The organism is Halopiger djelfimassiliensis, from assembly GCF_000455365.1.
GTDB lineage: Archaea > Halobacteriota > Halobacteria > Halobacteriales > Natrialbaceae > Halopiger_B > Halopiger_B djelfimassiliensis.
The window spans coordinates 514350-628195 of the sequence record NZ_HG315684.1 but is presented as its reverse complement, the minus strand read 5'-3'; the positions used below and the strand labels follow the sequence as shown (position 1 = coordinate 628195).

Here is a 113846-nt window from a genome sequence, read left to right as displayed (position 1 = left end):
TTTTTCTTGATCACTCTCGATATCAGCACGCGGACCATCAGCCACAACGTAAAGTGTGTCAGGCTCTACATCTCGAATCATCTCAAAAACCTTCTTAGTCGTCTCAGGTCGGTTAAACACAAAGATAGCAACCGGACTGTTTAACGATGGCATATATTATTCGATAGTTGATAGCCATTCTGCATACCGCTCAACACCTTCATTAAAATCTACTTTAGGTTTCCAATTTAAATGTTCCTTTGCACGAGAAATATCTGAGACGTATACCTTCTGGTCTCCTTCCCGCCACTCATCATAAGTGACATCCGCTTCCCAACCGTGGTTTTCCCCTAGGATTTCCAATAGCTCAAGAAGACTTGTTGTGTTCTCTGGTCCACCTCCCATGTTGAATACGGCTGGTTTATTTGTTGGATCAGAGAGGAATGAATCGTAAGCATCAATCAGATCAGTCACATATAGTACATCTCGGACTTGTTTCCCATCTCCAAAAACCGTAATTGGTTCATCTCGTTTTGCACTAATTGCGAAATGAGCAACCCATCCTTGATCCTCATTCCCAAACTGACGGGGTCCGTATATACAACTCATTCTGAACGCAGCTGCATCAACCTCATTCCGCGCCGCATAGTCTTGTACGTAGAGATCACCGGCTAATTTCGATACGCCATAAGGAGTGTGTTCACAATCATCAATAGAGAGTGATTCAGGTATGCCGTCATTGTATTCTGGGCTATCGTACCAGTACCTACTGTTCACTTCTTTAACTGGGATTTCGTTAACATTGTCGCCATACACTTTATTAGTTGAGGCGAATACAACTGCTGGATCGCTTTCCGCCGCCGAAGCGGCATCTAAGATGTTAAACGTCCCCTCTGCATTAACCTGAAAATCATAATGTGGATCGTTCAAAGAGGCAGTTACAGCCACTTGTCCAGCGGTATGAACGATAGCATCGTGGCCTTCAACGACATCGAAAAGACGTTTACGGTTGCGTACATCACCATCGATGAATGATATCTCTGGATAGTTCTCTTCGAGGTAGTCTCGGTTAAAAGACGCAGTATTTCTCGTTTCATCGGCCGTCTCGAGGGACGAAACACGGCTCATATTGTCGTACACAGTTACTTTGGCTCCCCGCTCAGCGTAGAATTCCGCAGCGTGACTACCTACGAACCCCGCACCACCGGTGACCAAAATATGTGAAGGCCGACTCATATGAGAACGACCGGAACTAAGACAAATAAGCGTACTGCTTATCGATTTATCGAACGCGATTGTACATTTCAACATGGCGTTCTGCGACGTGCGGAATGTCGAAGTTGCGAATCCGTTCAGCGGCGTTTGAGAGCTTTGTCTCTCGGATTTCTTCGTCTGCGATCAACGTGCGAATGGCCTCGGCGACTTCTTTGGGATCGTTTTCATTGTCGACGATAATACCTGCATCATCAATGGCTTCCGGCGCCCCCCCGTGTTTCGATCCTATCACGGGAGTTTTGGCAGCTTGGGCTTCGATATATACAATTCCAAAACCTTCCACGTCGTACCCGTTTCGACGTGGAACCATCGCGAACACGTCGGATTTGGCAAGTAATTCACGTTTCTCTTTACCGTTAACCCAGCCAGGGAAATGGATATCGTCCGTATCGGAAGCGAGTCGCTCTAATTCGTTTCGGTTTTCTCCATCTCCTGCTACAACTAGTTCTCTCTTACCTCGAACATCGTCTTCAAGCTGTTTCCAAGCTCTAATTATCGTCTCGAGGTTCTTTCGATCAACAAACCGAGACATAGTTACCACATCACCTCGTTCGTTTCCGTTTATCCTCCGTACTGCACGATGGTATTCATCGATATCGATTGATGGAGGAATGATTTCCGTTTTGACGTGATCCGGTGCAACGTCATCTATCAACGATTCTGTGAACTCAGTGAGGGCATGCACGACATCTACATCTCGGATCGCTCGAGAGGCGAGAGGTCGATTTCCTAACTCCAGCGCATATGTTGAGAGTGCAGTCGGAATATCTCGTTCTTGAGCAGCGACAATCGCGGGCCAATCCTTCACGTGCATAGCGTGGACAACGTCTGGTTCGAATGTTCTAATGGCCTCAACGGTTTGGCGGTAGACGGCATTCATATAAACGTAATCTCGGGAAGTGAATCCCTCAACGGAGTAGTACCAGCGTGGTTTCGGGAGTAAGTCGCTAATCGACCAGTCGAAGTCGCTCCTGTCTATATGGAGAACTTCCACTTCGTGCCCGAGTTCTTTTAGCCCTCTTTCAAGATTTTTTACGATAGTTTGAATTCCACCCGGCGGTGGCGGATAGTTTAGTGTTACGAGAAGCACTCGAAGAGATCCTGCCATATATGTAGGTGAATTCTGGAATGGCAAAAAGAATTGTCTTTGGCTTTTCGAACGGGATAAGTACCAGGACTGAGTTAATCGTGGTATGAAATCTCAGTCTGCCCTTGTAGCCGGTGGCAGCGGCTTTGTTGGGAGCCATCTATGCGAGTCACTTCTAAACGATGGTTACGATGTATTTTGTATAGATAATTTTGGGAGTGGTAGTAGGGAAAATATATCCCACCTAACCTCGAGCGGCAATTTTGAAGTTATCGAAGCAGATATACGTGAACCACTCGATCTACCACCAGTCGACGAAATCTATCATCTTGCTTCCCGGGCTTCACCGAAGGATTTCCAGAAATACCCTGTCCGAATTGCATTAGCAAATACTAAGGGGACAAGAAACCTTCTCGACTATGCAGTCGAACACGACGCGAAGATGCTCTTTGCCTCTACCAGTGAAGTATACGGCGATCCGGAGGTCCATCCACAAAATGAATCATATAACGGTAACGTAAATATTCGAGGGCCAAGGGGTTGCTATGATGAATCTAAGCGGTTCGGTGAAACCCTGACAGTAGCGTATAATAACAAACACGATCTTGATGTTCGGACTGTCCGTATTTTCAATACATATGGACCGAGAATGCACATGGACGATGGCCGTGTTGTTCCGAATTTCATCACACAAGCGCTCAAAGGCGAAGATTTGACTGTCTATGGTGATGGATCACAGACACGCTCATTCTGCTATGTTTCCGATCTCATTCGAGGAATCGAGAAAACGATGCAAGCAGATGGATTGGCTGGTGAGGTCATTAATCTAGGCAACGAAGATGAGAGGACAATTCATGAGCTAGCAGAAACTATCATCGACATTTCCGGGACGGAAAGTGGCATTACGCACGAACCTTTACCCGAAGACGATCCTAGTCGTCGACGTCCTGATCTATCCAAGGCTCGTCAAATCCTCGATTATGAAACCGAAGTCGAGTTGCGTGAGGGACTCCGGAAGACTCTTGAGTACTTCGAGGACCAAATTTAATCATGGCTAGGCGTATTACCTCCTGTTTGGGAACTAAAATGAGAGATCATGAATGAAATTCGGTGCTGATCTCACCCTCCGTTCGATTGCAGAGCGATATGCTCCAGAGCAATCGAAAAATATTGCACGACGGATCTGTCAAAACCTGTTCGCTGATCGTGTAGTCTCGTACCGGGACTTAGTTGATCAGGGTCGAGCGAGATACTGGCGATTCGGAGACCGTCGTTCGTTCACGTTTGAGGAACCTACGTTCTACAACGAACTACCGCCCGAAATAGAGGCTCTTATCGGGTCTCACGAACGCCATCCACCATTCGTAATTGAAGTCTTGGACGTTGAGCTAGTGGGCTACCCGGGTATCAAGCTTACATCGTCCAACGAGTTCGCCGTGTATAACTACTGGCAGTCAGCTAATGAACGCTCGTCTCAGGAACTCTCTTATGATATCGTCGAAGCTTTGAGCTATGGCACGTGGAAATTTTCTCGATCTAATACTCACGATGTCAGTTATGATTTGGCTGTTCCGTTACTGAAGAGGTGGGGAACGAATTATAGCCATTGGACTGAGGAATGTTTGACACAGCTGGAAGGTATTGAGCACTATATTCGAGAAACTGGAGAAGAACCAGTGTTGATCATCCCACCAAATCCACCATCTTTCGTAACTGATTCGCTCGATTTATTGGGATATGAGGGTCAATACGTCGAGTGGGGGGAAAACTATCGAGGACATGTAGATCGATTAGTTCTCCCATCTGTTCGACGGTGCTTGAGCGATACTTCGGATGACTATCTTCGGGAACCCTTTGCTCTAGAGTGGTTGCGCGATCAAGTATGGTCGAAGACCGACTGTAAGCAGACCGATTCAACTTCGAAGATACTTGTTTCTCGAGAAAAAGATGCGGATACCCGTCGGATAGTGAACTGGGAAGAAGTAGAGTCAGCACTTCACGAACGCGGATTCTGCACGGTCTCGTTTAGCAATTTAACATTCCGAGAACAGAAATGCCTGGTCAAAGACGCAGATCTGATAGTTGCTACTCACGGTGCAGGGCTAACGGAACTTATGTATATGGAAGATGCCGCTATAATCGAACTGTTTGCATCACATTTCGTTCCCGTCTACTACGAAATGTCGGAAGGGTTCGGTCATGACTATGCTTGCGTTGAGTGTGAGGCAGTAGACGAACACCTGCATGTTAACGTGGACGAACTTCTGACCGCCATCGATGCGGTTCAGGGAGAGTAAGAGTTATTCCATATAACCTAACTCTCGAAGGTTATCCATGACGGATTCGTCGAGGTCATCACCATATCCTTCAGCCGTGGTGAATTCGTCGCCTAACGTTGAGATAAGACGATCGTATAGTTCAGAGGTTCTGCTATCGTCCATATCCGTTACTTTCTGTTCGTTTGGTCGATCATAGAGCGAGACTTCGCCTTCTGAATCCAATACTAACAGAGCATTCTCGGATCGGATCGATTTCCGTCCCCGTTCGAAGTTCTTAATCTGACTGCTACTCATATGATCTGCATAGAAGTCGGGAACATCACGTATTCCGTTTTCAGCAAAGACAGCAGTTCGTTGATCGTCACTGAAAACCGACCGGCCGGACGTCTCGTTGGGTGCCGCAATGCCAGCAGCATCGCAAATCGTATCGAAGATGTCGACTAGGGAGACAAACTGTGATCGACGTTCGTTCTTTGGGACACCTGGCCCGGCGATGAGCAGTGGAACATGAAGCGCCTCTTCGAAATGAAAGTACATGTGCTTTAAAAGTCCATGTTCACCGAAGTACTCTCCGTGGTCAGCGAGTACAACAAATATGGTGTCCTCAATATGCCCTGTATCCTCGAACCATTTCCATAGCCGCTGTATATGCGTATCAAGATATTTTACAGAGGCACAGTACCACGACCACAGTATGTCAAGTTCCGCCTCCGACAGCCAGTCGTTGTTAGCAAAAAACTGCGGATCTCCCCGTCCGGTCTGGGCTTCGTAGACACGATCTTCTCGTACTCCCTCGATATCAAGAGTTTCCTCCATCCATGGAAGAAAGTCGGTTAACCCGAAGGATCCTCTACTGAGCCCAGGCGTTGCCTCCTCTTTAAAGGGCCGAGGCGGATCGTAAGGAGCATGGACAAACGGGAAATTAGCAAATCCAAAGAAAGGTTCGTCGAAGTCATCCTGTAGTTTGCGCATAAATACGTCGAATAGATATCCTGTATGTTTATCATCTCCCTGTTTGGCCATTCGTAGAAAGTGTCGCGGCATTGGTTTGACAAGAGTGGGGTCTTCAATAGCTTTTCGTAAATCTGTCAGCGTTGGAGAAGAAGGAATATCATGCCATTTTTCGAGGTACTGTTCGAATCCCCGGTCGTATCCCCAGTCAGAACCGATACGGGCAGGGCCGGGAATTCCGAATGTGTTATATCCTCGACTTTGGAGGTGTTCCGCTATTAGCGGGACATCGTGAGGAACTTCAGTTTGTCCAACGATTCCCGATTCTGAAGGATACTGACCGGTAAAGAGTGCTCCATGAGAGATCGAAGAACCGGGACCTGCCGCATATGCACGTTCGAAAAGTGTTCCGTTTTTAGCTATTTTATCGAAACCTGGTGTTTCGACTGGACCACCATAACAGGAAAGAACGTCGGGACGGAGAGTATCACATACAACGAGAACGACGTTTTTCCGGGTTTTCTCTTTCATCTTGTCTCTATAGATGGTAGGAGTAATTATTTTCTCTGGTATTCATGCATAGCCGAGATCGCGGAGTCGATCTTTGACGATATCTGCATCAACGGTTTTGGATTTCGTGGGTGCAGCCCGTTTTATTGTTCGACGCCCCCCATTGGTATACTCGTGCCACGGAACCTCAACCAACTCCTGTGTATATAGACCTGCTGGATGTCCATAAATCGGCCATGGAATAGGTTTCATCCAGTCGTTCAGCATCTCCCCGTGGTCAGCAGTGACGACCGTCTTTCCTTGGATCGATCTAAGGAGCTCTTCGACATGCGGGAGCGTTACCTCGAGGTTTTCTCGATATGCTTCCCGAACGACCGATTCGGATACATCGTTGATACGAGTCCCAACGGTATCCCAGAATTTTTCATCGATTTCGTCTGATTCGATCGGGTCATCCAGGCCGACATAATTGAAGTGCTTTCGACCCGTTTCACCGATGAAGGGGTAGTGTGGCTGTAAAAAGTGAATAAGTAATCGTTTATTTGGATACTGTTTGCTTGCCTCTTTTGCCGCTTCCGCTACAACCTCCGGATGAACTGTCCGTAAGTCGTCGTCCCAGTTTTTCTTCCACAAATCAATTATATCGTGGAACTTTGGATCGACTCCGTCAGTTACATGGACGCTCGGCGAAGCCGTGATATAAACAGTATCTGTGAGATCTTTCGTCCCGACATTTGCCTGCATGAATTCGTCGGTCGTTGAGGCACGAGATTCTCGTTTTTCGAGGTCTCCAGGGAGATCAGACAGATTCTCAAAGACATCATAGCGACACGCGTCTAGTATGAGCAAATTGTCCCAATCTTCTGAGAAGACATCGACACCACGGGTGTTAAATAAACGCTGTCCAAATCTACTGAAATATGCCTGGTTTGCCCGTAACGGAAAATTCGAGATCCATAGTTTCAGTCGCTTTGAGAATGGTAGGTCGGACATCGCTGTAGGTCATGCATTACCGACCATAGTATATAAGAATGCTGTCCGAAGAAAGTAGTGAATTCAAATATTAATAGAGATATTCTGTGTGACGGTCGTACGGAATTGTGCTGATAATACAAACAATGTAACAAAATAGGTGGTGGCTCCGAAACCAACCAGCCCTAAAACAGCTACGGCATCGGGTTGAATGTTAAGATAGGTGTTCTCGACCTGGTTGCCGACGAGTATGAATCCACCCATAACTGCTGCAGCAAGCCACTGAATAGATATTTTTTTCACTGGGATTCTTAAATCCATTAATGTTGACAAATAGTAATGGGCCATACAGAGACTAACTGCAACGGAACCAGCGGTTGCGACGGCAGCGCCGATCCAGCCGTACAGGTATATTAAAATCACATTTAGAAAGACATTCGTGACGATGAAGATGGCGTTCACCCGGAACGCGAGTTCAGGGTGATCAGTAGCGTTGAGCGTGTTCGTGAATTGATTTTGGTATGCTTGTATGAGAGCTGCGAGGATGAGTATCGATAGGACGATTCGAGCTTGTGCAAAATCGTTCCCGTAAATACGCAAAATACGTCCCCCGAGTATTGTCCCCCCGACCAGACCAGGAATCAGAAACAATCCTGCATAAGTGAGTGCCGTAGTGAAAAGATCAGATACAGACTCGAGATCCTGCTGTGCGGAGATTTTGCTCATTTCGGGGAAAAGGGTCTGACTCAACGATGTCCCAAAGAGGATGAGAAACATGGCGATATTCCACGCTGCCGTGTAGAAACCGATCAACGAACTGTTGACGAAAAATCGAAGAACAACTATATCCACCCAGTTGAACGCTCGAGACTGAAGCCCCCCGAGCCACGAGAATTTGCCATACGAGAGAATCCGTCGAAAATGGTACTTCTTCGGTATCGTGAATCGTTCGAAGTTCCGAACGATGATTACGGAACCGAGTACGATAACGAGCAGGTAACCGGCGATATAGCCGCTGAACAATCCGACGAGTTCGAGACTCAAAAACAATGCCCCGATCTGTAATCCGGCTCGGGTCCCGGTTTTAATCGGTGCAAACAATCCAGAGATATGTACCAGATGCTGCCCGTTTAGAATTGCCGTGATCAGATTGAACCCTAATGAAACCGCTAACATGACGACGATGAATCCGGCCGCTGGAAAGCCGACGTAACTATTCACGTAGTCTCTGAGCAAAAGCACACCGGTGGCAAGGATGGCAAACAGGCTTGCCATGATCAGTACACCGGCGAGCGCGTATGCCGACGGCTCTTCTAGTTCGCTCACTCGTTTCTTCACTGCTGCCGTAATCCCCATACTACCGACGACACCTAACCAGGATACGACTGCAAGCGCTACCGAATAAATGCCGAGGGCTTCAGCACCAAGCAATCGAGCAATATACACAGTGGCGATAAATCCGAGAGCGGACGCTAGAATCTTGGAGAGAAAGTGAATGATGGATTTTTGACCGAGTTTCATGAGTAGCGATCCTTATGTCATAATTTCGCAGTTTCCAGATAAACTTGGCTCTCTATATCGGGAAACGTATTTCGACTGCGTCGTGGGAGTAGTCGGGCGTTCAACCGAGTGGATCCAATGGAACAGTCAGTTACCGTTCGTGCAGTAGCGTCTCGAGGTTCTCGCGTACGTAGTCTTTGTCGCGGTGGTCGGTGTACCAGTCGATGGTTTCGGCGAGTCCCTTCTCGAGCGTGTACTCGGGTTCCCAACCCAGAAGTTCTTTCGCGCGGGTGGTATCAGCGGCGCGGTGTCGAACGCCGACCGGCTTGTCGGTCATGTGGTTGATTGAGTCCGGTTCCCAGCCGAGTTCGGCGAAGATCGCATCCGCGACATCGTTGATGGAGATATATTCGGAGATACCTGCGTTGACTGGAGTGGCGTCGGTAATGGTTTCGTTGGCCAGCCGAAGTGCCTTCGTGATGTCTTTTACGTAGGTGAAGTTCCGTGTCTGTTCGCCGTCACCCCAGATCTGATAGGGGTCTTGTTCTGCGTACGCTTTCGCGATAAGCGCGACGATAGCGTGGGTTTCGTTCTCTCGGGGCCCGTATGCAGTGAAGATCCGGACGGCGCTTGCGTCGACGCCATACTGGTCGTGGAAGGCTTGAAGTGACCGTTCACCCATGAGTTTCGCCCATCCGTATGTCTCGTCGGCGTATGCACCGCCGCGCTCGTCGAAACTGACCATATCCTCCTGGAGACGTTGCCGTTCCTGTTGGATGTCGGTCGGATACGTACAGGCACTCGAGGCGAACGTGATCTTCTCGACGCCGTTTTGGACGGCGGATTCGAAGACGATATTATCGAGGGCCATGTTCGTCGCACAGTTCGCCGGATAGTTCGAAATGTAGCCGCGGCCGCCGTGATCGGCAGCGAGATGAAAGAGCCGATCGATGTCGTCCGTCGCTCGGTCGGCAAACGAACGATCTTTGAGGTTTCCGTTGAGAAACTCGATTTCGTCACGGACGGCCGAGAGATTGTCGGTTTCACCGCTCGAGAGATCGTCTGCAACGCGAACGTCAGCATCCGCTGCAACGAGTTCTTCGACGAGGTGGCTTCCGATAAACGATGCGCCGCCCGTAACCAGAACGGTATCGTTTTGGAAGCTCATTCGGAGGTCACCTCAGCGAACGCTTGATCTTTCGCGTCGAGTTCTTCTGCTGCCCATTCATAGACATCGCTGAGTCCGGACTCGAGCGTCGTAGTCGGCGACCAGTCGAGGGCCTGTTCCATTTTCGCTGTGTCAGCCGCGTATTTGTCGGTTCCGGTCGGCATAGAGAGATCGTGTTCGATACTGATGTCCTTGCCACTGATTTCGATTATCGTCTCTGCAAGCTCGTTGATCGTAACGACTTCTTGGCCGTTCCCGAGGTTAATCGGATCGCCGTCCGCTTTCGATTCGATTGTCCGGATCATGCCGTTGACGAGATCCGTCACGTAAATAAAGCCACGTTCCTGGGTGCCGTCACCGAACAGCTCTATCGACCCGCCGTCGGGTTCCTCGATAACCTTCCGGCAGAGGGAAGGAATAACGTGACTACTATCCGGATCGAGGCTTTCGCGGGGTCCGTAGCAGTTGAAGATCCGAACCATTGCGGTATCGATGTCGCAATCGTCGTGATACGCCTGACACGCGACCTCGCCGAGGACCTTCGCCCAGCCGTACGTGCTGTGTGGATCGGCTGGAATCGCTTGCTCCTCGGAGAACCGATTCAGCTCGTCGTGCTCCTGTCGATAAATGCACGCACTCGAGGCAAACAGGAACGTCTCGACGTCATTGATTCGTGCAGCCTCGAGCAGTTGCTGGTTCATCAGCACGCTCGGTGTGAGCCCACCGACGTTCTCCCGCTGGATGTAGTGAATACCGCCGACGCTCGCTGCCAGATGGAAAACGTGATCGACGCCCTCGGTCGCCCGGAGCGCGCCGGTTTGGGTAGTGAGATCAACCGGTCGGAGATCGATATCGTCGACGACGTGGTCTATGTTTTCGAGACTGCCCCGAGAAAGATCGTCTGCGACGACGACATCTGCGTCACGGCGAAGTAGTTCATCGACCAGGTGGCTACCGATAAATCCCGCGCCACCGGTCACGAGAACTGTGGAGTTAGCCCAGTCCATACCAGCAGTGCGCATGACGATCCCTTATACTCACCGGAACGGTATGCCCGGCGATTACGAATTCGAACGGAGGGACAGCTCCGCGACGAGGATTCTTCCGATTTCTTCTTGGGAGAACGCTGACTCGAAGACCTCGTACGATTCTTCCTCGAGCCTTTCAATAAGGGCAGGGTTTTCCTTGCAGTCGAGGATGGCCTCCGCAAGCGCGTCGCCGTCGTCTGGCGGAACGAGATAGATGTTTTCCTCGTGTTCGAACCATTCTTCGATAGCCGGCGATCGTTCGGTGATAACTGCCTTTGCCATCGCAACGCCCTCACTGACCTTGTTGGTGATACTCGCCATCGCTCGCTTGTCCGACGAGAAAACACCTAAACAAACGTGAGAGGTGGCGATCCAGTTCTGGAGAACGTCCATCTCGACGAATCCTTCGAACTGGACGTTGTCCAAGCCGCGTTTTTCGACTGCCGCTTCAGCCCACTCTTTTCGAGGACCGGTGCCAACGAAAACGATAGAGACGTCGTCAACATCGCGGCGTTGTAATATCTCGGCAGCGTCAATAATCGTCTCAACACCATGATGGGGGAGGAAGTTGCCCCAGTAAAGTGCAGTAAACTCTTCCCGGTTCGATTTCTCTAGCGGATAGTACCACTCTTCGTCAGCACCCGGAGGCAGACGAATGAACCGGTGTTTCGGAAGCGAGTACATCGAAGAATAAAGCTCGATAAATTGGTTCGTCCCGACTGTATGATAATCTGGGAGTCTGAGCGAACCGTACTCGAGCAGGTATACTAGTTTGACGAGTAGGGGATGAACATCCCGCATTTCTGCAGTTCTATGGAGTGAAACGAACAGGTCGTAGACGAGCGGACAGCCGATTTTCCGGGCATACACCCATGCGAGTGGAAGTACGAGCGGGTTGAATTTCGTCACGAAAATCGCGTCCGGGTCGTGGTCACGACGGATCGTCCGCATTCGTCTTACGATACGAACAAAAAACAGCGGCATCAAAAGCGCCTTTAGCGGACCGATAAACCGCTGCTTTTCGGAAAATTGGCAATCGACGACCTCGACATCGTGATGGTTCAATCCTTCTCGAATGTTCGTTTCACGAGGGTAATCATAGTCATAGTCGCCTAATAACACTATTTCTGAACGGTCTGTTGCCATAATAGGGGTTGCTTGTTGGTTCTCTCCGCGACCGATACAAAAAGATAGCGGGACGAGTGGTCTCGAACCGATCGAGGCCAAGCTAATAGTATCGTTCCGTAGCGGGCGGCTGGGATACCTGTGGTCGGAGGTCCTCGAGTAGTTTGACAGACTAGTCGTACTGGCTACACACACGGCGGATTCCTTCTTCAAACGATATTTTAGGTTCCCATCCCGTTGCTGTATGTAACTTCGAGAAATCAGCGCACGTATCGTGGACGTACACGTCATCGGGAATGGGATTCTCGACGTACTCCGGTTCCACGCTCTGACCCAACTCCTCGTTGAGCAACTCCACGACCGTATTGAACGAGTACCGTTCACCGGTTCCGACATTGTACGTTCCGTCGAGTCGGTTCTCAGCAGCTGCCGTCAGGGCACGAACGACATCGGAGACGTGAGTGAAATCCCGAGTCTGTGAACCGTCCCCATAGAGTTTTGGAGAGCGACCGTTTGCGATGTCGTCGGCGAACTGTGCGATAACGTTTGCGAACTCTCCTTTGTGTTCTTCGGCACCATCGTACCCCTGATAGACCGAAAAGAATCGCATTCCACACATTGTCATCTCATAATGGTTTGAGAAGTATTCTCCGTACCGCTCACGGGCCATTTTCGATGCTTCGTAGCCGGTATTTACCGCTACATCCATATCTTCTGGCGACGGCTCAGTCCGCGTTCCATAGATTGAAGAGGTCGAGGCGTAGACGACGGTATCACAGCCAGATTTGCGTGCCTGTTCGACGACGTTCACGAACCCTTCGACGTTCACGCGGGCTCCAAGAGTGGGATTGTCCTCATGCATCGCGTAGGAAGACAGCGCTGCGAGATGAAACACCACATCAACATCGGTCGGCAGCTCAGTATCAACCACGCTCGCTTCGACAAACTCGACTTCCTCCGAGAGGTGGTTGGGCGTGCCGAGATAACAGTCATCGAGTGCGATCACATCGTTTTCTTTCGCTAATTCGTTAGCGAGGTTCGAGCCAATAAAACCCGCTCCACCCGTTACAAGAATACGTTGATTACGCATATCTGCGTTTTTCCGTCCCCATGTAAAAACGGTTCGGGCTAGTGGATTAACAACGGATGGCAAACGACCACGGACGCTTCGCACCGGTATAATAGTGCATTACCAGTATCTGTCCACGAATCGCTGTCCCCGAAAGTATATATTGTGCGAATAAAATGCACACCAGTATGCAAGCAGTCGTGTTGGCCGCAGGCAAAGGGACGCGCCTTCGGCCGCTCACCGAGGACAAACCCAAGGTCCTCGTTGAAGTCGACGGCAAACCCCTCATCGAGGACGTCTTCGATAATCTCCTCGAGATCGGTGTAACCGAGTTCATCGTCGTCGTCGGCTATCAGAAAGAACAGATTATCGAACGATACGGCGACGAGTACGAGGGGGTGCCGATAACCTACGCCCACCAGCGCGAACAGTTGGGGCTGGCACACGCCATCCTACAGGCGGAACCACACGTCGACGACGATTTCGTCCTCATGCTCGGGGACAACGTCTTCCGGGCCAACCTCGGGGACGTTATCAACCGACAGCGCGAAGACCGGGCCGATGCGGCGTTTCTCGTCGAGGAAGTTCCCTACGAGGAGGCGTCCAGGTACGGCGTTCTCGACACCAACGAGTACGGTGAGATCGTCGAGGTCATGGAGAAACCGGACGAGCCGCCGTCTAACCTGGTTATGACCGGCTTCTATACGTTTACGCCTGCGATCTTTCATGCGTGTCACCTCGTGCAGCCGTCCGCTCGCGGGGAGTACGAACTCCCCGACGCGATCGATCTGCTCATTCAGTCCGGGCGAACAATCGACGCGATCCGGATGGACGGGTGGCGGATCGACGTCGGCTATCCCGAGGACCGAGACGAAGCGGAAACACGGATCGAGGACGGCGAAGTAGCGACGCCGGCCGAGTAGGCTTCCGTCGACGTATTGGGCTGGTTCTGTGTTTCGAACTGTTACTGTCCGGGTTCGGTAGCGTACTGGTGGGTTCCTCTCCCTCCCACACCGGATTTCAGATGATTTCGGCCTATCGAACAGGGGAGGGAGAGAACGGAGAGGGGAAAGCAAGAACGGATATCCGGCTCGAGAAAGCTATTGCAGGCTGATTCGGGATGGTTCCATCCGGTGTGACCGACGACCCCGTTTGTTTTATATTATAACTATTACTGTATAGGTAATATATGTGGAAGAGTCCGATGATCAGAATGCGATTTCGGCACTGAAATGGCCGAATACGAAGATCGGTAGGATATCCGAACCCTATTTAAGTTTACCCGGTGACGTTCGCTGTCGTGTCTCCGGACGCTCGTTCGGTCGGTCGGTGGAAGCGAGGTGTGTTCGACACCGGATTTCAGATGATTTCGGCGACCGACCGCTTCCGATCGGCAACTCGTCCGTTCTCGAGTACTTGAACGGTGTCTTCTCGCTTCATGGGCCTCCCGAACTGTCACTTCGGTTCCGACCGATTTCATTTGAAATACGGTGTGGGCGTGACCGCACCGGTCCCACGAGGCCGTTCGTTGGCGAAATCATCTGAAATCCGGTGTGGGACCGATGACCGTCCCGCCTTCGGTCGTGCGATCTTTCATCCGAAATCCGGTGTCGGATTCAAACGCCGGTCGAGTAGTGGGATTCGAACGGCGGGTGTGGGTGGAAGGAAAGGACTAAGACGATTTCATTTGAAACGCGGTGTATGTCTTTACGAACGGAGGGACTGCGATCGCTCGGCGAGTACGCCGCCGAGCATGGGGCCGTTGCCCATTCTCGCTCCGAATCCCGCGACGATCCGCTGTCGGTTCTCGACGAGAAAGACCGGATTTTCGCCAACGAGGATTTACTTCGTATCGATCACGTTCCGGATCAGAACAAGATCGTCGGTCGAAACAATCAGATCGAAACCGTTGCCCGTCGTCTCAAGCCGACCATCTCCGGCGGGACGGGAAAGGGAACCCTCCTGCTCGGGAAATCCGGATCGGGAAAGACCCTCGTTACGCGGTACGTCAGCCGCGAAGTCGTCGAGCGCGGCGAGGAAAACGGGGTCCGAATCGGACGAGCGGTCATCGACTGCGCCCAACGCCGCTCGGAGGTCCAGACCGTAATCCACCTCGCAAAGAGCCTCAACGATCCCGACGAAACCGGGATCACGATCCCACACTCGGGTATCTCGACCGGAGCGTACTACGATCGACTCTGGGCGGTCATCGACGACCTGTACGACGCGATCATCGTCGTCCTCGACGAGATCGATCGGCTCGCACCGCCCGATGACGTCCAGAACGTTCCCCCCGAGGAAGCCGACGACAGCAAACTCCTCATGCAGCTCTCGCGAGCCGGGGAGGAAAACGACGTCGAGGCGAGCATCACGGTCGTCGGCATCAGCAACGACCTCAAGTACGGCGACCGACTCGATACTCGCGTCGAGAGTTCGTTCTCCCCCGACGAGATCGTCTTCCCGGCGTACGACGCGAACCAACTCGGAGACATCTTGAATCGTCGGCGCGACGCATACCGCGACGACGTCCTCACGGATGACGTCGTTCCGCTCTGTTCTGCGTTCTCCGCACAGGAACACGGCGACGCACGGCGCGCGATCGATCTCTTTCGGCTCGCCGGCGAGGTCGCTCGAGAGAACGACGCCGAGCGCGTTCGGGAAGAACACGTCCGCGTAGCAAACGACGACGCGGAGGTCACCCGGATTCAGGACCTGATTCGGGGCTGTCCGACGCAGGCGAAGATCGCGATCGCCGCCCTCGCGACGATGGACGAGTTTACCGACCGGTCGGCGTTCAAGGCGACCGAGATGTATCGGGTCTATCGGGCGTTCGCCGAGGCGATCGACGCGAACGTCCTCGGGAAAAAACGAATCACCGATCAACTCCGCGAGTACGAGACGTTGAAAATAATCGATATGACCCGGACGAGCGACGGCTACCGGGAAGGAACGTATCTGCAACTTTCCTTGCTCGACGACTCGAGTCTTCTCTTGCAGACGATCGGCCTCGACGATCGCTGTGCGAACATTCCGATCGGTTCGCGGATGCGACAGCACATCGCGACCATTCTCGACGGCTAACGATGTGTACGCCGATCGCGTAACACCGAGGTCTCGAGGACGAATCACGAACGGTCCGATCCCGGTCCGGACGGAACCAAAAACGACTAAGCCTCTTGCGCTGTCTGTTGGGCCGAACGCTATGGACGTTTCTATCGTCGGCAGCGGCTATGTCGGAACCACCGTCGCCGCGTGCCTCGCTGATCTCGGGCATCACGTCGTCAACGTCGAAATCGACGAGGAGGTCGTCGCCACGATCAACGCCGGCGACGCGCCGATCCACGAGTCGGGTCTCGAGGAACGGATCGAGAGCCACGCGGGTACGACCCTCCGTGCGACTACCGACTATAGCGAAGTTCGCGGGACTGACGTGACGTTTCTCTGTCTACCCACGCCCCAGACCGCGGACGGCAGTCTCGATCTGGCACCGATGCAGGTCGGCGCGGAATCGCTCGGTCGGGCACTCGCGGACAAACGCGACGAGCATCTCGTCGTCGTCAAGAGTACGGTTTTGCCGGGCACGACCGAGGACGTCGTCGGGCCGATCCTCGAGACCGAGTCCGGGACAGCGGTCGGTGACGGTATCGAACTGGCAATGAACCCGGAGTTCCTGCGGATGGGGACGGCGGTCGAGGACTTCCTCGAACCGGACAAGGTCGTCATCGGCGCGACGACCGACGACGCCGCGGCCACACTCCGTAGCCTCTATGCCCCGCTTCTCGAGCGCGAGGAGACCGCTCTCGTCGAGACCGGCGTTCGAGAGGCCGAACTCATCAAGTACGCGAACAACGCCTTCCTCGCGTCGAAAGTCTCGTTGGTCAACGAACTCGGCAACATCGCCAAAGCGTACGGCGCTGACGCCTACGACGTGCTCGAGGCCGTGGGACTCGACGACCGGATCTCCGACCGGTTCATGCGGTCGGGACTGGGCTGGGGCGGATCGTGTTTTCCGAAGGACGTCAACGCACTCAGAGCGGGTGCCCGCGAGCAGGGATACGATCCCGACTTGCTCGATGCGGTCGTCGCGGTCAACGACGGACAACCTCGACGACTCGTCGACTTGTTGGCGACCCACGTCGCACTCGAGAGGAGCCGTATCGCCGTCCTCGGGCTGGCGTTCAAGCCGGGAACCGACGACATCCGGAAATCGCGTGCGCTGGACGTGATCCGGGATCTCCGCGAGCGCGGTGCCGAGGTCGTGGCGTACGATCCGGTCGCGATGGTGAACGTTCGCGAACGGTATCCCGACCTCGACATCGAGTACGCCGAGTCGGCCGACGACGCACTCGAGGGGGCCGACGGCGCGGTCGTCGCGACCGGCTGGCCGGAGTTCGACGACCTCGCGTTCGAAGGGATGGCCCGTCGTATCGTCGCCGACGGTCGTCGAATCGCCGTCGACGAGGACGAACTCGAGGTGTACGAGGGTCTGACCTGGTGATCCCGTGCTTTCGTTACACTCGAAACGGGTGAGTTGCTTCCACCGACGACACACCGGGCAGTTCCGCGCTCGAACGGCACCGCCTATCAGTACGCTTTTGCGGGATGACCGATGAGTGGCTGGCGATGGAGAACGATGGGACTCGCGCGGAAACGACCACTCACAGCGGAGAGGTCGTCGCCATGACCGCGAGCGAGCGGACGCGCGAGATCTCTGCCGACGAGGTCTGTATCCTCATTCCGACGCTGAACGAGGCAGCGACGATCGGCGACGTTATCGACGGCTTTCACGAGCACGGCTACACGAACGTCGTCGTCATCGACGGCGGTTCGGACGACGAGACGCGCGAGATCGCAAGCGAACACGGGGCGCAGGTCCTGACCCAGTCCGGCGACGGGAAAGGTCAAGCCGTTCGAGAGGCGGTCGAGTACATCACCGTCCCGTACGTCCTGATGCTCGACGGCGACGGCACCTACGATCCGGCCGACGCGGATCGGATGCTCGAGCCCCTCTCGCGGGGCTACGACCACGTCATCGGGAACCGGTTTGCGGACATGGACGACGACGCGATGCGTGCGCTCAACGGCTTTGGCAACCGGATGATCAATCGGGCGTTCCGTGTCATTCACGGGGCCGACTACGAGGACATTCTGTCCGGCTACCGAGCGTTTACCGTCGACTCCTTCGAGCGCCTGTCGCTCGATTCGGACGGCTTCACGATCGAGACCGAACTCGCCGTCGAGTGCGTAAAACACGGCGTCGAGACGACGGTCGTCCCGATCAGTTACAGCGCCCGGCCCGACGAATCGGAGACGAACCTTCACCCGCTCAAGGACGGCGGGACGATCGTTCTGGCACTGTACTCGCTGGCAAAGACCAACAACCCGCTGTTTTACTTTGGAAGCCTCGGCGTGACCGGTATTCTCGCGGGCGGCTTCGTTGCGACGTACGTTCTCTGGGAATGGATCCAGTACCAGCAGGGCCACGAAATCCTCGCGGTCGTCTCGGCCGCTGCGGTGTTGCTCGGCGTCCAGTTGTTGATGTTCGGCGTGCTCTCGGACCTGCTCGTGACCTTACACCGGGAACAACGACGCCGACTCGAACGGATCACACGCGAGACGGGAGAGCGAGACCGAAACGACGACACCTAGAAGGGAAGCATCGACCGAACCTGTTGGAACACGCCACCCGAGTGGTGCCGTCGGTACTCCTCGAAGGGTTCGTGGAGTTCGTTCAGTAGCTCCTGTCGGGACTGAAACTCCTCGGCGTCGACCGCCTCGAGAACCTCGCCGAGGGCGACATCGTTTCCGTGCACGTCGTAAGGGATGTGTTCGTGGCCGAGTGCTGCCGCGACGTCGTCTTTCGTCGCCGGAAAGGAAAGGTCAGCGTCCTTGAGGCGGGCGTCGACGGCGGCGATACCGAATTCGATACTCTCGGGTTCGTCGTCGTCTCCGCTCGATGGTGGCCGGACTCCCATACGCAGTTATTCGCAGGCGAATATAAAAAACCGCTACGAAGACGGCGGAGTCGTCGTCCCTGTCGACACGCATTTGGGTCCTGCGACGGAGTATTCAGTATGACCGAATACACCACGGTTTCGATCCCGAAGGATCTCGCCGATCGCGTCGAGGAGACGATCGAAGGCACCAGTTTCCAGAGTACGAGCGATCTCGTTCGGTTCCTGCTTCGAAGTATCGTCATCCAACACCAGAAGGAAGGCCACCTCACCGAAGCGGAGTTCGAAGAGATCACCGAACAGCTTCGCGGACTCGGCTACCTCGAGTGAGCGGTTCGGCCGTCCGAAACCGGCCGCCCGAACCGTGAGTGGCGGTCGGCGGCCGGCGAGTCGTCGCCCGGGTTATTTTCCGTCTCGACGCATCTAGCTAGGCCCGGGGGCGAGATATGCCACACATTCCGGACTTCCCATCGCCTGACCGAGACGGCGAGGACGACGATCGGAATCGAAACCGCGGGAGCATCATCGACCGCATTATCGACGACGGAAACTGGCCATCGCCGACCGGGTAGCTATCTCGACACCGTTTTTCGAGGCGGCCGTCACCGCGAGAGCGACTGCGTCGTCGGTTCGGCGTCGACGATCTCGAGTGGCTGTCGGTTACCGGCCCGATCGAACGCGGCAAACGACTCCGGGCGATCCTGCCACGGCGGCACGGCGACGAAGACGACCTGTGCGAGATCGTCCCGTTTCGTCACCTCGAGTTTCCGGATGGGATGGGAGACGAACCGCCCCTGTGCCTCCCGTGCGGGCGTCGAGAGGTCGACGCCGAAGACGGCGTTGACCGAATTGCCGGGATCGGGGAGAAGGAAGTCGGTAAAGACCGGCGCGTCGGGGGGTAACGCCTCGGCTCCCTCGAGATCCCTCGCAGGGGTAACCGAGACGCCGGTCGCCACGCGGTCCGGGTCGGCCTCGCGGGCCAGATCGAGCAAGACGTCGACGAGGGCGCGCGTGATATAGACCACGGTGTGGGCTACGGGTAGCTCGTAGTTAGGTGTATGCCCCGTGAGTTTCATGCCGTGGCCGGTGTCCGGGCTCGAACGCGAGTCGAGTCCGTCACCGGGCGCTAGATCGGCAGGGCCTGTCGGACGAGCCCCGCATACAGGCGGGGCGACCGTCGACGCGCGTTCGAGAGCGCGCTCTCGAGCGCGGCGGGCGCGCGGTCGGTGATACCCGGGCCGTGACCGACGAGCACGCGATCGGGCGCGAACCGCTCGAGTACTCCGCGTGGTGGCACGGGTCGGCACATCGGGTGGACGCCGAGCCGTTCGTCGCCGGCGCGGAAATATTCGGCCGTTCCGACCGATTCGGGGACCAGCAGCGTTCCGCCTTCGGGGTCGTAGATGGCCGTTTCCTGCCAGAAGCGGTTGTCGATCACCGTGTGTGCTTCGAGACCGGTATCGGAGAGTTCGTCGGAAAACCGGGCGACCGGGGAGTCGATCCCCCCGGTCACGCCCTCGAAGAAGTCGGGGAGGTAGACGGGGACGTTGTGACGACTCGCGATCTCGTCGGCGTCGCGGACGTGGCGATCGAGAAGCACCGCGACGCCGGCGACCGTCCCGAACTCCGCGAGCAACTCGTCAAGTCCCTCGACGTCGATGGGATCGAAGAGCCAGACGTCGCCGTCGCCGGCCGTTTTGTCGCCGTCGACGACGAGCGCGTGGCTCGCTCGTTGCATCCGTTCGTCGGGATGGGCGATCCAGCCGACGCCGCCGTCGAAGCGATCGATCTCGGCGAACTCGGTCGATGACTCGTCGATCCGAAAGCTCATACGCCTCGTTGGCTCGCTCGGAGTATAAACGTGTCAGTAGAGGCGTGCATCGCCGCCGATCGGCAACTGGGTGTTCTCGTCACCGTGACCGCCGACGCTTATGCCCTTGCCCCGAGTAGGGTGAGGTATGCTCACCGGGCTGTCCTGGCTCGCACTCGAGGTCAAGTATCTCGAGTCGGCGCGGGCGTTCTACGGCGAGACGCTGGGGCTCGATCTCCGGACGCAGGGCGAGACGGAACTCGTTTTTGCGGCGGGCGAAACGGACCTCGTCTGCCGGCGGCCGGACGGGGTTCCCCGCGGCGGGTTGCACACCCACTACGCGTTCTCGATTCCGGCCGCGGAGTACGACGAGTGGTGGGACCGCCTCGAGGACGAGTACGACCTCGAGCAAGCCCAGTTCGGTCCGGCGAAGTCGCTGTACCTGTACGATCCCGACCGCAACTGCGTCGAACTCGGACAGCAGGACGTCGCCGGCCCGGGGATCGACGGGATCTTCGAGGTGGTCCTCGAGGTCGAGGAGATAGAGCGTGCGGCGTCGTTTTATACCGAGCTGGGGTTCGAGACGGTCGACGCCGGCGACGACCGGAACCGCGTCCGGATGGCTGGACCGATGGCACTCGAGTTGTGGGAGCCCCAGTTGGGGATCGCGGACGCCCGTGGCGGGGTCCACGTCGATCTGGGGTTCGAAACCAGCGAGCCGACCGGGGCGCTCGAGGCGGTTTCGGATCGCGTCGCCCGCGTCGACCGCGTCGACGACGAACGGGTCGTCGTTCGCGATCCCGACGGACACGTCCTTACGTTTACGACGTAGGTCTCGTTCCCGACGACGGCGGCAGGGCGAGCGGGACCGCCGGGAAAACGCGATCGATCCCGACGGCCCCTCGAAGATCGGCACAAACCCGAAAACAAACCGGTGAGCTCAGAGTCGATCCGTGTTCACGTCCACGCCCGGCGGCGTCACGAGCAGAAAGCCACGGAAGTGGACGAGGTTGCCGCCAGCTTCCCTGACGTCGCGGGCGAAGCCGGCGGCCAGTTCGTTGACGTCACCGTCGACACAGAGCACGAGCACGTTCCCCTTCGAGATCGCCTCGAGCCAGTCGTCGGCCGGGGTCGTCCCATCGAGGACGCCCAGGACGATACTCCCCTCGATATCGAGTTCTTCGTCGATGTGTTCCTCGACCGTTCGGAGATCGAGGTCGAAGTCGCTCATGTGCCCTTCCTCGAAGTGTGACGAGAAAAACGTTCGCCTCGAGCCTCGACCTGTCTCTCAGAGACGAGGTGTGTTCGGGTCGAGAGCCGGCCCGCCAGCCGGGCGGTGGTCTCGTCGGTCGCCATCGCGTGGTGACCGCGACCGGAGGACCGTTCTGCCACCCCGGCGCGTGTCGGCGGGATACACTCTTTGTCGCGCCGTTCCAACCGCCGGGCATGCGAGAACTCGACGACACCGATCTCGAGATCCTCGAGTTACTGACCGCCGATGCCCGGCGGCCGTACAAGGAAATCGCGGACCACGTCGGGCTGACCCCGCCGGCCGTCTCCGATCGGATTTCGCGGCTCGAGGAGCAAGGGATCATTCAGGGGTTTACGATCGACGTCGATCGGGAGAAACTGCGCGGGGATACGCCGGTGCTGGTCGAACTCGAGCCGAAACCGGATGCTGTCGACGACGTCTACGCGGCCGCAGCGGACCTCGACGGCGTCGAGGAACTCTTCGAGGGGATGGACGGCCGGGTGATCGTCCACGCGACCGTCCCCGACGCCAGCGTCCGCTCGTGGCTCGAGTCCCGACTCGATCTGGCGGACCTGACGGGGTACGACGGGACGTTGCTCGCCCGTTCGGATCGGATCGTCGGCCTCTCGGCCGACGGGTTCTCGCTCGAATGTATCGTCTGTGGGAAGACGATCACCGACGACGGCGTGACGGCGACCGTCGACGGCGAGATCAAGGCGTTCTGTTGTCCGTCCTGTGAGAAGCGGTATCTGAGCCGGTACGAGTCACATCGGGACGCACTCGAGTAACGGGTTTCGACTCGCTCGTCTCGACGAGCTACCGGGACACATTGTGTCACGATCGACGCTCTTGTTCGAGGATGTATTCTCGAAGGGGAGGTAATCGAACGTATGTTAACGTCAGTCCGTCTAACATCTCCTCGAGTGGTCGACCGTCCACTGCAAGGTGCGCGCCAGCGATTCGCCGATGGTTTCGGGGCGGGTCAGCCCGCTATCGCGTTCCACTGCCGGGTAGATTACGGCGCTCGTGCTCCGCAGGGTTGTATGATAATAGGGAATATATATGCATTCATGGCGTTGATGTCCTGCGGTTTTGATCCCGTCACTACCATCATCATCGTTCATGGTCTAATAGCGCAGTTCATTCACCACAAGAGTTATATATGGCATCCCGCCTGGAATTCGGATACAATGTCTTCACAAGACAGCCCATCCTCTGATACCAGTCAGGGGGGTCGAGTTCTTCCAGGGCACGTTAGATTCTACTGACGAAATCGAGTCAGCACGTGTCTTCGATACCACCCTCCGGGATGGTGAACAGTCGCCCGGAACTTCGTTCTCGTACGACGACAAACGGCAGATCGCCTCGATCCTAGACGAGATGGGGACCCACGTCATCGAGGCCGGGTTCCCCGTCAACTCCGACGCGGAGTTCGAGGCCGTTCGTGACATCGCGTCTTCGACGTCGACGACCACCTGCGGGTTAGCCCGCGTCGTCGACGCCGACATCGAAGCGGCGCTGGACTCCGGCGTCGAGATGGTGCATACGTTCGTATCCACCAGCGACGTCCAGATCGAGGATTCGATGCACGCCACGCGGGACGAGGTCGTACAGCGCGCAGTCGAGTCGGTCGAACGCATCACGGAGGCGGGAGCGACCTGTATGTTCTCGCCGATGGACGCGACCCGAACCGACGAGGCGTTCCTGCTCGAGGTGATCGAGGCGGTCACCGAGGCGGGAACCGACTGGATCAACGTTCCCGACACGTGTGGCGTCGCCACGCCGGGTCGGTTCCGGGAGATGATCGAGAAGATCTCGGCACACACCGACGCGCGGATCGACGTCCACACCCACGACGACTTCGGGCTGGCCACGGCCAATGCGCTGGCCGGTATCGAAGCGGGGGCCGACCAAGCGCAGGTGTCGGTCAACTCCATCGGCGAACGCGCGGGTAATGCCGCCTACGAGGAGTTCGTGATGGCCGTCGAATCGCTCTACCAGACCGAGACGGGGATCGATACGACGCGCATCACCGAACTCTCGAACGTCGTCGAGGAGAAAAGCGGGATGGCGACGCCGGGCAACAAGCCCGTCGTCGGCGACAACGCCTTCTCCCACGAGAGCGGCATCCACGCCGCCGGCGTCATCGAGAACTCCGACACCTTCGAACCCGGCGTCATGACCCCGGAGATGGTCGGTGCCAAGCGCCGACTCGTCATGGGGAAACACACCGGCACCCACTCGGTCCGGGAACGCCTCCATGAGTGTGGGTTCGACCCCACCGACGAGCAGGTCCGTGCGGTCACCCGTCGGGTAAAGGACTACGGAGCCCAGAAGCGCCGCGTTACGGTCAGCGACCTCGAGCGATTCGCCGAGGAGGCCGACGTCGAGCGCCAGCGGACCCGAGAGGACGAGGAGGTGCGCGTCTAGGCGATGACCTCCTCGAGCCCGTTTCCACCCGCTCGCGAGCGCCGGCTATCGCGCTCCCAGCCGCGCGGCAAGATTTGCCCGACCCATGGGACTCGGAAGCATTATATCCCTGGAACGGTGTATGGTATCAGTAATGACGGTTCGCGCTTCGTTGCCGACCTGCACGCCCGTCGTCGGCAGCAGCGCGTTCGCTTCGATCCGTATTGTAGGGGCGCTCTCGCCCCTCATCTAGTCCTACACCTCGAATCCGGATTCGTCGCACCGTTCTCACAGCGACCAGCAACCCAGCAGATGACACCACACTATACAGTCACGGATCGCCGCACTGCGGCGGGAGACTATCGATGAGCGAACGCGCAGCAAAGGTCACTCCAGCCGACACGGAGGAACAGGAACACGAGCAGTTTACCGACGAGACGGCCACGGAAACCGACGCCGAGGCGCGGTCGGAGACGACGCCGAAGCCGGTCACCAACGGTGCCGAGGCCGTCGTTCGCGCCCTCGAGAACGCGGGCGTCGAGTACGCCTTCGGCGTTCAGGGCGGAGCGATCATGCCCGTCTACGACGCTCTCTACGATTCCGACATCTACCACGTGACGATGGCCCACGAGCAGGGCGCGGCCCACGCGGCCGACGCCTACGGCATCGTCTCCGGCGAACCGGGGATCTGTCTGGCGACGTCCGGGCCGGGCGCGACGAACCTCGTGACGGGGATCGCCGACGCCGACATGGACTCGGACCCGATGCTCGCGCTGACGGGACAGGTTCCGACGGCGTTCGTCGGCAACGACGCCTTCCAGGAAACAGATACGACCGGCGTCACGACGCCGATCACGAAGGACAACACGTTCTCGGCCGAACCCGATCGGGTCGGAACCGACGTCAGCGAGGCGCTGGCGCTGGCCCGCGAGGGACGGCCCGGTCCGACGCTCGTCGACCTGCCCAAAGACGTCACCAACGCCGAGACGGACAGCGAGCCGGACGAGCCGAAAACGCCCGACACCTACGAGGTCCAGGAGCGGGCGAACCCGGAGATCGTCGCGGCGGCGGCCGAGCGCATCGAGAACGCGAACAAACCAGTCATGCTGCTGGGCGGCGGCGTCATCAAAGGCGAGGCCAGCGAGGCCTGCCGGGCGTTCGCCGTCGAACACGAGATCCCGGTCATCACCACGATGCCCGGCCTCGGCGCGTTCCCCGAGGACCACGAACTCTCGCTGGAGATGGCGGGGATGCACGGGACCGGCTACGCCAACATGGCGATCACCCACTGTGATACGCTGATCGGGATCGGCACCCGGTTCGACGACCGGTTGACCGGCGGCATCGAGACCTTCGCGCCCGACGCGGAGGTCATCCACGTCGACATCGATCCCGCCGAGATCTCGAAGAACATCCACGCGGACTACCCGCTGGTCGGGGACGCAGAAACCGTCGTTGAGCAACTGGCCGCGGCAGTCGAGGAGTCGCCACAGGCGACGAAGTGGCGTGCCCAGTGCCAGCAGTGGAAATCGGACTACTCGATGGCCTACGACGCGCCCGAGGACGAACCCGTGCAGCCGGAGTTCGTCGTCGAGGCCTTGGACGAGGCCACCGACGACGACACCATCGTGACCACCGGCGTCGGCCAACACCAGATGTGGGCCTGCCAGTACTGGACCTTCACCGAGCCGCGGACATGGGTCTCGAGTCACGGTCTCGGCACGATGGGGTACGGGCTGCCCGCCGCCATCGGCGCGCGGCTGGCGGCCGACGACGAGCAGGACGTCGTCTGTATCGACGGCGACGGCTCGTTCCTGATGACGATGCAGGGGCTGTCCGTGGCCGTCCGCGAGAACCTCGATATCACGGTCGCCGTGCTCAACAACGAGTACATCGGCATGGTCCGGCAGTGGCAGGACGCCTTCTTCGAGGGCCGCCACGCCGCCTCGGAGTACAACTGGATGCCCGAGTTCGACAAGCTCGCCGAGGCCTTCGGCGCACAGGGGTACCGGATCGACGACTACGACGAGGTCGCCGACACCATCGAGGCCGCACTCGAGTACGACGGCCCGTCGGTGATCGACGTCCACATCGATCCGCAGGCCAACGTCTACCCGATGGTGCCAAGCGGCGGCGACAACGGCCAGTTCGCACTGACGGAGGACCAGCTATGACGAGCGACGACCGCCAGCGCGGACTGGAAGGGCCGCCGCCGGAGGAACGACCGTCGCCGAGCGGACGGCGAAACCGGCAGGGGATCCGCATCGACCCCGAGGTCGAGGCGACCCACGAACCCCGTCGGACCGTCATCTCGGCGCTGGTCGAACACGAACCGGGCGTGCTCTCGGACGTTTCGGGGCTGTTCTCGCGGCGGCAGTTCAACATCGAGAGCCTGACCGTCGGCCCGACGACGGACGAAAACCGCGCGCGGATCACGCTGGTCGTCGAGGAGCCCGATCCCGGGATCGACCAGATCAAAAAGCAGCTGCGGAAACTGGTGCCGGTCATCGCCGTGCGCGAACTCGAGCCGGACGCCATGCGCCGGGAGCTGGCGCTCGTGAAAGTCGACGCCGAGGAGCCGGCCGCGGTCAACGCCGTCGCGGACATGTACGACGCGACGACCGTCGACTCGAGTCCCGAGACGGCGACGTTCGAGATCACCGGCGCGCGCCAGAAGATCGAAGCCGCGATCGCGACCTTCAGCCGGTTCGGCATCCGGGAGATCTCCCGGACCGGAACGACGGCGCTGGCCCGCGGCACCGACGAGACGGCCGCACCGAGCGCCGTGGAACAGTCCGCCGACGAGGCGAACCGAACCGCCGATCAACAGTATACAGCCACCGATGACTGACGAATTCACCACCGACATCTACTACGACGACGACGCGGACGTATCGACCATCGACGACGAGACGGTAGCCGTCCTCGGCTACGGAAGCCAGGGCCACGCCCACGCGCTGAACCTCCACGAGAGCGGCGTCGACGTGGTCGTCGGCCTGCGCGAGGACTCCGCCTCGAGAGACGCTGCCGAAGCCGACGGGCTCGAGGTCGCGACCCCCGACGAGGCGGCCGCGAAGGCGAGCTACGTCTCGGTGCTCGTTCCCGACACCGTCCAGCCGGCGGTCTACGAGAACGCCATCGAACCGAACCTCGAGTCGGGTGACACGCTGCAGTTCGCCCACGGACTGAACATCCACTACAACCAGATCAACCCGCCCGAGGGCGTCGACGTGACGATGGTCGCCCCGAAGAGTCCGGGGCATCTCGTCCGTCGCAACTACGAGAACGACGAAGGGACGCCCGGACTGTTGGCGGTCTATCAGGACGAGACCGGCGACGCACACGACCGCGCCCTCGCGTACGCGAAGGGAATCGGCTGTACCCGCGCCGGCGTCATCGAGACGACGTTCCGGGAGGAGGTCGAGTCGGACCTGTTCGGCGAGCAGGCGGTGCTCTGTGGCGGGGTCACCTCGCTGGTCAAGCACGGCTACGAGACGCTCGTCGACGCCGGCTATTCGCCCGAGATCGCCTACTTCGAGTGTCTGAACGAGCTCAAACTGATCGTCGATCTGATGTACGAAGGCGGGCTCGGCGAGATGTGGGATTCGGTTTCGGATACCGCCGAGTACGGCGGGCTGACCCGCGGCGACGAGATCGTCGACGAACACGTCCGCGAGAACATGGAGGAGACCCTCGAGGGGATTCAGAACGGCGAGTTCACGCGCGAGTGGATTCTCGAGAACCAGGCCGGCCGCCCGAGCTACACGCAGCTTCGACAGGCCGAGAAGGACCACGAGATCGAGGCCGTCGGCGAGCGACTGCGCGACCTGTTCGCCTGGGCCGAACAACAGGACGAAACCGAGTCCGCCGATGCCGGGGTGCCGGCGGACGACTGACGACCGAGAACCACGACTATACCGACACTACACGAGACCATGACCGACAACGATACCACCGATACGATGGCAGAGATCGACCACACGAACCCCTACACCGGCGAAACGGCCGGCCAGCTGTTCAGCCGCGGGCCGATCGTCGTCGCCGACGGCGGTGAACGGGCCGCGGCGGATTCGACGCCAGCCGATGACGACGACGGTGACCGAAAACAGACCATGAAAGACGTCCCGCACACGCCGCCACACGACGCCGACGACGCCAATCGCGTCTTCGAGCGCGGCCGAAACGCCGATTCCGACCCCGTAGAGGACGAGGAATGAGCGAGGGCACGCTGTACGACAAGGTCTGGGATCGCCACACGGTGACCACGCTGCCGACCGGACAGGACCAGCTGTTCGTCGGCCTCCACCTCATCCACGAGGTGACCAGCCCGCAGGCGTTCGGGATGCTCCGCGAACGCGACCTCGAGGTCGCCTACCCCGACCTGACCCACGCGACGGTCGATCACATCGTCCCGACGGCCGACCAGTCCCGACCCTACGAGGAGGACGCGGCCGAGGAAATGATGGCCGAACTCGAGCGCAACGTCCGCGAGGCGGGGATCGAGTTCTCGGACCCGACGACGGGCGATCAGGGGATCGTCCACGTCATCGGGCCGGAGCAGGGACTCACCCAGCCGGGCAAGACGATCGTCTGTGGCGACTCCCACACCTCGACCCACGGTGCCTTCGGCGCGCTCGCGTTCGGTATCGGAACCTCCCAGATCCGGGACGTCCTCGCGACGGGGACCGTCGCCATGGAGAAACAGCAGGTCCGCAAGATCCAAGTCGACGGCGAACTCGGCGACGGCGTCGAGGCCAAGGACGTCATCCTCGAGATCATCCGTCGTCTCGGTACGGAAGGCGGCGTCGGCTACGTCTACGAGTACGCCGGCTCCGCCATCGAGTCGCTGGGCATGGAGGGACGGATGTCGATCTGTAACATGTCCATCGAGGGCGGTGCCCGCGCGGGTTACGTCAACCCCGACGAGACCACCTACGAGTGGCTCGAGAAGACCGACTACTTCCAGGAGAACCCTGAGCAGTTCGAGGAACTCAAACCCTACTGGGAGTCGATCCGCTCGGACGCGGACGCCGAGTACGACGACGTCGTTCGGATCGACGCCGACGAACTCGAACCCGTCGTGACGTGGGGGACCACCCCCGGACAGGGCGTCGGCATCACCGAGCCGATCCCGGCACCGGAGGAGCTGCCCGAGGACAAGCAGGACACCGCCCGGCGCGCACAGGAGCACATGCGCGTCGAGCCCGGCGACACGATGGACGGCTACGGGATCGACGTGGCCTTCCTCGGCTCCTGTACGAACGCCCGCCTGCCGGACCTGCGCCGCGCGGCTCGAGTCGTTGCGGGACGAGAGGTCCACGACGACGTCCGCGCGATGGTCGTGCCCGGCAGCCAGCGCGTCCAGCGTGCCGCCGAGGAGGAAGGGCTGAAAGCCGTCTTCGAGGAGGCCGGCTTCGAGTGGCGAAACGCCGGCTGTTCGATGTGTCTGGGCATGAACGAGGACCAGCTCGAGGGTGACGAGGCCTGTGCCTCCTCCTCAAACCGGAACTTCGTCGGCCGGCAGGGCAGCAAGGACGGCCGGACGGTGTTGATGAACCCGCGGATGGTCGCCGCGGCGGCGATCACCGGGGAAGTGACCGACGTACGCGAACTGCCGGAAGCGGAGGTGACCGCCTAATGGCCGATGCTGATGCAGTCGAGATTCCCGAAGTCGACTCCGTCTCGGGATCGGGCATCCCGATCCGGGGCAACGACATCGACACCGATCAGATCATCCCCGCGCGGTTCATGAAGGTCGTCACCTTCGACGGGCTGGGCGAGTTCGCGTTCTTCGACGTCCGGTTCGACGACGACGACAACCCCAAGGACCACCCGATGAACGAGGATCGCTACCGAGATTCGTCGGTGATGGTCGTCAACAACAATTTCGGCTGCGGCTCCTCGCGCGAGCACGCCCCGCAGGCGCTGATGCGCTGGGGCATCGACGCCCTGATCGGCGAGAGCTTCGCCGAGATTTTCGCGGGCAACTGTCTGGCGCTGGGTATCCCGACCGTCACGGCGGACGCCGAGACGATCGAAGCCCTGCAGGACTGGGTCGACGAACACCCCAACGGCGACCTCGAGATCGACATCGAGGCCGAGGAAGTGACCTACGGGGACGAGACGATCGACGTCACCGTCGACGAGGCCCAGCGGAAGGCTCTGGTCGAGGGCGTCTGGGACACGACGGCGCTGATGAAGTCAAACGCCGGCGAAGTCCGGAAAAAAGCCGAGGAGTTGCCGTACGTCGAAGGGAGTCAGGTTCCCGACGCTGCGGACTGATCATCGGTACCGTTCTCCAAATCCGATTATACACACGCGTTTTCGCTCGAGACGACCCGCTGAAGAGCGGATCGGACCCGGTACTCGACCGCAGCCCTGACGCAACCAGCATCACCGGCCACGTATTCGACGGCGGTCAGCGGTACGTTTCGACCGCGACCTCTGAAATAGAACTGAAATGATCGTCAGCCTCGAGTTGATCGACCAGATCACATCGCCTGGCTTGTCGGCATCAGCCGCCGGCTGCTCGAGTTCTCGGAGTCGTCTATTCCCGGGCGGCTCGATCGGAGAGTCCAACGGAACGCCGTTGCGACGATATGAATACAACCGGAGAGTATCGTTCTATTTGGCTTTTTACTGCTTTTCGTCTATGACGATAGGTGCTCCCAGCCCTCCGGCGCTCAATTCATAGGCGACCGCCATGGAGGCGATCCAGAGCAATCCGATCGTGAGCGGTGAACTCTCGCCGGGGGGTACCTTGAAGCCGTCGGCTACGAGGACGTGTCCGGTGATGAACAGCACGAGGGTCAGCAGTCCAAAGCGCCTGACCACACTGGTGTCGAGTTCGGGGGATCGACGGAGAAGGATGCCTGCTGTCAGCAACGCGCCGACGGCTCCAACCAACAGCGGGACCTTCACTGCTCGCTCGAGGAGCGCTTGAGTGATCGCCATCAGGCCACTACCGATAGAGATGTGGAGATAGGACCACACCGAGACCAATCGGCGAAGGGAGACCATAGAGATATCTATTCAACAGATATATTAAACCGTATTGGTGTCAATCACAATATCTCTTCGGCTGTTTCAACTCAAAATATGCTGATCTCCGGATATTATTTCATCTGAGGGGGATTCCTCCACTCAGCGGCCGTGTGTACCGCGTGGGATGGTCGAACCCTCTCTCTGAAGCACATTCGACAAGACGAGTTATTGAGGGTCCCACCCATCATCCCAGTGCGGGCATCGCTCTACCGTTTCGAACCGGCCGGCCCATCGTTGCACTGGCGCAGCACGTTCCGGACACCGTGCAGTTACCCTGCCCCGCAGGAACATCGTGGCTTCTGTCCCGAGAAAAGTGCATCTTGATCCCGCCCTCGAAGCGATAACGCTGCCCAACTAGTTAGTATCCTAACGTTCTTTAGGGTTGCTTGCGTAACGCAGAAACGCGCACGAAAGCGCGCAAAGAGCCGGAGTCCAAGTGTCCAAGCTAGCACTCCGGCTCACACGCGGCCCCCGCGTAGCGGGAGCAATCCACCATTGACGCTGGCGAAATAAAGACCTGCCGACGTCCCGCCGAACCAGTCGTAGCTATCGCTGTGTCGCTCGCTGGAGTGTGTTCCGCTGCGTCGGGGCCTGTAACCCGATAATCATGACCTCGAGAATAACGATCCACTGCGATTGTGGCACCGATGTTGGTATCGCAACGCCAGACGAACCGGCAACGTGTTCGAACTGCGAGACGACGTACACACTGACGCTTACCGTCTCCCCCGACGATCACGATGCATTCAGCACTCGCCACGGCACTTACACGAATCGCGGCCGGTGAGGGCTGCGATCGGACGGCGTTGCCACCGCTGTACGAGGCCGTCGACCCCGAGGCGCTGGCCGCCGTGCTCGAGTCGAACGCCGACGTTACCGTTCGGTTCGAGTACGGCGGCTACCGCGTCGTGGTTGGCTCCGACCCCACGGTGGCTGTGATCGACGGGGATCGGTAACGGGTCGCCGATCTGTATCGCTCGACGACACCCGCTTTCCTCGAGCCGTTATCGCCTGATCCGTTGGAAGACCGGGCGAGCACGGCCGTTCTCGAGCGCGAACGGGTGCGTTGCGCTCTCGAGTGCCCCAGCGTCGAAATCGGCGTCGAACGCGGAGAGAGACTCGATCCCCGCTGCCCGCAGGTAGGGGACGGGACGGGCATCGACGAACGCGGAACGCTCGTGTCGCTGATCGGCCGTCCAAAGTACAGAATCACACCACCGGCGTTGGCTCTTCGTCACGGATGTGGGCTCGCTGTGCCTGCAGGAGTTCGATGACGGCGCTGCTCAGTTCACTCCGATGATGCTTCGTCATGAGGTGGAACCGTAGGTTTTCCTCCTTCGTGATTGACCGTTTGCAGCATGGGCAATGTATTTCTGATTTCATAGTCATTTGTCTATCAAAACACGGAGGATGCGGAAGTACCTTCGCTAGTGGAGTGACAGGAGACCTTTCGGAAGGGATAGAATATAATCTAATATAATGACTGAATATCCGTGATTGATTTGCTGAAATCCACTCGAATGCAAGCCGACATCGGCGCAGTCGGAACGCCAGTTCGGATCTCTCCTCCCGGTTAGTCCGTTTCCTCGTCGAGCCGGAACGTCGCACGGACCGGTTCCGGAAGGGGCGGACGTGGGGCCGTTTCGTGTCGCTCGATTTGCTCGGGCTTTCGCGTTTTCCGGTGGACGGCGCGTGCCATCGGGACGCCCTCGAGATAGTTGAAGTCCCCGAGGACGTCAGCGCCGTACTCGGTAAAGCCGTAGAATTTCCACGGCAAGCCGCGCTTTTCCTCGTTCGGGGGATACTCGTAGCATGCGAGGATGTCCGCGTCGACGAGTACGCCCAGTTGCTCCTCGACGGTCTTTTTCGATTTACTCGGGACGAAATGGTTGAGTTCGGCCGCCGACGCGAGGAGTTTCGGGTGCCCCAGAAGCGCCTGCACGATGCTGTGTCGCGTTTCCTGTGACAGCAGTTCCATCAGCTCCCGCTGGCGCTCTAAGGGGTTTTCCTCGCGGTCGGCGGGAGACGGTGCGGAGATGTCGGCCATCGTAACTGGCTGTACGCCGGCGGCTCACATAAGCACACGGGATTGACTTATCTACGTTAGACCAGTATGGTTATCTGGCTATATTTCCATACTGGTTAGTATGGCGAAGATACCGGAGAACACCGAGGAACTCACGGAGTTCATCCTCGAGGACGTTCTCTACGGCGTCGAACTCGATCCGGTCGATAGCGAACGGCTGCTCTCGTACATGCGAGAGCGACACGAACACCTCTTCGGGCCGCATTCGACGTATTTCGTGCTGGGAAGCTACGAACCGCCGTTCAAGTACCGCCTCGACGAGGCGCTCGACGTGTTGAACCACCGGCACGACGCCTATGCGTACCTGCTCGCCACCCAGCCCGACCTCGACGTGTCGGCTGACGTCCCCGATCTCAAAGTCAAGTTCTTTCTCCACGCCCTCTACGCGGACGCGATTCCGCTGATCCTCGAGCACGACACCGGCGGGGCGGTCGCCGAGTTCGGACGCGTCGAACGCCCGACGCTGCTCGAGCGCACGTATCTCTTCCCGCGGTCGCAGGCGGAACGCTACGATGACGAGTCCGTACTGACGACGCGAGACGCGATACTCGCCCGCGCCGTGGAGTTGGCGTATCATGCCGATGCTCTCGACGAGGAACTCGCTGCGCTCGCCGACCACGCCTGCGACCACGGACTGGACATCTCGACACGGGACCTCGAGTCCTATCTGGAGTCCGAACTCGGCGGTCGCACGCCGTCGTACAGCGGCGTGATAACCGATTCCCTTCTCCACCTCGAGTCGCTGGACCAGTGCTTTTCGTGGACGACGACGGACGAACTCGAAGCACAACTGTCGAACGTTCCGTAAGGAGTCTCGGGCCGGAGCGCCAACCGGTTAGTATCCTAACGTTCTTTAGGGTTGCTTGCGTAACGCAGAAACGCGCACGAAAGTGCGCAAGAGCCGGAGTGCCCAGCTCCAACCTAGCACTCCGGCTCGCTGATGCCCCCGCGTGGCGGGAGCAATCCATCATTGACGCTGGCGAAATAAAGACCTGCCGACGTCCCGCCGAACCAGTCGTAGCTGCCGCTGCGTCGCTTGCTGGATTGCGCTTCGCTGCGTTGGGGCCTGTAACCCAAAATCATGGCCTCGAGAATAACGATCCACTGCGATTGTGGCACCGATGTTCGTATCGCAACGCCAGACGAACCGGCAACGTGTTCGAACTGCGAGACGACGTACACACTGACGCTTACCGTCTCCCCCGACGATCACGATGCATTCAGCACTCGCCACAGTACTCACACGAATCGCGGCCCATGAAGACCGCGATCGGACGGCGTTACCACCGCTGTACGATGCCATCGATCCCGAGGCGCTGACCACGGTGCTCGAGTCGAACGCGGACGTTACCGTTCGCTTCGAGTACGAGGGCTACCGCGTCGTGATCGGCCCTCACCCCGACGAGGTGACGGTGATCGCCGAGGATCGGTGACCGGTCGGCGATTCGGATCGGTTGACGACTACCCCCCTTTTCTCGAGTCAGTTTAGGGCTCTGTTCCTGTCCATCCGGCTCGGGGACTGTTGGCTGCACGGAGCCTCCGACAGCATCACTGGCGTTGTCACCAGTTACCTTCGGGTTCGTCCGGCCCGGTTTCCTCGGAATACGCTCGACGGGGCTTGCGGACGGTATCGATACCCTCTTTTCAGCGCCGCGTCGATGGGTGGGTATGACACACGAGATCGCCGTCATCCCGGGCGACGGAATCGGTCAAGAAGTCACTCCCGCCGCGGTCGAGGTCCTCGAGGCCCTCGAGATCGACTTCGAGTTCGTCGAGGCCGAGGCCGGCGACGCGGTCGAGGAGGAAACGGGCGAGGCGCTCCCCCGGGAAACGTACGACCTCGCGGCATCGGCCGACGCGACGCTGTTCGGGGCGGCCGGCGACACCGCGGCCGATGTCATCCTGCCGCTCCGGGAGGCGGTCGACTCGTTCGTGAACATTCGGCCCGCGAAGTCCTACCCCGGAATCGACGCCGTCCGTCCCGAGACGGATCTCGTCTTCCTGCGTGAGAACACCGAGGGCGTCTACGCGGGCCACGAGGACCGACTGACCGAAGACGTCTCGACGCTGACCCGGGTCGTCACCGAGTCGGCCTCGGAACGGCTCGCCGAGTTCGCCTGCGACTACGTCTCCGGCGACGAACACGACGGGTTCACGATCGTCCACAAGGCAAACGTCATGCGCGAGACGGACGGCCGCTTTCGCGATACGGTCCGCGAGGTCGCCGAAAAGAACGGCGTCGAGACCGACCAAGTGTTGATGGACGCCTTCGCGACCCGGGTCTGTCTCGACCCCGAGCAGTTCGGCGTCGTCGTCTGTCCGAACCTCGCGGGCGACGTCCTTTCGGATCTGGCCGCTGGGCTCGTCGGCGGCCTCGGCCTGCTGCCGAGCGCCAACGTCGGCCCCGAACGCGCGCTGTTCGAACCCGTTCACGGCACCGCGCCCGACATCGCCGGCGAGGGCGTCGCGAACCCGGCCGCGACGATCATCTCCGCCGCCATGCTGCTCGAGTACCTCGGGTACGACGAGGCGGGCGACGCCGTCCGGACGGCGGTCGAGGCGACCCTCGAGCACGGCCCGCGGACGCCGGATCTGGGCGGCGACGCCACGACCGACGACGTGACGGACGCGATCATCGACCGGCTATAGATCGGTCCCGCGATCGGGCAGAGTGGCCGGTCCTGTTCGCGGCCGCAGAATTAACATCGATAACGTGGTAGCGCCGGCCATGGCTCGTACTCGAGACGACACCCTCGCCGGCGTCGATTCCCGGGTTCTCGACACCGATCGGCTCGAAACACACTTCCTCGAGTCCGGCGGCCGAAACGGGGCGATCGATGGGGGCGGCTCCGTCGTCTTTCTCCACGGAAACGTCTCTTCCTCCCGATTTTTCGAGGATATCGTCGCCGATCTGCCGGCTCGCTATCGCGCGATCGCTCCCGACATGCGGGGCTACGGCGACTCCGAGGCGAAACCCGTCGACGCGACGAACGGGCTCGGCGACTTCGCGGCGGATCTCCGGGCGTTGCTGACCGCACTCGATCTCGAAGAGCCGGTGACGCTCGTCGGGTGGTCGAACGGCGGCGGGGTCGCAATGCGGTATACGATCGACAACCCCGGTGCCGTCGACTCGCTCGTGCTCGTCAATCCGGTGTCGCCGTACGGGTTCGGCGGGACGAAGGATACGGACGGTACGCCCTGTTTCGACGATTACGCCGGCTCCGGCGGCGGGATCGGCAACGACGCGTTCGTCACGGCCCTCGCGGAGCGCGATCGCAGCGAGGACGGCGAAGCCTCCCCGCGGAAGATCCTGCGGACGTACTACGTCGACCCGACCCACGAGTTCGATTCGGAACGCGAAGAGTCGTATCTGACGGGGATGCTCGACACCGCTACCGGCGACGATCACTATCCCGGCGACGCGACCCCCAGCGAGAACTGGCCCGGCATCGCACCGGGCGAGACCGGCGTGAACAACGCAGTTTCGCCGAAGTACTGCTCGCTCGCCGAGATCACCGACGTCGACCCCGCCGACAAACCACCCGTGACGTGGATCCGCGGCGACTCGGATCAGATCGTCTCCAACGAGTCGCTGTTCGACGTCGGGACGCTCGGCCGCATGGGCGAGATTCCCGACTGGCCCGGCGAGGACGTCTTCCCGCCACAGCCGATGGTCGACCAGACCCGAGCAGTCTTGACGGAGTATGCTGATGCCGGCGGCGAGTTCGAGGAAGTCGTCTTCGGAAACACCGGCCACACGCCCCACCTCGAGGTCCCCGGGGATTTTCGGGACCGACTCGAGTCGGTCCTGAACGGCTGACGACCGTTCCGCGGGCTACTCCTCGTTTTCGCCCTCGTCGGTCCCGCTTTGCATCGTCAGGAGCGTCGACAGCCCCCGCTTTCGAGTGACGCCTTTCGAGATTCTGACCCCGTCGAACGTTCCGTCCCAGCGCTCGTCGTTCGCGCCGAGGTGATCCATGTGGTAGGCGAACCTCGCGAGCCACAACAGGACGGCCGTAAGCGAGAGAAAGACGAGTCCCGACACGACCGACCCCGGATCGAGCGCGCCGACGGCGATCCCGGCGACGACGTAGACGAACGCGGCGATCACCATGAGCACGGTGATCGTCGCGAACATGTCATTGACCGCCGTCACCCGCGCGTTGTACTCGATCCACCGGCCGTAGCTTCTGAGCAGTCGTACCTCGAACCGATCCGGGTCGGGTTCGCCGTCGGCTCGAGCCGTCGACCCCGTTGCGAGCGCGACTTCGACCGCGTCGGCGTCGATACCGCCCCGGAGGTTCGAGGCCGTGTACGTGACCCCGGCTAGCCCCGTCGAGACCAGCAACAGGAGTCCGGCGGCGGCCGTGAAGGGATTGACGAAGGGTGCGACGTCGAGATCGGTCTGGACGACGATCGAGCCGCCGGTGACGACGAGTCCGATCAACAGGAGGTTCGCCTTCAGGATCTCGATCGCCTTGGCGTCGATCTCCCGGATGCGCTCGACCTGATAGTCGAACGTCGTGCGGAGTTCCTCGCGGGCCAGTTCGAACGTCTCCCGATCGAGTTCGCCCGCAACGTCAGCCGTCTCCGATCCGTCGGCAGCCGCCGACCCGTCCGTGACCTCCCGACTACTCATGTGCCAGCGTGTCGCCCCCGGACCGTAAATACGTCGGCGGTTCGGTTCGCAGTCGGGACTCGGTACCGACCCGACGGCTCGCGTTAGCTGATCTCGAGCGTCTCCCGGTCGGCACCGGCGAGTTCGACCAGTGCATCGGCCTCGAGCAGGTGACACTCGCCGGGAATCACGAGCAAGTGAAGCGGCTCGCCGAACTCCCGATCCGCGAGTTCGGTCAGCGTCGCGGCCTCGACGAGCGGGTCCGGGCTGCCCGCGCGGGCGACGACGACGCCGACGAGGTCGGGGTACTCTTCGGCGAGCAGTTCGGCACCGACGTCGGCGGTCATGTACTCCTCGCGTTCGGCCTTGATATCGAGGTAGACGATCGTGTGGAGACCGTCCGCGCGGTTGTCGTCGATCGTCTCGGTGACGCTTGCGGGAAGCCCGTCAGCCCCGTGGGCGTACGGAAACGGAAGCGTCGTCGCCTTGCCAAAGCGGTAGTTCTGAAGACCGGTCAGCGCGCTGGTCGCCGTCCGCGCGGTGACCCCGTGGATCACGCGCGTCTCGATGCCCCGCTCGTGGGCTCGCAGCCGAAGGTCGACGTGGGTCGTCGAGATCATCGTATCCCCGGCCGTCAGGAAGGCCACGTCCTCGTCTGCGGCGGCTTCGAGGATGTCCCCGGGGTCTCGTTCGACGCCCGCTCGATCCCTGACCTCGATCTCGACGCCGTGGTACTCCTCTAGCTCCGTGACGGACGTCCCGATCAGCTCGCTCGTGTAAAACTCCGCGTAAGCCCGGTCGGCGTTTCGCAGCGCCTCCTGGCCCGCGACGGTAATCGAGCGCTCGTCGTAGAGGCCCAGCCCGATGAACGTGAGCATGGCGTGTCGTAGTCCGAGCCGCCGTTATAAGGTTTCGAGTCGCTCCCTCGAGCGACCCGGAGAAGCCGGCCGGATGGCGGCGAGCGTCTTCGGTTTCGCTCCGATCGGCAGTGACGATGCGATACCCAAGTGCGCGAAGACCGCCAGCGGGACGCCGACGGCGTACAGCACCGCACCCCCGACGAGCCACACGACGATCGGGCTGACCAGGGCGATCCAGAGGGAGTCGCGCATCGTCTCCTGAACTAACTCGCGTCCCGCTCGATCGTTTCGGGTTCGTCGCAGTTCTCGGCGAACGCGGAGTCCGAACCGGCTGCGTGCGTGTCACAGACGAACTCGGGCGGTCGATCAGGGTTCTCCATCGTGACCGTCGCGTCGATCGCCCCGGCGAGCATCGACCCGACGAGCAGGAACGCGGCGACGAGGCCGATCGCCACCCAGTCGTCCCCGTCGAACACGGCCGCGTTCGAACGGCGTCCTCGAGCGCCCCCGAAACGTCAGCGTTACGGCGGCCCGAGGGCGACTATGGGGTATGGAAGTGCCGTGCGTCCGCGTGTCGCGCGAGGACGGCGAAGCCACGCGCCGCCGACTGGCCGACGCGGACCTGATCGACGACGACTACGAGATCGCCGTCGAAGACGGTGACCTCTACATCCCGGTTACCGATCCCGACGCCGTGGCGGCCGATCTCGAGGTCGTCTCACACGTCGTCGCCGAACGCGAGACCCAGACGACGCCCGCCGACCTGCTGGGATTCGATCCCTCTTACGAGCGCCTCGGCCGGGCGGCGCTGCTCGACGAGGACGACGACGAACGTGCGAGGGAGATCGCCGACGCCATCGTCGAGTCGGATCTCCCCCTCGAGACGGTCCTGAACAAGGCCTCGAAGGTGAAAGGCGAGACCCGAGTTCGCGACTGGGAGCTGTTGGCGGGCGAGGACACTGAAGTCGTCCACCGCGAGTACGGCTGCGAGTTCGCGCTCGACCTCGCGGAGGTCTACTTCTCGCCGCGGCTCGCGACCGAGCGCAACCGCGTCGTCGAACAGGTAGCCGACGGCGAACGCGCGTTCGACATGTTCGCCGGCGTCGGCCCGTTCGTCGTTCCTTTCGCCAAACGCGGTGCGGAGGCGGTCGGAACGGACGTCAACCCGTCCGCGATCGAGTATTTGCGCGAGAACGCGCGCCGGAACGACGTCACAGACCGCGTGACGGCGATTTGCGGCGACGTACGCGAGATCGCCCCCGAGTACGAGGACTGGGCCGACCGGCTCGTCATGAACCTCCCCCACAGCGCCGACGAGTTCCTCGAGTCGGCCGTGGCGATCGCCGGCGACGACTGCCTGCTCCACTACTACGACATCCAGCACGAGGACGATCCGTTCGGTCCGGGCGAACGGGCGATCCGTGCGGCGGCCGAACCCGCATACGATGTCAGCGTCGAAACCCGGCGGACGGTCCGGTCTTACGCCCCACACGAACTGAACATCTGTCTGGACGTGCGACTCGAGCGGTAACGCGGCTCCGTGTCCGGGCCACGCAATGCCGTCACACGACGGCGACGATTCGCAATCCTTATGCCCGGTATCGCCCCTACGAATGAATGCACGCGCCGGTGTAGCTCAGACTGGCAGAGCGAATCCTTCGTAAGGATTAGGTCGAGGGTTCAAATCCCTCCACCGGCTTCCTTCCTCAAGTTCAAAGCCACTCACGAAAACGAGTAGGGTGGTCGCTGTGACGGCAGCGGAGTGTTTCCGCTGCGGAGCCGAAGCGACGGAACTGTTCGGCAACAGCTACATCTGCGACGACTCGAGAGCGGGACCAATGGAGTCCACAGGGGCAACAGCCGTACGCACCGTGGATGGACTCCGATGCACCAGCCTTATGTTCGAAAGAGAAGTGTGCCGATCACTGTCAGTATCGTCCCCTCTGTTATCGTATCATATCGTATAGCTACCAGTAAGATATAAGTAGAAAAATATCGAATGGTAATATGCAATGGTGGAAAAAGATCCGCAGTTCCGGAGGTCGTTTCTCAAACGGAGCGCCGTTGCTGGAAGTATCGGAGGGACGCTGCTCGCCAGTTCCCAGCCAGTTGGTGCGTCTAACGATGGGGAGCTTACGCTCAGGGGGACCGGCGAATACTTAGCCATCGTTACTGATGGAGATGCAACCTCTGACGACGCCGATTCTGTTGATAACAAAGAATATCGGGATGAAACGTGGGTCGAAAGTACAATCAACGGTGGAAAACATAAGGTATATTATGATGGATACGTCTCAACTCTGAGACTAACTGGAGACCTGTCAGGATGGACGTACGATAATGAGCACGTCTATGGAGACATTACTGTCGAAGGATCAAAGACGGATTACTCGGTTGGTGCCACGAACTATCTCTGGAAAGATGGAAAAAAGGTAGACAATCCCTATACTGGAACGCTCGAATACAATGATACCCATACGTTCAGTACAGACGGTCCAATGAACGAGTTCGAAACTCATGGTGATAGCGGAAACAGTAGTATTACCTATAGATTCGAAGAATAGACAATATTCATATGGCATAACTGAAGGCTATGACAACCTCCGCGCCCTGAAGGACATGGAATCTGACCAGCGAATTTCCGCCGGCTGTAGCGTTCAAGATTCCAACTCGCACTCACAGGAAACCGGCAGTATACCGGTGGAACTCTCGTTTCCTCCCTTTATAGGGCTGTAGCCGGTCAATGAGGCCCCATCGAATACCATGTCATCGCCGTGTGACGAACAGACTGCGGTCGTCACTGTCCCTTGTCTGTTCGGGACCGGCTTCTCACGGTATTCGTAGCAACCCATGTTACGACGGGCTACATCAAAATGATAACAGTAGAAATCTAGTCCGGCCGCCGGCTGTGATTGTCCAGCCGGGCCTATCGCTCGACCCGCGCCTGAAGACACGGGTATGGCGCTGTTCAGATAAGGTCTGAAAAGCGAGGCGGTCAGAATTCTAGGTATCCATGCCAGAATCCAGCCGCCTCACCGGCTCTAGTACCGGGATTCAATTAGATTTTGTGGAGCGTGAGGCGACACCGCGCGAGCTAATGCGACTGAGTATCCAGCTCCATCTGTCTGGATTATCACTTTCGGATACTGTTTCTGTCTTAGAGAGATTCGGTGTCGAACGAGCACGATCGACGATCCATAAGTGGGTGCAGAAAGCCGATCTACAGCCGACAGCTGATAAACAGCCGGATCACGTTGCGCTCGACGAAACCGTGGTCCAACTCGATGCTCAGCGCTACTGGCTGTACGCGGCTATCGATCCCGAAACGAACGAATTCCTCCACGTCAAGCTCTATTCAACGCGTACAACCGCACTTACTGAGATGTTTCTCCGCGAACTGAGAGAGAAACACGACGTCGAAGATGCCGTGTTTCTCGTCGATTCAGCACCATGGCTCAAAGCGGCACTCCACAATCTCAGCCTCCGATTTCGCTACGAAAAACACGGAAATCGGAACGCTGTCGAACGTCTCTTTCAAGATATAAAACGACGTACCTCTCAGTTTGGAAACTGCTTCAGAAACGCCGATCCGGCAACTGCAGAAACATGGTTGCAGAGCTACGCATACTGCTGGAATCAGCTAATCTGAACAATGCCTCCAAGCGGTGGAAAGTCACAACAGGGGACAGCACGAAGCCCACTACTGCAATCGGATTCCATTCACAGGAGCGAGATACACCGACATCGAAGTATCGGACGTGTTAGAACGGGTATGGGCTATCAGTGAGGAGCAGTCACAGTAGCGCCTGCGAACCGCTATCTCTTGAGGGACGGCCGTTCGAAACGGACCGCGTTCCTAGCGCCTCGTCGTGGGCCGAGATGCTGTAGTTACCCTACAAAATTCCGTCAACGGGCTGTTTCGGATTCAACGCGGTGTGTCGGGTTGTGCTGCCGTACCGATGCGGCGAGAGCGGTATCGATCGCTGAGCCGCCAATCGAAGGTATCCAAAAAAGAACGATCGTACGGCCGGCGTGAGCCGGTAGTTAGCGGGTGGTGCTGTTAGTGCTGGCGACGGCTCGCGAGCATCGCGGCACCGAGGAGCGCAACGAGCGCGACTGCGACGCCGAAGCCGGGCATGCCGTCGTCGCCCTCGTCTTCGCCGCCGTTTTCGTCGCCGTTCTCGTCACCGTTCTCGACGCCGTTCTCGTCACCGTTTTCGTCGCCGTTCTCGTCACCGTTCTCGACGCCGTTCTCGTCACCGTTTTCGTCGCCGTTCTCGTCACCGTTCTCGACGCCGTTCTCCGGTTCTTCGTCGCCCGGAAGCTCTTCGGCGAAGACGAGATCGTTGGTGTCGATGCTGCTACCGTAGGCGCGGAAGGTAGCCTCACCGGTGTCGCCTTCGGACTGGTCGCCGTAGTCGGCGGTCAGCGTAAACTCACCGTCGTCCTCAATCTCGAGGTCGTGGGTGTTGTGGAACGCTGGCTCGACGCCTTCGTCGGCAGCCAGTCGGAGGCTGGCCTCCGCACCGGGCGCGACGTTCGTCGTCCCGGAGATTTCGGCATCCTCGGAGATCGGGACGACGACTTCGTCGTCCTCGTTGAGGTGGTCGAACGTGACCGCGGGCTCGACGATCGAGAAGTCCTTGGTCACGGACTCGGTCGACTCAGCCGCGAAGTACGGGTAGGCTGCGTCGCCGCCAGTGTCCTCGGCACCACGGTCGTCGAAGTGGTAGCGTTCCTCGTCGTGAGTCTCGTACTCGAGTTCGGCGGTGAACTCGTGGTCGGGCTCGAGGCTGCCGTCCCAGGCACGGCTCGTGCTGGTGTCGACGACCACGTAGAGGGCGCCCTCGTCGTTGTCAGCGAGGACGTAAACGTCCTTGTCGTTCGCGTCCTCGAGAGCGAGACTGGTCGGGTCCTGGTTGCCGACGGAGTCGTCGGCGGTGACCTCGAAGTTGATACCTTCACCTTCCCAGGAGAGGCCGTGTTCACCTTCGGCTTTCTTGTCGGTAAGTGCGTAGAGACCGTCGGCGCTGGTGCCGTCGGTAACGACGTCGACGCCGTCACCGGAGGCGGCTGCCAGTGCACCGATGAAGCCGCTCGCTTCGGCTTCGATGACCAGACGGTCCTCCTCGGCGATCTCGGTCTTTTCGGTCAGCGTGACCTCGTCACCGAGAAGCTCTTCGAGGTCGTTGTCGTCGGCGGATTCAGCCGGCGTGGCGTGGGTCTTGATCGATTCGACGCTTGGCGGCTCCAGATTGACCATCGACTGGTCGATCTCGTTGTCGATCTCGGCTTCACCGTCGTCGTTGACGATGAAGTCACCGTTGGAAGAAGCCGTTAGCTCGTACTCGGTCGGCTGCAGCGGTCGGGAGAGCTGGTACTCGTCACCGTCCTCCCAGTCCTCTGCACTGTTGACCAGATCGAGCTCTTCGAGGTACTCGCCGAAGCCGTCGAGTTCGTTTCCGTTGTCGACTTCTTCGTCCCAGAAGTTGACCTCGAAGTCGTCACCGTGGACGAGACTTTCGATCTCGTCGTCCTCGGAGTAGTACACGTCGTCGGTACTGTCCGTGAACTTGTCGTCACCGAGCGTACGGGTGTTGATCCAGAAGCTCACTTCGTCGTTTTCGTCGTCATCGTCGAGGTGGAGGATGTCGACGAATTGGGACTCTGCGTTACCGAACTGGATGTACGTGTCGTCGGTGTCTTCGAGCTCGAGGGAGACCTGGACGTAGTCACCGGCGGTCTGGGTGTAAACACCCTCGGAGAAGCCACCGTCGACGTCGAGTTCCGTGACCTCGATCTCGGCGGACGCTTCAGCGTTCGTGTTCGGAGCTTCGAACTCGAGGTTGTACACGTCTTCGTCGATGTCCGTGAAGTTGAGCGCCTTTTCGCGGTCGCTGAGACCGACGAGTGCGATCTTCTCGTCCGAGTCGTCCTCGCCGTCTTCGAGGAGGACGGCGTTGAACGGACCGACACCGACGTCCCCGTCGAGGTCGTTGAGTTCGTCCTCGGTGGCCTTGTAGACCTCGTCGTCGTCGTAGGCAGGGCCGGATTCGGGACCGTTCGTGAAGATGTTGAACAGTTCCTCGTTGTCGAGGTCGCCTTCGGCACCGACGAGCACGCTGAACGGACCACGGTTGGATTCGATGTCGAGGTCGGTCGTCGCCAGCGGCGGTTCATTGCTCACTTCGTCGTCCTCGAGTTCGACGTTGAGCGTCTGACCGCCGACCTCGAAGGTGTCTCTGGTGTCGGGCTGGTACGCGAAGTCGTCACCGCTGCTACGGACGAAGTAGTCGTCGTCCTCGAACCCTTCGGTATCGATCTCGAACACTTCGATACCGGTGTTTTTGTACTCCACCAGGTCGTCCGAGGTGAGGTCGGTTTTGTGTTTGCTGTCGGTGACCTTACCGTCGGATTTGTCGGTGACGCGACGGACCTGATAGTCGTTGTTCTCGGTGTCGATCTCCTCGCCCGGGTAGGCGTAGAGCGTGTCACCCTCGTAGACGCGGGACTCCGAGTACGGCGGGTTGAAGTCGAGCTCACCGGTGACGGACATCGTCACTTCGTCGGACGTGACGGAGCCGGCGGTGGCCTGGAGCGTCAGCTCCTCACCAGCCATGTTGCTGGTGTCGTACGAGAGGGTGACGGATTCGGTTGTCTCGCCTTCGACGGTGACCTCTTCGGAGTCTTCGGTTTCACCGTCGACTTCGAGTTCGACCGTCTCGGTTACGTTTTCGCTTCCAGTGTTCGATACGTCTACCGCAACGTCGATCGTAGTTCCTTCAGACACCGTCTCGAGTTCATCGGCGTTGGTGATCTGAAGGTCGAGGTCCTCGTTCGCTGCCACCGATCCCGCGAATGCGGTCGACATGGCGACAACGGACAGGACCATAATCGCTGCCAGGAACACTGCACGTCCCTTTTCACGATATGTTGCTTCGTTTGTCATGTGTTGTGAGTGTTGTCTGCTTTGGTTGGTTAGCGCACGGTCAACGGAGACGACCATCGGCATCCGTCCGACATGATCATCGCTAGTTCCGACACGGTTCTCCCGGGTGGGGTATTCGTGAGATCATTCCGTCGCCGGCATAAGTCTTCTGTTATTACACTTTAGAACAAGAAATAACGACTGCTGAGATAACAATAGTATCTTCTAATCAAATAATATATCTATTCGGGGTTTGGCTATTCGTGCGCGAAAGAAAAATAAATGAATAGTGATCTTCGGCTCGGTTGTACTCGTCTCTTCCTCGAAAATACACTCCACGTCAGACATCCGTCTTCCAAAGCATTATTAGTTATCACCAATAACTACAGCATGCCCATCCAGACGAGCTATCGTCTGGAGGCATTCCATCCCCCCATCCGCTTGTCAATCCACCCCCCAGTGAAACGACGCTCGCGGCTGGGTCTGCGGTGAGCACACTCCCATCACCGCTCTCGCAACTCCCCCCTTTCACTCGAGTGCTGTAGCGCGTCGTGTCCTCTATCCGGAAACGCTGGACTCGTGAGCCCGTTCGTCGCGACGATATTCGTCAACGGAGTGGGCAGAACTGTTTTACCGGTTCACCGGCCTCTCCCAGTGAATGGGTGAGAGAGAACTGACGGCAGTCGTGGAAGGAACTACAGCCGCGTACGACCACGAAGGTACCCTCGAGTCCGTCGATATTCGACTGACCTACGAGACGACCCTCGAGACGAACGCCGGCAAGAAACGCGTTACCTACGGCGCGCCGCGGTTCCGGTTCGCGGTCGATCCGGACGGCTGTGCCCGACTTGCTGAGATCGAGAGCCGCGACCCGGACGGGACGCGGGACGCGTCCGCGGGCGGCGTCTCCCTTGCGGACTTCCGTGCGTTGCCGGCGGCCGTCGAACTCCTCGAGGAAATCGGCGACGTTTCCCGCGTCGAACCGGTCGAGCGGTCCGTCGCCGATCGGATCGACGAGATCGGTGCCGTCGAGTTCGAAGCGGAGTGAGCGCGGCTGGCGGCCGGATACCGAGATCACAGGAGTGCTGAAAGGGCTAGCCCGACGGCGACTCCCAGAACTGGAACGTCCAGTCGCGAAAACGAAAGCGCGGGTAACGTCGGATTCCACGCGAAACACCGCGCCCGCAGTGCAAGCGACAGGCGATCCGCTCGATCGAACGCCCGCGAGAGGCCGAGCAGACCGAGCGTACTGGCGCGCTCGAGCACGCTTCGTTCGGTTCCGAGACGCGCGGCAATCGCGTCGCGGATGGTTCGCATGTCACTCCTGAGTACCGGGAGAAACCGGAAGACGAGCGCGATCCCGATACCGAGAAGCTGACCCGGTTTTCCCGGGATCGTCCGCTGGATCGCGGCTCGCGAGTGTCTGACCGGCGTCGAGCGAACGTACGCAGCGCTGACAAACAGGATCAGGAGCACGCGATAACTCGCCCGGGCGGATGCGCGTCCTCTCTCGAGGTCGATCCAGGGATCGCCGATCGTCGCCGCCGCGGCCAGCGGAGCGATGGCGAGCACGACGACTGCGAACCGGTAGGCATAGAGCAGGTTCCCCAACGGGACCCGTGCTGTGGCGAGCGCGACCAGCGTCACGACGGAGAGGACGAGCAACGCTCGAGGACCGGTGTGTGCCAGTGCGGTCGCGGCGAAGCCGAACTGGACCGCTAGCTTCGAGCGTGGGTCGAGCCGGTGGGCGAACGTCTCGTCGGGTTCGTAGGTGAGCATCGGTGTGTCACGGGACGCGAACGTCGAGCGCCGCGAGTTCCTCGCATGCCTGCTCCGGTGGGTCGTCGACGACGACGCGACCGTCACCCATCGCGATGACGCGGTCGGCGAGCTCGAGGACGTCACGAAGGTCGTGAGTAGCGAGCAATACGCCGGTTCCGTCGGCGGTCAGCGACTCGAGGTGTGACAGTACCGACCGGCGCGCGCGGTCGTCTAGCCCGGTGAACGGTTCGTCGAGGACGAGATGCATCGGGGCCATCGCAAGCGCGCCAGCGATGGCGACGCGGGCCTGTTCGCCCCCCGAAAGCGCCTCGATTCGTTCGTCCTCGCGGCCCGCCATGTTCACCGCCTCGAGTGCGGTCGTCACCCGGCGGTCGATCTCGTCGCGGTCGAGGCCGAGGTTTTCGGGGCCGAACGCGACGTCGGCACCGACCGTCGCCGCGACGAACTGATCGCGCGGGTGCTGGAAGACCATGCCGACGCTCGAGCGGGCGGCGATGGGATTTTCGTCGACCGGCGTGTCGTCGACGAGGACGTCGCCGGCGTCGGGCGTCAACAGCCCGTTGCAGTGTCGCAACAGGGTCGTCTTGCCGCTCCCGTTGGCGCCCGCAAGCAGCACGAATTCGCCGTCGTCGATCGTCAGCGAGACGTCCTCGAGAACGGGGACGTCGCCGAACGCGTAGGAGACGGATCGGAACTCGATCATCCGGTCGCTACGTTGGATCGATCCGGCCGCTTTTGACGATGGCGACGGCGGCGGCGATCTTGAGCAGGTCGCCGGGGATCAGCGGCAGCGTGACGACGGTGAACGATTCGGCGAGGGTCGTCTCCGTCACCCACGCGAACCACGAGAACCCGGCGAGGTAGACGACGACAGTCGCCGCGGCGAGGGCACACAGCAGGACCGGCAGGGTCGTCTCCGCCGGATCACGGACGGTACGGCCGCGGTGGACGACGGCTCCGACGAGCAGCGCGCCGACCGGAAACGAGAGGAGAAAGCCGCCGGTGTTTCCGAGAAGGTACCCGAACCCGCCGTTCATGCCGGCAAACACCGGCGCTCCGAGCGCGCCGGCCCCGAGGTAAAACACCATCGAGAGCGTTCCCCAGACGGGGCCGAGAAAGAGTCCCGCCAGAAAGACCACGAGCAGTTGCATCGTTCCCGGAACCGCCGAGATCGGGATCGGGATCATCGACGCAACCCCCATCAGCGCCGCGAGCAGGGCCGCCCGAGCGAACTGTCGGACGACGGTGTCGTCGACGAGTTCCACCGAGTGCTGGTCGGTTTCCATACGCCACCTCTCTCGTAAACCCGGATCAAAACTTCGGTTTCCGAGGGCGCGGTGTCTCTCCGCTGTCATTCCGTCGGGTCGATCGGTTCGAACGGGGCGACGGTACGTGGGCGATCGCGATCGGTTCGCCGGCCGTAATCGGGGATTGTGTCAGCGGTGGAGCCGAAACGACCGGCGCGCTTATGCGTCGGTTCGGTCGGGTGGTGTGAAACGAATGCGCTCCGGGTGTACGCAGTTCGGCAAGGCGGAGTATCGCAGGGTGAAACCGGGACGGCGATCGCATTCCCCCGGTGCGGGCCGGAAGGCGGGATCGTCACGACCGGGACAGCGCTGTGTGACGGGTCGATTGCAGCGAGGGCGTCCATGAGGAAAACGGGCTCCGCGGTCGTGCTGGTCGCCGTCGCCGCGATCACGAGCGTCGTCGCGCTGCCGCTCCTTGCCGGAGTGTCGGGATCGGCCGTTCGCGACGGAACTACCGGTGTGGTGGAGGGACCACCGGCCGAGGCGGAGACGACACCGATGACGCCCGACGCGAGGGACGCGGGGACGAACGGAACGCAAGAACACGAGACGGCCGTCGATGACGGCGTCGACGAGGGCATCGCGCTCGTCGAGACACAGGGCATCGAAGTGACCCAGCAACAGCGAGCGGCCGCGATCGACGGGGCGGGCGAAGCAGTCACACAACACCTGCAAGCCGACGCCCAGCAGGTACAGGCGGCGACGGCGGGTGCGGTCCACGGTGCGTTGGTGCAGGAACAGCGGGTGAACGCGACCCAGATTCAGCATGCGGTCGCGGGAGCGATCGACGGCGCGCTCGACCACCGCGGGACCGCCAGCGCGAGCCAACTCCAGAGCGCAGCGTGGGGCGGGACACACGGTGCGCTCGCTCAGGCACACCGCGCGACCGTCGACCGGATTCGGGCCGCCGCCCGTGGTGGCGCTTCGGGTGCCGCAAGCGAGGCCGGGACGACCGACGACGCGACCCCACTCGTCCGGGAAGCCGCACAGGGGAGTGCCTACGGCGTCCTCGAGCAGTACCAGCGGCTGACGGTCGAGCAGCGCCAGCGGGTCACGCTCTCGCACCTCTTTCACGCCGCGGCGGGCGCTGGTGCGGGCGCACTCGAGGGCAGCGTGTCCGCGGTCGAACGACAGCAGCGGGTGACGGCCGAACAGTCCCAGCGGGTGACGATGAAAGAAGTACAGGAGGCCGCCAGCGGGGCGGCCAAGGGGGCGCTCGTCCAGCGGCAGGCGGCGACGGTCGAGCAGACTCAGGCCGTGGCCCGCGGTGCGGGTATGGGGTCGTTGCAGTCGATCCGGACGATCCGGCTCGAGCAGCGCCAGCGGATCACGATCGATCGGATTCACGCCGCGTCGTTCGGCGCTGCAACCGGATCGATCGCGGCGGCCGAGACGGCGACCGTCGAACAGCTTCAGGCGGCGGCTGACGGCGCTGCCGGCGGCGTGCTCGCTCAGCAACAGGCCGTTTCGGTCACGCAGATCCAGTATGCAGCGGCGGGCGCAGCGAAAGGCGTAGTCGAGTCGACGGTCCAGCAGGGACTCGAGGTCGAGCACGTCCGGGCCGCCGCAGCCGGTGCCGGCGAGGGCGCGGTCGTCCAGCAACAGGTCGTCGACGCCGTCCAGATCCAGACCCTCGCGGGCGGCAGCGCTGCGGGGGTTCTCTCCCAGTCCCGGCGGGTGACGGCAACACAGACCCGGTCGGCTGCGGCGGTTACGAGCCGGGAAACGGCGCGAGCCGTCCAGCGCCAGCGACTCACCGTCACGCAACTCCGGACGCTGGCGGAGTCGACAGCGGCCGACGCGGCGAGCTACGCCGGCCGGGAAGGGATCGACGACGGGGCGGAACTCGTCCAGCACGTCGAGATCGAACTCGTCCAGCGACTCGAGGACGTCGACGAACGCGAGGGGACGGCCACGATCACCGTCTCCGAGCAGACGTCCGCCGGCGACAGCGTGGTCGTCGACGAGATAACCCTTTCCGAGGGCGGGTTCGTGGCGGTCTACGAGGGGATCGCGGTCGATGTCGATCCCGATGGAATCCGCGGCGTCTCACCGTATCTCGAGCCGGGCAACCACGAATTCCTCGAAATCGAGCTCGAGGAACCGCTGGAGGAAAGTCAGCCGATCGTCGCCGCCGTCCACCACGATACGACCGACGACGAGACGTTCCGGTACGCCGCCACCGACGGGGCCGCGGACGAGCCGTACGTCACTGCGAGCGGTTCGCCGGCCCTCGACGGCGCGTTCGTTACCGTCGAGGACCGACCGGACGAACCCGAGGCGACGCTCGCCGTGAGCGATCAGGCGGGGTCCGGCGCGTCGCTGACCGTCGACGAGGCGATCGCGTCCGTCGAGTACGCCGTCGTCGTCACGGACGAGGACGGCCAGGAACTCGGCCGGACCGATCCGATCGCCGCGAACGAGTCCCTCGAGAACGCGTCGATCGGCTTGGAGCCGGCGCTCGAGGACGGAGCCACGCTCGAGGTGACCGTCGTCGCGGCGGCCGACGGCGAGTCGCTCGCGACCGAGACGGTCGACTACGACCTCGACGAGACGGTCGACGATCTGTTCGTCGAGTACGCCGACTGCACCCGGGTCGAGATCGAGGGAACGCTCGAGGAGGGCACGACGCTGTATCCGCGGACGCTCTGGTACGATTCGGCCGGTCCCGGTGATGCGTTCTACAGCGGGGTCACGGCCGGCGAGGAAGTTGACGCCCCGTTCACGGGGACGGTCGTGATGGCGGTCGGCGAGGCGTTCGATATCCGGCAGGTCGACGCGGAAACCGTCGTCATCGAGGTGCCCGACGAGGGACGGTTCGGTTCGTTCATCGTCCCGTGGATCAACCAGCCGGCCGAGGCCGAATCGACGCTGGCGACGCCGCCGGCGGCACTCGAGTGTGGTGATGCGATCCAGCCGGCACGGCCGACGACGACCGTCGAAACCGTCGAGGAAATCGCCGACGGCTTCGCCGTGACCTTCGGCTACGAGAACCCGAACGATGCGGCGCTTCCGGGCGGCGAGTTCGTCGCGGGAACGACGGCCGACCAACCGGTCGAAGAACTCGAGCCGGGGGACGGCGAGTTCACCGTCGAGTGGACGCCCGAAACCGACGACGAACGACTCGTCTGGGCGGTTCCGATGGCGGACTTCGGCTACGACGACCCGGTTCGCGCCGAGACCGATCCCGCCGGCGAGTACGACCGGTCCGAGGCGTTCGCCGTGGAGTTCGTCGACTGTTCGCGCGCCGAGGTAACGGGGTCGTTCGAGGACGGCGACACGATCATCGTCGCCACCGGCTTCTACGAGTCCGGCGGATTCGGCAACACCATGGGCGAGTACGCGATCACGGTCGGCGAGGACGTCGACGCACCTCTCGAGGGGACGATCGTCTTCGAGACCGGGACGGCGTTTACCGTCTCCGAAACGGACGAGGGTGCGATCGTCGAGGTGCCCGAAGGCGCGTTCGGCGCGGCGATCACCGGCATCGTCTCGCCGGACGCGACTCCCGGCGAGATCGACCACCCGAACCCCGACGCCGGTCGGTGTATCGCCGAGGTCCGCCCCGAACTGCCCGCGATCACCGTCGAGGAGACGACCTCGACCGCGGACGCCATCGAAGTGACCTTCGGCTACGAGAACCCGAACGACGCCGCGTTGCTCGTCGGCAGCGAGTTCATCGAGGGGACGACCGCCGACGAACCGATCACCGAACTCGAGCCGGGGGACGGCGAGTTCACCGTCGAGTGGACGCCCGAAACCGACGACGAACGGCTCGTCTGGGCGGTCGATATGGACAACTACGACTACGAGGAGGTGCTCACCGCAGCGACCGACCCTGCGGGTGAGATCACACCCACTGAACCCGCGGCGTTCGCCGTCTCGATCGCCGATACGAACGATCCCGTCGAACGCGGGGTCCCGCTCGAGGTCGATGCGGCCATCGAGAACGTCGGCGACGAGGCGGGGACACAGGTCATCGAACTCGCCGTCGATGGCGTCGTCGTCGATTCGGCGTCGGTTTCGCTCGAACCGGGGGCGACAGAATCCGTTCCGCTGACCGGCGAAACGGACGGCCTCGAGCCCGGCGAGTACGGGCTCGAGGTCTCGAGCGGGAACGAGACCGTCGCTACGGCGGTGACGATCGAGGGGATCGCCGACCCCGAGCAGCCGGAACCCGAGCCACCGACGTCGCCGGAGCCCCCTGCTCCGGCGGACCCTGAACCGCCCGTAACTCCGGCCCCCGAACCACCGGCCGCTCCGGACGGCCCGGCTGCATCCGCCGTGCCCGACTCACCCGCCGCTTCGGACGCGCCCGAGCCGGCGGCCGAGGGGAACGAAACCGACGGGACCGCCGAAACCGACGAGTAATCGCCGAGAGTCGGTCCCGGTAGGCGGCGCGTAGCCGTTGCTAGCGAGTCGGGTGTCACGATACGGAATCGGTCGCCAGTGCTGGCGACGAGCGGTCAGTGCTGGTGGCCGGTCGCTTCGCCGAACGTCACGCCGAACCGCTCCTCGAAGAGATCCATCACGCGCTCCTCTTGTGCCTCGAGTTCCTCGTCCGCGCCGTCGCCGTGGTGGACGAGGTGGTGTGCGCGGCTGGCAAACGAGAGCAACACGACGTCGCCGACGGTTTCGGCGGCGGTCTGGTCACCCTCCGCCACGAGGTCGACGAGCCCCGCAGGAACGGTGATCTCGTCTGCCGTGTCGTCGCCGTTGATCGAGAAGGTGATCGTATCTACTTCGTCGGTCATACCACTACGGTCGGGAAGCGTCCCTAAAGGTGCTGTGGCTTGCACCGAGCGCGGTCGTTCGGTCGTTTCCCCCGTGGTGTTTTTGCCCATCGGCGACGAACGCCGACGTATGCCACGGATCGAACTCGAAGAGGAAACCGTCGAGCGACTCGATGCACTGCGGGTCGAGGACGAGTCCTACGACGAGCTCGTCACCGAACTCATCAACATCTACGAGACCAGCGAGTACACGCTGTTTCACGCCGGCGACTGACCGCTGTCGTTCGAACTCGAGCCGCCCGGTCGTCCGTGGCGGGGGCCGGGCACGCGGGATTACTCGCTCGCGTCGGCGGCAGCGGCCTCCCGGACCGACTCCCACCGCCCCTTTGACTCGAGGTGGGACTGTAACTCCTCGGCGTACTCCTGGGTGAGCCGTTCGGCCGCCGCTAGCTGGTTTTCGTGATCGTCGCCGCCGTCACCGCCCATTCCGAGCGCCCCTTTGATCGAGTCGACGATGCCGCCGGACGAACCCGAGTCGCCGACGCCGCCGGCGGGGCCGCCCATCGCGCCCATCCCCGACTGGACGTCCTCGAGTTCGGGGATGATCTGGTCGACCTTCTCGGTGTTGGCGACGATCCGGGCCTTTTCGGGATCGGTGGGCCGTTCGATCTCGAACTCCGTCGCGGTCATGATGAGGCTCCACTGCTGGCTCGAAAACTCCGAGCTCGCGATCCGCGAGGAGAACTCCTGATCGACGGTCATTCGTTCGCCGACGATCCGATCCGTCCACGGCTGATCGCTCATACCAGCCGGTTCGATCGGTAGCTGTATCAGGGTTTCCCTCGCCCGGAACGACCCAGCGGTCGAGCGGTCGGTCGAGGCAGTCAGTCGAGGCGGTCGGACGTCTCCTCGTACCGGGTCGCGAGTTCGGCGTACCGGTCGGCCGTCGCCTCGAGATGGGGGTCGTCGACCTCGGCTTTCGGTTCGGCGGGCGCGCCGGCGACGAGCGTCGAAGGAGGGACCGTCGTCCCCTCCGTCACGACGCTGCCGGCGGCGACGACGGCACCCTCGCCGACGGACGCTCCGTCGAGGACGACGGCGTTCATGCCGACGAGCGCACCCGATTCGACGGTCGCGTCGTGGACGATGGCGCTGTGACCGACCGTCGCGGACGGCTTCAGTTCGGCGTCCTCGTGGAGGACGGCGTTGTCCTGTACGTTTGCCCCTTCGCCGACGACGATCGTCCCGTGGTCGCCACGGAGCGTGACGTTCGGCCAGACGCTGGCGTCGGCCTCGATCACGACGTCGCCGATAACGACCGCGGCCTCGTCGACGTACGCCGAGTCGGCGATCCGCGGCTCCATCCCGTCGAACGAACGCAACATGTCTGCCCGTCTCTCGAGGCGGCCCCTTGAATCTGCCCATCGGTTCGTCACGTCCGGAGAGCCGTATTACGGCCCGAAGTAGCTATCTTTAAACAGCGAGAGAACCCCGCCATGAAACGGCGGGCGTGAATCGCGTCACTCAACTCCACAATTCACCGCTCGATGGAAGACCGGATATTCCACGCTAATACAGGTCGTCTCCGACCGAACTGGATCGGTTCCGGGACTGCTCGGGACGGTCCCGTCCCAACGTATTTTGGCACTAGCGATAAGCATCGAGCCGTGATACGTGGCGAGTGCAGCGGACGTGATGGTTGGTATCCGACCATCGTTCCGCTGGCGTGTCATCCCACCACCTCACCCCATCACTCGACCGCGCCGGCTCGACCGGCGACTTGGGTCGAACCCCCCCTTCGTTCCTCTCTCTCTCGGCTCACTCGTTCGGGAGACGCTCGGAGAGCCGATCGAACCGATCCCGTGCTCGCTCCCGCCGCTTTCGTTCGTCCGCGTCGCGATACTGCAGTTCGAGGTGTGACTCCGTCTCCCGAACGTCGGTCGTCACCTCGAAGACGGCACCTTCGTGTCGTCCCGCCGTCGGCAGGGTCTCGAGGTCGAACGACCGTTCGTCGACGACCCCGCCGTCGTCCTCGAACAGGAGCACTGCCGTCTCACCGTCGACGATCCGGTCGAGGACTGCGGTGTAGCTGGTCCCCATCAGGGACCAGTAGGCACGGCAGCACCATCAATCGGTGGTCGATCGGGCGGGCCCTCGAGCGCCGACTGTGGGTTCGTTTCGCGAGCCTCGTGTTTCCGTTCGAGCAGCGTCGTCGGGTCCGTCGGCCCGTCGCGTTCGGTCGACACCGAGACGGTTTCGCCGTCGGTCGACACCACGACATCGCCGTGAACGCCGGTCCAGTAGGTCTCGATATCGCGCTCGGCGAACGCCTCGAGCACTTCGTCGTGTGGGTGGCCGTACTGGGACTCGCGTGCGCTCGAGACGACGGCGATATCCGGAGCGACGGTCCCGAGGAACGGTGCCGTCGAGGAGGTCGAGGAGCCGTGGTGGCCGGCCTGATAGGCGTCGGCCGCGAGGGCGTCGCCGTACTCCTCGACCAACCGCTGTTCGGCCGTCCGTTCGGCGTCGCCGGTCGTCAGATAGGAGAACGAACCGAAGTCGACGGCGAGCGTGACGCTGTTGGCGTCGAGACCGACGCCGGAATCACCCTCGGGCGGGTTCAGGACGGTCGCCTCGACGCTCTCGTCCTCGAGCGGGAGCGTGTCGCCCGCGGCGACTTCGAACAGTTGCACGTCGTTGGCTTCGATCGCGTCGAGGTAGTTCTCGTAGGTCGCGCTCGTGTGTGGGACGCCGGAATCGTAGGCCGCACCGACGCCCTCGCCGTGTTCCTCGAGATACTCGACGACGGCCGCGTGCCCGCCGATGTGGTCGGCGTGGGCGTGGGTCGCGATCAGGTGATCGATGCGATCGATATCGTGTGTCTCGAGGTAGTCGATGACCGCCGCACCGTCGTCACGCCAGTCACCCGTATCGATCAGGATCGTCTCGTCGCCCGGCGTGACGACGAGGGTCGAATCCCCCTGCCCGACGTCGATGTGGTGGATCTCGAGGGAGCCAGCCGCGGCCTCCTCGACGTCGGCGGGCTCGGAGCCGACGTCAATCCCGGTCCCACAGCCCGCCAGCACGACGAGGAGTGACAGAAGGAGCAGGTGAAGCCGTCGCACATTCGTTTCGATGCGCCCGTCGACTATGTGCGTTCGGTTCGCAATACCCGAAAAACTGGTAGTAAAGTATAGGATTCCTGTTCGAGCGCCGACAGCGGTCCCGACCTAGAACGCGTTGCCTTCGAAGGTCGTCTCCGCGTGCAGGTCGCCCTTCAGCGCGTCGTGGACCTTACAGAGTTCGAACGCGCGCTCGATGATCTCGTCACCGGTTTCGTCGTCGACGTCGGCTTCGACGCGGACGTCGAACCGGACCGACTCGAGTTTGTCGTCGTCGTTGAGTTCGCCGGTCGTCTCGATCTCGACGCGACCGAGATCGTCGACGCCGCGTTGCTGGCCGCCGACCCGCAGCGCGGGGACGTAACAGGAGCCGTACGCGGCCAGCAGGGTCTCGAGCGTGTCCGGCGCGTCCTCGCCGTTGGCGTCGACCGCCGTCTCGAACTCCCGGATCTCGTTCGTGGCGCTGAACCCCTCTTCGGCGACAGTGGTGACCTCTTTCGCCATAGCAGTCGGGAAAACGGTGGCCGACGCTGTAAACGTTGTTCTCCCGGAGGATACCGTCGCTACGTTCGACAAGCGCGCGAACGGGTGGCCGGTATCGGCGCGTGACCTGCGAAAACGGCGCGTCGGGTTCGGGGAGCGTGAGTGTGAGTCAGGCCTCGAGTTCGAACGGCTCGTCGGCCTCGAGAACGTGGACGTCGGCGTCGCTGCCGGTGCCTGTCACTTCGCTTTCGAAGTCTTCGGGGTCCTGCTCGATCGGCGGGAAGGTATCGTAGTGTTGCGGGAAGGCGTGGTCGACGTCGAGCCAGTCGACGGCGATGGCGGCCTGCTGGGGCCCCATTGTGAAGTGGTCGCCGATGGGGACGGCGGCGGCGTCGGGCTCGAGGTAGGGGCCGATGACGTCGCGCATCTCGGTCATGAGCGCGGTGTCGCCGGTGTGATAGAAGGTCGTCGACTCGCGGTCGGCGACCTGCGTCGGCTTCGTGTCCGAGACGACGAACCCGGTCGGCATGCCGGCGTCGACGTCGTACTCGGTCATGATCCCGTTCGTGTGGTCAGCACGGTGCATGGTGACGAACGCGTCCCCACACTCGACGGTGCCGCCGATGTTCATCCCCATCCCGCCGACGGCGTCCTCGAAGCCGAACTCCTCCTGACAGTAAGAGACGAGTTCCGGCGTCGCGACCAGCGTCGCCTCCGAGAACGCGCCGGCGTCGGCGATGTGGTCGGCGTGACCGTGTGTCAACAGCACGTAATCCGGCGTCTCGACGTCCGCCGGCTCGAGGTCCGTCTTCGGGTTGTCGAAGAACGGGTCGATCAACAACTCGGTGTCGCCAACGGTGACGTGCCACGTCGAGTGGCCGTGCCAGGTGAGCTCCATAGCGTTCGAACTGTCGGGTGAGATGAACTTAAAACTGGGTGTAGAGGGTTCCACGCGCCCCCACGGACGGCGTTCGGCTGTCGAGGGCGACGATGGCGGCGTCGCGGTGAGCGGCCCGCTCGAGCGCCGAACCGTCGTGGCGGCGATGCCGTGTCGTTTTTTATCCGGAACGCGTACGGCGACCATGCTCGCGCTGACACTCGAGGAGTTCATGGTCGAGTTGAACGAGGGGTCGATCAAAAATGTCGGGCCGAACAACAAGTCGGCGACGGTCAAACTGTTCGACGTCGAATCCGCCGAGGCCCGGGAGTTCGGCGACAAGCGCGTCAAACTCGTCTTCGAGGACGAGGACGGCAACGAGATGCAGGTCTCGCTGTTTCCCGAGGACGTCGAACGGATCGCAAGCGACATCGAGTCGCTCAAAGCGGAGTCGGCGGTCTTCGAGGACGCGTAGGGACGACCGGACCCGAACGTGGCCGTCCGGCGATCGCATTTCGACAACCGTTTTAGGGCGAAACTGCTTGATGCGAGTAGATGGGTAACTGTATCATCTGTGGCACACCCGTTGACGGCGAGATCTGCGAGAGTCACGAGGAGGACGTTGTCTTCGAGTTTCACGGCTCCGAGCCCTCGCAGCTTACCCCCAGCCGCTACTACCGGGGGACCGTCGACGGCTACGCCGACTTCGGTGTCTTCATCGACATCGGAGCACACGTAACAGGCCTGTTGCACAGAAGCGAACTCGACCAACGGATCGAAAGTCTCGACTGGGAACCGGGCGACGAAGTCTTCGTCCAGGTACTCGACGTCCGGGACAACGGCAACGTCGACCTCGGCTGGTCGATTCGCCAGCGCGAACGCGAGTTCCGCGGCAAACTGATCGAGACTGCCGACGACGAGTTCCGTCCCGAGGAGTTCGAGGACGGCTCCGACGGCGAGTCCGACGCGGAATCCGACGACGTGACCGCCGGCGAGTACCAGGCATCGACCGACGAACCCGGCTCGGTCGACGAGGGCACCACGTCTCCCAACGCTAACGCGACCGAGACCGTCGCCACCGGAAGCGGCACCGGAAGCGGCAGCGGCTCCGTCGCAACCGAGACCGCCGCCCCGTCGACGCCGGCGACCGACGACGCCGCCGACGCGACGCCCGAGGCCGAACCGGCGCTCAAGCGAACGACGATCGACGCGATCGAACAGCAGGTCGGCAGCGTCGTTCGACTCGAGGGCGAGATCACCGGCGTCCGACAGACCAGCGGTCCAACGGTCTTCGAACTGCGCGACGAAACCGGCACCGTCGAGTGTGCGGCCTTCGAGGAGGCCGGCGTGCGCGCCTATCCGGACGTTGACGTCGACGACGTCGTCGCCCTCGAGGGCGAGGTCGAGCGCCACCACGGCGACCTCCAGATCGAGACCGAATCCCTCGACGTCCTCGCCGACGAGGACCGCGACGCGGTCCTCGAGCGCCTCGAGAACGCGATCGAACAGCAGGCGCGTCCGGCCGAGATCGACCTGCTCGCCGACCACGAGGCGGTGACCGCCGTCGAGGACGGCCTCGCCGACGCCGCGACCGCGATCCGACGGGCCGTCATGGAGGCCCGGCCGATCGTCGTCCGCCACGGCGCGACCGCCGACGGCTACGTCGCCGGCGCTGCGCTCGAACGCGCGGCCCTGCCGCTGATCCGCGAGAAACACACCCGCGAGGACGCCGAGTATCACTACTTCGAACGCCGACCGCTCGACGGCCGGGTCTACGACATGGACGCCGCGACCGACGACGTCACCGCGATGCTCGAGGCCCGCGACCGCCACGGCGAACAGCTTCCGCTTGTCGTTCTCGTCGACGCCGGCTCGACCGCCGAATCCGTCGACGGCTACGACCTGCTCTCGCTGTACGACGCGGAATCGATCGTGATCGACGACAGCCGCGCCGACGACGAGATCACCGACGCCGTATCGGTCGCCGTCGCGCCGTCGCTTACCGACGTCGATGTTTCGGACGTGACCTCGACGGCGCTTACCGCGAACGTCGCCGCCCACGTCAACGACGACGTCCGGGGCGATCTCGAACACCTCCCCGCGGTCAGCTACTGGGAGGACACGCCCGAGGCCTACCTCGAACTGGCGAGCGAGGCCGGCTACGACGAGACCGCTATCTCCGAGCGCCGCGAAGCCGTCGCCCTCGAGTCGTACTACCAGTCCTACAAGGACAAACGAGAACTCGTCGCCGACCTGCTGTTCGACGGTGAGGCCGTCGAGCGGCCACAGGACGGCGACCTTGCCGGGCACGTCTCCGAGCAGTTCCGCGCGAAACTCGAAACCGAACTCGGGACCGCACGGGAGAACCTCGAGACCGAGGCAGTCGACGGGATCACCGTCGCCGTCCTCGATACGGCGGCGTTTACCCACCGGTACAACTTCCCGACGACGACGCTCCTGCTCGATGCGTTGCACCGCCGCCAGCGCGACGACGGGCCGTTCGTAACCCTCGGTGTCGGTGACGACGAACTCCACGTTCGTGCGACCGACTCGCTGAACGTCCGCGAGTTCGGCGACGCGATCGCCGAAGCGGCACCCGATGCCGGCGTCCACGTCGTCGGCGGTCGGGACGGACACATCGAGTTCCTCCCCGGCGAACGCGACGCCGTTCGCCAGGCCGCACTCGAGGCCCTCGACGAGACGCTCGCGTAAGGCTCGTTCTCCCCTACCGTCCGCACGACCGACCAGCGACGGTGCCGCGTCGAACCCTCCGTTGGAGCCATGTGAGTCGAACCGGACAGTCGTGGTGGCTCCCGGCGCTTGTCGTCGGGTATGCCGTCGTCGTTCCATTGGTCGCGACGGTGTTCAACGACGAGATGGATCGTCATCACCGATCGAGAACGCCCACGGGATCCGGCCGGACAGAGGCAAACGCCGAACCGGAACGAGCCGAAACCGACACTCGAGACACCCTTGAGACCCTCCGCGAGCGGTACGCGGCGGGGGGACTCACCGACACAGTTCGAACAGAAACTCGAGCGACTACTGAACACGGAACCCCTCGAGGACGCCCATGAGTGGGCTGAAACAAATCCGACCGAACTGCTTCAAAAAATGTCGATGAAGAGATTCGACTCTAGTCTCCACTGTGTCCGTAATCGGTTTGTTGTTAGTCTCGGACTTCGTATTCTACTCTGTGTGTATGGCTTACCGTCTCTGTCGTTTGGTTCGGATTCGTCGTTGAAATATCAACCTCGAACGTAACATCGTGTTTATACGTCCCGGAAGGTGGATATCCGTCGCTGGCCCGTCTAAAGTTAATCCACGTCTCGAGTCCGTAGAGTTCTTCACCAATATCGGCCCAATCGGCGGTTAGACAACCCCTGTTTTCCCCATCACACGAACTCGTTTTTATGGATACATTATCATCATTAAAACTCCCCAATCCGAAAGGACTCGGCAGTGGAATCACGTTTCCGGCCGTTGCGTTATACGCCGTGTTAAGGGCGAATTGGAACAAATCGGATCCGCTGTCACGGGTATTCTGATTCCCGTTTTCCGATGCTGCCGAATCTAGTAGTGCGGGAGTCTCTCCGAACGGAGCCGATACCGGTTCGACCTCAATCGAGACATCCCTCAAATACGTAGTATAGGAACTGTTGTCGGGACTTTGATACGGGATTTGCCACGTCATACCGAGTTTAAAGCTGTCCGCAGAGTTCGGGAACGAGTCACCTGCTGCTGAAACAGTAGACGCCGGTTCAGCGATAACGCCCCCGTTCCGCGCAGTCACTTCGGTCTCCGCTACATCATTACTGGTGCCCTTTTCCTCGAAACTAACGCCGTCGCCATCGCTACCTCCGCTACCCCCGCCACAGCAGGGCATATAGTCTCCGGCCGCTGACGTGCCTGTGGCTGCGACCAACGAACCGATTCCTACGGCAGAGGCGCTAGTTACCTTCAACAACTTTCTCCTGTGGATATTACCATCCATAACCCCATTGGAATATGGGAATAATAATAAACTTTTGGGCAGGATCTACATCGAATATTCCACACCCTGTTTAGAACCCCGTGAGACGCCATCGATGTGTAGACAAGCGACTTCCGGGGCAGTCAGCCTATCGACACCAGTAGTATGAACTGCTTGGCGGTTCGCTTGCCGGCGACGCACTGCTCGCGGATGGTTCACTTGAGCGACGATATGCTGAGAGGATCGGACCGGTACTCGAGGACGGGTTTGCACTGAGTAGCGCCACTTCCGTCTCGTCAATCCTCGTCCGGCGGTTCGGTTTCGGTCTGCTCGCGTCGCTCTCGATCCACCGCCGACGGATCGGGCCAGGTGACGCTCCCGAGAAACGGGATGCCGATCCGCTCGGCGGCGCGGGCGATCATGTGTGCGCCGGTCGGCACGGTCAGGAAGAGAAAGGCGATCCCGATGAGCGCGGTCAGGCCCTCGTCGCCCGGGCCGAACTGGACGAACCCCGCCATGAAGATGGCGGCGGTGCCAAGCGTCGTGGGCTTGCTCGTGGCGTGCATCCGGTTGTAGACGTTCGGCAGGCGGAGCAGCCCGATGGTCCCGACCGTCAGGAAGAACGTGCCGACGGCGATCAGCGCGATCACGAGCGCGGTCCGGATCATTCGATCACCTCCCCTTCGGTGACGAACTTGGCGACGGCCACGGTCGCGATGAAGCCGATGATCGCGAGCACGAGACTAACGGTGATGAACAACCCGCGGTCGGTCTGGATGGCAAACAGGACCGCGATGGCGACGACGTTCGTGGCGATGGCGTCCAGTGCGACGACCCGGTCCGGGTTCGTCGGGCCGTAGATCACCCGGTAGCTACAGAGCACACAGAGCCCGCTGACGAGTATCAGCGCGGCCCTGACCGTCGTCTCGAGAAGCGCCGGCTCCAACGGGTCACTCATCGTCGACACCTCTACTGTCGCGGACCGTCGTCCGTTCCCTTTCCCCGCCCGAGACGACGATCTCCGGCGGGCGGTCATCCGGCGACGCGTCCTCGTCGAACATCACGAGGGCGTAGTCTTCCCATCTTCGGATCGGCGCTGCGATCGCCTCCGGATCCCGCCCGTCGACCGCGTGGACGTACAGTGCGTTGGTTTCCTCGTCGTAATCGAGGGTGACCGTCCCGGGCGTGATCGTGATGCTGTTGGCGATGGTCGTGATCGCGAGGTCGGTCTCGACCCGCAGCGGTAACAGGATCACTTCGGGTTCGATCGGCATCCCCGGCGAGAGCACCCGGTACGCCACGTCGACGTTCGCGCGGACGACCTCCCACGAGAACGCCGCGAGATAGCGGCCGGCGGCCGGCAACGCGGCCGCCCCGCGGGCGAGGTCGATGCGCTTGATGTACAACCGCCGGAAGACGAACGCGACCGGCAGGCCGACGACGAGGCCGAAGAGGAACTGCCCGAGCAGTGCCGACGGCGTGAGTGCGACGCCGCGGACGAACACCCACAGGACCGCGAAGACGACGCCGGCGACCGGCCACGTTCGAACCCTCATTCAGCCACACCCCCCTCGAGGACGGCCTCCGCGTAGTCGTCGTCGGCCAGCGCGGCCTCCGCGGCCGCGTCGGCGAACTCGTAGACCGGTTCGAACCCGACGCCGACCGTGACGATCGCTGCTGCCAGTCCGACGATCACGCCGACCTGAACGGCGTCGACGGTCGCCTCCTCGACCGCGGGCGTTCGGGTACCCCAGAAGCTCCGGTTCCACGTCCGCGTCGCGTACGCGATCGTCAGTATCGATCCGGCGAGCAACAGGACGATCACCGGCGTCGCCTCCGCTCGAGCCGCCGTATCGAAGACGAGGAACTTGCCGAAAAAGCCCGACAGCGGCGGGATGCCGACGAGTGCGAGCGAGCCGATGAAGAACGCGATCGCAAGCGGCGGTGACCGGCCCGCCAGCCCGCCGAGGTCGACCAGTCGACTCGTTCCGGTCGCCGACCTGACCGCCCCGACCGCGAGAAAGAGCAGCCCCTTCGCGAGCGTGTGGTTGAGCGCATACACCAGCGCGGCGACGATCCCGAGGTGGCGCAGTTCCGGCGTCGTCGCCGCGATTGCGACCGGCACCGCGATAAAGCCAACCTGCCCGATGCTCGAGTACGCGAGGACGCCCTCGATCGAATCGCGGCCGACGGCCCCGAGACCGCCGACGAGGATGCTGGCGGCGGCCATGACGAACAGGGCGGCCCCGACGAACGCGAGCGGCGAGTCGCCGGTGACGGCGAGGCCGGTCCCCGGGACCGCGAGGTCGACGGTGACGGGCGCGTCGGCGAAGACGGTAAACGAGAGGCGAACGATCGCGTAGATACCGACCTTCTTCGTCGCACCGGCCAGCAACGCGGTAATCTGTGGCGGGGCGGCCCGGTAGGCCGTCGGGATCCAGAACTGGAAGGGAACGAGTCCGGCCTTGATCGCAAAGACCGACAACAGCAGGGCCAGCAGGCCGACGACCGAGCCGAGCTGCGGATCGAGTCCGTAGGCCGCCGGGTCGGCGAGCCGCCGGGAGAGTTCGGCCATGTTGAGCGTCCCCATCGTCGCGTAGATGCCGCCGACGCCGAGCAGAAACACGGCGCTTGCAAGCAGGTTGAGCGCGACGTACCAGAAGGCGGCCCGGGTGTGCTGTGGGCCGCCGTAGTAGGCGACGAAGATGTAACTCGCCATCAACATCACCTCGAACCAGACGAACAGGTTGAACAGGTCGCCGGTGAGGAACGCGCCGGTGACGCCAAGCGCCAGGAAGTGAAACAGCGGGAAGTAGTAGCTCCGCCGGTCGATTTCGGGGAGGACACGCGTCGAGAAGACGAGCGAGGCGATCCCGAGGATCGCGACCATCGTCAACATGAACGCCGACAGGCCGTCGGCGACGAGCGTGATGCCAAACGGTGCGGGCCAGCCGCCGACCTGATAGGTTGCGATCCCCGGCGCGTCCGGTGCGAGGACGATATACCAGTCGATGGCTGCGACGGCGACCGCGTAGGCCGCGCCGCCGGCGAGGCTCACGCCGATGCGTCCCCGGGGCCACCGACCGAGCAGCAAACTGCCCACGGCCGCGACGAGGACGACCAGCATCGGCGCGATCACCAGCTGCGATTCCGTTCCGATCGGCAGCGCCGTCAGCGTCTGTATCGTCGTCATTCTCGATCACCGAGTTCGGAGACGTCGAGCGTGTCGTGTTCCTCGTAGACGCGGTAGGAGAGGACGAGCGCGAAGGCGGTCATCCCGAAGCCGATGACGATCGCGGTCAGGACGAGCGCCTGCACCAGCGGATCGGCCGTCGCCGGCACGTGCTCGCCGTGGCCGGCGAGGATAGGCACCGTCTCGGCGGTCCCCTCCGTGATCCCGCCCATCGCAAGCAGGTAGACGTTGGCCGCCTGACTGATGATCGTCAGTCCCCAGACGACACGGATCAGATCCCGTCGGAGGATCAGGAACGTGCCGAGCGCGAACAGCGCGCCGATCACGGCGGCGAGGACGATCGCAGTCATTCGGCTCCCACCACCGAGAGGATCGTCAGCAGGCCACCGACCACCACGCAGTAGACGCCGAAGTCGAACGCGAGCGCGCTGGCGATCTCGACGTGGCCGTAGATCGGGACGCCTTCGAACTCGCGAAACGTCTGGGTCAGGAACGGCTCCTCGAACACCAGCGGGGCCAGTCCACTGAGGACGGCGATCGCCAGCCCGTACTCGAAGACCCGCCGGTAGGCGACGACGACGCGGTCCCGGGAGGGTTCCTTTCCGGGGTCGACGTCGCGGCCGAGCACGCCCCGCTCGAGGAAGTCAAGCCCGAACGCGAGGTAGATGACCGCGAAGGCCGTCGTCGTGAGCACGCCGCCGATGAAGCCGCCGCCGGGGAGGTTGTGCCCCTCCACGAACAGCGAGATGGCGACGACCAGAATGATCGGGACGATCACGCGAGCCGTCGTCCGCATGATGACCGACGTCATTCGTTTTCACCTCCGGCGGTACCGCCGTCGCTGCGGGTACCGGTCGACGCGTCGCCGGGCGGATCGTGTGCGTCGATCCGTTCGTCGCCGCCGTGGCCCCGCATCACGATCAGCGTCAGGATCGAGATCGCTGCCAGCGCGATCACGACCAGTTCGCCGAGCGTGTCGAACCCGCGGAAGTCCACCAGCGTCACGTTGACGATGTTCGTCCCGCCGCCTTCGGGAACGGCCCAGGTGGCGTACTTTTCGGCGACTTCGGTGCCGCCTTCGGGTCGGGCGTCGGTCGTGACGAGGACGGTGACGAACACGGTCGCACCGACTGCCACCGAGACGACGGCGTCGCGAACGACCTTGCCGAGTCCGACCTCGTAGTACTCGGGGATCTCCTCGATCACGAGCAGGAAGATCACGAGCACGAGCGTCTCGACGACCAGCTGGGTCAACGCGAGGTCCGGCGCGCTTGCGAGGATGTAGAAGATGGCGACCATGAAGCCGAGGATCGAGAGCGTGAGGATCCCGGCGACGTGTGATTCGGACCGGACGACGGCAAGCCCGGCGACGACGGCCACGAGCAACACGAGCGCGACCGCGATCGGTGCCTCGATCCCGACGAGATCGGTCGGGACAACGGCTCCCGTCGCGACAAAACCCGCCAGCGCGAGCGTACAGGTGGCACCCAGCGTCCACGTCGCGTACGTCCGGAGCAGTCCGTTGTGGACGTGCGAGCCGAGCCACGAACCCGTACTCGAGAGGCCGTCGACGACGGTATCGTACCACCAGTTCGCGCTGACCGGCGGGATCGCGTCCGGGACCGACCGGATGCCGTCGTGAACGCGCCCGTAAAACGGGTACGCGAGGACGCCGGTTCCGATCGTGACCGCGCTCATCCCGACCGCGGGGGAGTACGACGTCGGCAGGCCGACGTGCATCGTGTGGGCCTCGACGGCCGTCGCGTCGACGCCTGACTGGACGATCGCGCTGACCGCGAGCTCGGGGTTAACGCTGATGACGGCGGCGAGTAGCGCGAGCACGGCCGGCGGGGCGACCAGCGTGACGGCCGGCCGGTGGACGTGTCCGAGGTCGTCGGGCCGGTCGCCGAAGAAAAGCGCGAGAAAGCGAAGCGAGTAGAGGACGGTAAAGACGCTCCCGAAGACGGCGACGGCGGGGTAGAGCAAGCCGAGCAGGCCGATGTCGTGGTGGTGGCTCGCCTCGACGGCCGCCTCGAACAGGAGTTCCTTGGAGTAGAAGCCGTTGAACGGCGGGATGCCGGCCATGCTGAGCGCAACGACGACGGTGATCGCCGCCGTGATCGGCAGGTCGTGCCGGAGGCCGCCGAGGTCGTCGATCCGCCGGGTGCCCGCCTCGTGGGCGATGATGCCGGCGACGAGAAAGAGCGCGGCCTTGAACAGTGCGTGGTTGAGGAGGTGGAAGACGCCGGCCTCAGCGCCGTAGATCGACGTAAACCCGAATCCCGCGACCATCAACCCGAGGTGGCTCGCAGTCGAGTACGCCAGCAGTTCCTTGATGTCCGTGGCGGCGACCGCGAGGATCGCACAGACGGTCATGGTCGTCAGCCCGAGCGTCGCAAACAGGAACAGCCACTCGGGGCCGACGAGCATGGGCCTGACGCGGCCGATGAAGTAGACGCCGACTTTCACCATCGTCGCGGAGTGGAGAAACGCCGAGACGGGAGTGGGGGCAGCCATCGCGTTGGGCAGCCAGAAGTGGAGGGGGACTTGCGCCGACTTGGCCCCGGCCCCGATCGCGAGCAGGCCCAACACCGGCAGAAACAGCCCCTCTTCGCGCAACGCGGCCGCCATCTCCTCGGAGTGGGCGAGCATCGCGGCCAGATCGAACGCGGAGTCGACCCCGGACACGTCGCCCGCGACGACCGCAAGCAAGAGCAAGCCGACCAGCAGGAAGAGGCCGCCGCCGACGGTGACCAGCATGGCCATCCGGGCGGCGTACTGTGAGGAGGCGTCGCCCGTGTAGTGACCGATCAGGACGAACGAACAGAGGCTGGTGAGTTCCCAAAAGAGGAACACCGCGATCAGGTCGGCGGCGAGCGCGACCCCGACGATCGAGCCCATAAACGCGAGCAACGCGGCGTAGAACCTCACGAGACCGGATTCACCGTGCATGTACGCTGGCGAGTAGCTGAAGATGAGGACGCCGATTCCGGTTGCAAGCAACGCAAACAGCAGTCCCCACCCGTCGACGTAAAAGCGAAGCGCGATCTCGAGCGACGGGATCCAGGCGAGATCCACGGCTCCCGGATCCGTCACCGCCGACCCGTACTGGGTGGCAAGCAGGCCAAACGACGTTGCCGCGACCGCCGCGCCGGCATAGCCCGTCCGCTCGCCGAGCAGGCGAAACAGCAGCGGCGTCGCTCCTGCTGCGGCGAACGGCAACGCGACCGCGACGAGAATCACGGTCAGGTCGGGAGACATTCGATACGCCGACGGTAGGGGGAGACCATCCTTAAACGGTTACCTTTCGGAAGACGGTCACGTTTACGTAGTGGTGACGGTCCCCACGTCACCGACGACCGACCGGCCGATCGACGAGTCCGACACGCTTATTCACGAACGGCGACGAAACACGTGTAGTGAGTACCGAGACGCCCGAACCGACCGAAACCGAAGCGTTCGAGCAGGTCTGTGAGACGCTCGTCGACCGGATCATCAACGGCGAGATCGAGCGCGACGAGGTCGAGAAAGCCAAACTCGAGGCCTGCTCGGAGCACTCGGCACCCAAGGTCCCGAAAAACTCCGAGCTACTCGACTACGCGCCCAAGGAGTACCGCGAGGATCTGGAGGCGGTACTCCAGCGCAAACCGGTCCGTACCGCGTCGGGAGTCTCGCCGGTCGCGATCATGACCTCGCCCGAGCGGTGTCCCCACGGGAAGTGTCTCTACTGCCCGGGCGGCCCCGACTCGGAGTTTTCGAGTTCGCAGAGCTACACGGGCGAGGAACCGGCCGCCGCTCGCGGCGTCCAGAACGATTACGATCCTTACGGACAGGTGACACTCCGTCTCGAGCAGCTCCGGGAGATCGGCCACCCCGTCGACAAGGTCGAACTCATCCTGATGGGCGGGACGATGACCGCCCGCAGCCACGACTACCAGGAGTGGTTCGTCAAGCGTGCGCTCGAGGCGATGAACGACTTCGACGTCGACAAGGAACCCGAACCAGCAGAGGGAGAGAGCTTCGCGCAAGACCCCGAGGAGTACGAGTTCAAGTATCTCGAGGACGTGATCGCCGAAAACGAGACCGCGGACGTCCGCAACATCGGGACGACCTTCGAGACCAAGCCCGACTGGTGTGATCCCGAGCAGATCGACCGGATGCTCGATCTCGGCGGAACGAAAGTCGAGGTCGGCGTCCAGACGACCTACGAGCGGATCAACCGGGAGATGCACCGCGGCCACGGCGTCCGGGAGTCGATCGAGGCGAACCAGCGACTGCGGGATTCGGCGTTCAAGGTCGGCTTCCACATGATGCCGGGCCAGCCCGGCATGTCCACGGAGATGTGTCTCGAGGACTTCCGGCGGCTCTTCGAGTCCGGAGAGTGGAAGCCGGATTACCTGAAGATCTATCCGACGCTGGTCGTCCGCGGGACCGCGACCTACGACTGGTGGTACAAAGACGAGTACGAACCCCTCTCGAACGACGAGGCCGCGGAGCTGATCGCGGAGATCAAGGACATGATCCCCCGGTACACGCGGCTCCAGCGCGTCCAGCGGGACATCCCGGCCGACTTCATCGATGCCGGCGTCTGGAAGTCGAACCTCCGGCAGCTCGCGCGCAAGCGCATGGACGAACACGGCTGGGAGTGTGAGTGTATCCGCTGTCGCGAGGTCGGGATGAACGACGCGGAACCCGACGAGGTCGAACTCGACGTCATGACCTACGACGCCTGCGGGGGCACCGAACACTTCATTTCCTTCGAGGACTTCGAGCAGGACCTCCTGATCGGATTCTGTCGGCTGCGGTTCCCCAACGATCCGGTACGCCCGGAACTCGAGAACGCCGCGTTGGTGCGTGAACTCCACGTCTACGGCTCGGAAGTGTCGGTCGGCACCGACGCCGAAGGGGAGACGGGCCAACACCAGCACAAGGGGTACGGCCGCCGACTGATGGACCGTGCCGAAGCGCTCGCCGCCGACGCCGGCTACGACAAGCTAAGCGTCATCTCGGGCATCGGTGCCCGAGAGTACTACCGCGAGAAGCTCGGCTACCACCAGGACGGGCCGTACGTGAGCAAACGGCTCTGACGACTCACAGTTCGGGTAGGTCTCTTGGTCGTCATCTCGTTCTCGCCGTCGGCGTCCTCCGTCTGGTTGCGCGGTAGTCAGCAGCGCAGCGTCCGGAGGAAAGGGAGCCGGAGCGATGCTCGAGTCGGTGTTCGGCCCAGTCGATCAACACAGCATCGTTGTCATCCATGTCACGGTATTCGCGACCGTCGTCGGCCGACTGCGACGCGAGTATCTTTCGGCCTGAACTCACCCACGACTTCGGTCGCGGTTATCACACAGTCACGGACTCAATTCCCGGGAAAGGCGTGGCCGCCGGGAACTAGACCGCAAGCACCGTATCCACGACCAGCATCAGCGCGAACCCCGCGACGAACGCCGCCGTCGCGGTGTCGGCGTAGCCGTGGCCGTGGCTCGAGGGGATGAGTTCGCGGAAGACGACGGCGATCATTGCACCCGCCGCGAAGCCGGCGGCCAGCGGGAACAGGCCGGTGACGACGGCCACGAGCGAGAACCCGATCGCCGCCGCGATCGGTTCCGGCACGCCGCCTGACAGGGTCGTATAGAGGACGGTTCGGGTGCGCGAGACGCCGGCGCGGGTCGCCGGGACGGCCATCGCGAACCCGTCCGGGACGTTCTGGACGGCGATAGCGGCCGCGATGGCGAATCCAAGCGCCGTCTCCCCGCTCGCGAACGCGATTCCGACGGCGAACCCCTCGGGAACGTTGTGGATGGTGATCGCGCTGCCGACGAGCGCCGCGCGCCTGCGGTCGCCGCCGACGGCGGCATCGGTCGCCTGCTCGAGTGCGGACGTTCCCTCGAGTTCCTCGCCCCAAAAGTGGAGGTGGATATGCGGGAGGAAGGCGTTCGCCGCGAGAAGGAAGGCGGTCCCAAGGCCGAGTCCGGCGACGACCTCCCAGGGCGTCCCCAGCTCGAGTCCCGGGACGACGAGGGCGAACATCGCTGCACCGACCATGACGCCGGCGGCGAACCCGAGTGCGCCGTCGTAGACGTGGTGGCTTACGCGGTCCGTATACAGCGTCGGGAGCGCGCCGACGCCGGTCGCACAGCCGGCAAGGAGCGCAACCAGAACGACCGTCTCGAGACTCGTCACAGATGGATCTCGATTTGCGGCGGCAAAAAGCCGGCTTTTTCCGACGGCACTGGCGTGCGATACCGAGAGCGTGGGCGCGATCGGTACCTGCCCGGACACGAGACCGTCGTCGAGATCCGTCCCCGCTATATAATCGGATTGTACCATTGGATTATAATATCGGGGCGCTCGTTACGACGACCGATGGCGTTCAGTGAGCAGTTGCTCGAGGAGGGCGAGCACGTCTGGGAGGCACAGAAGGAACACCCGTTCGTCCGGGAACTCGCCGCGGGCACGCTCGACGACGCGGCGTTTCGCCACTGGGTAAAACAGGACTACCGATACCTGCTCGACTACGCGCGGCTGTTCTCGATCGCCGGGACGAAAACCCGCGACGAGGAGACGATGACGCACCTGCTCGGCGTCGCCCACGAGGTGCTGGACCACGAGATGGACCTCCACCGGGAGTTCGCCGCCGGCTACGACATCCCGCGCGAGGAACTCGAGGCCGTCGAGAAGGCACCGACCTGCGAGGCCTACACGAACTATCTGGTCCGGACGGCCTACGAGGGATCGATCGCGGAGATCGCCGCGGCGCTGTTCCCGTGTATGCAGGGGTATCTCGACGTCGCCGAGCACATGGCCGACCTCGCCGACGGGGAACACCGGTACACCCCGTTCATCGAACTCTACACCGGCGACGAGTTCCGCGAGGCGACGGCGTGGTGTCGGGCGTTCGTCGACCGGTGTGGCGAGCGCTATCCCGGCCAGCACGAGGCCATGCGCGAGGCGTTTCTCACGAGCGCCAAACTCGAGTACCGCTTCTGGGAGATGGCGTACACGCTCGAGGGGTGGGATCTGTGACGGAGTACAGCGTTCCCGCGACGTACGAGGAGTACGCCGCCGAAACCGACGAGCCGCGGTTTACCGACTGGCTCCGCGAGCGATCGGAGCCGGACTGGACCGCCGCGGTCGAACATCCGTTTACCCGGGCACTCGGTGACGGGACGTTGCCGACGGACGTCTACGTCGAGTATCTGCTTCAGGACTACGCGTTCCTCGACGAACTCGTCGGAACGGTCGGATACGCGGTCGGACAGGCTCCAGATATGGCGGCCACGCGTCGGTTCGTCGAGTTCCTGAGGACGATCACGGACGAGGAAAACGACTTCTTCGAACGCTCGTTCGACGCGCTCGAGATACCGGAGTCGCGGTGGACCGATCCCGACCCGACCGAGACGACCGCCGCGTTCGTCGACCTGCTCGGACGGGCGGCCCGCGAGGGCGACTACGCCGAGACCCTCGCCGTTCTGGTGCCGGCCGAGTGGATCTACGAGGAGTGGGCGACGGCGGTCGCCGCGACGGCTGCCGACCCCGGGACCGAACCGCCGAGCGACGGTGCCGATCTGCCCTTTTACTACGCCGAGTGGATCGACCTCCACGCCCGCGAGCCGTTTTGCGAGTTCGTCGAGTGGCTTCGCGGCGAACTCGACGCCGTCGGATCGGCGCTTTCCCCGCGCCGTCAGCGTCGCGTCGAACGGCTGTTCCGGCGGACGGTCTCGCTCGAAGTCGCGTTCTTCGACGGGGCCGGCGCTCGAGGGACGACACCCGGCGAGTAAGAGCGCTGTCCGGCGGTCCCCTCGAGCATATCCGGGACGGTACTGCGATCTCGCTCCAGCCGTCAGGAGCGCAGTTCTCGAAGCTTCTCGCGTCCCGGTTCGATCAGGTCGTCGAGGTAGGTCGCAAGCGTCCCCTTCGCGTCGGCCGGGTGGAGGTCGCCCGACTCGAGGTCCGCGGCGAGGGACTCGTACTCCTCGTAGGTGACATTTCCGCCGTACTGCTCGGGGCGTTCGACGACGACCTCGTCGAACCGCGGGAAGACGTGGTACTCGAAGAGTTCGAGTACGGGGTTCTCGAGATCGCCTTCGGGGTCGCGTGTCGGCGGACAGAACGCGGAGTTGACTTTCTCCTCGATCTCCGCGGTCGAGTCCTCCATCGAGATCGTCACGCCGTCGCTCGAGGACATCTTCCCTTCGCCGCTGGTGAGATCCGCGACGATGGGCGTGTGGAGACAGGGACGGGCCTCGTAGCCCAGCTCCGGAATCTCTTCGCGGTGGAGCATGTGGACCTTCCGCTGGTCGAGGCCGCCGACCGCCAGATCGAGATCGAGGTACTCGATGTCCAGCGCCTGCATCAGGGGGTAGACGAGGTGGCTGACCTTCGCGGTCTCGCCCGACTGGAGTTCGGCCATCGCGCGCTGGGCCCGGTTCATCGTCGTCGACAGCTCGAGTTCGTGCAGGTCGAGCGTGTACTCCTCGTCGAGCTGGAACTCCGAGCCGTAGACGAACTCCGTCTGGGTTTCCTCGAGACCGTAGGCGATGAACTGGGCTTTCATCCGTTCGGCGGTGTCGCGGATCTCCTCGAACGTCCCCTTGTCGTTGAGGTAGGCGTGGACGTCCGCGAGGAGGACGACGACCTCCATCCCGGCTTCCTGAAGGTCGATGAGTTTGTTCGCCGTCAGCAGGTGCCCGAGGTGGAGCACCCCGGACGGTTCGTAGCCGACGTAGACGCGCTTGCCGTCGGGATCGTCGGCGAGTTCGCGGATCTCCTCGTCGGTAACGACCTCCTCGGCGTTTCGCGTGATCAGGTCGTAGGTATCCATTGCTGTCTAACTGGAATCAACGGACGGATTTATGCGTTCTTGAACTGTGTTCGCACGTTCGTCGGTCCATCGGGGTCGCTGACAGGATGCTCGAGCGAGAGCATCGTCCGCCGGTTCGGCGCTGTACGTGCGGCTTGCGTCGACTCTGGCGGCAGTGATGGAAATAGAGCGGCGGGAAGTCGGTCGAGCCGGCGCGTTCGAACGATCCTCGAGCAGAAACGGTAGTCCCTACTCCACGCCCGACCTAATCCGTTTCTCCGCCCGGTCGAGTGCCCGCTCCCGGTCGAAGGCGTCGACGATCGCCCGGAGATCGTCCTCGCTCGCGTCCGCCAGATCGCGTGCGTGTGCGGTCACGTTCGGCACGGCGCGGATGATGTTGTCGACGATCGGAATATCGGCGACTTGCGGCGACCGCGAGAGCGGGTTGAGGTCGATCACGATTTCGGTCTTGCCCATCTCCTCGAGCGCCGCGGCGCGGTCGCCGTCCTCCAGCGGGACGAGCACCACGTCCGCGTCGTAGATCCCGTCGGCGTCGACTTTCGCACGCTGGTGGTCGAGGTTCGGAATGCGGGCGTCGGCCTCGAGCCCTTTGACCTCCTCGGCCCCGTGTTCGCGCAGGTGGTCGGCGATGGCGGTGATCCGTTCCTCGGTCCGATTGAAGAGGTTGACCTCGAGATCGGCACCCGTGACGGCGGCCAGATCGGCCATCTCGCCGGGAACCAGCGCCGCGACGTTCCCGTTGATCGAGAGAACCGGGTGGTCGGCGAGCAGAAGCTGTGCCGCGGCCGCTCGTTCGGCGTCGTCGGCGCTCGGAATCGTCTCCTCGCCCAGCAGATAGTCGAAGGCACTGCCCCGTCCTTCGGCGTGCATCCCCTGCAGGTGCGTGATTCCCTTCTCGACGCCAGTTTCGATCCGGTGGCGGGTGAGCAGGTCCTGATACCGCGGGTGATCCTCGGGGATCTCCTCCTCGTGTTCGACGTCGGCCGAGACGGTGTCGTAATCGCTCACGGTCGATGACACGATACCGGTGATAAAAAGCCGCCCGATCCGGCCGTCCGCCGGCCGTCGTTATTCGGTGAACGTGATCCAGCCGTCCGGTGCGTGGGATTTCACGTCGTTCATCGCCTGTCGGGCATCGGTCCGGGACTCGTATCGCTGGGTGCTTTCTGCCATCGTCGATCCGAACTCGTCGACCAGTCGCCACACCCATCCGTCGTCGCCGTCGGCCGCGTGCAACTCGAAGGAGACGCTATCGATCTCGAGGATACTCGCCGTCTCGATCAGGTCGCGAACGTCGGCGAGGGCGTCGCGTGCGGCCGCACTGGAGGCGTAGGTTTCGGAGCCGGTCGCGACCGTCCGTCCGTCCTCGTCGAGCAGCCGCCAGCGCCAGCGGTCGTCCTCGTCGGCGACCAGTTCGAACGAGGCGACGTCGAAGTCGACGCGGCCCGCCATCGGCGCGAGCTGGCGGACGGTCTCGATCTCCGACAGCAGTTCGTCCTTGCTCGCGGTGGCCTCGGTAGCACTCGCTAGCACGTTGCGGTCGCGGTCGATGAGGTCCCACGTCCAGCCGCCCTCGTCGTCGAGGCGGATCGCCGCTTCCTCGATCGTAAAGATCGGCGCGTCGTCGGCGTGTGCCTTGAACGCCTCGACGGACTCGAGGGCGACGTCGCGGTCGGGATACGAGACGGCCGCATCCGCGATCTCCTCGCGATCGCGATCGAGCAATCGGAACCGCCACTCGCCGCTGCCGTAAAGCTGGACGGTCACGTCGCCGATCGTGTAGCCGCGGGCGGTAGCGGCCGCCTCGCGAACGTCCGCGAGGCGCTCGCGGAGTTCGTCGCGGGTGGAGTGGCCGTCGCCGTCGACTGCGATCGTTTCCCCCGACGGGAGGACGAACCGCCAGTGCCACTCCTCGGACGCGTAGGGCTGAAAGATCGCCCGGTCCATCGTCCGTACCTCGGATCCGAGGTGCTCGAGCAGCCGGTTCATCGCTTTGCGGGCCGCTCCCCGGGTCGGGTGGGTCGAGGGGTCCTCCGCGACGAGTTTGCCGGCCTCGTCGATGAGCCGCCAGCCCCACTCGTCGTCCTCGTTGACGAACAACTCGAACGCCGCGGTGTCGATCTCGAGGAGTTCGGCCTCGGGAGCCTGCTCTTTCAGCGTCATCATCGCTTCGGCGGCCTCGCTGCGGGAGGTGTGTTCTTCCCCACTGTCGGCGAGGACGTTGCCGTCCTCGTCGATGAGCCGCCAGCGCCACTCGCCGGAGTCGGCCTCGTAGACCTGAAAAGCCGCCTCCTCGAACTCGATGAGGTCGGCCTCGCTGGCCTGTTCGCGGACCCGCTCGATCGCCCCCGTTGCCGTCTCGGCGTCGGGGTGGGGTTCGGTACTCGCGGCGATCACGTCGCGATCCTCCGTGACGAGTCGCCAGTGCCAGTCCGTTCCGGCATCGTCGTCGGCGGCCGTTCCGCCGTCGGTTGCCGCCACCTGTTCGTCTACCGTCGCCGGCAGATCGTCGTTCTCGTCGAACGTCAGTTCGTGGGACTCGGCCGCGGGATAGACTTCGTAAGCCGCCTCGTCGATCTCGACGACGTCCGCGTCGCGGACGTGCTCGCTGAACTCGGTCGTCCGTTGCTCGGTGCGTTCGGCATCCGGAAGGTCCCCCGGGCTCCGGGCGACGACGTGTTCAGTCTCGTCGACGAGTCGCCAGCGCCACTCCGTGCCGGATTCGTATCGCTCGTAGGTCGGCTCGCCGGCGACGGTCACCGATGCCGACTCGAGTTCCGGAAGCAGCGCCTCGGCGGCTTCCTCGGCGTCGCGTCTCGAATCGAACGCGTCGGTGCACGTGGCGACGACGTCGTCGCTGTCGTCGACGAACCGCCACGTCCACTCGCCCGCTCGCTCGTAGAGTTCGACGCCGACGTGTTCGACGTCGATCAGTCGCGCACCGTCGAAGCGTTCCGCGAACGTCCGGGCGGCTTCTTCGGCGCTGTCCTGATTTCGATGTCCCGTGTCGCTTCCGGCCAGCGGCGTCCGGTCGTCGTCGACCAGTTGCCAGTACCACCGGTCGCGCTCTTCGGTATACGTGAACGCGGCGTCGTCGATCTCGATGACGTCCGCGTCGGGACCGCAATCCTTCAGGAAACTCACCGAGTTCTCCGCGCCGTCGCGCTGGTCGAACTCGCGGGCGCAGGCCCCGACGATGCTGCCGTCGTCACGAGCGAGCGTCCACTGCCAGTTCCCGTCGCGGTCCTCGTAGAGCCGAAACGCCGATGTCGTCAGTTCCATCAGTCCCGCCGAACTGATCTGTGACTGGACGCGTTCGATCCCTGCGGTCGCTTTCGGCCGCGTGACCGCACTGTCGTTGCTCTCGGCCAGTGCCTCGAGGTGGAGAACGTGCCACTTCCAGTCACCGTTCTCGTCGCGGAAGACGGCAAACTGTGCCCCCTCGAGCGCGTCGCCGGTCAGGATCGGCGGATCTTCGGAGTCCCCTTCCTCCTCGACGAACATCCCCTTTCGCCCGGTGACGATCGGAACGAGCGCGGTGACGCCCGCGATGATCCCGATACCGAGCGTATAGATCGAGATGACTTCGACGCTGTAGTCGGTCCCGAAACCGCGCCAGTTGTACGGATACGCCCACCCGAAAAAGCCGACGCCGACCAGCGCGATGACGAGTCCGAGCGCGCTGGCCTGAATCCCCCGCCTTCGTACCGGCAGCATCAACACGATTCCGAACAGACAAAGTGCGAGTCCCGTCGCCGCGATCACTCCGGAGACCCTGATCAGTCCGTACGAGTCGGCATCGCCGGCGTATCCCGCGACGAACGTGAACACGCCAGCGGCTCCGACCACGTACCCAACGATAAACAGCCAGTAGCCGTAGACGTCCTTTCTCGAGTCGGGTTCACCGACGTAGTGTTCGTACAGACGAAACAGTTTTTGCTGAATTTCACTCCCTGATGACATTCGTAAACCCGAACGGATAACTGGAACGGACTATAATAAAGCTCCGGCCACGTTGTCGTTCAATTATGTGTTCGGACCAACACACGTTCGCTACGCCGTCGTCTCGTTGAACGGTCCCGTCGTCTCGAGCGGTCGGCAGCCAGTATCGCCGTTCTGGAGCGTAACTCACGAGTTGCTCGATCGGTATCGGGGTGTTCGGGTCACGATATCGTCGAGTTCGGTGATCCGATACTGGCTGCTTGACGCCAGTTATCGACTTCCATCACAGAACATGAACGGGAGTTGAATACTCTCGACGGTATTTAACAACAGCTTACTTCAGCATCGCGCCCGCAGGGTGGGTCGCACAGATCGACGGATCGTAGCCGGCATCCGAGAGGCCGGTGCCGAAAGCGAAGACGGTCTCGCCGAGCATCGCCATCGAGGCCTGACCGTTGGCGTCGGTGACGTCGTTGATCGTCTCGATGACCTGCTCGGTCAACAACCCCGCTTCGCGGGCGAACAGCCGGGACGCGTACATAAACGAGAGCAGGGTCGGTTCTTCGACCACGCGGGAAAGCGCCTCTTTCCCCGCGGCCGACAGTTGCTCGGTCTCCCCCGAGAGCACGTCGGCCGTCGAGAGCTCGCCGAACGAGACGTACTCGACGCGCGCTCGCGTGGGAATCGCGTCGAGTTCGTTTTCCTGCGGGCCGCCCGGCTCGAGCCGGATCGGGACGCCGCCGTGTGCCTGTGCGACGACGTCTCCGAGCCCCGTTTCGGCCTCGACCTCCGCACCGTGGGCGATCGTGACGAGTTCGTTCACCGAGAGCTTACACTCGAAGACGTGATTCGCCGCGAGCGCCGTTCCAAGTGCCATCGCGCCCGAGACGCCGAACCCCGCCCCGAGCGGCAGATCCGACTCGGCCTCGACGCGGGCGGCGACGCCGAGCGTTTCGAGGACGATCGTGACGGGGTCGATATCGATCTCCTCGCCGTCGAGCACGACGGTCGATTCCGTCTCCGCTGCCGGTTCGACTGTCACCTCGACGCCGTCGGTAAGGGTCAGCCCTGCTCCTCGAGAGCCGGCTTCGGTCGGATCCTCGGCCGGGTGAGCGCTGAAAAAGCCCGTGATGTGACCGGGGACGAACGCCGTCGCCTCATCGCGCATTAGCCCACGGTTACGACTCGGGCGATATAACGTTGCAGGTTCGAGCGTTCGCGCCGGCGACGGTCGGGCCTCGAAACGAATCGGTTTTCACGCGAGTCTCGCGTGCTCTCAGCGGCTGCATCGTCGCTTTACGGCGACAGACGCTGACGGTCCTACGGGCTCAGTCGCTGGCGATCTCGCGGGAACAACACTGCTTCGCGGATGTTGTCCAGTCCGAGCAGCGTCATGATCAGTCGCTCGCCGCCGAGGCCGAAGCCGGCGTGGGGCGGCATGCCGTACTTGAACATCTTGGTGTAGTACTCGAACTGATCGGGATCGAGTCCCTGCTGTTCGAAGCCCTCGATGAGCTTCTCGTGGCGGTGCTCGCGCTGGCCGCCCGAGACCAGTTCCATGCGCGGGTGCATCAGGTCGAAACCGGTCGAGAGTTCGGGATCGTCGTCGTGATCCTTGATGTAGAACGGCTTGATCTCGCTTGGCCAGTCGGTGATGAAGTAGTGGCCGCCGACGTCCTGACCGAGGGCCTCCTCGGCCGGCGTCGAGAGATCGTCTCCCCAGACGAGCTGTTCGTCGAGTTCGCCCGTCGCGTTGATCCGTTCGATGGCTTCCTCGTAGCTGATGCGTGGGAAGTCGCCCTCCGGAATCTCGAACTCGTCTTCGAGGCCGAGCGCCTCAAGTTGCGCGCTGCAGTTCTCGGTGACCGCTTCGTAGGCGGCTTTGATGATCCCTTCGGCGACGTCCATCGCGTCGTCGTGGTCACAGAACGCCCCCTCGAAGTCGATCGAGGTCGCCTCGTTGAGGTGTCGGGGCGTGTTGTGTTCCTCGGCGCGGAAGATCGGCCCGATCTCGAAGACGCGCTCGACGTTCGAGCCCGCGATGAGCTGCTTGAACAGCTGCGGGGACTGGTTCATAAACGCCTCCTCGCCGAAGTAGGTGATCGGGAACAGTTCCGTCCCACCCTCGGTGCCGGTGGCGACGATCTTCGGCGTGTTGATCTCCGTACAGCGGAACTCGCGGAACCGCTCGCGGACGGCCCGGAGGATTTCGGCGCGGATCTCGAAGACCGCCTGAACCTCCTCCTTGCGCAGATCGAGCGTCCGGTTGTCGAGTCGCGTCGAGAGATCCGCGTCGACCTTCCCCGACGGGTCAAGCGGCAGTTCGGGGTCGGCCGGCGCGACGACCTCGAGCGACTCGGGAACGACCTCGACGCCCGTCGGCGCGCGGGGTTCCTCCTCGACTGCGCCCGAGACCGTGACGACGCTTTCGCGCGAGACGTCGAGGCCGGTCTCGACGAGGTCGTCGTCCATCTCGTCTTTCTCGAACTTGATCTGGATCTTGCCGGAGGTATCCCGGAGGATCAGGAATGCGATACCGCCGAGGTCACGGATCTCGTGGACCCAGCCGGCGACCGTGACGTCGTCGCCGGGTTCGGCGTCGGCAGTGTAGGTTCTGTTCTGCATACCATCGGATTCACGTAGCCGGAACTTAAGCGCAATCGTTCGTCCCCGCCGGCAACCCCCACCCGGTCAGGACGGCGATCCCGACGCCCGGGTACGGAGCCGTCGTTCCCCAGCAGTCGGGAAACGAGACCGCTCGAACCCGCTCTCGAGCGAATTACCGCTCGTGAACCGTCATCGGAATCTCGTCTCTGGGTCGGGCCGTTACCGTCGCCATCAGATCGAGGTCGGTCCCGGGGACGAGTTCGAGGTGGTAGCGCTGATAGATGGTTGCGAGGATGAGCCGCGCCTCGAGCATCGCAAAGCGGTCGCCGATACACCGCCGCGGACCGGCGGCGAACGGGAAGTACGCGAGCTTCGGCAGGTTCGCCTCCATCTCGTCGGTCCAGCGTTCGGGGCGGAACGCGAGCGGATCGTCGTACCAGCGCGGATCGCGGTGGACGACCCACTGGTGGATCCGGATCGTCGCGCCCGGTTCGATCCTGTAACCGCCGATCACGTCCGGCTTGACCGGCTCGCGGACGATTCCCGGGACCGGCGGATAGAGCCGCATCGACTCCTTGACGACGCGCTCGGTGTAGGAAAGGTCGCCGAGGTCGTCCATCGTCGGTGACCGGCCGTCGAGGACGTCCTCGAGTTCCGCCACGAGCCGCGTCTCGACCGCCGGGTTCTTCGAGAGGAGATACGCCGTCAGCGACAGCGATAGCGCCGTCGTCTCGTGGCCGGCGAGCAACAGCGTCACCACTTCGTCCCGGAGCTGCTCGGTCGACACGTCGGTCCCGTCCTCGTCGGCAGCCTCGAGGAGCATCGAGATCACGTCGTGATCCGTGGGGTCGGCCCGTCGCTTCTCGATCAGGCGGTAGACGACTTCGTCGAGGTCCGCTCGTGCGCGCCGAATCCGCAGTCGGGCCGGCGTCGGCACCGACGGCGGCAAGACGTACTGCGGCAGGCTCTCGGAGGCTTCCATGAACCGCTCGAGGGCCGATCCGATAGTGTCGACGTCCTCGTCGATGTCGGTTCCGAACAGCGCCCGCGCGACGATCTTCAACGTCAGTTCCATCATGTCTTCGTGGACGAGCCGCGTCTCGCCGTCGATCCACTCCTCGAGGGCGTGTTCGGTGGCGTCCGTCATCATCGATGCGTACGCCTGAATCCGATCGGGATGGAACGCGGGTTGGATCCGATGGCGGTTGCGCCGCCAGACCGCCCCCTCGCTGTTCAGGATGCCCTCCCCGGTGATGGGGCCGAGCACGTTCTGGAACCGATCGCCTTTGACGTAGTTCTGGTTGTTCTGAACGAGGACCTGCTCGATGTAGTCTGGGTGGTTGAGCTGGTACACCGGCCCGCCAGGATCCTCCCAGTAAGCGATATCGCCGTACTCGTGGGCCGTGCTCGTCATGAATCCGTAGGGATCGCGGAGAAACGCAAGCTGATTGCCGACGAGCGGCAGGCCGTCGGGTCCCGACGGATGTTCGTCCGTTGTCGGCGGTGTTTCGCTGCTCATGCGTAGTTGTATCGAGGGGCTCCGGCCGCCTCCGCCTGTGGCCGATCATACTAGGTGTATTTAAATATAGGGCGAGTACGGAACCGTATGCGGACGAACGGACGGCTCCCCTTCGAGGGACGCCCCGCAGGAGGACTGCCGTGAGATACGCGACCGTCGTGTTGACGTGGGCTGACGGGCGAGTCAACACGATCGACGACACATTCGCCCGCAGCGACGCGGTGGCTATCGATGCCGTCCGCTATCTGAGCCCCGTCCACGAGGGACGGTTCGTCGAGCTGTTCGAACTACGCGGTGATCTCGAGCACGCCCGCGCGTTGCTCGCCGACTCCGCGGAGACCATCGAGTACGACGTCGCCGGTGCGGACGGCCGCGGTCTCGCCTACGTCCAGTGTCGATCGATCGGCCCGGTCAGCGAGCTACTGGCGATCCTTCAGGAACACGATATCGTGCTCGACTGGCCGATGGAGTTCGTCGACACCGGTCCCGCGGTCGACGGCGACGCGGACCGTGGCCTCGAGGTGACGGCCCTCGGGACGAGTCGAGCGATCAAACGCGCGGCCGCAGCCCTCCCGGCCGGCGTCGACCTCGAACTCCGCCGACTCGGCGAGTACGAACCCGCGACGGCACACGAACTCACCGAGCGACAGCGGGAGATTTTCCAACTCGCGCACAGCGAGGGCTACTACGACGTTCCCCGCGGGACAACCCACCGGGAACTGGCCACGACACTCGGGCTTTCCCCGGCAACGGTCGGCGAACACCTCCAGCGGATCGAAGCGAAGCTGGCCGCTTCCTACGCGTCTTCGAACCGGTAGCCGGGACTGACCTTCCCGTTTTTACCGCTCGAGGGCGAGATCCCGATATGAACGACCTCGAGCGACTCGCGGCCGAACTCCGCGAGGCCGAGACCGCGGTGGCGCTTACGGGTGCCGGCGTCTCCGCGCCCTCCGGCGTCCCGACCTTCCGCGGGGACGACGGCGTCTGGGAGCGGTTCGACGAAGGGCAGTTCACCTACGGTCGGTTTCGCCGCGACCCGGCGGGGTTCTGGGCGGATCGCGTCGAGTTACACCGTGAGCTGTTCGGGGCGGCGCACGAACCGAACGCCGCCCACGACGCGCTGGCCGCGATGGGACGGGACGGCGTTCTCGAGGCGATCATCACGCAGAACACGGACGGGCTACACGGGGACGCCGCTGACTCGCTTTCGGACGGCGACGGGTCGACGATCCTCGAACTCCACGGCAACGCACGGCGGGTTCGGTGTCAGGACTGCGGCCGACGTACCGACGGCGAGGAGATCTTCGAGCGCGCCGCGAACGGGACGCTCCCACCGACCTGTGACTGTGGCGGCGTCTACAAACCCGACGTGGTGCTCTTCGGTGAACAGCTTCCGGGTGCGGTCCTCCAGCGTGCGCGGTCGCTCGCCCGGAAGAGCGACGTCTTCCTCGCGACCGGCTCCTCGCTCGTCGTCGAACCCGCCGCGTCGCTGCCCCGTCTCGCCGCGTCCAACGGAGCGACCGTCGCCGTCGTCAACCTCGAGTCGACGCCCGTCGACGACCGGGCGGCCGTGGTCCGTCGCGAGGACGTGACGACGGTGCTTCCGCGCCTCCGGACGCTGGTGGACGCCTGAGGCCCGCCGCCGGATCGCCGCTTACAGGAGTTGGTCTTCGATCAGCTGTGCCTGTCCCCGCCGCAGCCGTTCGCTGACAGACTGTGTCGAAATCTCGAGCGTTTCCGCAACCGCCGAGAGCTTCGTCTCCCGCGGAATCTCGAAGAACCCGCCTTCGTAGGCGAGCACGAGTGCTTCCCGCTGTGACTCGGTAAGTACCTCCCCGCCGGTGGGCCGATCGCCGACCGAACCGTCGGCAATGCGGTGTAACTCGAACGCGACGTTCTCGCGCTCGAGAAACGCCTGATAGCGGGAAAAAGCGTCCCGGTCGGGAAACCGCATCTCGACTTCCCACCGGCCGTCGGAGCCGCGACAATCGAGCAGTTGGCCGCCGACGGAGACCCACTGGCGATACGCGTGGACGACGTCCGAGTCGCTTTGCTGGAGTCGGTACAGTACTCGGTCACGCTCGCTCTCGTCGCGCCGATTGATCCGCTCGAAGTTCGCGATCGTCTCGTCTCGATCCAGGGTTCGCTCGAACTGTTCGAAATCGCGACACTGGATCCAGCAGAACGCGATCGGCCGCTCCGGGTCGAGTGCATACTGCCGCTCGAGGTCCACCTCGAGCGACGGCATCGCCGCAAGCGTCGGGCCGAGGACGAGCGCCGACGATGCCGCTTCGAACTCCGCGAGGAGGCTCATGACCGTTCGTGGTGATCGAAGACGCAAAACAGTTTAGGCCGACAGTCGTCCCGCTCCGACACCGATCAGGCGTCGGCTGCGGCCTCGACGGTTTCACGGACTGCGTCGACGCCCTCGTCGTGTGCGAGATCGCCGACGACGATGACGTCGGCGTACTGGGCCATCGAATACGCCGAGTCGTAATCGTTGATGCCGCCGCCGTAAAACAGGGTCGCGTCGTCGGTTCCCTCGGCCGCCGCTTCGACGATCCCCTCGTCGCCAAGCATTCCCGAGTACTCGACGTAGACGATTTCCTGTCCGAACATCCGCTCGGCGACCGTGGCGTAGGATGCGACGTCGTCGGCGTCGAGGTCGCAGTCGGCTTCCGTGTACGTCGCGACGTCGGCGTCTGGGTTCATCACGATGTACGCCTCGGTCGTCGTTCGCTCCCAGTCGAGGTCGGTATCGATCCGAACCCACTCCTTGTGCGCGCCGGTAATCCAGAACGGCGATCCAGCGTTGAAGACGGTCGGGATGAGATAGCCGTCGAGCGCGTCGTCCTGGATGACGACCTCGGGGTTCGACGGCTCCTGATAGAGCGGAACGTCGTGTTCGGCGCAGGCTTCGATGACGTCGCTCATGTTCTCCTCGGTGATTCCCATGGTGCCGCCGACTTCGATGGCGTCGGTGCCGGTCGCACAGAGATCGCCGTAGGTGACGCCGTCAGGAAGCTCCTTGTCCGGATCGATCTTGAGAACGTGGTTCCAGTCGTCCCAGGGGGTAGGCATACCGCTCCGTTTCCCTACAACCGGCAAAAGCGCTACGAAACGACCGGGAACGCCAGCTACCACACAGTGCTCCGGAGCGACGACCGTCCGCGGGCGCTCCCGGGGATCACGCCGTCGGGTTCCCCATCCGTTCCGATAGCTCGAGCAGTTCCGATGCGGCCCCGACTCCGGCCGCGATAGCGTCCTCCCGTCCTTCCAACGCCGATCCGCCACCTCCGTCGGGATCGATCGCCGGAACGGTGCGTCGAACCGACAGGTCCTCTCCGCGTTCGATCAGTGCCGTCTCCGGAGCGAGCACCGTCGCATAGCGTGCCGCGAACGTCTCGAGGTGGGCGGCCGCACCCGGAACCCGGAGTTCGACGTGCCCCGCCGGAAGATCGTGGACGAGTCGGTGGTCGGCGGCCAGTGCCGGCGGATCGAACTCGACTCGGGGGCCGGCCGCTCCTGAGCGCGACGTCTCGAGGGTTACATCGCCGAGTTCGGGCGCGCGATCGGTCGCGACCGTCCGGTAGGAGCGGGACAACTCGGTCAGTCGGCCGTCGGCCTCGACCGGCGAACCGCGTCCCCGGGAGTCGATAACAGCCGACAGCAGCTCGGCCCTGTACTCCCCGCGTGGCGTTTCCCGCTGTGTGAACCACGTTCGGAACTGTTCGTAGGTGATCGTCCCGTCGACGGCCGGGGCCTCACCGAGGCGCTCGAGTTGGGCCGACGGCCCGACCAGCACGGTCGTCCGCTCGTCCCACTCGGTGTCGCCCCCGTCGTCGGCCCCGCATGCGCCTCCGGGTTCCCGAGGGTTCGCGTCCCCCGGCTGTCGAAGGTAGACGAGCCACCGCTCGTTGTCGGCCGTTTCGACGCCGAACGCGACGGTCGCGCTCCCGTCCTCGCCGGCCGGCGAATACCGCGACTCGAGCAGCGTCGGCGGCTCGAGGTCGGCACCGCGTTCGCGGATCTCCTTGAGGACTCGCGAACGAAACGCCGCGGAAACGGTCAGTTCCTCGAGAATCAGCAGGTCGACGTCCCGGTTGCGGACCGACCCGAACCGGACTCGCTCGGATCGCATTATCCGACGCTGGGTCGCCGGCCCACAAGAGCGTTCGGCTCCGCGGTCGCGGCTAGATGCCCTGTCCCATCAGATGGCTGCGTACCACGTCCGCCTCCTTGTTCCCCGATCCCGTGTTGAGGATGACGACCGTCTCGTCGCCGTCGAACTCGCCGCGGTCGGCGAGCTCCCACGCGCCGCTTGCCGCCGCCGCCGAACTGGGCACCATCTCGAGGCCCTCGTGTTGGGCGACCTGTACTGCCGCTTCGAGGATGTCGGGATCGTCGGTCGCGACCGCACCGCCGTCGGTCTCGCGGATCGCCTCGAGGACCCACGGACTCGCGCCGGGGTCGGGGATCTCGAGGCCGCCACAGATGGTATCGGGATTCTCGACCGGGTCGTGTTCGTCGCGGCCGTCCTCGTAGGCCTCGACGATCGGGGCACACCCGGACGCCTGTGCCGCGTACAGTCCGGGCAGGTCGTCGATCAGCCCCAGATCCCGGAACTCGGTTGCGGCCTTGTACAGTCCGACGAGGCCGACGCCGCCGCCGGTCGGGTAGCAGATCGCGTCCGGAACCGTCCACTCGAGTTGTTCGATCAGTTCGTACAGCATCGTCTTCTTGCCCTCGTGGCGGTAGGGCGTGACGAACGTCTGGACGGGGTACCAGTCGTCGTGTTCCGCGAGGGCTTCCTCGTAGGCCGCGCCGGCGTCGCCGATCCGCCCGCCGACGACGTTCATGTCGCCGCCGTGGACGTTGACCATCGCCTTGTTGGTGAAGCTGGATCGCGAGGGCAGATAGACGTGCGACTCGAGGCCGGCCCGCCCCGCGTACGCCGCGGCGGCCTGCCCGGCGTTGCCCGCGGACGCGAGCGCGACGTCGGTCGCACCGTGGTGTTTCGCGGCGGTTACGGCGACCGTCTGACCGCGGTCCTTGAACGTCCCCGTCGGGTTCCGTCCCTCGTCTTTGAGCAGAACGCGCTCGACACCCAGTTCGTCGGCGAGGGCCGGACACTCGACGAGCGGCGTCGCGCCCTCGTCCATCGTCACGGCCGTCTCCCGGGGAAACGGCAACAGCTCCTCGTAGCGCCACATCGAGTCGAACGGCCGTGATTCGAGGGTGTCGCGATCGAGATCGATCGCGTCGTACTCGTAGCTCGGATCGAGGATCCCGCCACAGTCGGGACACCGATGGGTCGCGTCCGCTGGGTCGTAGGTGGCCTCGCAGTCGACACACTCGAGTCCGGCGAAGGCATCGGTCGTCTCCATACGCGAGTGTTCGCGGCCCGGGACTAATGACTGTCCATCGGCGGTTTCCGGCGGCCGTCGTCGTCACTCGAGGACGGAAAACGCAGAAGCGAAGACGGCAAAACTCCCGGCGGTCAGTTGTCGCCAGCCTTCGACTGCCACTCGTAGTCGCGGCGTTTGGCCGACTTGCCGAAGCCACACGCCGAGCAGACTTTCTTCTTGGTGTGGTAGGACTTCTCTCCGCAGCGACGACACTTGGTATGGGTCGTCTTGTTCTTCTTTCCTTGGCTCGGGGTTCCTGCACCAGTCATGGAGTGATCGAAACGACGTTATCGCCGCGTATAATCGTTGTGTCTTCGACCGGCGTCTCTGCTTCGACTCCGCCTTCCGGAATCGTCGCGTCCTCGAGGACGAGGTTCATGTGCTGATCGTACCCGGCGAGCTCGCCGATGTATTCGTCACCACTCTTGAGGCGAACCGTGACGCGTTCACCAAGCGACGCCTCGAGGACGTCCAGCGGTCGTCCACTCATACACAAGACCGCAGTTGATGGACACTTAATCGTACCGGTCCGAATTTATCCGCTCGCGGCCGTCAGTGGATCGTCAATTTCGGCCACCGAGTCTGAGACGTGTCCACTAGCCGTCCGAGGGGCCAGACGCCTCGTCGGGCGTGTCCGTTCCCGAAGCGGTCGATGGCTCGTCTCTGGTTCCGACGTAGGCCAGTCCCGCGATACACAGCAACAGGAGGACGCCGCCGATAATAGCCATCGTTTCGATACCACCCTGAAGGAACACCCCGGCGACGACGATCACGGCCCCGAGAACCTGCCCGAGAAACAGCGCCACGTACGTTCGTATCTCTTCGGCCATACGCCCCGTACGGTTTCCACGAAGGTAAACGATCCACGCGAACACGGTGTCTTTCCGCTCTGCTAACCGGTTTGCCGGTCCCCGCGTGTCGTGTTCCCGTCTCCGGGACCGCCGAGACGGCCGCTCGTGGTGCTTCTGACTGCTAACCAAACGGCTAAGTGTGCACTCGTTGACTGTCCTGCTATGGGCGACAAAAAGTTCACCCTCATCGAGTTGCATCTGGACGGCGATTCCCAGTTCGGGCCGCGGACGATCGGCGACCTCCTCCCGTTCGGCGAACCGGACGAACCGGCCCACGCCGACCTCGAGACCGTCGACGAGGACACAAGCGACGAGCGATCGGACGAGGCCGTCGCCGCCGACGGCGGCGGCAACAAGGGTGCCATCGGTGCACTGATCGCCCTCGCCGTCCTCGTCGTCGCCGGCGTCGCCATCCGGAAGTTCCGCGGCGACGAGGAGTCGGAACTCGAACAGCCCGACGAACCCGACGTCGTCGTCAACTGATCGCCACGCGAGCGGCCGAACGCTTTTGCGCCTGCCTCCCGTACCCGTATTCGTGAATCTCTATCGTAGCGCCCGGGCCGTCGCCGGGGCGTCGGGAGACGACGCGATCGACTGGCGGTCGGCCGCCGACGCCGCAAAGGCGGCGACCGATCCCGGCTCGATCACGCTCGACCCCGGCGAGCGCGAAGCCTACGCCCGCGACGTTCGGGAGGCCAGAGCGGCCGTCCGAGCGGTGGCAGGCGTCGATTTCGACGTCCCCGAAACCGTCGAGATCCAGAACCGCCACCACTGGATCGACGCCAACGTAGCGACCTTCGAACGGGTGATGGGAGCACTCGAGCCACACACCGAGGACTTTCCGGGCATCGCGCGAACGATCAACACGGGTACGATGACCGTGCTGCTCGCGTTTCTGGGCCGAAACGTCCTCGGCCAGTACGATCCGCTCTTGCTCGCGGACGCGCCCGAGGACGATCACGCGCTGTATTTCGTCCGGCCCAACATCTTAAACGCCGCCGAGAAGCTCGAGGTCGACGCCGATCGGTTCCGCCGCTGGATCGCTTTCCACGAGGTCACCCACGCCGCGGAGTTCGGGGCCGCCCCGTGGCTCTCGACCCACCTCGAAAAGCGCATGGAGGACGGCATCGCAGCCCTCTCGGATGGTTCGTTCGACCGGGAGGCGTTTCGCGACCTCGATGCGGCGATGACCGTCGTCGAGGGGTATGCGGAACTGCTGATGGATCACGCCTTCGACGACGAGTACGCGGACCTCCGCCGCAAGCTCGACGAGCGACGACAGGGCCGTGGCCCCATCCAGCGGCTCTTCCGACGGCTGCTCGGCCTCGGCCTCAAACAACGACAGTACGAACGCGGCAAGGACTTCTTCGAACACGTCGTCGCCGTCCGCGACCTCGAGACCGCGAGTCTCGTCTGGGAGCGGCCCGAGAACCTCCCGACGAACGACGAACTCGACGCGCCGGACGCGTGGCTCCGGCGTATCGACCGGTAGTCGAACCGCACGAGGGCCGTCACCGCGCGATCCGGCGGAGATACCACAGCAGTACGCTTCCGGTTGCGATCCCGCCGAGAACCGACAGCGCAACGATCCACGGCGTCGCTCCGCCGGACAGGGCCATCGTCCCGGTCGAAAGCCCCACCAGCAGGATGAAGCCCGCTTGCAGGCGGCCGGTAGCGGCCGGGGTCGACGAGCGCGACGAACGCCGTCTCATAGCTCCCGCGGCGCACTGACGTGCAGCGAGGCGAACACCCACTCGCGCCGGGAGTCGTCGGAGACGCGCCCGCTCGAGTCTCCCGTCGACGGGACCAGCGTCCCGCTCCAGCGGCTTTCGAACCGGCGACGATCACCCGTGTCGGTGTCGGTCCAGGCCATCGTCACCTCGTCGGCGAACGTGGCGAACGAGGACCGTTCGTCGACGACGAGATTCGTGCTCTCGACGGTCCAGTCCGCGGTGGTTTCGGTCTGCTCGCGGAGGGCGTCGGCGATTTCGTCGGAGCCGAACAACGCCTCGCCGATACCGAACTTGACCGTCGATTCGCCGTCCAGAACGTACGGCTCGAGTGGGTCGCCGCGACGAAGCGCCCCGTAGTAGTCGCGGACGACGTTCTCGGCACTGGTGTCCATACCTGTGCTGTGGGCGGCCGGTCTCAAAGACACACCGGACGCAAACGCAGGTTCCGTCGGACGCTTACATGAACCCGCGGTCGACTTCGTCGGTTTCGATCAGATCCTCGAGTTCCGCGTTCAACAACTCGTCGGCCTCCTCGAACCGTTCGGAGAGGTCCTCGAGTTCGTTCGGCCGGTCGTACTGGTCGTACTCCATCGGCCCGAACGCCGGACTCTCGAGGGCCTCCATCACGTCGTCGAAGAGGTCCTGTGGCCGGGTCGGGGCGTCGGCGTGGGTCTCGAGGACGGTTTCCAGTCGCTTGGAGACCGTCTCGGCCTGTTGTTCGTCCTCGGGTGGCGACTGGACGGCGAACCGACCGCCCGCGTCCTCCGCGGGGAGAAACGAGCCGATTTCGTCGTCGAGTTTGCGGGCGACCTGCGTGCCGACGCCGCGCACCTCGTAGGGGTTTTTCGCGTAGGTCTTCAGGAAGAAGACCCCGGCGCTGGGATGCGCGAGGTACATGTCTTCGCCGACGCCGGCGGCGCGGTCACCGGCGACTGCGCGCCAGTCTTCGGGGTCGACGTCCCGCTCCGTGACGTCTTCGAGTATGTCCTGCCACTCGCGAATCCGCATACGTAGTGGTTTCGACGCCGACGGAATGAACGTATCGGTCCCACACAACGACGCACCCTCCCCTGAACCGAAAGGAATACGTTCGCTCCCTCGACAGGGAGCGTAACCGACGTTTGATCATGGCCGGTACCATCCCGTTCTCGCTCGCCGAACTGTTTCGCGCGGCCCCAGCGAAGAGTTCGCTCCTCTCGCTTGCACCGCTTGGTCTGGCGCTTGGACAACTCGTAAACAGCTACGTCAACGGCGTTTCGTTTCTCGTCTCGATCGGTTTCGCCGCGGTTATGATCGGGTTTGCCGTCGTCGCGATGGGTCATCACGCAGCCGAACATCGGCTTTACCGGCTCGAGTCCGGCCGATAACCCGACGGCCGAGTCCGTCCCCCCGATTTCGAGGGCGTGTCAGGCCCTCGTCTCGGGTTCGGTCGCGACCGTTCGCGCCTCGCGAGCCTCGTACGCGTTGTAACCGGCCAGACCGGCCACGAGAAGGCCCGAGACCAGCGTGCTCCAGAAGAGGCCGCCGGTCAGCTCGAGCAACGCAGCCGAAACGATCAGCCAGATTCCAAGTACCGCGACCAGCGAGGCAACGCCAACGCTGAGCGGCACGTCGTTGGTCACCCGATAGTAGTTGTAGCCGGCGGCGACGAAGACGAGCGCACCGACCGACAGGTTGTTCCACAGGCCCGCCTGTCCGACGTCGAAAAGCAGCGTCGAAAGGGCGACCCACGCGCCGAGAACGGCGACGATCACGCTGACGTACGACGTCTTGCGCCGGCGCTCTTCGTTCGCGATCTGGGTGGAATCGTCGCGCGGATCCGGACCGCCGGCCGTCCGGTCCCCGACGCCGGTCCCGGAGTCGATGTCGGCGGCCGCCTTTTCAGTCGGGTTTCCCGGGCCGTCGTCGGCGGCGCTTTCGGATTCGGGTCCCGAATCCGCCGTCCGATGGTCGTCGCTGGGGTCACTCATTGCGCGGGACGGTTCGGTCGGCTGGATAAAAGCGCTCGCGACCGTTTCACGGCCCGCTGTAGCGAATCGAGTGGTAATACGCCCTTACCCCGTCCGGCGTCGGATCGGCCCGATCGAGCGGCCGCGACCGATAGCGTTTTTGATCGCTCGGCTCGTGACGGATAGCCGTGCACGTACGCGGAACCGTCGCGGGCGAGGTCGAGATCCGTTCGGTGTCGACGAGCTACGGGACCAGCGAACTCGCCGAAGTCCCGGTCCGGCTCGAGGGGGATGAACCGGCGTCGGCGGCCGCCGACGCCCCCGACGAGGCGACCACGGTAACCCTCTGGAACAAGTGGACCGAGTCGGCCGAACTGCTCGAGCCCGGGATGGAACTGCTCGTTACGAACGCCACGACCGAGGAGTACGAGGGTGAACCGCGGTACGCGACGACCGGCGACTCCTACGTCGTCGTCGAGCCGAGCTTCCTCGTGAGCGTGACGGCGATCCGCAACTGGGTGGAGTGTCCCCGGCTCTACTACCTGAACAAGCTCTCCGGCGTCCCGCTTAACTACCCCGTGGTCAAGGGGACGATCGTCCACGAGGTTTTCGGGGATCTCCTGCGGGGACGATCACTCGAGGACGCCATCGACGCCCGCGTCGACGAACACGGGCTCGAACTCGGCCTGCTCGGGGAATCGCCCGACGCGGTCGCCGAGGACGTCCGCGAGAACGCCGCCGCGATCGAGGGCTGGCTCGAGCAGGGCCGGCTCACCGAGGAAGACAGCTGGCGCTCCGAACAACTGCTCATCAGCGAGACGTTCGGCATCCGCGGCCGCGCCGACGCGATCCGGCGGGGCGCGCCGGTCGAACTCAAGACGGGCAAGAACCTCAAGAAGGAACCGCGGTTCAAGGACAAGGTGCAGGCGGCCTGCTACGCCCTCTTGCTCGAGGAACACGGCGGCGACGTGGATACGGGAACACTGCTGTACACGAAGAACTCGGCGCTCGATCGCAACGAGGAGACCGGCGATCTCACGCCGGCAAAGGAGTTCTCGATGGGCGATGGACTCCTGAAGTTCGTCGTCCGATTGCGCAACGAGATCGCGGCGATCGAGACCGCCGGGGAAGTCCCCACCGGCTACGAGGCCGACGCGAAATGCGAGTACTGCTTCGAGCAGGACACCTGCATGGTCGTCTCGGGCCGCCTCGATCAGGAATCCAAGGCGGGACAGATCGGCCAGCCCCTCCCCAAAGCGGAACGCGAGTACTTCGACCGGTTCTACCGGGCGATTGAAGAGGAACGGCGGGAGGTCCACCGCGAGTACGCCAAACTCTGGGAACAGGACGCACAGGAGCGAGCCGACGACGATCGGGCGCTGATCGACCTCGAGTTCGTCGAGAAGCGCCCGCTCGAGGGCGGGCGGTGGGAACTGCGGGCGCGCCGTGACGGCGGTGCAACGTCGAAGCTCCGCGAGGGCGACCTGGTGCTGGCCAGCGACGGCCATCCGGTCCGCGGCCAGTCCGAACTGGCCCGTATCGAGCGACTGGACGACGAAATCGTTCTGACCGCGGACGAACCGGTCGAGGTCACTCGGCTCGATGTCTACCCCTCCGAACTGACGACGGATCGGCTGCTTGCCGCCTTACACGACGCGCTCCTGAAAGGCGACAAGCGCCGGAAAGACGTCCTATTCGGCCGCGAGGAGCCGGAATTCGACGACGTCGAGGAGACCTTCATCGACAACAACGAGCGACAGAACGAGGCCGTCAGAAAGGCCGTCGGCGCACGCGACTGCGCGCTGATCCACGGCCCGCCCGGCACCGGCAAGACCTACACCATCGCCCGCGCCATCCGCGCGATGGTCGAACGCGGCGAGCGCGTCCTGCTGTCGGCGTTTACCAATCGGGCAGTGGACAACGCTCTGGAGGCGCTGCTCGAGCAACTCGAGGGGACGATCAGCAACGATCGGATCGTCCGCGTCGGCTCCGAGAGCGGCGTCCGCGAGGACATGGAGTCGTACCGCCTCGAACGGGCGGGCGATCCCGAAACGCGCCTCGCGGAGCTGCAACGCGCGCAGGTGGTTGCAGCGACGACGGCGACCTGCGGCTCGCGCATCATGAAAGAGCAGGCGTTCGACGTCGCGCTGGTCGACGAGGCCGCCCAGCTTACCGAACCCGGAACGTGCGCGGCGATCAATCTGGCCGATCGGTTCGTCCTCGTGGGTGACCACGAGCAACTGCCGCCGGTCGTCCGCGCCGAAAACGACCTCACGGAGTCGCTGTTCGAACGACTGGTCGAGCTTCACCCCGAGGCCGGCGTGATGCTCGACCGCCAGTACCGGATGAACCAGCGCATTCAGGCGTTTGCCTCGCGGGAGTTCTACGACGGCCAACTGCGCCCCGCAGCGCCCGAAGTCGCGGCCCGAACGCTCGACGACCTCGAGGGCGTTGCGCGCGACGCCTTGCCCGAATCGCTGCGCGATCCCGTTTCGTTCGTCGACGTCGAGGGCGACGGCGGTCGGTACACCGACGGCGAGGAGGCCGCTCGCATCGCCGATCTGATCGAGACCTACGAGGCGGCCGGTCTCGACCGCTCGGAGATCGGCGTCATCGCCCCATTCCGGGCGCAGGTGTCGGAGATTTCGAATCGCGTGCCCGACGACGTGGCCGTCGACACCGTCGACCGCTTTCAGGGCTCGAGTCAGGAGGTGATCGTCGTCTCCTTTACCGCGACGGGATCGCTCGAGGGGCCGATCTTCGAGGACTACCGACGGATCAACGTCGCGCTTACCCGCCCCAAACGGGCGCTGGTGCTCGTCGGCGACGCGCGGGCGCTCGCGTCGGATCCGGTGTACGAACGGATGCTCGAGTGGGCGCGGGCGTAACGGCCGTTCCGTCGCTCGCTGACGAAACCCCTTATATACTCGCCGTCGCAAGTGCCGGTATGTCGGAGGAAGTCCCCGTCACACGAACGGACGTGCTCGTCCTCCTCGTCGTCTCGGCCGTCGGCGGACTGGTGCTCGCGGCCTGGATGCGGCCGGTCGAACCCTCGCCGGAGTTCGCCGTCTCGGTCATGTCCGGGGCGGTGATGCTCACGTTCTTCCTGTTTATCCCGATCATGGGGGCGCGGCTGTTCATCGACGACTGGCGGAACTGACGCGACTGGACGTCCCCGGTTGCTGCCGGGTCACTCGAGGTCCCAATCGGCCCGATCCCACGTCCGCGGCTCCCGCGTCGGCTCCCCGTCGACGGTTTCGGTGATCGCGCCGTTGGTACACGCCGTCAGCCGGAGGGCCGGCGAGGGTCGCCTCGGGCTGGTCACCCAGGGATCGCCGCCACACCGCGTCTTGGGCGTACAGCCCTCCGTGCCGCGGCTCAGGGCGAACGCGTATCCGGCGGCCATGATGCTCGGGTTGCTGGCCGTCAGCACCGACGGGTCCGGATCGCCGAGCTCGTGGTCGTCGGGACAGCCCGGACGCCCCGTAAACGCGTGGAAAATCTCGTGTAACGCCATGGCGTCCCGGTAGTCCGGCGGCGTCTCGATGCGCATCGAATCGGTCGGGACGGTCGCGTTCACCCACCCGACCGCCCCGCCGGCGTCGTCCCACGCGCCCCGGTTCGAACCCAGTCTCGCGCGTGGATCGGACACGACGACGAGGTTGTACGCGCCTTCGGTCCGCGTCTCGGCCGGGACGGCGGCGCGTACGTCGCGTTCCCGTGGGTTGCCGTTGGTTTCGACGGACCGCGGTTCGGCGGTCTCGAGCCGATTGGTCGCGGTCGCGGACTCGATCGTCGCCATCGACTCGAAGTACGATTCGAAAATATCGCAGACGGCGTCCATTCGTGCGAGCCAGTCGGCCCACGCCGGGGTGTCCGCGACCCGGTCGACGAACCGTTCGTGTGGCCACACGTGTAACTGTACCGACCGCGGCCCCCGCGTGTCGGCTCGGACGGCTCCCGTTCCGGGGCCGACCGCGCCGGCGACGGCGACGGTACCGGTCGATCGAAGCACCGCTCGCCGGGTAACTGCCGGTTCCGTCGGCCCGTCGGGCTGACTGCCGGATCGATCCGCCATACGCGTTCGAATGCTCCAGCGGCGACATTATCCTGTCGGCCTACGCTTTGTCTTCGGCCGCCGCCCAGAGCGGGTACAGATCGTCCTCGACGGGGTCGGTGATCGACGCCCCGTCGAGCAGGAGTTCCGGATCGCCCGCCCGGACGACGCCGATCTCGGCGGCGTCGATCCCCGCGTCCTCGAGTGCGGCCAGACTGTCGGCCAGTCGGTCGTCGGGGACGGTCGCGAGCAACGCGCCGGAGCCGAAGATCCGGAGCGGATCGACGCCGGCAGCCGCACACAGCGTTTCGGTCTCGGGACGGACCGGCACCGCCTCGCGGTCGACCTCGAGCCGCCCGTTCGAGGCGCGGGCGATCTCGAGCAGGCCGGCCGCGACCCCTCCCTCCGTGGGATCGTGCATGGCTGTCGCGTACTCGCGGAGGACGCGGGCGTCGGGGACGACGCTGATCTCGTCGAGAAACGCCGCCGCCCGGGCGCGGATCGCGTCGTCGATCTCGAGGTCGTCGCCGAAGTCGCCGGCGAGGATCGCGGTGCCCTCGATCCCCGCGGCGTTCGTGAGGACGACCCGGTCGCCGGGTTCGGCCCCGCCGGTCGGAACGAACGCCTCCGTGGCCCCCATCGCGGTCAGCGAGACGAGCGGGCGCTCGAGTTGGTCGACGTACTCCGAGTGGCCGCCGACGATCGACGCGCCGACGGCGTCGGCGGCGGCGTCCAGATCGGCCGTGATCTCCTCGAGCGGCGTCGTCTCGTCGGGGAGCATGACGACGACGGTCAGCCAGCGGGGATCGGCCCCCGACGCGGCGACGTCGTTACAGGCGACGTAGACGCCGAGGGAGCCGACCCGGGAGGCCGCAAGCGAGATCGGATCGGAGCTAACGACGAGGCGGCCGCCGGGCCAGTCGATCGCGGCGGCGTCTTCCCCGTCGGCCGGCCCCTGCAACACCGTCTCGTCCGCGTCGGTCCCCGTTCGATCGAACACGTGTGCCAACAGGTCGTCGGGTGGAACTTTCCCGGGCATACCACGAACTGGGTGGATACGCGGCTTGTACCTGTCGCCGTCCGCCGGCGGTTCGAGCGGGGATCTCTCGAGCCGGGATCAGGCGGCGTCGGGTGCCAACGCGGCCATCGTCTCCCGGATCTCGTCTTCGTCCGCCCCACGTGGGAAGCTGACGGCGACGGCGTCGACGCCGTCGATGGTCTCGTATTCGGCCAGCGCCTCGCGGGCGGTTTCGGGATCGCCCGCCGCACAGAGCTCGCCGAGGAGGTCGTCGTCGAGCAACGAAAGCGCGCGTTCGCGGTCCCCCGCCTGCCAGGCGTCGTGGATCTCGTCGGCCACGTCGTACCCCTGTCGAACGAGCGCGTCGCGGTAGAACGTCCCCATGCCGCCGATGTAGAAGGCGGTGTGCTGGCGGGCGAGGTCGCGCGCGCGCTCGGCGTCGCCCAGCGCACAGCAGTTGACGCCGACGGTTACCCGAACGTCGTCCGGGTCGCGGTCGCCCAGTTCGGCTCCGCGTTCGATGTCCTCGAGCCGGGACTGCACGCCTCCGGGCGTGAGCATGATGCCGTGCCAGCCGTCGGCGAAGCGACCGGCCAGTTCGACGGCTTTGGGACCCATTCCGGTGACTTCGATCGGCGGAGTCGGCTCGGGCGGCTCACAGCGGAGCCGAAACCCGGACAGGTCGAAGTAGTCGCCGTCGTAGTCGACGGACTCGCCCGAGAGCACTTGCCGAACGATCTCGACGGTCTCGCGGGTTCGCTTGAGCGGATTGCCGTACTCCATCCCGTGCCAGTTCTCGACGACGACGGGGCCGCTCGGTCCGAGTCCGAGGTGGAACCGGCCATCGGAAACCTCCTGCAGCGTCGCCGCGGTCTGGCCCAGCAGGGCGGGCGACCGGGAGTAGGTATTGAAGATGCTCGAGCCGACGCCGATCGAGTCGGTCCGTTCGGCCATCGCCGTCAGGACGGTGACGCCGTCGCGGCCCCACGTTTCCGGCAGCCACGCGCAATCGTATCCGCCGTCTTCCGCCCGTTGGGTGTAGTCGACGATCGAGTCGACTGTCGGCTGTGCGGCGACGGGAAGGTGGACCTCTCTATCTGTCATCGTCTTTCGACAACGTGGTACGTCCTTTTGGGTGTATGGGAACCGAAGACGGAATTATTCCCGTTCATTTCGTCCGGGTCACCGGATGGCGGATGGAAAACCCGTGCGGAAACCGGAGTTCGTGCTAGACGTCGGTCTCTTCGGAGATCTGGGGCACGCCCTGTGCGGTGATGGTCTCGCCGACGACGTAGGAGGCGGCCGGACTCGCGAGGAACTGCGTGACGTCGGCGATCTCCTCGGCGGTCCCGATCCGGCGGGCGACCTCCTCGCGATCGATCTCGTCGGCTGCGACGCCCATCTGGCTCTCGACGCCCGGCGTGGCGACGAAGCCCGGCGCGATACAGTTGACGCGGACGCCGTCGTCGGCCCACTCGAAGGCGAGCGTCGTGGTGAGGTTGATGACGGCCGCCTTGGCCGCGCCGTAGGGGCTCATCAGCGGGGAGCCCCGCTGGCCGGCGACGCTCGCGAGGTTGATCACCGACCCGCCGCCGTCTTTCAGGTACTCCGCGGCGGCGTGGGTACAGTGATAGGTGCCGTGGAGGTTGATGTCGACGATCGTCCGCCAGCCGTTCGGTGACACGTCGCCGAACTGGGCCATAAACGAGGCTCCGGCGTTGTTGACCAGCACGTCGATCCCGCCGAACTCCTCGACGGTCGCCTCGACGAGCGCCTCGACGGCGTCGCGGTCGGTGACGTCACACTCGACCGCCAGCGCCGTCCCGGCCCGATCGCTTTCGTTGATCTCGTCGGCGACGGGGTCGACGTTCCCCTGCTCGCGCGAACAGACCACGACGTCGACGCCGTCCGCGGCGAACCGCTGTGCGATCGCCTTCCCGATCCCGCTCGAGGAGCCGGTGACGACGGCGACGTCGCCGTCGATGCTGAACTGGGTCGTGCTCATTACCGCTCACCTGCGGAAACCGCCCACTGATTTACCATTGTTAGCTATATCGATCGGTACACGTCGGGTCGTAATAAAAGTGGGTCCGATTTCGGTTCGGGGACGTCCCTATCGTTAAGTGAGTTGAAACCGATCGTTTCCGGCAACTGCGTGTGGACGGCACAGGAGTGGTCGCTCCGACCGCCCGATCGACACCGTCCTCACGCATCCGATACCGATGACGGACGCACCTCCACGGAACGGCCCGGACGCAACGCCCGCTCGAGACGAGTCTCCCGCGAATACCGACTGGGAGGCCGTCTTCTGGGACATCGGCGGCGTCATCCTCGACCTCGAGTCGGTACAGGCCGCTCACGCCGAGTTCGTCGCAACGCTCGTCGATCGCCACGACCTCGACGTTTCGGTCGCGGCGGCCGTCGATACGTGGCGGACGGCGGTCGGCACCCACTTCAGCGAGCGCGAGGGAACCGAGTTCCGCGCCGCACGCGAGGCCTACGCCAGCGGCGTCGCGGCGGTCGTCGGCGAGCGGGTCCCGCAATCGGCGTGGAAACCGCGGTTCGACGAGGCCGTCCGGGCCGCGATCGAACCCGTTCCGGGTGCCGTCGAGACGATCGAACGCCTGTCGGACCGGAACCTCCACCTCGGCGTCATCAGCGACGTCGACGACCGGGCCGGCAAACGGCTGCTCGAGGCGTTCGGCGTCCGCGAGCGCTTCGATACGATCACGACCTCCGAAGCGGTCGGTCGGACCAAACCCGACCCCGCGATCTTCGAGGCCGCACTCGAGGCGGCCGGGGTCGATCCCGACCGATCGCTGATGATCGGCGACCGGTACGAACACGACGTGAACGGGGCCGCCGCCGTCGGAATGCACGGCGTCGCCTTCGGTGCCGAAGACGGGCCGGCCGTTTCCTTCCGGATCGAGTCCCCGCCGGAGGTGCTCGAAATCGTCGACGGGAAGCGAGAGGGCTATCGTAGCCACTGAAAATCAATCACACCCGATCGCACGATGTGCGTCGATATTGGAACGGTCGGGGTAACTAAGTGTGAACCGTCTCGGGGTCACGTGGTTCGAGAGGCCGTCGGTCTTCCGAACGACCCCGAGGCACTTCGCCTGCTCCGCCCGTAGATGGTAGTACTTTTCATTCCCTATTTGTAACGAGGTTGTGTGGTTACTGAGTCCGAACTCCAGTTTGTCGTAGTGGTCTTAAGTGTCTATACTACTGCCTTTGTGACCTCGAATCACCATCCACAAAAGTCGCTGCAATCCTTCGGCGCTGGTGTGGCTAATCTCATACTGATGATTGGAATTGCTTTGTACGGGCCAGACGTCATTACTTATATCGGTCTCTCTGTGTCCGGCCTATCTGTCGTAATCGCCTTGCAGGCAGTTACTATTCTTGGAATTTGGTATTATGCGGCGGAAAACCGCGTAGAGCAGTTTTTATCTCGCTGTCTCGATCCGCTGGTCGCGCTCTTTCGATAACATCGTCTCGCTCTCATTTCACTGGTGATCGTGCTCGGATCGAGAAGTCGAACAGCGGCAGTATAATTCTATCCTCGCGTTTCTGCTCAGTACACACGTGTAGTGGCCGAGTGCTCCAAACTAAACCACCTGAAAATTATCAACGGGGCCAGTTGTTCCTATAGCGACGCGTGACGAACGGGCTGCCCTACCACCGGCGGACGAGCGCGAGCGTCGCGAGGCCGCCGGCGACGACGGCGAGCCAGTAGGTCGAGAGGCGGTACGTGAGAGCGACGGCGTACGCCTCCGTCGATCCCAGCGCCAGCAGCGCAACCAACAGCCCGGTCAAAACGGCCTCGATGCTCCCGAGTCCGCCGGGAGAGGGGATGTAGCCGGCGAGCATGCTCGCCGAGACGACGAAAAACAGGACGATGGGATCCACGGCGATCCCGAACGCGCGACCGGCGAAGTACAGCGGGAGGACGTAGAGCGCCCAGCCGAGATACGCGAACGCGAACACGCGAACCAACAATCGCGGTTCGTCGGCGATGCGGCCGAACGCGGTTTGCAGTTCGGCCACTCGTTTGCGGATACCCGCGACCGTCACGCCGGGGAGCCGGCGAATGACCGGTACCAGCAACCCGCTAACCGATCGCTCGAGTTCGGGTCGGAACCGCCATCCCACCGTCGCGACGGCCACGATACCGACGGCGACGACGGCAACCGCTCCGGCGATCGGCTCGACCGCACCGGGCAGGTCGATCCGCCAGACGAGCACGCCCAGACTGACCGTTGCGAGGCTGAACGACGCCACCAGGTTCAGCGCATCGGCGGTCACGACGCTCGCGAGGCTGTCCTCGTAGCTCGCACCCGTCTCCGTCGAGAGGACGTACGCGATAAACGGCTCGCCGCCTGCCTGCCCCATCGGCGTCACGGAGTTTGCGAACATCGCCGCCAGATAGGTCACGAAGAGCCGGGAAAACGACTCGTCGATGTCGGCGACGCCGAGAACGAGCTGCCATCCCCGCGTCCAGGCTGCGAAACACAGCCCCGTCGACAGACAGGCGACCACGACCCACTCGAGGGCCGCGTTCGAGAGCGTCTCCCGAAGCTCCTCGAGTCCGATCCCGACCGCGAGAACGAGCAGGAGGACGACTGCGACGGCGAACCCGGCTCCGATACGGAGCAGTTGCGGCCGCGAGATACCCCCCGTTCTCGCTCGTCGATCGTCCGTCACGACTCGACGTGGAACCCGCCGTACCGTAAACGGCGCGACTTTCCGACGGGGGATGGGTGCCGTTTTTCCACACAGGTTTGAACATTGTAAAATGGAAAATCTAGCGTAACTATTTTCGTTAACGAGGGGCGTTATGGTACCGTACGTCATGTCGAAAGCCACCGCGAGCCGACGGCCGCCGATTCGGCCACTATCACCGAAACCATGAGCGAGCACGACTCCTACTACGACCGGCTCGTCGACGAGGACGCACTGGCGTCGTACCTCGAGACCCACCTCGGCGACGCGGACGACTACGCGGTCGAGCGACATCAGGAAGGCCACTCGAACGAAACGCTGTTTGTCACCTGGGGCGACCGGAAACTGGTCGTTCGGCGACCGCCGCCGGGCGAAACCGCCGACACCGCCCACGACGTCCTCCGGGAATACCGCGTGTTGACCGCGGTCGCCGACACCGACGTGCCGGTTCCCGATCCGGTCCTCGCCTGTGACGATCACGACGTCATCGGCAGCGACTTCTACGTCATGGAGCGACTCGAGGGGGCGGTCCTCCGCGAGGGGGAGCCCGACCGCTTCGCCGACCCCGAGTCCCGCCGGCGGATCGGGGAGGAACTCGCCGACACGTTGGCCACGATCCACGACCTCGATATCGAGGCCATCGGACTCGAGGCGTTCGGCCGCCCCGAGGGATACACCCAGCGGCAGGTCGATCGCTGGGGGAAACAGCTCTCGTGGGCCTTCGAGGTGACCGAAACCGAACGGGCGGTGCCGGACCTCCACGAGGTCGGCGACTGGCTTCGGGCGAACGTCCCCGAGACGCACCCGAAGGCGCTCGTCCACGGCGACTACAAACTCGACAACGTCATGTTCGCGGCGGAGACCGACCCGGCGGACGAGACGGCCCGACTGCCGGAACTCGTCGGCGTCTTCGACTGGGAGATGGCGACGCTCGGCGACCCGCGGGCGGATCTGGGCTGGATGCTCTCGTACTGGCGCGATCCGAAAGACCCCGACCCCGCGGTTCCCGAACTCACGACCCAGTTTATGGCGCGGGACGGGTATCCGACCCGGCGCGAACTCGTCGCCCGCTGGGAGGAGCGAACCGGGTTCGCGTTCGAGCACGAACGGTTCTACCGCGCGCTCGCCGTCTACAAACTGGCCGCGCTCGGCGAGATGTTCTTCCGGCGGTATCTCGAGGGCAACAGCGACGATCCGATGTACCCGAAGATGGAAGCGCGCGTCCCGGCCTTGGCCGCCCGGGCGATGCGGATCATCGACGGCGACGAACCGCTGTAACCCGTCCACATCTACATCCGCGATCGTGTCGGTGGGATTAAGCGTTTGCCCGTAGACAGCAGGACCATGACACTGGAAGGCATCGACCGCGTCGCCGTTCTCGGCGCGGGAAGCATGGGCCACGGAATCGCCGAGGTCGCCGCCATCGCCGGCTACGAGGTCACGATGCGGGACATCGATCAGGAGGTCGTCGACGACGGCTACGACCGGATCAGGTGGAGTCTCGAGAAACTCGCGGATCGCCTCGACGAACCGACCGCCGCCGTGCTGGATCGGATCGAGACGACGACGGATCTCGAATCCGCCGTCGCGGACGCGGACCTCGTCGTCGAGGCCGCACCCGAATCCCTCGAGTTGAAACGCGATCTCTTCGACGATCTCGAGGAAGCCACGACGGCGGAGACGCTGCTTGCCACCAACACCTCGAGTCTCCCGATCACGGAGATCGCAGCGACCGTCGATGCGCCCGAACGCGTCCTCGGACTGCACTTTTTCAACCCGCCGGTGAAGATGGATCTCGTCGAAGTCATCTCCGGAGCCGAGACCAGCGACGCGGCCATAGAACGGGGCGTCGACTGGGTCGAATCGATCGACAAGACGCCGATCCGCGTTCGAAAGGACGTCCGCGGCTTCGTCGTCAACTCGATCGTCGGTCCCTTCTGCGGCGAACCCGCATGGATGGTCTCGAACGGCGACGCGACGGTCCGACAGGCCGACGCCGCGATGGTCCATCGGCGGGGCTATCCGATGGGACCGTTCGAACTCGCCGACATGACCGGTATCGATGTCGGCTACCACGTTCGGCAGGAAGGTGACGCCGACATTCCGCCGGTTATGGCCGAAAAAGTCCAGAGCGGTGATCTCGGCCGTAAGAGCGGTGCGGGCTACTATGACTACGAGGACGAGGGAGTCACCTACGAACGCGGAGACGGCGAGGGGTTCGACACCCTGCGCGTCGAAGCACGGATGATCGACCGTGCGGCGTTTCTCGTCGGCGAAGACGTCGCGACGCCGGCAGCGATCGATACCGGCGTCCGGTTAGGACTGGGGTTTCCCGAGGGCATCTGTCGCCGCGCGGACGAGATCGGCCTCGAGACCGTCCTCGAGAAACTCGAGACGCTCGCCGCGGAGACGGGAGCCGATCGGTTCGAACCGCATCCGACGCTCGAGAGCCTCGTCGCGGACGGGAAGACGGGCACGGAAGCGGGCGAAGGGTTCTACGAGTACGACGACGGCCCCGATTCCTAGCCGAGGCCGTCCGACTCGAGAAAGCATCGACGGTGCAACGCCGATCGCGCCGTGGAAAACAGCGGCCGCGCTACTGGTCGGTGCTCTCCGCTCTCAGATCCTGATAGATTCGCGGATCGGTCTGGAATTTGAGAACGTTGTGGACCGCGGTATTACGCAGGTTCGCGATCACGTCGCCGTGGTCTTTGTAACAGTCGTGAATCCACTTGGAGATCTGTTCGCGGGAACGAAACATCATCACCGTTTTCCACTGGTATTCCCCGTTCGAGAGGAAGAAAAACAGCGTGTGTTTGTCCTCTTTGATGTATTCCATCGCGTCGCGCCAGTTCTCCGCGAAGTGTTCCGGATTGAACTTGAACTCAAACAGCGCGAAGATGTAGTACTCCTCGTTCGGAATGATCGCCTCCCGGAACACCCCCTCATCACGCATCCGTCGGATCGATTCGCTGACGGTTACGTGCGAGACGTCGATGTCGTATTCGGTCTTGAGAACGTCGGTTAACTCCCGAGACGACAGCTGTGGGTCGTTCGAGAGTTCACAGAGGATAGCGATGTCGCGGTCCTTGAAGTCCCAGTTCGGTGGCTCGCTTCCGGTCATATCGTCGTAGATGTCGTCGTTCATAGCGTCAGTTACGTGTTTGGTTCGTTGGCCGCAGTTCGGCGATCTCCGGAGATGCAGGCCACCGACGAGACACGTACCCGACCGCGTCGGGATCGATCCGATCGTGTCGTTCCGACGCCCGACCGTCTCCTCCCCCTACCCCCACGTCGCAGCGTTCGGACGTTTGGTTTCCGATGTAAAGTTAGTTTGGGGACGCTCGTCTCCGATCACCCCTCTCGAGCGTCAGTGTTCTATTATTGTGTGATATGATGTTTATAGTGATGATAACTGGTGAGCGACGCCGGCCGGCATTCGGACGAGACTCGATATTTCGACGGCGAGACGTCCCTTCGGCTATCGGTCGCTCTCGCAGTTCGGGGACGACAGTAGCCACCATTATCAGTTGGGTTTCCAATAGCTGTGGCAATGGACTCAACCGATCCACAGCTATCGACGGTTCTCGAGGAGAACGGGACCGATGGATACCTGCTCGTCGCGTCCAGCGATGAGAGCAACCAGTATTATCTCTCGGGCTACCGCATGCCGGGTGTCTTTGTCACGCTGTATACTGACGACGGGATCCGGCTTCTCGTCCCGGATCTCGAATATACGCGGGCATGTGCCGAGAGCGATGCCGAGACGGTCAGACGGTTCTCGGACTTCGAGTACGGGAGCCTGGTCGTCGAACACGGGCGGGCGAAAGCCAGACCGCTCATCACTGCGGCGTTTCTCTCCGCGTACGGGATTCGATCGGTGTCCGTTCCGGACTCGTTCCCGACCGGGACCGCCGCCATCCTGCGCGATCGGGGGATCGAAATCGAACCCGTCTACGACGAGCCGGTCGAGCGCCTCCGTGCGGTAAAAACCGAGACCGAGATCGAACACGTCGTCGAGACACAGCGGGCAAACGAGCAAGCGATGGCAGCAGCGGAAGACCTGCTCAAACGTGCGACCGTCGAAGACGGCGTCTTGTCCGTCGATGGAGACGTATTGACCAGCGAACGCGTTCGTCGGACGATCGAAGCGACGCTGCTTTCGGAAGGCTGTGGAGTGTGCGACTGTATCGTTGCCGCCGGGGCTGAGGGAGCAGTGGGTCACGCAGTCGGGTCGGGACCGATCGAAGCCGACGAGCCGATCATCGTCGATATCGCCCCACAGGGCAAGGCATCGGGATACTGTTCGGACATGACGCGAACGTTCGTGAAAGGGAACCCGGACCCGACGATCCGGGACTGGTACGCGCTGGTCCGCGAGGCACACGACGAAGCGCTGGAGACCATCGAACCCGGCGTGACCGGTGAAGCGGTCAACGAGGCGGTCTGTGAGGTGTTCGAACGCGAGGGGTATCCGACGCCGCGAACCGACGAAGCGACCGAGAACGGCTTCCTCGGGAGTACCGGACACGGCGTCGGCCTCGACGTCCACGAACTGCCGCGGCTCAGTTGGGGCGGTGGGGAACTCCAGTCCGGCCACGTCGTGGCGGTCGAGCCGGGACTGTACGAACGAGGTACCGGCGGTGTCCGCCTCGAGGACGTCGTCGTCGTGACCGAGACCGGCTACGAGAATCTGACCGACTATCCCCGGGAGCTTCGGGTACTGTAGGTTTCCGATCGGTTCCGTTCGACTATCGGATAGTCGCCCGCTGAACGGTCGTGTGCCGTCCTCGAACCGACGCCCTCTCGGGAGCGGGTTACGGCTGGGAAGCTTCCCGCAACGCATGGACGCCGTCGCTGGTCCCGACGTACAGCGTGTCCCCGGCGACCGCGAGTTCCGGTGTCCCGGGGACCTCCCGTCGCCACAGCTCTTCCCCGGTCGCGGCGTCGAACGCCACTAGTGGGACGCGATCGTTGGCAAACGGGCCGACGTACACGGTCCCGTCGGCGACGACGGGAGATCGAAGGCCCGCACCGGGGTCGAACCGCCAGCGCTCGTCGCCGTCCTCGGAGAGCGCGACGAGCCGTCCATCGGCACCGACGCTCCCCGCCGTGAGGATCGAACTACTCACGTAGACCGAATTCCCGTCGGCGGCCGGTGAAAGGGGCGTGCGGTCGAAAGGAACGGTCGTCAGTTGCGAGCCGTCCGTCGCATCGTATACCGTCAGCCGAATCGACTCTCGACTCGGGAACGTTCGTTCCACCCGATAGAGCCGATCACCGGAATAAACCACGGACGCGGCGCTCTCGTACGCCTCCTCGTCGTCGGCGGTCCACTGGGTGACGAACTCGCCGTCCTCGAACTCGAACGCGGACACGTCGAACTTGCCGGCGTAGACGAGTCCGCCGTCGGTTGCCGGTCCATACGCGTCACGTTCGGCTTCGGAGACGACATCGCCCGTATCCGCGTGGAGTCGGATGACCGAATCACGGGCACACAGCATCACCCATCCGTCGCGCTCGAGCAGAAAATAGTACGCTTCGTCCAGCGCTGTCGACCACTGCTCCGTTCCATCGGGATCGAGCGCCCGCAGTGAATGGTCCCTGATGTCGTACAGCCGGCCGGCGACGTATTTGAGACTGCCACTGCCGTCCCGTGGCCGTCGCCATCGTTCGCTGCCGTCGGTCGCGTCCACCGCGGCGAGGGCGCTTTCGGTCCGGACGAACACCGTCCCGTCGATCACGACCAGCGAGTCGACGCCGCCGCTCTCGTCGTACGTCCACGCGGGTTCCGGCTCGGTTCGGGGCGGCGTCGCGAACGGATTGGACTTCGTTCGAGCGTGATCGTACCCGTCCATCGGCCACTGGCCGGGGGCTGGCTGCCAGTCGGCGGCGACCCGTCGCACCGGCTTTCCCAGACGCAGTTCCCGAAGCCGAGTCCGGAGCCCCGTACAGCCGGCGACCGACGTCGCTATCGCGACCGAGGAAAGCGACAGTACCGCCCGACGGTTCATCATCGACGACCGTCCGGAAGCCATTTGTTCCACTAGTGGCATTTGCGTATTTGACTCTGTTGTTTCCGCCCGTCCGCGTTTCGAATTCACGCGGTAGAACGCGATACGCACGGGAAACCGCGTCCGACTCGAGGGCATCGCCGGTACCGAAGCCGACGACGGGAACGATCCTTCGTTCGCCGCCGAGCGAATCCGGATCGGGGGGCGGTGCAACGTGTGAGACCGACGCATCCCGAACGCGTCTCGACATCTAATATCTGTCTACTTATTATATCGGAAAGCAGTTATTTGCTGGAGTAGAGGTGGCGATGAACTGCTATCGAAAGCTACGAAATCAGCATATGTGTGGGTGTGCGGACGATACTTTGGGCCAAAACTGACCCGTGGAAACGGTTCCCGATTCGATCCACTTACTGGGCGTGTGTTCCGTTTTCCGACGCTTTAATCGCACTATCCACGACTGTGAAACTCCTCCGTTAATATAGGTCCTTATCTTGACTGTTTTGGACTAATAACATACTTTTTATTATTTGGTGTACTACGTTCCATGGTTCCGATTTCTGTGAGGCACGTTCCCGACGGAGTCCGCCGGTCCTGACGGTGACGAACCGACGCGGCTCCGGACCGTTACTCGAATCGAGGCGGACGATCGTTCAGAAACGCGTCGACGCCTTCCTCGTGGGCGGCGGTGTCGTACGCGGCCGACTGGAGGCGCGCCTCTCGCTCGAGTCCGTCTCGCCGCGGTCGCCCGAGGTTCTCGTGGATGGCTTCCTTCGCGAGGCCGATCGTTTCGGTCGGCCGGGCCGCGAGCGTCTCGAGAACGCCGTCGATCCGGTCGTCGAGGGCCTCGTCGGGGACGGCGGCGGTGACGATGTCGAGGTCGGCGGCGGTTGCGGCATCGACGAGGCGGCCAGTGAACGCGAGTTCTTTCGCCGTCCGCAACCCGACGAGTCGCGGGAGCGTCACCGTTGCGCCCGCGTCGGGGACGAGTCCGACGTTGACGAACGACGCTCCGAAGCGGGCGGAGTCGGCGGCGTAGGCGAAATCCGACGCGGCGACCAGCGACAGTCCGGCTCCGACGGCGTCGCCGTTTACCTTCGCGACGATCGGCACCGGAGCCGTCAGCATCCGCTCGGCGACCCGCCCGAGCGTTTCCCTGACGCGATCGTACGCCTCCGAGGTCGTCTCGTCGCGGTCGGCCATCGCTTCGATATCCCCGCCCGCACTGAACGCGTCCCCGGTCCCGGTGATGACGACGGCGTCGAACGGTTCGGGATCGAGGTCCTCGAGTCCGGCCGCGAGTTCCCGGGCGGCGTCGGCCGTGAACGCGTTTCGAACCTCCGGGCGGTCGAACGTGAGATACCGGACGCTGTCCTCGTCGTGGACCTGCATGCACGGTCGTGTGTCCGGCGATCACTTCGTGGTAGGCCCACGGTCGACTCGGCGACGGAACGACCGACGCGACCGTCCTGTTCCGACACCGGGACTACCGCCGGTCGCGCCGGCTACTCCCTGTGTTTGATGAGGAACTTCATGTCGCCCTGAAAGACGACGGTATCGTCCTGGTTCGTCATCTCGGTATCGAGGACGACGATGCCGGCGTCGTCGTGGTCGACGTTTTTCTTCTCGCTGACCTCGATCTCGAGCGAGAGGGTGTCCCCGATGTAGACCGGATTGGGGAGATCCATGTAGTTCATTCCGAGAAACGCGTACGCGGTCCGTTCGACGATCCCGGTGCGGTAGACGAAACCCGTCGCCTGGACGAACGTCATCGGGCCGTGGGCGATGCGGCCGTCGAAAGGGCCGTCGTCCGCGTACTCCCTGTTGGTGTGGAGTTCGGTCCAGTCACCGCTCAGCGCCGAGTGCATGACGAAATCGGCTTCCGTGACGGTCCGGCCGACGCTCTGAAACGTCTGGCCCGGTTCGAAGTCCTCGAAGTGATGTGGCTCGTAGCTGTATGCCATATGTAGACATCCCAACCACAACACAAATAGTTTACTTCGATAATCCCCCGAAACGGAGCGTGCGATCGGACCGACGGTCCGTTCCAACAGCGACTTGCTGGGGTGGGGTCCCGATTGACTCGGCGAGCGATGGCCGACCTACCGGTGATCGTAAACCCGTTTTACCTTCCCGACCTGCGTGCGTTCGATCTCGCCCGGCCCGACGATATCCAGTTCGTCCGGCGTAAACGAGAGGACGTTCGACAGGCGGGTCAGCACGCGGTCCCGAAGGGCCTCGAGATCGCCGTCGAAGCCGGGTTCGCGTTCGATCGTCAGTTCCATCCGGTCGAGGGCGTCCTCGCGATAGAGATCGATGCGGTAGTAGGGGGCGACGGCGTCGAACTCGAGGACGACGGCTTCGATCTGGCTGGGATAGAGGTTGACGCCGCGGACGGTCAACAGATCGTCGGCGCGGCCGGTAACGTTGTCCATGCGGACCATCGTACGGCCGCACTCGCATTCGTCGTAGGTGAGTGTAGTCAGATCGCCGGTGCGGTACCGAAGCACCGGCAGGGCCTCCTTCGACAGCGACGTCAACACGAGTTCGCCCTCCTCGCCCGCCGGCAGCGGTTCGCCAGTCTCCGGATCGATCACCTCGGGGTAGAAGTGGTCTTCCCAGATATGCAGTCCGTCCTGTGCCTCGTGGCACTCGTTCGAGACGCCGGGGCCGATGATCTCCGACAGCCCGTAAATGTCGATCCCCGTGACGCCCAGCCGCGATTCGATCTCCTCGCGCATCGGCTCGGTGCAGGGTTCGGCTCCGAAAAGGACCGTCGACACCGGCAGGTCGGCGACGTCAATACCCATCTCCGCGGCCGTTTCCGCGAGATACAGCGAGTACGAGGGAGTACACGAAAGGACGTCGCTCTCGAGGTCCCGCAACAGCTCCACCTGCCGTTGGGTCTGTCCACCCCCGACCGGGATGACCGTCGCCCCGAGTTCCTCGATGCCGTAGTGGAGACCAAGCCCGCCCGTAAAGAGTCCGTAGCCGTACCCGTTCTGGACCGTCTGCCCCGGCTCAACCCCGGCCGCCGCGAGCGACCGCGCGACGACTTCGCTCCACACCTCGAGATCGGAGCGGGTGTAGGCGACGATCTTGGGATTGCCGGTAGTACCGGAGGAGGCGTGGACGCGCCGGATGCGGTCGTCGTCGACGGCGAACAGCCCGTCGGGATACTCCTCGCGGAAGTCGGCTTTGGTCGTCAGCGGCAGCGCCGAGAGATCGTCGACGGTCTCGATTTCGGCCGGCGAAATACCCGCCGCGTCGAGTGCGGTTCGATAGTGCTCGACGTTCTCGTACGCGTGTTCGACGGTCTCGCGGAGCCGTTCGTTCTGCAGTGCCCGGATCTCCGCTCTCGGGGCCGTTTCTATCTGCGTGTAACTCATCCTCACACATCACTCCGGAGTGCCGAAACAAAAATCATGGGGTATGTGTACCAATCACTGAGTACCGTGTCTCTGGACGGGCACCGACGGACCGGCTACGGCCGTTCGACGATCGTCGCGACCCCCTGCCCGAACCCGACGCACATCGTCGCGAGACCGTAGCGGCCGTTGCGGCGCTCGAGTTCGTGGACGAGCGTCGTCGTGATACGAGCGCCGGAGCAGCCGAGCGGATGGCCAAGCGCGATCGCCCCGCCGTTGACGTTCAGTCGATCGTCGTCGATCCCGAGTTCGCGCTTGCAGTGGAGACTCTGTGCGGCGAACGCCTCGTTGAGTTCCACGAGGTCGAGATCGTCGATCGTCAGATCGGCCTCCGCGAGTGCGGTCCGCGTCGCGGGAACCGGGCCGATCCCCATCACGCGGGGATCGACGCCGGCGACGGCTCGGGACCGAACGCGAGCCAGAACGTCGAGTCCGTACTCCCTCGCGTAGTCGGCGCTGGTCACGAGCAGGCCGGCTGCGCCGTCGGTCAGCGGCGAGGCGTTACCCGGGGTGACCGTCGCCGCCTCGTCGTCGGCGAAGACGGTCGGCAGGTCGGCGAGCGATTCGAGGTCCGTGTCGGGTCGCGGGCCTTCGTCCCGCTCGAGGACCGCGGCTTCGTCAGCGTCCCGTCGGCGCTCCGACGGCCCGCCCGTTTCGACGGGGACGATTTCGTCGTCGAACCGACCCGCCTCCCGGGCGGCGACCGCACGCTCGTGTGAACGGAGGGCGAACCGATCCTGTTCCTCGCGACCGATGTCGTGTTCCCGGGCGATGCGCTCTGCGGTCGCACCCATCGGGAGCGCGTCCGGATCGTACCGCGTTTCGATGGCGGGGTGGAGCCAGTCGGAGAACGGTACGCGGCTCATGTGCTCGACGCCGGCAACGGGGACGACCTCGGCATCACCGACCTCGATCGCCCGCGTCGCGTCCACGAGCGCCGTCAGCGAGGACCCACAGAGGCGGGTCAGCGTGGCCCCCGGGACCGACTCCGGGAAGCCGCCGGCAAGCAGCGACTGCCGGGCGAGGTTTCGCCCCTGCTCGTTTTCCTGATTCGCACACCCGAGTCGGAAGTCGTCCCAGTCGGCCGCCGGAACGGTCGTCCGGTCGACCAGCGCCTCGAGTACCGCAACCACGAGGTCCTCGGGGTAGGTCCCGGCCAGTCCGCCATCCGTTCGCGCCTGTGGCGTTCGTACTGCGTCGACGATAACGGCCTCGACTTCGGACATCGTCCTGTCAGTCGACCGAACTCGAGTTAAACCTTCGCCCGCGGGCCGGTTGCGCTCGTTTGCAGCGGCCCGCATCATCGAGGCGCTGGACGGACGGGCGTCGATCGGTCTCTTCCGCCACGCTTCCCGTCCGATCCATCAGTTGCTCGAGCCGAACATCCGTTCGAACACCGACTGTTCGGCCCGGCGAAGCCGCTCGAGGAACGCGGACTTGCTGATCCCGAGTTCGTCGGCGACCGCCTCCGTGGAGGTCTCCCGCGGGATCTCGAAATAACCCATCTCGAGGGCCTGACGGATACACTCCTCCTGGGGCGGCGTGAGATCCCACCGCTGACTCGGGATCTCCTTGGCTTCCGATTGGAGTGGATAGATCCGCTCGAGTTGGACGCCGACGGTATCGCCGGCGGCTTCCATGACGCCTTTCAGGACGTCGCGCCCGACGACGGCCCCGGAGATCGTCGCCGCGCCGTCGCGGTAACACAGCGTCTCGACGATGAGTCCCCCGTCGATCAGCCGGTGGACGACACACGGGTGTTTCGACAGACACCGGTACCGATAGCGACCGTCGGTCTTCGAAACGTGGAGATACGTGATCCGGTCGTCCCCGTCGAGCAGCGCGGTAAGTCGGTCGTTTCTGGAGGAGCTGAACTGCAGGAGATCGTACCCGTCGTTTCGGTGCTGGGGCGGCTGTGCATCGATTTCGACGTTGGCACCCCGTGTCGCCTCCGCGAGCGGACAGTCGTCGTTTCGCACCCGGAATTCGACGGCGAGGCATTCGTCGATCATGCGGAACCCGTACGATCGTCTATACGGCGTCAATATTTAAAACCTCGTTATATAGCGGTCAATGGATAAGGATGTTACCAACGTACATTCGGTCGAGACCATGGACCTAGACACGGTCAAAGAACGAGCGGGCCCGCGGGAGTTCAGCCCCGCCGACGACCTCCCGGAGGAGTATCGTGAGGCGGCGACGCGGATGATCGAGTTCCACGCCAACAGCGAGATCATGGGGGCGTATCTCGAGCGGCCGTTCATCCGGCAAGCGCCCAGCATCGATCGCAAGCTGGCGTTCTCCGCGAAGGTCCAGGACGAGATCGGCCACGGGCAGTTGCTCTACCGGGCGGCCGAGTCGCTGGGCGTCAAAACCCGCGAGGAGATGCTCGACGATCTG

The 113846-nt window shown here is 63.0% G+C and carries 113 protein-coding genes, 1 tRNA gene and 2 pseudogenes (2 of these 116 cut by a window edge); 47 read left to right on the top strand and 69 right to left on the bottom strand.

Going from position 1 to position 113846, the window contains the following annotated elements; genetic code table 11:
- The 3 genes in view from TX80_RS18470 to TX80_RS18460 are tightly spaced (at most 46 nt apart) and all read right to left on the bottom strand, a layout consistent with a single transcriptional unit that may run on beyond the window.
- Positions 1-153, bottom strand: partial view of a glycosyltransferase family 2 protein gene (locus TX80_RS18470; protein ID WP_195893022.1) — the 5' end (the start) only. The gene continues 762 nt to the left of window position 1, outside the view; only the first 153 of its 915 coding nucleotides appear in the window; its start codon is at positions 151-153; its stop codon lies beyond the left edge, outside the window.
- A gap of 3 nt (positions 154-156) precedes the next feature.
- Positions 157-1215: an NAD-dependent epimerase/dehydratase family protein gene (locus tag TX80_RS18465; RefSeq protein ID WP_081661409.1), complete on the bottom strand. Its 1059-nt coding sequence runs from the start codon at positions 1213-1215 to the stop codon at positions 157-159.
- A gap of 46 nt (positions 1216-1261) precedes the next feature.
- The gene (locus TX80_RS18460) at positions 1262-2362 is read right to left on the bottom strand and encodes a glycosyltransferase family 4 protein (protein WP_081661408.1); all 1101 of its coding nucleotides are present in this window, start codon (positions 2360-2362) and stop codon (positions 1262-1264) included.
- An 85-nt stretch (positions 2363-2447) separates the two neighbouring features.
- Between TX80_RS18460 and TX80_RS03100 the strand changes: the two genes are divergently transcribed.
- Positions 2448-3389 carry a UDP-glucuronic acid decarboxylase family protein gene (locus tag TX80_RS03100; protein WP_049921403.1) on the top strand — a complete coding sequence of 314 codons (942 nt, stop codon included), beginning with the start codon at positions 2448-2450 and terminating at the stop codon, positions 3387-3389.
- Between the two features lie 52 nt (positions 3390-3441).
- Positions 3442-4638 carry a glycosyltransferase family 61 protein gene (locus TX80_RS18455; protein ID WP_081661407.1) on the top strand — a complete coding sequence of 399 codons (1197 nt, stop codon included), beginning with the start codon at positions 3442-3444 and terminating at the stop codon, positions 4636-4638.
- 3 nt (positions 4639-4641) lie between these two features.
- On the opposite strand, the gene TX80_RS18450 is transcribed toward TX80_RS18455, so the two are convergent.
- The 7 genes from TX80_RS18450 to TX80_RS03065 form a co-directional block, all read right to left on the bottom strand.
- Entirely contained in the window at positions 4642-6102 is a 1461-nt protein-coding gene (locus TX80_RS18450) for a sulfatase (protein ID WP_081661406.1), read from the bottom strand.
- Between the two features lie 42 nt (positions 6103-6144).
- Positions 6145-7074, bottom strand: a complete 930-nt coding sequence (locus tag TX80_RS18860) for a hypothetical protein (protein WP_154658559.1) — start codon at positions 7072-7074, stop codon at positions 6145-6147.
- Between the two features lie 63 nt (positions 7075-7137).
- The gene (locus TX80_RS03085) at positions 7138-8574 is read right to left on the bottom strand and encodes a flippase (RefSeq protein WP_049921400.1); all 1437 of its coding nucleotides are present in this window, start codon (positions 8572-8574) and stop codon (positions 7138-7140) included.
- Positions 8575-8704: 130 nt separating this feature from the next.
- Entirely contained in the window at positions 8705-9721 is a 1017-nt protein-coding gene (locus tag TX80_RS03080) for an NAD-dependent epimerase/dehydratase family protein (protein WP_049921399.1), read from the bottom strand.
- Positions 9718-10728 carry an NAD-dependent epimerase/dehydratase family protein gene (locus TX80_RS03075; protein WP_049921398.1) on the bottom strand — a complete coding sequence of 337 codons (1011 nt, stop codon included), beginning with the start codon at positions 10726-10728 and terminating at the stop codon, positions 9718-9720. The genes TX80_RS03080 and TX80_RS03075 overlap by 4 nt, the downstream gene beginning before the upstream one ends.
- Before the next feature lie 54 nt (positions 10729-10782).
- Complete coding sequence (locus TX80_RS03070) at positions 10783-11871, bottom strand: glycosyltransferase (protein WP_195893021.1); 1089 nt, start codon at positions 11869-11871, stop codon at positions 10783-10785.
- A gap of 175 nt (positions 11872-12046) precedes the next feature.
- Complete coding sequence (locus tag TX80_RS03065; protein ID WP_049921396.1) at positions 12047-12964, bottom strand: NAD-dependent epimerase/dehydratase family protein; 918 nt, start codon at positions 12962-12964, stop codon at positions 12047-12049.
- Positions 12965-13131: 167 nt separating this feature from the next.
- Here TX80_RS03065 and aglF point away from each other — a divergent pair, with 167 nt between their 5' ends.
- From aglF to aglJ, 4 genes are all read left to right on the top strand, one after another.
- Complete coding sequence (gene aglF, locus TX80_RS03060; protein WP_049921395.1) at positions 13132-13866, top strand: UTP--glucose-1-phosphate uridylyltransferase AglF; 735 nt, start codon at positions 13132-13134, stop codon at positions 13864-13866.
- Between the two features lie 778 nt (positions 13867-14644).
- A complete protein-coding gene (locus TX80_RS03055) occupies positions 14645-16024 on the top strand; it encodes a Cdc6/Cdc18 family protein (protein ID WP_049921394.1) in 1380 nt (459 codons plus the stop codon).
- Between the two features lie 121 nt (positions 16025-16145).
- Complete coding sequence (aglM, locus tag TX80_RS03050) at positions 16146-17441, top strand: UDP-glucose 6-dehydrogenase AglM (protein WP_049921393.1); 1296 nt, start codon at positions 16146-16148, stop codon at positions 17439-17441.
- 125 nt (positions 17442-17566) lie between these two features.
- The gene (aglJ, locus tag TX80_RS03045; RefSeq protein WP_049922172.1) at positions 17567-18592 is read left to right on the top strand and encodes an S-layer glycoprotein N-glycosyltransferase AglJ; all 1026 of its coding nucleotides are present in this window, start codon (positions 17567-17569) and stop codon (positions 18590-18592) included.
- Here aglJ and TX80_RS03040 read toward each other — a convergent pair.
- On the bottom strand, positions 18589-18918 hold the full coding sequence (locus TX80_RS03040) for a DUF5789 family protein (protein WP_049921392.1): 330 nt from the start codon (positions 18916-18918) through the stop codon (positions 18589-18591). The genes aglJ and TX80_RS03040 overlap by 4 nt on opposite strands.
- Positions 18919-19017: 99 nt before the next feature.
- Between TX80_RS03040 and TX80_RS03035 the strand changes: the two genes are divergently transcribed.
- Complete coding sequence (locus tag TX80_RS03035; RefSeq protein ID WP_049921391.1) at positions 19018-19227, top strand: ribbon-helix-helix domain-containing protein; 210 nt, start codon at positions 19018-19020, stop codon at positions 19225-19227.
- Positions 19228-19499: 272 nt separating this feature from the next.
- Here the strand turns inward: TX80_RS03035 and TX80_RS03030 are convergent, their stop codons facing one another.
- Both TX80_RS03030 and TX80_RS03025 read right to left on the bottom strand, forming a co-directional pair.
- Positions 19500-19922, bottom strand: a complete 423-nt coding sequence (locus TX80_RS03030; protein WP_049921390.1) for a hypothetical protein — start codon at positions 19920-19922, stop codon at positions 19500-19502.
- 101 nt (positions 19923-20023) lie between these two features.
- On the bottom strand, positions 20024-20728 hold the full coding sequence (locus TX80_RS03025; protein ID WP_049921389.1) for a hypothetical protein: 705 nt from the start codon (positions 20726-20728) through the stop codon (positions 20024-20026).
- 127 nt (positions 20729-20855) lie between these two features.
- On the opposite strand from TX80_RS03025, the gene TX80_RS03020 reads away from it, so the two are divergent.
- A complete protein-coding gene (locus TX80_RS03020; protein ID WP_049921388.1) occupies positions 20856-21539 on the top strand; it encodes a VOC family protein in 684 nt (227 codons plus the stop codon).
- A 108-nt stretch (positions 21540-21647) separates the two neighbouring features.
- Here the strand turns inward: TX80_RS03020 and TX80_RS03015 are convergent, their stop codons facing one another.
- Positions 21648-21938: a DUF5779 family protein gene (locus TX80_RS03015; RefSeq protein WP_049921387.1), complete on the bottom strand. Its 291-nt coding sequence runs from the start codon at positions 21936-21938 to the stop codon at positions 21648-21650.
- A 215-nt stretch (positions 21939-22153) separates the two neighbouring features.
- Between TX80_RS03015 and TX80_RS03010 the strand changes: the two genes are divergently transcribed.
- From TX80_RS03010 to leuD, 8 genes are all read left to right on the top strand, one after another.
- The gene (locus TX80_RS03010) at positions 22154-22747 is read left to right on the top strand and encodes a winged helix-turn-helix transcriptional regulator (protein WP_049921386.1); all 594 of its coding nucleotides are present in this window, start codon (positions 22154-22156) and stop codon (positions 22745-22747) included.
- Positions 22748-23138: 391 nt separating this feature from the next.
- The gene (locus TX80_RS03005) at positions 23139-24389 is read left to right on the top strand and encodes a homocitrate synthase/isopropylmalate synthase family protein (protein ID WP_195893042.1); all 1251 of its coding nucleotides are present in this window, start codon (positions 23139-23141) and stop codon (positions 24387-24389) included.
- Positions 24390-24733: 344 nt separating this feature from the next.
- Entirely contained in the window at positions 24734-26542 is a 1809-nt protein-coding gene (gene ilvB, locus TX80_RS03000; protein ID WP_049921384.1) for a biosynthetic-type acetolactate synthase large subunit, read from the top strand.
- Positions 26539-27219 carry an acetolactate synthase small subunit gene (gene ilvN / locus TX80_RS02995; RefSeq protein ID WP_049921383.1) on the top strand — a complete coding sequence of 227 codons (681 nt, stop codon included), beginning with the start codon at positions 26539-26541 and terminating at the stop codon, positions 27217-27219. The genes ilvB and ilvN overlap by 4 nt, the downstream gene beginning before the upstream one ends.
- Positions 27212-28264 carry a ketol-acid reductoisomerase gene (gene ilvC, locus TX80_RS02990; protein ID WP_049921382.1) on the top strand — a complete coding sequence of 351 codons (1053 nt, stop codon included), beginning with the start codon at positions 27212-27214 and terminating at the stop codon, positions 28262-28264. Before ilvN ends, ilvC begins: the two co-directional genes overlap by 8 nt.
- Positions 28265-28303: 39 nt before the next feature.
- Positions 28304-28585 (top strand): hypothetical protein, encoded by a 282-nt coding sequence (locus TX80_RS02985; protein WP_049921381.1) that lies wholly within the window; start codon positions 28304-28306, stop codon positions 28583-28585.
- Complete coding sequence (gene leuC / locus TX80_RS02980) at positions 28582-30006, top strand: 3-isopropylmalate dehydratase large subunit (protein ID WP_049921380.1); 1425 nt, start codon at positions 28582-28584, stop codon at positions 30004-30006. Before TX80_RS02985 ends, leuC begins: the two co-directional genes overlap by 4 nt.
- Entirely contained in the window at positions 30006-30650 is a 645-nt protein-coding gene (leuD, locus tag TX80_RS02975) for a 3-isopropylmalate dehydratase small subunit (protein ID WP_049921379.1), read from the top strand. Before leuC ends, leuD begins: the two co-directional genes overlap by 1 nt.
- A gap of 354 nt (positions 30651-31004) precedes the next feature.
- Here leuD and TX80_RS02970 read toward each other — a convergent pair whose 3' ends face one another.
- Entirely contained in the window at positions 31005-31388 is a 384-nt protein-coding gene (locus TX80_RS02970) for a hypothetical protein (RefSeq protein ID WP_049921378.1), read from the bottom strand.
- 764 nt (positions 31389-32152) lie between these two features.
- On the opposite strand from TX80_RS02970, the gene TX80_RS02965 reads away from it, so the two are divergent.
- The gene (locus TX80_RS02965) at positions 32153-32368 is read left to right on the top strand and encodes a HalOD1 output domain-containing protein (protein WP_049921377.1); all 216 of its coding nucleotides are present in this window, start codon (positions 32153-32155) and stop codon (positions 32366-32368) included.
- Between the two features lie 617 nt (positions 32369-32985).
- Here the strand turns inward: TX80_RS02965 and TX80_RS02955 are convergent.
- Positions 32986-33459: a hypothetical protein gene (locus tag TX80_RS02955; protein ID WP_049921375.1), complete on the bottom strand. Its 474-nt coding sequence runs from the start codon at positions 33457-33459 to the stop codon at positions 32986-32988.
- 100 nt (positions 33460-33559) lie between these two features.
- On the opposite strand from TX80_RS02955, the gene TX80_RS02950 reads away from it, so the two are divergent.
- The 4 genes from TX80_RS02950 (at position 33560) to TX80_RS02935 (ending at position 37318) form a co-directional block, all read left to right on the top strand.
- Positions 33560-34306: a hypothetical protein gene (locus TX80_RS02950; protein ID WP_049921374.1), complete on the top strand. Its 747-nt coding sequence runs from the start codon at positions 33560-33562 to the stop codon at positions 34304-34306.
- A gap of 406 nt (positions 34307-34712) precedes the next feature.
- Positions 34713-34931, top strand: coding sequence for a HalOD1 output domain-containing protein (locus TX80_RS02945; protein WP_049921373.1), 219 nt, complete (start codon positions 34713-34715; stop codon positions 34929-34931).
- 235 nt (positions 34932-35166) lie between these two features.
- Positions 35167-36147 carry an isocitrate/isopropylmalate dehydrogenase family protein gene (locus tag TX80_RS02940; protein WP_049921372.1) on the top strand — a complete coding sequence of 327 codons (981 nt, stop codon included), beginning with the start codon at positions 35167-35169 and terminating at the stop codon, positions 36145-36147.
- Between the two features lie 79 nt (positions 36148-36226).
- Entirely contained in the window at positions 36227-37318 is a 1092-nt protein-coding gene (locus tag TX80_RS02935) for an alpha/beta hydrolase (protein WP_049921371.1), read from the top strand.
- 15 nt (positions 37319-37333) lie between these two features.
- On the opposite strand, the gene TX80_RS02930 is transcribed toward TX80_RS02935, so the two are convergent.
- The 4 genes from TX80_RS02930 to TX80_RS02915 all read right to left on the bottom strand — a co-directional run bounded on the left by TX80_RS02930 (position 37334) and on the right by TX80_RS02915 (position 39452).
- The gene (locus TX80_RS02930; RefSeq protein ID WP_049921370.1) at positions 37334-38137 is read right to left on the bottom strand and encodes a hypothetical protein; all 804 of its coding nucleotides are present in this window, start codon (positions 38135-38137) and stop codon (positions 37334-37336) included.
- Positions 38138-38220: 83 nt separating this feature from the next.
- Complete coding sequence (gene dph5 / locus TX80_RS02925) at positions 38221-38994, bottom strand: diphthine synthase (protein ID WP_049921369.1); 774 nt, start codon at positions 38992-38994, stop codon at positions 38221-38223.
- 24 nt (positions 38995-39018) lie between these two features.
- Entirely contained in the window at positions 39019-39228 is a 210-nt protein-coding gene (locus tag TX80_RS02920) for a hypothetical protein (RefSeq protein WP_049921368.1), read from the bottom strand.
- Positions 39229-39239: 11 nt separating this feature from the next.
- Positions 39240-39452: a hypothetical protein gene (locus tag TX80_RS02915; RefSeq protein WP_049921367.1), complete on the bottom strand. Its 213-nt coding sequence runs from the start codon at positions 39450-39452 to the stop codon at positions 39240-39242.
- A 74-nt stretch (positions 39453-39526) separates the two neighbouring features.
- Between TX80_RS02915 and TX80_RS02910 the strand changes: the two genes are divergently transcribed.
- From TX80_RS02910 to TX80_RS02900, 4 genes are all read left to right on the top strand, one after another.
- Positions 39527-40507, top strand: a complete 981-nt coding sequence (locus TX80_RS02910; protein ID WP_049921366.1) for a class I SAM-dependent methyltransferase — start codon at positions 39527-39529, stop codon at positions 40505-40507.
- A gap of 94 nt (positions 40508-40601) precedes the next feature.
- Positions 40602-40675: transfer RNA gene (locus TX80_RS02905), tRNA-Thr, on the top strand.
- Positions 40676-40988: 313 nt separating this feature from the next.
- Positions 40989-41540, top strand: coding sequence for a twin-arginine translocation signal domain-containing protein (locus tag TX80_RS18855; protein ID WP_154658558.1), 552 nt, complete (start codon positions 40989-40991; stop codon positions 41538-41540).
- A gap of 449 nt (positions 41541-41989) precedes the next feature.
- A complete protein-coding gene (locus tag TX80_RS02900) occupies positions 41990-42625 on the top strand; it encodes an IS6 family transposase (protein WP_049921365.1) in 636 nt (211 codons plus the stop codon).
- 411 nt (positions 42626-43036) lie between these two features.
- On the opposite strand, the gene TX80_RS02895 is transcribed toward TX80_RS02900, so the two are convergent.
- Entirely contained in the window at positions 43037-45925 is a 2889-nt protein-coding gene (locus TX80_RS02895; protein WP_268258128.1) for a BGTF surface domain-containing protein, read from the bottom strand.
- Between the two features lie 637 nt (positions 45926-46562).
- Here TX80_RS02895 and TX80_RS02890 point away from each other — a divergent pair.
- A complete protein-coding gene (locus TX80_RS02890; protein WP_049921363.1) occupies positions 46563-46952 on the top strand; it encodes a hypothetical protein in 390 nt (129 codons plus the stop codon).
- 26 nt (positions 46953-46978) lie between these two features.
- On the opposite strand, the gene TX80_RS02885 is transcribed toward TX80_RS02890, so the two are convergent.
- Genes TX80_RS02885 through TX80_RS02875 form a run of 3 tightly spaced genes read right to left on the bottom strand, consistent with a single transcriptional unit; the run spans position 46979 to position 48972 of the window.
- Positions 46979-47683, bottom strand: coding sequence for an energy-coupling factor transporter transmembrane component T family protein (locus TX80_RS02885; RefSeq protein ID WP_049921362.1), 705 nt, complete (start codon positions 47681-47683; stop codon positions 46979-46981).
- A gap of 7 nt (positions 47684-47690) precedes the next feature.
- The gene (locus tag TX80_RS02880) at positions 47691-48389 is read right to left on the bottom strand and encodes an energy-coupling factor ABC transporter ATP-binding protein (RefSeq protein WP_049921361.1); all 699 of its coding nucleotides are present in this window, start codon (positions 48387-48389) and stop codon (positions 47691-47693) included.
- A 7-nt stretch (positions 48390-48396) separates the two neighbouring features.
- A complete protein-coding gene (locus tag TX80_RS02875; protein WP_049921360.1) occupies positions 48397-48972 on the bottom strand; it encodes a biotin transporter BioY in 576 nt (191 codons plus the stop codon).
- 363 nt (positions 48973-49335) lie between these two features.
- Between TX80_RS02875 and TX80_RS02870 the strand changes: the two genes are divergently transcribed.
- Positions 49336-53364 (top strand): DUF7282 domain-containing protein, encoded by a 4029-nt coding sequence (locus TX80_RS02870; RefSeq protein ID WP_049921359.1) that lies wholly within the window; start codon positions 49336-49338, stop codon positions 53362-53364.
- 95 nt (positions 53365-53459) lie between these two features.
- On the opposite strand, the gene TX80_RS02865 is transcribed toward TX80_RS02870, so the two are convergent.
- A complete protein-coding gene (locus tag TX80_RS02865; RefSeq protein WP_049921358.1) occupies positions 53460-53747 on the bottom strand; it encodes a DUF7545 family protein in 288 nt (95 codons plus the stop codon).
- Positions 53748-53856: 109 nt separating this feature from the next.
- Here TX80_RS02865 and TX80_RS19275 point away from each other — a divergent pair, with 109 nt between their 5' ends.
- Positions 53857-54000, top strand: a complete 144-nt coding sequence (locus TX80_RS19275; RefSeq protein ID WP_195893020.1) for a DUF7557 family protein — start codon at positions 53857-53859, stop codon at positions 53998-54000.
- A gap of 59 nt (positions 54001-54059) precedes the next feature.
- On the opposite strand, the gene TX80_RS02860 is transcribed toward TX80_RS19275, so the two are convergent.
- The 6 genes from TX80_RS02860 to TX80_RS02835 all read right to left on the bottom strand — a co-directional run bounded on the left by TX80_RS02860 (position 54060) and on the right by TX80_RS02835 (position 58229).
- Complete coding sequence (locus TX80_RS02860; RefSeq protein WP_049921357.1) at positions 54060-54530, bottom strand: DUF5799 family protein; 471 nt, start codon at positions 54528-54530, stop codon at positions 54060-54062.
- 80 nt (positions 54531-54610) lie between these two features.
- A complete protein-coding gene (locus TX80_RS02855) occupies positions 54611-55111 on the bottom strand; it encodes a gamma carbonic anhydrase family protein (protein WP_049921356.1) in 501 nt (166 codons plus the stop codon).
- Between the two features lie 433 nt (positions 55112-55544).
- On the bottom strand, positions 55545-55826 hold the full coding sequence (locus TX80_RS02850) for a DUF3006 family protein (protein ID WP_049921355.1): 282 nt from the start codon (positions 55824-55826) through the stop codon (positions 55545-55547).
- The gene (locus tag TX80_RS02845) at positions 55826-56851 is read right to left on the bottom strand and encodes a ComEC/Rec2 family competence protein (protein WP_049921354.1); all 1026 of its coding nucleotides are present in this window, start codon (positions 56849-56851) and stop codon (positions 55826-55828) included. Before TX80_RS02845 ends, TX80_RS02850 begins: the two co-directional genes overlap by 1 nt.
- A 105-nt stretch (positions 56852-56956) precedes the next feature.
- Complete coding sequence (locus TX80_RS02840) at positions 56957-57352, bottom strand: OsmC family protein (protein WP_049921353.1); 396 nt, start codon at positions 57350-57352, stop codon at positions 56957-56959.
- Positions 57353-57500: 148 nt separating this feature from the next.
- On the bottom strand, positions 57501-58229 hold the full coding sequence (locus TX80_RS02835) for a metal-dependent hydrolase (RefSeq protein WP_049921352.1): 729 nt from the start codon (positions 58227-58229) through the stop codon (positions 57501-57503).
- A gap of 184 nt (positions 58230-58413) precedes the next feature.
- Between TX80_RS02835 and TX80_RS02830 the strand changes: the two genes are divergently transcribed.
- The 3 genes and pseudogenes from TX80_RS02830 to TX80_RS20075 all read left to right on the top strand — a co-directional run.
- Entirely contained in the window at positions 58414-58683 is a 270-nt protein-coding gene (locus tag TX80_RS02830; RefSeq protein WP_049922171.1) for a hypothetical protein, read from the top strand.
- Positions 58684-58763: 80 nt separating this feature from the next.
- Positions 58764-60920 (top strand): DHH family phosphoesterase, encoded by a 2157-nt coding sequence (locus TX80_RS02825; protein ID WP_049921351.1) that lies wholly within the window; start codon positions 58764-58766, stop codon positions 60918-60920.
- Between the two features lie 41 nt (positions 60921-60961).
- A pseudogene (locus TX80_RS20075) lies at positions 60962-61289 on the top strand (SHOCT domain-containing protein); the annotation flags it as partial.
- Positions 61290-61377: 88 nt separating this feature from the next.
- On the opposite strand, the gene TX80_RS18850 reads toward TX80_RS20075, so the two are convergent.
- The 8 genes from TX80_RS18850 to mbhE all read right to left on the bottom strand — a co-directional run bounded on the left by TX80_RS18850 (position 61378) and on the right by mbhE (position 68635).
- Positions 61378-62202 carry a hypothetical protein gene (locus tag TX80_RS18850; protein WP_154658557.1) on the bottom strand — a complete coding sequence of 275 codons (825 nt, stop codon included), beginning with the start codon at positions 62200-62202 and terminating at the stop codon, positions 61378-61380.
- A 275-nt stretch (positions 62203-62477) separates the two neighbouring features.
- The gene (gene mnhG, locus TX80_RS02820) at positions 62478-62849 is read right to left on the bottom strand and encodes a monovalent cation/H(+) antiporter subunit G (RefSeq protein ID WP_049921350.1); all 372 of its coding nucleotides are present in this window, start codon (positions 62847-62849) and stop codon (positions 62478-62480) included.
- Positions 62846-63139 carry a monovalent cation/H+ antiporter complex subunit F gene (locus TX80_RS02815; protein WP_049921349.1) on the bottom strand — a complete coding sequence of 98 codons (294 nt, stop codon included), beginning with the start codon at positions 63137-63139 and terminating at the stop codon, positions 62846-62848. The genes mnhG and TX80_RS02815 overlap by 4 nt, the downstream gene beginning before the upstream one ends.
- Positions 63132-63737, bottom strand: a complete 606-nt coding sequence (locus tag TX80_RS02810; protein WP_049921348.1) for a Na+/H+ antiporter subunit E — start codon at positions 63735-63737, stop codon at positions 63132-63134. The genes TX80_RS02815 and TX80_RS02810 overlap by 8 nt, the downstream gene beginning before the upstream one ends.
- Positions 63734-65374 (bottom strand): complex I subunit 5 family protein, encoded by a 1641-nt coding sequence (locus TX80_RS02805; protein ID WP_049921347.1) that lies wholly within the window; start codon positions 65372-65374, stop codon positions 63734-63736. Before TX80_RS02805 ends, TX80_RS02810 begins: the two co-directional genes overlap by 4 nt.
- The gene (locus TX80_RS02800) at positions 65371-65724 is read right to left on the bottom strand and encodes a sodium:proton antiporter (RefSeq protein WP_049921346.1); all 354 of its coding nucleotides are present in this window, start codon (positions 65722-65724) and stop codon (positions 65371-65373) included. The genes TX80_RS02805 and TX80_RS02800 overlap by 4 nt, the downstream gene beginning before the upstream one ends.
- Positions 65721-66185 carry an MnhB domain-containing protein gene (locus tag TX80_RS02795; protein ID WP_049921345.1) on the bottom strand — a complete coding sequence of 155 codons (465 nt, stop codon included), beginning with the start codon at positions 66183-66185 and terminating at the stop codon, positions 65721-65723. The genes TX80_RS02800 and TX80_RS02795 overlap by 4 nt, the downstream gene beginning before the upstream one ends.
- The gene (gene mbhE / locus TX80_RS02790; RefSeq protein WP_049921344.1) at positions 66182-68635 is read right to left on the bottom strand and encodes a hydrogen gas-evolving membrane-bound hydrogenase subunit E; all 2454 of its coding nucleotides are present in this window, start codon (positions 68633-68635) and stop codon (positions 66182-66184) included. Before mbhE ends, TX80_RS02795 begins: the two co-directional genes overlap by 4 nt.
- A gap of 158 nt (positions 68636-68793) precedes the next feature.
- Here mbhE and TX80_RS02785 point away from each other — a divergent pair, with 158 nt between their 5' ends.
- Entirely contained in the window at positions 68794-70461 is a 1668-nt protein-coding gene (locus TX80_RS02785) for a tRNA uridine(34) 5-carboxymethylaminomethyl modification radical SAM/GNAT enzyme Elp3 (RefSeq protein ID WP_049921343.1), read from the top strand.
- Between the two features lie 301 nt (positions 70462-70762).
- Here the strand turns inward: TX80_RS02785 and TX80_RS02780 are convergent, their stop codons facing one another.
- Positions 70763-71554: a ZIP family metal transporter gene (locus TX80_RS02780; RefSeq protein WP_049922170.1), complete on the bottom strand. Its 792-nt coding sequence runs from the start codon at positions 71552-71554 to the stop codon at positions 70763-70765.
- A 183-nt stretch (positions 71555-71737) separates the two neighbouring features.
- Between TX80_RS02780 and tenA the strand changes: the two genes are divergently transcribed.
- Both tenA and TX80_RS02770 read left to right on the top strand, forming a co-directional pair.
- The gene (gene tenA, locus TX80_RS02775) at positions 71738-72397 is read left to right on the top strand and encodes a thiaminase II (protein WP_049921342.1); all 660 of its coding nucleotides are present in this window, start codon (positions 71738-71740) and stop codon (positions 72395-72397) included.
- The gene (locus TX80_RS02770; protein ID WP_049921341.1) at positions 72394-73152 is read left to right on the top strand and encodes a TenA family protein; all 759 of its coding nucleotides are present in this window, start codon (positions 72394-72396) and stop codon (positions 73150-73152) included. Before tenA ends, TX80_RS02770 begins: the two co-directional genes overlap by 4 nt.
- 62 nt (positions 73153-73214) lie before the next feature.
- Here the strand turns inward: TX80_RS02770 and TX80_RS02765 are convergent, their stop codons facing one another.
- The 6 genes from TX80_RS02765 to TX80_RS02740 form a co-directional block, all read right to left on the bottom strand.
- Positions 73215-74195, bottom strand: a complete 981-nt coding sequence (locus TX80_RS02765) for a tyrosine--tRNA ligase (RefSeq protein ID WP_049921340.1) — start codon at positions 74193-74195, stop codon at positions 73215-73217.
- 228 nt (positions 74196-74423) lie between these two features.
- Complete coding sequence (locus TX80_RS02760; protein WP_049921339.1) at positions 74424-75203, bottom strand: 4-phosphopantoate--beta-alanine ligase; 780 nt, start codon at positions 75201-75203, stop codon at positions 74424-74426.
- A gap of 60 nt (positions 75204-75263) precedes the next feature.
- Entirely contained in the window at positions 75264-78158 is a 2895-nt protein-coding gene (locus TX80_RS02755; protein ID WP_049921338.1) for a DUF1508 domain-containing protein, read from the bottom strand.
- A gap of 313 nt (positions 78159-78471) precedes the next feature.
- Complete coding sequence (locus TX80_RS02750; RefSeq protein ID WP_049921337.1) at positions 78472-79305, bottom strand: pantoate kinase; 834 nt, start codon at positions 79303-79305, stop codon at positions 78472-78474.
- Between the two features lie 152 nt (positions 79306-79457).
- Complete coding sequence (gene aspS / locus TX80_RS02745) at positions 79458-80762, bottom strand: aspartate--tRNA(Asn) ligase (RefSeq protein WP_049921336.1); 1305 nt, start codon at positions 80760-80762, stop codon at positions 79458-79460.
- Between the two features lie 154 nt (positions 80763-80916).
- Entirely contained in the window at positions 80917-82263 is a 1347-nt protein-coding gene (locus TX80_RS02740; protein ID WP_049921335.1) for a cytochrome P450, read from the bottom strand.
- Between the two features lie 140 nt (positions 82264-82403).
- Here TX80_RS02740 and TX80_RS02735 point away from each other — a divergent pair, with 140 nt between their 5' ends.
- Positions 82404-83081, top strand: coding sequence for a helix-turn-helix domain-containing protein (locus TX80_RS02735; RefSeq protein ID WP_049921334.1), 678 nt, complete (start codon positions 82404-82406; stop codon positions 83079-83081).
- A gap of 47 nt (positions 83082-83128) precedes the next feature.
- Positions 83129-83896 (top strand): SIR2 family NAD-dependent protein deacylase, encoded by a 768-nt coding sequence (locus TX80_RS02730; protein WP_049921333.1) that lies wholly within the window; start codon positions 83129-83131, stop codon positions 83894-83896.
- 21 nt (positions 83897-83917) lie between these two features.
- On the opposite strand, the gene TX80_RS02725 is transcribed toward TX80_RS02730, so the two are convergent.
- The 7 genes from TX80_RS02725 to TX80_RS02695 form a co-directional block, all read right to left on the bottom strand.
- Complete coding sequence (locus TX80_RS02725) at positions 83918-84577, bottom strand: helix-turn-helix domain-containing protein (RefSeq protein WP_049921332.1); 660 nt, start codon at positions 84575-84577, stop codon at positions 83918-83920.
- Between the two features lie 65 nt (positions 84578-84642).
- A complete protein-coding gene (locus TX80_RS02720; RefSeq protein ID WP_049921331.1) occupies positions 84643-85344 on the bottom strand; it encodes a phosphoglycerol geranylgeranyltransferase in 702 nt (233 codons plus the stop codon).
- 106 nt (positions 85345-85450) lie between these two features.
- Complete coding sequence (locus TX80_RS02715; protein ID WP_049921330.1) at positions 85451-86404, bottom strand: hypothetical protein; 954 nt, start codon at positions 86402-86404, stop codon at positions 85451-85453.
- A gap of 52 nt (positions 86405-86456) precedes the next feature.
- On the bottom strand, positions 86457-87650 hold the full coding sequence (locus TX80_RS02710; protein ID WP_049921329.1) for a threonine synthase: 1194 nt from the start codon (positions 87648-87650) through the stop codon (positions 86457-86459).
- Between the two features lie 113 nt (positions 87651-87763).
- Positions 87764-87940: a 50S ribosomal protein L37e gene (locus tag TX80_RS02705; protein WP_049921328.1), complete on the bottom strand. Its 177-nt coding sequence runs from the start codon at positions 87938-87940 to the stop codon at positions 87764-87766.
- Positions 87937-88161 carry an LSM domain-containing protein gene (locus TX80_RS02700; RefSeq protein ID WP_049921327.1) on the bottom strand — a complete coding sequence of 75 codons (225 nt, stop codon included), beginning with the start codon at positions 88159-88161 and terminating at the stop codon, positions 87937-87939. Before TX80_RS02700 ends, TX80_RS02705 begins: the two co-directional genes overlap by 4 nt.
- A gap of 106 nt (positions 88162-88267) precedes the next feature.
- Positions 88268-88501, bottom strand: coding sequence for a hypothetical protein (locus tag TX80_RS02695; protein ID WP_049921326.1), 234 nt, complete (start codon positions 88499-88501; stop codon positions 88268-88270).
- Positions 88502-88684: 183 nt separating this feature from the next.
- Here TX80_RS02695 and TX80_RS02690 point away from each other — a divergent pair, with 183 nt between their 5' ends.
- On the top strand, positions 88685-89005 hold the full coding sequence (locus tag TX80_RS02690) for a hypothetical protein (RefSeq protein WP_049921325.1): 321 nt from the start codon (positions 88685-88687) through the stop codon (positions 89003-89005).
- A 52-nt stretch (positions 89006-89057) separates the two neighbouring features.
- Positions 89058-90014 (top strand): zinc-dependent metalloprotease, encoded by a 957-nt coding sequence (locus TX80_RS02685; protein WP_049921324.1) that lies wholly within the window; start codon positions 89058-89060, stop codon positions 90012-90014.
- A gap of 19 nt (positions 90015-90033) precedes the next feature.
- On the opposite strand, the gene TX80_RS02680 is transcribed toward TX80_RS02685, so the two are convergent.
- The 3 genes from TX80_RS02680 to TX80_RS02670 form a co-directional block, all read right to left on the bottom strand.
- On the bottom strand, positions 90034-90234 hold the full coding sequence (locus tag TX80_RS02680; protein ID WP_049921323.1) for a hypothetical protein: 201 nt from the start codon (positions 90232-90234) through the stop codon (positions 90034-90036).
- Positions 90231-90647: a hypothetical protein gene (locus tag TX80_RS02675; RefSeq protein WP_049921322.1), complete on the bottom strand. Its 417-nt coding sequence runs from the start codon at positions 90645-90647 to the stop codon at positions 90231-90233. The genes TX80_RS02680 and TX80_RS02675 overlap by 4 nt, the downstream gene beginning before the upstream one ends.
- Positions 90648-90711: 64 nt before the next feature.
- A complete protein-coding gene (locus TX80_RS02670) occupies positions 90712-91263 on the bottom strand; it encodes a hypothetical protein (RefSeq protein ID WP_049921321.1) in 552 nt (183 codons plus the stop codon).
- Between the two features lie 119 nt (positions 91264-91382).
- Here TX80_RS02670 and TX80_RS02665 point away from each other — a divergent pair, with 119 nt between their 5' ends.
- On the top strand, positions 91383-91622 hold the full coding sequence (locus TX80_RS02665; RefSeq protein ID WP_049921320.1) for a hypothetical protein: 240 nt from the start codon (positions 91383-91385) through the stop codon (positions 91620-91622).
- Positions 91623-91661: 39 nt separating this feature from the next.
- On the opposite strand, the gene TX80_RS02660 is transcribed toward TX80_RS02665, so the two are convergent.
- On the bottom strand, positions 91662-92225 hold the full coding sequence (locus TX80_RS02660; RefSeq protein WP_049921319.1) for an SPW repeat domain-containing protein: 564 nt from the start codon (positions 92223-92225) through the stop codon (positions 91662-91664).
- A 167-nt stretch (positions 92226-92392) separates the two neighbouring features.
- On the opposite strand from TX80_RS02660, the gene TX80_RS02655 reads away from it, so the two are divergent.
- A complete protein-coding gene (locus tag TX80_RS02655; protein WP_049921318.1) occupies positions 92393-95092 on the top strand; it encodes an AAA domain-containing protein in 2700 nt (899 codons plus the stop codon).
- A gap of 59 nt (positions 95093-95151) precedes the next feature.
- Positions 95152-95364: a hypothetical protein gene (locus TX80_RS02650; protein ID WP_049922169.1), complete on the top strand. Its 213-nt coding sequence runs from the start codon at positions 95152-95154 to the stop codon at positions 95362-95364.
- Between the two features lie 30 nt (positions 95365-95394).
- On the opposite strand, the gene TX80_RS02645 is transcribed toward TX80_RS02650, so the two are convergent.
- From TX80_RS02645 to TX80_RS02630, 4 genes are all read right to left on the bottom strand, one after another.
- Positions 95395-96282, bottom strand: a complete 888-nt coding sequence (locus TX80_RS02645; RefSeq protein WP_049921317.1) for a hypothetical protein — start codon at positions 96280-96282, stop codon at positions 95395-95397.
- 40 nt (positions 96283-96322) lie between these two features.
- Positions 96323-97300 carry an AIR synthase family protein gene (locus tag TX80_RS02640; RefSeq protein WP_049921316.1) on the bottom strand — a complete coding sequence of 326 codons (978 nt, stop codon included), beginning with the start codon at positions 97298-97300 and terminating at the stop codon, positions 96323-96325.
- A gap of 78 nt (positions 97301-97378) precedes the next feature.
- Positions 97379-98383, bottom strand: coding sequence for a TIGR04024 family LLM class F420-dependent oxidoreductase (locus TX80_RS02635; protein WP_049921315.1), 1005 nt, complete (start codon positions 98381-98383; stop codon positions 97379-97381).
- 124 nt (positions 98384-98507) lie between these two features.
- A complete protein-coding gene (locus TX80_RS02630) occupies positions 98508-99284 on the bottom strand; it encodes an SDR family NAD(P)-dependent oxidoreductase (protein ID WP_049921314.1) in 777 nt (258 codons plus the stop codon).
- Positions 99285-99501: 217 nt separating this feature from the next.
- On the opposite strand from TX80_RS02630, the gene TX80_RS02625 reads away from it, so the two are divergent.
- Together TX80_RS02625 and TX80_RS02620 are read left to right on the top strand one after the other, a co-directional pair.
- Positions 99502-100269, top strand: a complete 768-nt coding sequence (locus TX80_RS02625; RefSeq protein ID WP_081661395.1) for an HAD family hydrolase — start codon at positions 99502-99504, stop codon at positions 100267-100269.
- Positions 100270-100452: 183 nt separating this feature from the next.
- Positions 100453-100770, top strand: a complete 318-nt coding sequence (locus TX80_RS02620; protein ID WP_049921313.1) for a hypothetical protein — start codon at positions 100453-100455, stop codon at positions 100768-100770.
- A gap of 187 nt (positions 100771-100957) precedes the next feature.
- Here the strand turns inward: TX80_RS02620 and TX80_RS02615 are convergent, their stop codons facing one another.
- Complete coding sequence (locus tag TX80_RS02615; RefSeq protein ID WP_230198663.1) at positions 100958-101986, bottom strand: lysylphosphatidylglycerol synthase transmembrane domain-containing protein; 1029 nt, start codon at positions 101984-101986, stop codon at positions 100958-100960.
- 204 nt (positions 101987-102190) lie between these two features.
- Here TX80_RS02615 and TX80_RS02610 point away from each other — a divergent pair, with 204 nt between their 5' ends.
- Complete coding sequence (locus TX80_RS02610; protein WP_049921312.1) at positions 102191-103282, top strand: phosphotransferase family protein; 1092 nt, start codon at positions 102191-102193, stop codon at positions 103280-103282.
- 66 nt (positions 103283-103348) lie between these two features.
- Positions 103349-104515: pseudogene (locus tag TX80_RS02605) on the top strand (3-hydroxyacyl-CoA dehydrogenase); the annotation flags it as partial.
- Between the two features lie 85 nt (positions 104516-104600).
- Here TX80_RS02605 and TX80_RS02600 read toward each other — a convergent pair.
- A complete protein-coding gene (locus TX80_RS02600; protein WP_049922164.1) occupies positions 104601-105128 on the bottom strand; it encodes an Lrp/AsnC family transcriptional regulator in 528 nt (175 codons plus the stop codon).
- A 429-nt stretch (positions 105129-105557) separates the two neighbouring features.
- Between TX80_RS02600 and TX80_RS02595 the strand changes: the two genes are divergently transcribed.
- Positions 105558-106733 (top strand): M24 family metallopeptidase, encoded by a 1176-nt coding sequence (locus TX80_RS02595; RefSeq protein WP_049921311.1) that lies wholly within the window; start codon positions 105558-105560, stop codon positions 106731-106733.
- 88 nt (positions 106734-106821) lie between these two features.
- Here TX80_RS02595 and TX80_RS02590 read toward each other — a convergent pair whose 3' ends face one another.
- The 6 genes from TX80_RS02590 to TX80_RS02565 form a co-directional block, all read right to left on the bottom strand.
- Positions 106822-108042, bottom strand: a complete 1221-nt coding sequence (locus TX80_RS02590) for an outer membrane protein assembly factor BamB family protein (RefSeq protein WP_195893019.1) — start codon at positions 108040-108042, stop codon at positions 106822-106824.
- A gap of 603 nt (positions 108043-108645) precedes the next feature.
- Entirely contained in the window at positions 108646-109410 is a 765-nt protein-coding gene (locus TX80_RS02585; protein ID WP_049921309.1) for an enoyl-CoA hydratase/isomerase family protein, read from the bottom strand.
- Positions 109411-109523: 113 nt separating this feature from the next.
- Positions 109524-109982, bottom strand: a complete 459-nt coding sequence (locus TX80_RS02580; RefSeq protein ID WP_049921308.1) for a MaoC family dehydratase — start codon at positions 109980-109982, stop codon at positions 109524-109526.
- Between the two features lie 138 nt (positions 109983-110120).
- Entirely contained in the window at positions 110121-111407 is a 1287-nt protein-coding gene (gene paaK, locus TX80_RS02575) for a phenylacetate--CoA ligase PaaK (RefSeq protein ID WP_049921307.1), read from the bottom strand.
- 95 nt (positions 111408-111502) lie between these two features.
- The gene (locus TX80_RS02570) at positions 111503-112672 is read right to left on the bottom strand and encodes a thiolase family protein (RefSeq protein ID WP_049921306.1); all 1170 of its coding nucleotides are present in this window, start codon (positions 112670-112672) and stop codon (positions 111503-111505) included.
- A gap of 138 nt (positions 112673-112810) precedes the next feature.
- Positions 112811-113458, bottom strand: a complete 648-nt coding sequence (locus tag TX80_RS02565) for a helix-turn-helix domain-containing protein (protein WP_049921305.1) — start codon at positions 113456-113458, stop codon at positions 112811-112813.
- A 100-nt stretch (positions 113459-113558) separates the two neighbouring features.
- Here TX80_RS02565 and paaA point away from each other — a divergent pair, with 100 nt between their 5' ends.
- Positions 113559-113846, top strand: partial view of a 1,2-phenylacetyl-CoA epoxidase subunit PaaA gene (gene paaA / locus TX80_RS02560; RefSeq protein ID WP_049921304.1) — the beginning only. Its footprint extends 657 nt past the window's final position; the window shows 288 of its 945 coding nt (coding positions 1-288); the start codon lies at positions 113559-113561; its stop codon lies off the right edge, out of view.

Coding starts and splice junctions, on each gene's coding strand:
- TX80_RS18465 (WP_081661409.1), bottom strand. CDS start 1,215: ATGAGTCGGCCTTCACATATTTTGGTCACCGGTGGTGCGGGGTTCGTA.
- TX80_RS18460 (WP_081661408.1), bottom strand. CDS start 2,362: ATGGCAGGATCTCTTCGAGTGCTTCTCGTAACACTAAACTATCCGCCA.
- TX80_RS03100 (WP_049921403.1), top strand. CDS start 2,448: ATGAAATCTCAGTCTGCCCTTGTAGCCGGTGGCAGCGGCTTTGTTGGG.
- TX80_RS18455 (WP_081661407.1), top strand. CDS start 3,442: ATGAAATTCGGTGCTGATCTCACCCTCCGTTCGATTGCAGAGCGATAT.
- TX80_RS18450 (WP_081661406.1), bottom strand. CDS start 6,102: ATGAAAGAGAAAACCCGGAAAAACGTCGTTCTCGTTGTATGTGATACT.
- TX80_RS18860 (WP_154658559.1), bottom strand. CDS start 7,074: ATGTCCGACCTACCATTCTCAAAGCGACTGAAACTATGGATCTCGAAT.
- TX80_RS03085 (WP_049921400.1), bottom strand. CDS start 8,574: ATGAAACTCGGTCAAAAATCCATCATTCACTTTCTCTCCAAGATTCTA.
- TX80_RS03080 (WP_049921399.1), bottom strand. CDS start 9,721: ATGAGCTTCCAAAACGATACCGTTCTGGTTACGGGCGGCGCATCGTTT.
- TX80_RS03075 (WP_049921398.1), bottom strand. CDS start 10,728: ATGGACTGGGCTAACTCCACAGTTCTCGTGACCGGTGGCGCGGGATTT.
- TX80_RS03065 (WP_049921396.1), bottom strand. CDS start 12,964: ATGCGTAATCAACGTATTCTTGTAACGGGTGGAGCGGGTTTTATTGGC.
- aglF (WP_049921395.1), top strand. CDS start 13,132: ATGCAAGCAGTCGTGTTGGCCGCAGGCAAAGGGACGCGCCTTCGGCCG.
- TX80_RS03055 (WP_049921394.1), top strand. CDS start 14,645: ATGTCTTTACGAACGGAGGGACTGCGATCGCTCGGCGAGTACGCCGCC.
- aglM (WP_049921393.1), top strand. CDS start 16,146: ATGGACGTTTCTATCGTCGGCAGCGGCTATGTCGGAACCACCGTCGCC.
- aglJ (WP_049922172.1), top strand. CDS start 17,567: ATGGAGAACGATGGGACTCGCGCGGAAACGACCACTCACAGCGGAGAG.
- TX80_RS03040 (WP_049921392.1), bottom strand. CDS start 18,918: ATGGGAGTCCGGCCACCATCGAGCGGAGACGACGACGAACCCGAGAGT.
- TX80_RS03035 (WP_049921391.1), top strand. CDS start 19,018: ATGACCGAATACACCACGGTTTCGATCCCGAAGGATCTCGCCGATCGC.
- TX80_RS03025 (WP_049921389.1), bottom strand. CDS start 20,728: ATGAGCTTTCGGATCGACGAGTCATCGACCGAGTTCGCCGAGATCGAT.
- TX80_RS03020 (WP_049921388.1), top strand. CDS start 20,856: ATGCTCACCGGGCTGTCCTGGCTCGCACTCGAGGTCAAGTATCTCGAG.
- TX80_RS03015 (WP_049921387.1), bottom strand. CDS start 21,938: ATGAGCGACTTCGACCTCGATCTCCGAACGGTCGAGGAACACATCGAC.
- TX80_RS03010 (WP_049921386.1), top strand. CDS start 22,154: ATGCGAGAACTCGACGACACCGATCTCGAGATCCTCGAGTTACTGACC.
- ilvB (WP_049921384.1), top strand. CDS start 24,734: ATGAGCGAACGCGCAGCAAAGGTCACTCCAGCCGACACGGAGGAACAG.
- ilvN (WP_049921383.1), top strand. CDS start 26,539: ATGACGAGCGACGACCGCCAGCGCGGACTGGAAGGGCCGCCGCCGGAG.
- ilvC (WP_049921382.1), top strand. CDS start 27,212: ATGACTGACGAATTCACCACCGACATCTACTACGACGACGACGCGGAC.
- TX80_RS02985 (WP_049921381.1), top strand. CDS start 28,304: ATGACCGACAACGATACCACCGATACGATGGCAGAGATCGACCACACG.
- leuC (WP_049921380.1), top strand. CDS start 28,582: ATGAGCGAGGGCACGCTGTACGACAAGGTCTGGGATCGCCACACGGTG.
- leuD (WP_049921379.1), top strand. CDS start 30,006: ATGGCCGATGCTGATGCAGTCGAGATTCCCGAAGTCGACTCCGTCTCG.
- TX80_RS02970 (WP_049921378.1), bottom strand. CDS start 31,388: ATGGTCTCCCTTCGCCGATTGGTCTCGGTGTGGTCCTATCTCCACATC.
- TX80_RS02965 (WP_049921377.1), top strand. CDS start 32,153: ATGCATTCAGCACTCGCCACGGCACTTACACGAATCGCGGCCGGTGAG.
- TX80_RS02955 (WP_049921375.1), bottom strand. CDS start 33,459: ATGGCCGACATCTCCGCACCGTCTCCCGCCGACCGCGAGGAAAACCCC.
- TX80_RS02950 (WP_049921374.1), top strand. CDS start 33,560: ATGGCGAAGATACCGGAGAACACCGAGGAACTCACGGAGTTCATCCTC.
- TX80_RS02945 (WP_049921373.1), top strand. CDS start 34,713: ATGCATTCAGCACTCGCCACAGTACTCACACGAATCGCGGCCCATGAA.
- TX80_RS02940 (WP_049921372.1), top strand. CDS start 35,167: ATGACACACGAGATCGCCGTCATCCCGGGCGACGGAATCGGTCAAGAA.
- TX80_RS02935 (WP_049921371.1), top strand. CDS start 36,227: ATGGCTCGTACTCGAGACGACACCCTCGCCGGCGTCGATTCCCGGGTT.
- TX80_RS02930 (WP_049921370.1), bottom strand. CDS start 38,137: ATGAGTAGTCGGGAGGTCACGGACGGGTCGGCGGCTGCCGACGGATCG.
- dph5 (WP_049921369.1), bottom strand. CDS start 38,994: ATGCTCACGTTCATCGGGCTGGGCCTCTACGACGAGCGCTCGATTACC.
- TX80_RS02920 (WP_049921368.1), bottom strand. CDS start 39,228: ATGCGCGACTCCCTCTGGATCGCCCTGGTCAGCCCGATCGTCGTGTGG.
- TX80_RS02910 (WP_049921366.1), top strand. CDS start 39,527: ATGGAAGTGCCGTGCGTCCGCGTGTCGCGCGAGGACGGCGAAGCCACG.
- TX80_RS18855 (WP_154658558.1), top strand. CDS start 40,989: ATGGTGGAAAAAGATCCGCAGTTCCGGAGGTCGTTTCTCAAACGGAGC.
- TX80_RS02900 (WP_049921365.1), top strand. CDS start 41,990: ATGCCAGAATCCAGCCGCCTCACCGGCTCTAGTACCGGGATTCAATTA.
- TX80_RS02895 (WP_268258128.1), bottom strand. CDS start 45,925: ATGACAAACGAAGCAACATATCGTGAAAAGGGACGTGCAGTGTTCCTG.
- TX80_RS02890 (WP_049921363.1), top strand. CDS start 46,563: ATGGGTGAGAGAGAACTGACGGCAGTCGTGGAAGGAACTACAGCCGCG.
- TX80_RS02885 (WP_049921362.1), bottom strand. CDS start 47,683: ATGCTCACCTACGAACCCGACGAGACGTTCGCCCACCGGCTCGACCCA.
- TX80_RS02880 (WP_049921361.1), bottom strand. CDS start 48,389: ATGATCGAGTTCCGATCCGTCTCCTACGCGTTCGGCGACGTCCCCGTT.
- TX80_RS02875 (WP_049921360.1), bottom strand. CDS start 48,972: ATGGAAACCGACCAGCACTCGGTGGAACTCGTCGACGACACCGTCGTC.
- TX80_RS02870 (WP_049921359.1), top strand. CDS start 49,336: ATGAGGAAAACGGGCTCCGCGGTCGTGCTGGTCGCCGTCGCCGCGATC.
- TX80_RS02865 (WP_049921358.1), bottom strand. CDS start 53,747: ATGACCGACGAAGTAGATACGATCACCTTCTCGATCAACGGCGACGAC.
- TX80_RS19275 (WP_195893020.1), top strand. CDS start 53,857: ATGCCACGGATCGAACTCGAAGAGGAAACCGTCGAGCGACTCGATGCA.
- TX80_RS02860 (WP_049921357.1), bottom strand. CDS start 54,530: ATGAGCGATCAGCCGTGGACGGATCGGATCGTCGGCGAACGAATGACC.
- TX80_RS02855 (WP_049921356.1), bottom strand. CDS start 55,111: ATGTTGCGTTCGTTCGACGGGATGGAGCCGCGGATCGCCGACTCGGCG.
- TX80_RS02850 (WP_049921355.1), bottom strand. CDS start 55,826: ATGGGGACCAGCTACACCGCAGTCCTCGACCGGATCGTCGACGGTGAG.
- TX80_RS02840 (WP_049921353.1), bottom strand. CDS start 57,352: ATGGCGAAAGAGGTCACCACTGTCGCCGAAGAGGGGTTCAGCGCCACG.
- TX80_RS02835 (WP_049921352.1), bottom strand. CDS start 58,229: ATGGAGCTCACCTGGCACGGCCACTCGACGTGGCACGTCACCGTTGGC.
- TX80_RS02830 (WP_049922171.1), top strand. CDS start 58,414: ATGCTCGCGCTGACACTCGAGGAGTTCATGGTCGAGTTGAACGAGGGG.
- TX80_RS02825 (WP_049921351.1), top strand. CDS start 58,764: ATGGGTAACTGTATCATCTGTGGCACACCCGTTGACGGCGAGATCTGC.
- TX80_RS18850 (WP_154658557.1), bottom strand. CDS start 62,202: ATGGATGGTAATATCCACAGGAGAAAGTTGTTGAAGGTAACTAGCGCC.
- mnhG (WP_049921350.1), bottom strand. CDS start 62,849: ATGATCCGGACCGCGCTCGTGATCGCGCTGATCGCCGTCGGCACGTTC.
- TX80_RS02815 (WP_049921349.1), bottom strand. CDS start 63,139: ATGAGTGACCCGTTGGAGCCGGCGCTTCTCGAGACGACGGTCAGGGCC.
- TX80_RS02810 (WP_049921348.1), bottom strand. CDS start 63,737: ATGAGGGTTCGAACGTGGCCGGTCGCCGGCGTCGTCTTCGCGGTCCTG.
- TX80_RS02805 (WP_049921347.1), bottom strand. CDS start 65,374: ATGACGACGATACAGACGCTGACGGCGCTGCCGATCGGAACGGAATCG.
- TX80_RS02800 (WP_049921346.1), bottom strand. CDS start 65,724: ATGACTGCGATCGTCCTCGCCGCCGTGATCGGCGCGCTGTTCGCGCTC.
- TX80_RS02795 (WP_049921345.1), bottom strand. CDS start 66,185: ATGACGTCGGTCATCATGCGGACGACGGCTCGCGTGATCGTCCCGATC.
- mbhE (WP_049921344.1), bottom strand. CDS start 68,635: ATGTCTCCCGACCTGACCGTGATTCTCGTCGCGGTCGCGTTGCCGTTC.
- tenA (WP_049921342.1), top strand. CDS start 71,738: ATGGCGTTCAGTGAGCAGTTGCTCGAGGAGGGCGAGCACGTCTGGGAG.
- TX80_RS02765 (WP_049921340.1), bottom strand. CDS start 74,195: ATGGATACCTACGACCTGATCACGCGAAACGCCGAGGAGGTCGTTACC.
- TX80_RS02755 (WP_049921338.1), bottom strand. CDS start 78,158: ATGTCATCAGGGAGTGAAATTCAGCAAAAACTGTTTCGTCTGTACGAA.
- TX80_RS02750 (WP_049921337.1), bottom strand. CDS start 79,305: ATGCGCGATGAGGCGACGGCGTTCGTCCCCGGTCACATCACGGGCTTT.
- aspS (WP_049921336.1), bottom strand. CDS start 80,762: ATGCAGAACAGAACCTACACTGCCGACGCCGAACCCGGCGACGACGTC.
- TX80_RS02740 (WP_049921335.1), bottom strand. CDS start 82,263: ATGAGCAGCGAAACACCGCCGACAACGGACGAACATCCGTCGGGACCC.
- TX80_RS02730 (WP_049921333.1), top strand. CDS start 83,129: ATGAACGACCTCGAGCGACTCGCGGCCGAACTCCGCGAGGCCGAGACC.
- TX80_RS02725 (WP_049921332.1), bottom strand. CDS start 84,577: ATGAGCCTCCTCGCGGAGTTCGAAGCGGCATCGTCGGCGCTCGTCCTC.
- TX80_RS02720 (WP_049921331.1), bottom strand. CDS start 85,344: ATGCCTACCCCCTGGGACGACTGGAACCACGTTCTCAAGATCGATCCG.
- TX80_RS02715 (WP_049921330.1), bottom strand. CDS start 86,404: ATGCGATCCGAGCGAGTCCGGTTCGGGTCGGTCCGCAACCGGGACGTC.
- TX80_RS02710 (WP_049921329.1), bottom strand. CDS start 87,650: ATGGAGACGACCGATGCCTTCGCCGGACTCGAGTGTGTCGACTGCGAG.
- TX80_RS02705 (WP_049921328.1), bottom strand. CDS start 87,940: ATGACTGGTGCAGGAACCCCGAGCCAAGGAAAGAAGAACAAGACGACC.
- TX80_RS02700 (WP_049921327.1), bottom strand. CDS start 88,161: ATGAGTGGACGACCGCTGGACGTCCTCGAGGCGTCGCTTGGTGAACGC.
- TX80_RS02695 (WP_049921326.1), bottom strand. CDS start 88,501: ATGGCCGAAGAGATACGAACGTACGTGGCGCTGTTTCTCGGGCAGGTT.
- TX80_RS02690 (WP_049921325.1), top strand. CDS start 88,685: ATGGGCGACAAAAAGTTCACCCTCATCGAGTTGCATCTGGACGGCGAT.
- TX80_RS02680 (WP_049921323.1), bottom strand. CDS start 90,234: ATGAGACGGCGTTCGTCGCGCTCGTCGACCCCGGCCGCTACCGGCCGC.
- TX80_RS02675 (WP_049921322.1), bottom strand. CDS start 90,647: ATGGACACCAGTGCCGAGAACGTCGTCCGCGACTACTACGGGGCGCTT.
- TX80_RS02670 (WP_049921321.1), bottom strand. CDS start 91,263: ATGCGGATTCGCGAGTGGCAGGACATACTCGAAGACGTCACGGAGCGG.
- TX80_RS02665 (WP_049921320.1), top strand. CDS start 91,383: ATGGCCGGTACCATCCCGTTCTCGCTCGCCGAACTGTTTCGCGCGGCC.
- TX80_RS02660 (WP_049921319.1), bottom strand. CDS start 92,225: ATGAGTGACCCCAGCGACGACCATCGGACGGCGGATTCGGGACCCGAA.
- TX80_RS02650 (WP_049922169.1), top strand. CDS start 95,152: ATGTCGGAGGAAGTCCCCGTCACACGAACGGACGTGCTCGTCCTCCTC.
- TX80_RS02645 (WP_049921317.1), bottom strand. CDS start 96,282: ATGGCGGATCGATCCGGCAGTCAGCCCGACGGGCCGACGGAACCGGCA.
- TX80_RS02640 (WP_049921316.1), bottom strand. CDS start 97,300: ATGCCCGGGAAAGTTCCACCCGACGACCTGTTGGCACACGTGTTCGAT.
- TX80_RS02635 (WP_049921315.1), bottom strand. CDS start 98,383: ATGACAGATAGAGAGGTCCACCTTCCCGTCGCCGCACAGCCGACAGTC.
- TX80_RS02630 (WP_049921314.1), bottom strand. CDS start 99,284: ATGAGCACGACCCAGTTCAGCATCGACGGCGACGTCGCCGTCGTCACC.
- TX80_RS02625 (WP_081661395.1), top strand. CDS start 99,502: ATGACGGACGCACCTCCACGGAACGGCCCGGACGCAACGCCCGCTCGA.
- TX80_RS02610 (WP_049921312.1), top strand. CDS start 102,191: ATGAGCGAGCACGACTCCTACTACGACCGGCTCGTCGACGAGGACGCA.
- TX80_RS02600 (WP_049922164.1), bottom strand. CDS start 105,128: ATGACCGGAAGCGAGCCACCGAACTGGGACTTCAAGGACCGCGACATC.
- TX80_RS02595 (WP_049921311.1), top strand. CDS start 105,558: ATGGACTCAACCGATCCACAGCTATCGACGGTTCTCGAGGAGAACGGG.
- TX80_RS02590 (WP_195893019.1), bottom strand. CDS start 108,042: ATGGCTTCCGGACGGTCGTCGATGATGAACCGTCGGGCGGTACTGTCG.
- TX80_RS02585 (WP_049921309.1), bottom strand. CDS start 109,410: ATGCAGGTCCACGACGAGGACAGCGTCCGGTATCTCACGTTCGACCGC.
- TX80_RS02580 (WP_049921308.1), bottom strand. CDS start 109,982: ATGGCATACAGCTACGAGCCACATCACTTCGAGGACTTCGAACCGGGC.
- paaK (WP_049921307.1), bottom strand. CDS start 111,407: ATGAGTTACACGCAGATAGAAACGGCCCCGAGAGCGGAGATCCGGGCA.
- TX80_RS02570 (WP_049921306.1), bottom strand. CDS start 112,672: ATGTCCGAAGTCGAGGCCGTTATCGTCGACGCAGTACGAACGCCACAG.
- TX80_RS02565 (WP_049921305.1), bottom strand. CDS start 113,458: ATGATCGACGAATGCCTCGCCGTCGAATTCCGGGTGCGAAACGACGAC.